109 protein-coding genes and 5 pseudogenes (1 of these 114 running past the window's edge) are annotated in these 110,644 nt (G+C 67.5%); 63 read left to right on the plus strand and 51 right to left on the minus strand.

Annotated features, from left to right (window positions below; all coding sequences use genetic code 11):
• Window positions 1-23, plus strand: the 3' end of a protein-coding gene (locus tag DIE08_RS07910; protein WP_124901537.1) for a PLP-dependent aminotransferase family protein. It extends 1,402 nt beyond the left edge of the window; 23 of the gene's 1,425 nt are visible here — the last part of the coding sequence; its start codon lies off the left edge, out of view; its stop codon occupies window positions 21-23.
• Between the two features lie 124 nt (window positions 24-147).
• Here the strand turns inward: DIE08_RS07910 and DIE08_RS07915 are convergent, their stop codons facing one another.
• Window positions 148-765 (minus strand): LysE family translocator, encoded by a 618-nt coding sequence (locus tag DIE08_RS07915; protein ID WP_124901538.1) that lies wholly within the window; start codon window positions 763-765, stop codon window positions 148-150.
• A gap of 67 nt (window positions 766-832) precedes the next feature.
• Between DIE08_RS07915 and DIE08_RS07920 the strand changes: the two genes are divergently transcribed.
• Entirely contained in the window at window positions 833-1,756 is a 924-nt protein-coding gene (locus DIE08_RS07920) for a LysR family transcriptional regulator (RefSeq protein WP_124901539.1), read from the plus strand.
• 122 nt (window positions 1,757-1,878) lie between these two features.
• On the opposite strand, the gene acnB is transcribed toward DIE08_RS07920, so the two are convergent.
• The 3 genes from acnB to DIE08_RS07930 all read right to left on the minus strand — a co-directional run bounded on the left by acnB (window position 1,879) and on the right by DIE08_RS07930 (window position 5,981).
• Entirely contained in the window at window positions 1,879-4,464 is a 2,586-nt protein-coding gene (acnB, locus tag DIE08_RS07925; RefSeq protein WP_124901540.1) for a bifunctional aconitate hydratase 2/2-methylisocitrate dehydratase, read from the minus strand.
• A 348-nt stretch (window positions 4,465-4,812) separates the two neighbouring features.
• Window positions 4,813-4,974, minus strand: a complete 162-nt coding sequence (locus DIE08_RS35555; protein ID WP_185715835.1) for a hypothetical protein — start codon at window positions 4,972-4,974, stop codon at window positions 4,813-4,815.
• Window positions 4,971-5,981, minus strand: a complete 1,011-nt coding sequence (locus DIE08_RS07930; RefSeq protein WP_124901541.1) for a YafY family protein — start codon at window positions 5,979-5,981, stop codon at window positions 4,971-4,973. The genes DIE08_RS35555 and DIE08_RS07930 overlap by 4 nt, the downstream gene beginning before the upstream one ends.
• A gap of 169 nt (window positions 5,982-6,150) precedes the next feature.
• Between DIE08_RS07930 and DIE08_RS07935 the strand changes: the two genes are divergently transcribed.
• Entirely contained in the window at window positions 6,151-6,813 is a 663-nt protein-coding gene (locus tag DIE08_RS07935) for a glutathione S-transferase family protein (RefSeq protein WP_124901542.1), read from the plus strand.
• Between the two features lie 58 nt (window positions 6,814-6,871).
• Here the strand turns inward: DIE08_RS07935 and moaD are convergent, their stop codons facing one another.
• From moaD to fdhD, 5 genes are all read right to left on the minus strand, one after another.
• Window positions 6,872-7,129, minus strand: coding sequence for a molybdopterin converting factor subunit 1 (gene moaD, locus DIE08_RS07940; protein WP_124625502.1), 258 nt, complete (start codon window positions 7,127-7,129; stop codon window positions 6,872-6,874).
• 70 nt (window positions 7,130-7,199) lie between these two features.
• Window positions 7,200-7,763 carry a molybdenum cofactor biosynthesis protein MoaE gene (locus DIE08_RS07945; RefSeq protein WP_124625499.1) on the minus strand — a complete coding sequence of 188 codons (564 nt, stop codon included), beginning with the start codon at window positions 7,761-7,763 and terminating at the stop codon, window positions 7,200-7,202.
• Window positions 7,764-7,809: 46 nt separating this feature from the next.
• Window positions 7,810-8,928, minus strand: coding sequence for a GTP 3',8-cyclase MoaA (gene moaA / locus DIE08_RS07950; protein ID WP_124901543.1), 1,119 nt, complete (start codon window positions 8,926-8,928; stop codon window positions 7,810-7,812).
• A gap of 202 nt (window positions 8,929-9,130) precedes the next feature.
• Entirely contained in the window at window positions 9,131-10,345 is a 1,215-nt protein-coding gene (gene glp, locus DIE08_RS07955) for a gephyrin-like molybdotransferase Glp (RefSeq protein WP_124901544.1), read from the minus strand.
• The gene (fdhD, locus tag DIE08_RS07960; protein WP_124901545.1) at window positions 10,345-11,214 is read right to left on the minus strand and encodes a formate dehydrogenase accessory sulfurtransferase FdhD; all 870 of its coding nucleotides are present in this window, start codon (window positions 11,212-11,214) and stop codon (window positions 10,345-10,347) included. The genes glp and fdhD overlap by 1 nt, the downstream gene beginning before the upstream one ends.
• A gap of 407 nt (window positions 11,215-11,621) precedes the next feature.
• Between fdhD and DIE08_RS07965 the strand changes: the two genes are divergently transcribed.
• From DIE08_RS07965 to DIE08_RS07980, 4 genes are all read left to right on the plus strand, one after another.
• Window positions 11,622-13,022 (plus strand): cytochrome ubiquinol oxidase subunit I, encoded by a 1,401-nt coding sequence (locus DIE08_RS07965; RefSeq protein WP_059605895.1) that lies wholly within the window; start codon window positions 11,622-11,624, stop codon window positions 13,020-13,022.
• A 3-nt stretch (window positions 13,023-13,025) separates the two neighbouring features.
• Window positions 13,026-14,033 carry a cytochrome d ubiquinol oxidase subunit II gene (cydB, locus tag DIE08_RS07970; RefSeq protein ID WP_124901546.1) on the plus strand — a complete coding sequence of 336 codons (1,008 nt, stop codon included), beginning with the start codon at window positions 13,026-13,028 and terminating at the stop codon, window positions 14,031-14,033.
• Window positions 14,034-14,209: 176 nt separating this feature from the next.
• Window positions 14,210-15,130, plus strand: coding sequence for a bestrophin family protein (locus DIE08_RS07975; protein ID WP_124901547.1), 921 nt, complete (start codon window positions 14,210-14,212; stop codon window positions 15,128-15,130).
• 242 nt (window positions 15,131-15,372) lie between these two features.
• Window positions 15,373-15,786 (plus strand): VOC family protein, encoded by a 414-nt coding sequence (locus DIE08_RS07980; RefSeq protein ID WP_124901548.1) that lies wholly within the window; start codon window positions 15,373-15,375, stop codon window positions 15,784-15,786.
• Between the two features lie 122 nt (window positions 15,787-15,908).
• Here DIE08_RS07980 and trpS read toward each other — a convergent pair whose 3' ends face one another.
• The 7 genes from trpS to DIE08_RS08010 form a co-directional block, all read right to left on the minus strand.
• Window positions 15,909-16,922 (minus strand): tryptophan--tRNA ligase, encoded by a 1,014-nt coding sequence (gene trpS, locus DIE08_RS07985; RefSeq protein ID WP_059605907.1) that lies wholly within the window; start codon window positions 16,920-16,922, stop codon window positions 15,909-15,911.
• A 208-nt stretch (window positions 16,923-17,130) separates the two neighbouring features.
• Window positions 17,131-17,286, minus strand: a complete 156-nt coding sequence (locus DIE08_RS35560) for a hypothetical protein (protein ID WP_170296427.1) — start codon at window positions 17,284-17,286, stop codon at window positions 17,131-17,133.
• Between the two features lie 558 nt (window positions 17,287-17,844).
• Window positions 17,845-20,124 (minus strand): FdhF/YdeP family oxidoreductase, encoded by a 2,280-nt coding sequence (locus DIE08_RS07990; RefSeq protein WP_124901549.1) that lies wholly within the window; start codon window positions 20,122-20,124, stop codon window positions 17,845-17,847.
• A gap of 125 nt (window positions 20,125-20,249) precedes the next feature.
• Window positions 20,250-23,096, minus strand: coding sequence for an ATP-dependent Clp protease ATP-binding subunit (locus DIE08_RS07995; protein ID WP_124901550.1), 2,847 nt, complete (start codon window positions 23,094-23,096; stop codon window positions 20,250-20,252).
• A gap of 628 nt (window positions 23,097-23,724) precedes the next feature.
• Window positions 23,725-23,994 carry a hypothetical protein gene (locus tag DIE08_RS08000; RefSeq protein ID WP_124901551.1) on the minus strand — a complete coding sequence of 90 codons (270 nt, stop codon included), beginning with the start codon at window positions 23,992-23,994 and terminating at the stop codon, window positions 23,725-23,727.
• Between the two features lie 108 nt (window positions 23,995-24,102).
• Window positions 24,103-24,918 carry a family 1 encapsulin nanocompartment shell protein gene (locus DIE08_RS08005; protein WP_059605914.1) on the minus strand — a complete coding sequence of 272 codons (816 nt, stop codon included), beginning with the start codon at window positions 24,916-24,918 and terminating at the stop codon, window positions 24,103-24,105.
• Complete coding sequence (locus DIE08_RS08010; protein WP_124901552.1) at window positions 24,911-25,981, minus strand: Dyp-type peroxidase; 1,071 nt, start codon at window positions 25,979-25,981, stop codon at window positions 24,911-24,913. The genes DIE08_RS08005 and DIE08_RS08010 overlap by 8 nt, the downstream gene beginning before the upstream one ends.
• 416 nt (window positions 25,982-26,397) lie before the next feature.
• Between DIE08_RS08010 and DIE08_RS08020 the strand changes: the two genes are divergently transcribed.
• The 5 genes from DIE08_RS08020 to DIE08_RS08040 all read left to right on the plus strand — a co-directional run bounded on the left by DIE08_RS08020 (window position 26,398) and on the right by DIE08_RS08040 (window position 29,719).
• On the plus strand, window positions 26,398-26,772 hold the full coding sequence (locus tag DIE08_RS08020; protein WP_124901554.1) for a LysR family transcriptional regulator: 375 nt from the start codon (window positions 26,398-26,400) through the stop codon (window positions 26,770-26,772).
• Window positions 26,769-27,221: a phosphate-starvation-inducible protein PsiE gene (locus tag DIE08_RS08025; RefSeq protein WP_124901555.1), complete on the plus strand. Its 453-nt coding sequence runs from the start codon at window positions 26,769-26,771 to the stop codon at window positions 27,219-27,221. The genes DIE08_RS08020 and DIE08_RS08025 overlap by 4 nt, the downstream gene beginning before the upstream one ends.
• Window positions 27,222-27,585: 364 nt before the next feature.
• Window positions 27,586-29,121 carry an FAD-dependent oxidoreductase gene (locus DIE08_RS08030; protein WP_124901556.1) on the plus strand — a complete coding sequence of 512 codons (1,536 nt, stop codon included), beginning with the start codon at window positions 27,586-27,588 and terminating at the stop codon, window positions 29,119-29,121.
• Window positions 29,122-29,174: 53 nt separating this feature from the next.
• Complete coding sequence (locus tag DIE08_RS08035) at window positions 29,175-29,357, plus strand: hypothetical protein (protein ID WP_124901557.1); 183 nt, start codon at window positions 29,175-29,177, stop codon at window positions 29,355-29,357.
• 29 nt (window positions 29,358-29,386) lie between these two features.
• Window positions 29,387-29,719 carry a four-helix bundle copper-binding protein gene (locus DIE08_RS08040; RefSeq protein WP_124901558.1) on the plus strand — a complete coding sequence of 111 codons (333 nt, stop codon included), beginning with the start codon at window positions 29,387-29,389 and terminating at the stop codon, window positions 29,717-29,719.
• A gap of 4 nt (window positions 29,720-29,723) precedes the next feature.
• On the opposite strand, the gene DIE08_RS08045 is transcribed toward DIE08_RS08040, so the two are convergent.
• Complete coding sequence (locus DIE08_RS08045) at window positions 29,724-31,313, minus strand: ATP-binding protein (protein WP_124901559.1); 1,590 nt, start codon at window positions 31,311-31,313, stop codon at window positions 29,724-29,726.
• A 251-nt stretch (window positions 31,314-31,564) separates the two neighbouring features.
• On the opposite strand from DIE08_RS08045, the gene DIE08_RS08050 reads away from it, so the two are divergent.
• The 3 genes and pseudogenes from DIE08_RS08050 to DIE08_RS08060 all read left to right on the plus strand — a co-directional run bounded on the left by DIE08_RS08050 (window position 31,565) and on the right by DIE08_RS08060 (window position 33,171).
• Window positions 31,565-31,930, plus strand: coding sequence for a chemotaxis protein (locus DIE08_RS08050; protein WP_124901560.1), 366 nt, complete (start codon window positions 31,565-31,567; stop codon window positions 31,928-31,930).
• Between the two features lie 172 nt (window positions 31,931-32,102).
• Window positions 32,103-32,231 (plus strand): annotated as a pseudogene (locus DIE08_RS36095) (LPS biosynthesis glycosyltransferase); the annotation flags it as partial.
• Entirely contained in the window at window positions 32,221-33,171 is a 951-nt protein-coding gene (locus DIE08_RS08060) for a glycosyltransferase (protein WP_124901561.1), read from the plus strand. The pseudogene DIE08_RS36095 and the gene DIE08_RS08060, both read left to right, overlap by 11 nt.
• A gap of 26 nt (window positions 33,172-33,197) precedes the next feature.
• Here the strand turns inward: DIE08_RS08060 and DIE08_RS08065 are convergent, their stop codons facing one another.
• The gene (locus DIE08_RS08065) at window positions 33,198-34,262 is read right to left on the minus strand and encodes a sigma-54-dependent Fis family transcriptional regulator (protein WP_124901562.1); all 1,065 of its coding nucleotides are present in this window, start codon (window positions 34,260-34,262) and stop codon (window positions 33,198-33,200) included.
• A gap of 350 nt (window positions 34,263-34,612) precedes the next feature.
• Here DIE08_RS08065 and DIE08_RS08070 point away from each other — a divergent pair, with 350 nt between their 5' ends.
• Window positions 34,613-35,980 carry a sigma-54 dependent transcriptional regulator gene (locus DIE08_RS08070; RefSeq protein ID WP_124625462.1) on the plus strand — a complete coding sequence of 456 codons (1,368 nt, stop codon included), beginning with the start codon at window positions 34,613-34,615 and terminating at the stop codon, window positions 35,978-35,980.
• A gap of 181 nt (window positions 35,981-36,161) precedes the next feature.
• On the opposite strand, the pseudogene DIE08_RS08080 reads toward DIE08_RS08070, so the two are convergent.
• Window positions 36,162-36,726: pseudogene (locus DIE08_RS08080) on the minus strand (glycosyltransferase); the annotation flags it as partial.
• Between the two features lie 244 nt (window positions 36,727-36,970).
• Here DIE08_RS08080 and DIE08_RS08085 point away from each other — a divergent pair.
• The 8 genes from DIE08_RS08085 to DIE08_RS35565 all read left to right on the plus strand — a co-directional run bounded on the left by DIE08_RS08085 (window position 36,971) and on the right by DIE08_RS35565 (window position 41,961).
• Window positions 36,971-37,378 (plus strand): BON domain-containing protein, encoded by a 408-nt coding sequence (locus DIE08_RS08085; protein ID WP_124901563.1) that lies wholly within the window; start codon window positions 36,971-36,973, stop codon window positions 37,376-37,378.
• A gap of 27 nt (window positions 37,379-37,405) precedes the next feature.
• Complete coding sequence (locus DIE08_RS08090; protein ID WP_124901564.1) at window positions 37,406-38,434, plus strand: SDR family oxidoreductase; 1,029 nt, start codon at window positions 37,406-37,408, stop codon at window positions 38,432-38,434.
• Window positions 38,435-38,480: 46 nt separating this feature from the next.
• Complete coding sequence (locus tag DIE08_RS08095; protein WP_059605954.1) at window positions 38,481-38,780, plus strand: DUF2795 domain-containing protein; 300 nt, start codon at window positions 38,481-38,483, stop codon at window positions 38,778-38,780.
• Window positions 38,781-38,847: 67 nt separating this feature from the next.
• Window positions 38,848-39,414, plus strand: a complete 567-nt coding sequence (locus DIE08_RS08100; RefSeq protein ID WP_059605957.1) for a hypothetical protein — start codon at window positions 38,848-38,850, stop codon at window positions 39,412-39,414.
• Window positions 39,415-39,526: 112 nt separating this feature from the next.
• Window positions 39,527-40,384 (plus strand): SDR family oxidoreductase, encoded by an 858-nt coding sequence (locus tag DIE08_RS08105; RefSeq protein ID WP_124901565.1) that lies wholly within the window; start codon window positions 39,527-39,529, stop codon window positions 40,382-40,384.
• A gap of 28 nt (window positions 40,385-40,412) precedes the next feature.
• On the plus strand, window positions 40,413-41,024 hold the full coding sequence (locus DIE08_RS08110; RefSeq protein ID WP_124901566.1) for a DUF4142 domain-containing protein: 612 nt from the start codon (window positions 40,413-40,415) through the stop codon (window positions 41,022-41,024).
• Window positions 41,025-41,083: 59 nt separating this feature from the next.
• Window positions 41,084-41,695, plus strand: a complete 612-nt coding sequence (locus DIE08_RS08115) for a hypothetical protein (RefSeq protein ID WP_124901567.1) — start codon at window positions 41,084-41,086, stop codon at window positions 41,693-41,695.
• A 2-nt stretch (window positions 41,696-41,697) separates the two neighbouring features.
• Window positions 41,698-41,961 (plus strand): hypothetical protein, encoded by a 264-nt coding sequence (locus DIE08_RS35565; RefSeq protein WP_185715836.1) that lies wholly within the window; start codon window positions 41,698-41,700, stop codon window positions 41,959-41,961.
• Window positions 41,962-42,034: 73 nt separating this feature from the next.
• Here DIE08_RS35565 and DIE08_RS08125 read toward each other — a convergent pair.
• Window positions 42,035-42,460 (minus strand): annotated as a pseudogene (locus DIE08_RS08125) (UdgX family uracil-DNA binding protein); the annotation flags it as partial.
• Window positions 42,461-42,999: 539 nt separating this feature from the next.
• Between DIE08_RS08125 and DIE08_RS08130 the strand changes: the two are divergent.
• Window positions 43,000-43,923 (plus strand): LysR family transcriptional regulator, encoded by a 924-nt coding sequence (locus tag DIE08_RS08130; RefSeq protein WP_059605973.1) that lies wholly within the window; start codon window positions 43,000-43,002, stop codon window positions 43,921-43,923.
• Window positions 43,924-43,966: 43 nt separating this feature from the next.
• On the plus strand, window positions 43,967-45,289 hold the full coding sequence (gene dctA, locus DIE08_RS08135) for a C4-dicarboxylate transporter DctA (RefSeq protein ID WP_124901568.1): 1,323 nt from the start codon (window positions 43,967-43,969) through the stop codon (window positions 45,287-45,289).
• 24 nt (window positions 45,290-45,313) lie between these two features.
• Here the strand turns inward: dctA and DIE08_RS08140 are convergent, their stop codons facing one another.
• The 5 genes from DIE08_RS08140 to DIE08_RS08160 all read right to left on the minus strand — a co-directional run bounded on the left by DIE08_RS08140 (window position 45,314) and on the right by DIE08_RS08160 (window position 49,071).
• Window positions 45,314-46,096, minus strand: coding sequence for a substrate-binding domain-containing protein (locus tag DIE08_RS08140; RefSeq protein ID WP_124901569.1), 783 nt, complete (start codon window positions 46,094-46,096; stop codon window positions 45,314-45,316).
• A 54-nt stretch (window positions 46,097-46,150) separates the two neighbouring features.
• A complete protein-coding gene (locus DIE08_RS08145) occupies window positions 46,151-47,446 on the minus strand; it encodes an MFS transporter (protein ID WP_124901570.1) in 1,296 nt (431 codons plus the stop codon).
• A gap of 278 nt (window positions 47,447-47,724) precedes the next feature.
• On the minus strand, window positions 47,725-48,207 hold the full coding sequence (locus DIE08_RS08150) for a PRC-barrel domain-containing protein (protein ID WP_124625445.1): 483 nt from the start codon (window positions 48,205-48,207) through the stop codon (window positions 47,725-47,727).
• 90 nt (window positions 48,208-48,297) lie between these two features.
• A complete protein-coding gene (locus tag DIE08_RS08155; protein ID WP_059605984.1) occupies window positions 48,298-48,729 on the minus strand; it encodes a CBS domain-containing protein in 432 nt (143 codons plus the stop codon).
• Window positions 48,730-48,816: 87 nt separating this feature from the next.
• The gene (locus tag DIE08_RS08160) at window positions 48,817-49,071 is read right to left on the minus strand and encodes a hypothetical protein (protein WP_124625443.1); all 255 of its coding nucleotides are present in this window, start codon (window positions 49,069-49,071) and stop codon (window positions 48,817-48,819) included.
• 154 nt (window positions 49,072-49,225) lie between these two features.
• Between DIE08_RS08160 and DIE08_RS08165 the strand changes: the two genes are divergently transcribed.
• The 9 genes and pseudogenes from DIE08_RS08165 (at window position 49,226) to ligD (ending at window position 57,294) form a co-directional block, all read left to right on the plus strand.
• Entirely contained in the window at window positions 49,226-49,528 is a 303-nt protein-coding gene (locus tag DIE08_RS08165; protein ID WP_124625620.1) for a hypothetical protein, read from the plus strand.
• Window positions 49,529-49,986: 458 nt separating this feature from the next.
• A pseudogene (locus DIE08_RS08175) lies at window positions 49,987-50,298 on the plus strand (hypothetical protein).
• Window positions 50,299-50,348: 50 nt separating this feature from the next.
• Window positions 50,349-50,660, plus strand: coding sequence for a hypothetical protein (locus tag DIE08_RS08180; RefSeq protein WP_059602383.1), 312 nt, complete (start codon window positions 50,349-50,351; stop codon window positions 50,658-50,660).
• Between the two features lie 252 nt (window positions 50,661-50,912).
• Window positions 50,913-52,346 carry an RNA polymerase factor sigma-54 gene (locus DIE08_RS08185; protein ID WP_124901571.1) on the plus strand — a complete coding sequence of 478 codons (1,434 nt, stop codon included), beginning with the start codon at window positions 50,913-50,915 and terminating at the stop codon, window positions 52,344-52,346.
• Window positions 52,347-52,416: 70 nt separating this feature from the next.
• On the plus strand, window positions 52,417-52,605 hold the full coding sequence (locus tag DIE08_RS08190) for a DUF3008 family protein (protein WP_059536983.1): 189 nt from the start codon (window positions 52,417-52,419) through the stop codon (window positions 52,603-52,605).
• A gap of 54 nt (window positions 52,606-52,659) precedes the next feature.
• Window positions 52,660-52,821 carry a DUF1328 family protein gene (locus DIE08_RS08195; protein WP_027792525.1) on the plus strand — a complete coding sequence of 54 codons (162 nt, stop codon included), beginning with the start codon at window positions 52,660-52,662 and terminating at the stop codon, window positions 52,819-52,821.
• Entirely contained in the window at window positions 52,818-53,204 is a 387-nt protein-coding gene (locus tag DIE08_RS08200; RefSeq protein ID WP_124901572.1) for a DUF3022 domain-containing protein, read from the plus strand. The genes DIE08_RS08195 and DIE08_RS08200 overlap by 4 nt, the downstream gene beginning before the upstream one ends.
• Before the next feature lie 265 nt (window positions 53,205-53,469).
• Entirely contained in the window at window positions 53,470-54,495 is a 1,026-nt protein-coding gene (locus DIE08_RS08205; protein WP_124901573.1) for a Ku protein, read from the plus strand.
• 24 nt (window positions 54,496-54,519) lie between these two features.
• Window positions 54,520-57,294 (plus strand): DNA ligase D, encoded by a 2,775-nt coding sequence (gene ligD, locus DIE08_RS08210; protein ID WP_124901574.1) that lies wholly within the window; start codon window positions 54,520-54,522, stop codon window positions 57,292-57,294.
• A 14-nt stretch (window positions 57,295-57,308) separates the two neighbouring features.
• Here ligD and DIE08_RS08215 read toward each other — a convergent pair whose 3' ends face one another.
• Both DIE08_RS08215 and DIE08_RS08220 read right to left on the minus strand, forming a co-directional pair.
• The gene (locus tag DIE08_RS08215; protein WP_124901575.1) at window positions 57,309-58,631 is read right to left on the minus strand and encodes a sodium:proton antiporter; all 1,323 of its coding nucleotides are present in this window, start codon (window positions 58,629-58,631) and stop codon (window positions 57,309-57,311) included.
• Between the two features lie 45 nt (window positions 58,632-58,676).
• Window positions 58,677-59,033, minus strand: coding sequence for a DUF3175 domain-containing protein (locus DIE08_RS08220; RefSeq protein WP_059680902.1), 357 nt, complete (start codon window positions 59,031-59,033; stop codon window positions 58,677-58,679).
• Between the two features lie 132 nt (window positions 59,034-59,165).
• Between DIE08_RS08220 and DIE08_RS08225 the strand changes: the two genes are divergently transcribed.
• The 5 genes from DIE08_RS08225 to DIE08_RS08245 all read left to right on the plus strand — a co-directional run bounded on the left by DIE08_RS08225 (window position 59,166) and on the right by DIE08_RS08245 (window position 61,694).
• Window positions 59,166-59,573 carry a hypothetical protein gene (locus DIE08_RS08225; protein WP_124901576.1) on the plus strand — a complete coding sequence of 136 codons (408 nt, stop codon included), beginning with the start codon at window positions 59,166-59,168 and terminating at the stop codon, window positions 59,571-59,573.
• Window positions 59,574-59,663: 90 nt separating this feature from the next.
• Window positions 59,664-60,029: a DUF3022 domain-containing protein gene (locus DIE08_RS08230; protein WP_124901665.1), complete on the plus strand. Its 366-nt coding sequence runs from the start codon at window positions 59,664-59,666 to the stop codon at window positions 60,027-60,029.
• Window positions 60,030-60,325: 296 nt separating this feature from the next.
• Entirely contained in the window at window positions 60,326-60,874 is a 549-nt protein-coding gene (locus DIE08_RS08235; RefSeq protein WP_124901577.1) for a type 1 glutamine amidotransferase domain-containing protein, read from the plus strand.
• Window positions 60,875-60,877: 3 nt separating this feature from the next.
• A complete protein-coding gene (locus DIE08_RS08240) occupies window positions 60,878-61,219 on the plus strand; it encodes a DUF1488 domain-containing protein (RefSeq protein WP_124625425.1) in 342 nt (113 codons plus the stop codon).
• Between the two features lie 262 nt (window positions 61,220-61,481).
• Window positions 61,482-61,694, plus strand: coding sequence for a hypothetical protein (locus DIE08_RS08245; RefSeq protein WP_124901578.1), 213 nt, complete (start codon window positions 61,482-61,484; stop codon window positions 61,692-61,694).
• A gap of 41 nt (window positions 61,695-61,735) precedes the next feature.
• Here DIE08_RS08245 and DIE08_RS08250 read toward each other — a convergent pair whose 3' ends face one another.
• Complete coding sequence (locus DIE08_RS08250) at window positions 61,736-62,986, minus strand: phosphatidylserine decarboxylase family protein (protein ID WP_124901579.1); 1,251 nt, start codon at window positions 62,984-62,986, stop codon at window positions 61,736-61,738.
• Between the two features lie 117 nt (window positions 62,987-63,103).
• Here DIE08_RS08250 and DIE08_RS08255 point away from each other — a divergent pair, with 117 nt between their 5' ends.
• The 5 genes from DIE08_RS08255 to arsH all read left to right on the plus strand — a co-directional run bounded on the left by DIE08_RS08255 (window position 63,104) and on the right by arsH (window position 66,242).
• Window positions 63,104-63,358, plus strand: a complete 255-nt coding sequence (locus DIE08_RS08255; RefSeq protein WP_124901580.1) for a hypothetical protein — start codon at window positions 63,104-63,106, stop codon at window positions 63,356-63,358.
• Between the two features lie 150 nt (window positions 63,359-63,508).
• Window positions 63,509-63,844, plus strand: a complete 336-nt coding sequence (locus DIE08_RS08260) for a helix-turn-helix transcriptional regulator (RefSeq protein ID WP_059602419.1) — start codon at window positions 63,509-63,511, stop codon at window positions 63,842-63,844.
• Between the two features lie 22 nt (window positions 63,845-63,866).
• Window positions 63,867-64,361 carry an arsenate reductase ArsC gene (locus DIE08_RS08265; protein ID WP_124901581.1) on the plus strand — a complete coding sequence of 165 codons (495 nt, stop codon included), beginning with the start codon at window positions 63,867-63,869 and terminating at the stop codon, window positions 64,359-64,361.
• A 67-nt stretch (window positions 64,362-64,428) separates the two neighbouring features.
• The gene (arsB, locus tag DIE08_RS08270) at window positions 64,429-65,499 is read left to right on the plus strand and encodes an ACR3 family arsenite efflux transporter (protein WP_124901582.1); all 1,071 of its coding nucleotides are present in this window, start codon (window positions 64,429-64,431) and stop codon (window positions 65,497-65,499) included.
• 20 nt (window positions 65,500-65,519) lie between these two features.
• Complete coding sequence (gene arsH / locus DIE08_RS08275) at window positions 65,520-66,242, plus strand: arsenical resistance protein ArsH (RefSeq protein WP_124901583.1); 723 nt, start codon at window positions 65,520-65,522, stop codon at window positions 66,240-66,242.
• Window positions 66,243-66,325: 83 nt separating this feature from the next.
• Here arsH and treY read toward each other — a convergent pair whose 3' ends face one another.
• The 8 genes from treY to DIE08_RS08315 form a co-directional block, all read right to left on the minus strand.
• A complete protein-coding gene (gene treY, locus DIE08_RS08280; protein WP_124901584.1) occupies window positions 66,326-69,091 on the minus strand; it encodes a malto-oligosyltrehalose synthase in 2,766 nt (921 codons plus the stop codon).
• Window positions 69,088-71,394 (minus strand): 4-alpha-glucanotransferase, encoded by a 2,307-nt coding sequence (gene malQ, locus DIE08_RS08285; RefSeq protein WP_124901585.1) that lies wholly within the window; start codon window positions 71,392-71,394, stop codon window positions 69,088-69,090. Before malQ ends, treY begins: the two co-directional genes overlap by 4 nt.
• Window positions 71,391-73,262, minus strand: coding sequence for a malto-oligosyltrehalose trehalohydrolase (gene treZ / locus DIE08_RS08290; RefSeq protein ID WP_124901586.1), 1,872 nt, complete (start codon window positions 73,260-73,262; stop codon window positions 71,391-71,393). The genes malQ and treZ overlap by 4 nt, the downstream gene beginning before the upstream one ends.
• 9 nt (window positions 73,263-73,271) lie before the next feature.
• Window positions 73,272-75,386, minus strand: coding sequence for a glycogen debranching protein GlgX (glgX, locus tag DIE08_RS08295; RefSeq protein ID WP_124901587.1), 2,115 nt, complete (start codon window positions 75,384-75,386; stop codon window positions 73,272-73,274).
• 32 nt (window positions 75,387-75,418) lie between these two features.
• Window positions 75,419-77,620: a 1,4-alpha-glucan branching protein GlgB gene (gene glgB / locus DIE08_RS08300; RefSeq protein WP_124901588.1), complete on the minus strand. Its 2,202-nt coding sequence runs from the start codon at window positions 77,618-77,620 to the stop codon at window positions 75,419-75,421.
• Entirely contained in the window at window positions 77,617-81,027 is a 3,411-nt protein-coding gene (treS, locus tag DIE08_RS08305) for a maltose alpha-D-glucosyltransferase (RefSeq protein ID WP_124901666.1), read from the minus strand. The genes glgB and treS overlap by 4 nt, the downstream gene beginning before the upstream one ends.
• Entirely contained in the window at window positions 81,027-84,419 is a 3,393-nt protein-coding gene (locus tag DIE08_RS08310) for an alpha-1,4-glucan--maltose-1-phosphate maltosyltransferase (protein ID WP_124901589.1), read from the minus strand. Before DIE08_RS08310 ends, treS begins: the two co-directional genes overlap by 1 nt.
• Window positions 84,420-84,600: 181 nt before the next feature.
• Complete coding sequence (locus DIE08_RS08315; RefSeq protein WP_059602449.1) at window positions 84,601-85,089, minus strand: phage protein NinX family protein; 489 nt, start codon at window positions 85,087-85,089, stop codon at window positions 84,601-84,603.
• Between the two features lie 168 nt (window positions 85,090-85,257).
• On the opposite strand from DIE08_RS08315, the gene DIE08_RS08320 reads away from it, so the two are divergent.
• Window positions 85,258-85,500, plus strand: coding sequence for a DUF6566 family protein (locus tag DIE08_RS08320; protein WP_124901590.1), 243 nt, complete (start codon window positions 85,258-85,260; stop codon window positions 85,498-85,500).
• A 103-nt stretch (window positions 85,501-85,603) separates the two neighbouring features.
• On the opposite strand, the gene DIE08_RS08325 is transcribed toward DIE08_RS08320, so the two are convergent.
• Entirely contained in the window at window positions 85,604-86,278 is a 675-nt protein-coding gene (locus tag DIE08_RS08325; RefSeq protein ID WP_044843419.1) for an HAD family hydrolase, read from the minus strand.
• A gap of 193 nt (window positions 86,279-86,471) precedes the next feature.
• Between DIE08_RS08325 and DIE08_RS08330 the strand changes: the two genes are divergently transcribed.
• On the plus strand, window positions 86,472-87,656 hold the full coding sequence (locus DIE08_RS08330; RefSeq protein WP_124901591.1) for a sugar transporter: 1,185 nt from the start codon (window positions 86,472-86,474) through the stop codon (window positions 87,654-87,656).
• A gap of 243 nt (window positions 87,657-87,899) precedes the next feature.
• Here the strand turns inward: DIE08_RS08330 and DIE08_RS08335 are convergent, their stop codons facing one another.
• Complete coding sequence (locus DIE08_RS08335; protein ID WP_124901592.1) at window positions 87,900-88,172, minus strand: hypothetical protein; 273 nt, start codon at window positions 88,170-88,172, stop codon at window positions 87,900-87,902.
• 25 nt (window positions 88,173-88,197) lie between these two features.
• On the opposite strand from DIE08_RS08335, the gene DIE08_RS08340 reads away from it, so the two are divergent.
• The 8 genes from DIE08_RS08340 (at window position 88,198) to DIE08_RS08375 (ending at window position 94,998) form a co-directional block, all read left to right on the plus strand.
• On the plus strand, window positions 88,198-89,334 hold the full coding sequence (locus tag DIE08_RS08340; protein ID WP_059602459.1) for a muconate/chloromuconate family cycloisomerase: 1,137 nt from the start codon (window positions 88,198-88,200) through the stop codon (window positions 89,332-89,334).
• A gap of 55 nt (window positions 89,335-89,389) precedes the next feature.
• Entirely contained in the window at window positions 89,390-89,680 is a 291-nt protein-coding gene (gene catC / locus DIE08_RS08345) for a muconolactone Delta-isomerase (RefSeq protein ID WP_059602461.1), read from the plus strand.
• A gap of 72 nt (window positions 89,681-89,752) precedes the next feature.
• Window positions 89,753-90,688 (plus strand): catechol 1,2-dioxygenase, encoded by a 936-nt coding sequence (gene catA, locus DIE08_RS08350; protein WP_124901593.1) that lies wholly within the window; start codon window positions 89,753-89,755, stop codon window positions 90,686-90,688.
• 116 nt (window positions 90,689-90,804) lie between these two features.
• Window positions 90,805-92,163, plus strand: coding sequence for a Rieske 2Fe-2S domain-containing protein (locus DIE08_RS08355; protein ID WP_059602466.1), 1,359 nt, complete (start codon window positions 90,805-90,807; stop codon window positions 92,161-92,163).
• The gene (gene benB / locus DIE08_RS08360) at window positions 92,160-92,648 is read left to right on the plus strand and encodes a benzoate 1,2-dioxygenase small subunit (protein WP_124901594.1); all 489 of its coding nucleotides are present in this window, start codon (window positions 92,160-92,162) and stop codon (window positions 92,646-92,648) included. Before DIE08_RS08355 ends, benB begins: the two co-directional genes overlap by 4 nt.
• Before the next feature lie 39 nt (window positions 92,649-92,687).
• A complete protein-coding gene (gene benC, locus DIE08_RS08365; RefSeq protein ID WP_124901595.1) occupies window positions 92,688-93,710 on the plus strand; it encodes a benzoate 1,2-dioxygenase electron transfer component BenC in 1,023 nt (340 codons plus the stop codon).
• On the plus strand, window positions 93,707-94,483 hold the full coding sequence (gene benD, locus DIE08_RS08370; protein WP_059602478.1) for a benzoate diol dehydrogenase BenD: 777 nt from the start codon (window positions 93,707-93,709) through the stop codon (window positions 94,481-94,483). Before benC ends, benD begins: the two co-directional genes overlap by 4 nt.
• Before the next feature lie 116 nt (window positions 94,484-94,599).
• Window positions 94,600-94,998, plus strand: a complete 399-nt coding sequence (locus tag DIE08_RS08375; protein WP_059602885.1) for a RidA family protein — start codon at window positions 94,600-94,602, stop codon at window positions 94,996-94,998.
• 73 nt (window positions 94,999-95,071) lie between these two features.
• On the opposite strand, the pseudogene DIE08_RS08380 reads toward DIE08_RS08375, so the two are convergent.
• From DIE08_RS08380 to DIE08_RS08395, 4 genes and pseudogenes are all read right to left on the minus strand, one after another.
• Window positions 95,072-95,281, minus strand: a pseudogene (locus DIE08_RS08380) (c-type cytochrome); the annotation flags it as partial.
• A 323-nt stretch (window positions 95,282-95,604) separates the two neighbouring features.
• Window positions 95,605-96,159, minus strand: a complete 555-nt coding sequence (locus tag DIE08_RS08385) for a GNAT family N-acetyltransferase (protein WP_260436477.1) — start codon at window positions 96,157-96,159, stop codon at window positions 95,605-95,607.
• Window positions 96,160-96,356: 197 nt separating this feature from the next.
• A complete protein-coding gene (locus DIE08_RS08390; RefSeq protein WP_059602484.1) occupies window positions 96,357-96,578 on the minus strand; it encodes a hypothetical protein in 222 nt (73 codons plus the stop codon).
• Between the two features lie 65 nt (window positions 96,579-96,643).
• Window positions 96,644-96,907 (minus strand): HPr family phosphocarrier protein, encoded by a 264-nt coding sequence (locus tag DIE08_RS08395; protein ID WP_185715837.1) that lies wholly within the window; start codon window positions 96,905-96,907, stop codon window positions 96,644-96,646.
• A gap of 367 nt (window positions 96,908-97,274) precedes the next feature.
• On the opposite strand from DIE08_RS08395, the gene DIE08_RS08400 reads away from it, so the two are divergent.
• Window positions 97,275-97,619, plus strand: a complete 345-nt coding sequence (locus tag DIE08_RS08400) for a zinc ribbon domain-containing protein YjdM (RefSeq protein ID WP_006752903.1) — start codon at window positions 97,275-97,277, stop codon at window positions 97,617-97,619.
• Between the two features lie 46 nt (window positions 97,620-97,665).
• Complete coding sequence (locus DIE08_RS08405; RefSeq protein ID WP_124901597.1) at window positions 97,666-98,502, plus strand: spermidine synthase; 837 nt, start codon at window positions 97,666-97,668, stop codon at window positions 98,500-98,502.
• Between the two features lie 23 nt (window positions 98,503-98,525).
• Here the strand turns inward: DIE08_RS08405 and DIE08_RS08410 are convergent, their stop codons facing one another.
• Entirely contained in the window at window positions 98,526-98,723 is a 198-nt protein-coding gene (locus DIE08_RS08410; protein WP_059602491.1) for a ribbon-helix-helix protein, CopG family, read from the minus strand.
• A gap of 342 nt (window positions 98,724-99,065) precedes the next feature.
• Between DIE08_RS08410 and DIE08_RS08415 the strand changes: the two genes are divergently transcribed.
• Window positions 99,066-99,416 carry a hypothetical protein gene (locus DIE08_RS08415; protein WP_059602495.1) on the plus strand — a complete coding sequence of 117 codons (351 nt, stop codon included), beginning with the start codon at window positions 99,066-99,068 and terminating at the stop codon, window positions 99,414-99,416.
• Window positions 99,413-99,625: a DUF2909 domain-containing protein gene (locus DIE08_RS08420; protein WP_059511443.1), complete on the plus strand. Its 213-nt coding sequence runs from the start codon at window positions 99,413-99,415 to the stop codon at window positions 99,623-99,625. Before DIE08_RS08415 ends, DIE08_RS08420 begins: the two co-directional genes overlap by 4 nt.
• Before the next feature lie 78 nt (window positions 99,626-99,703).
• Here DIE08_RS08420 and DIE08_RS08425 read toward each other — a convergent pair whose 3' ends face one another.
• From DIE08_RS08425 to hyfB, 6 genes are read right to left on the minus strand one after another with little or no spacing between them, the layout of a single operon-like run.
• Window positions 99,704-100,213 (minus strand): NADH-quinone oxidoreductase subunit B family protein, encoded by a 510-nt coding sequence (locus DIE08_RS08425; RefSeq protein ID WP_124901668.1) that lies wholly within the window; start codon window positions 100,211-100,213, stop codon window positions 99,704-99,706.
• Window positions 100,213-101,775, minus strand: coding sequence for an NADH-quinone oxidoreductase subunit C (locus DIE08_RS08430; RefSeq protein ID WP_124901598.1), 1,563 nt, complete (start codon window positions 101,773-101,775; stop codon window positions 100,213-100,215). Before DIE08_RS08430 ends, DIE08_RS08425 begins: the two co-directional genes overlap by 1 nt.
• A gap of 3 nt (window positions 101,776-101,778) precedes the next feature.
• Window positions 101,779-103,242 carry a hydrogenase 4 subunit F gene (locus tag DIE08_RS08435; protein WP_124901599.1) on the minus strand — a complete coding sequence of 488 codons (1,464 nt, stop codon included), beginning with the start codon at window positions 103,240-103,242 and terminating at the stop codon, window positions 101,779-101,781.
• Window positions 103,235-103,894, minus strand: coding sequence for a hypothetical protein (locus DIE08_RS08440; protein WP_059602509.1), 660 nt, complete (start codon window positions 103,892-103,894; stop codon window positions 103,235-103,237). Before DIE08_RS08440 ends, DIE08_RS08435 begins: the two co-directional genes overlap by 8 nt.
• Window positions 103,895-104,845: a respiratory chain complex I subunit 1 family protein gene (locus DIE08_RS08445; RefSeq protein ID WP_124625383.1), complete on the minus strand. Its 951-nt coding sequence runs from the start codon at window positions 104,843-104,845 to the stop codon at window positions 103,895-103,897. It lies immediately after the preceding gene.
• Window positions 104,839-106,845, minus strand: a complete 2,007-nt coding sequence (hyfB, locus tag DIE08_RS08450) for a hydrogenase 4 subunit B (protein ID WP_124901600.1) — start codon at window positions 106,843-106,845, stop codon at window positions 104,839-104,841. The genes DIE08_RS08445 and hyfB overlap by 7 nt, the downstream gene beginning before the upstream one ends.
• A 246-nt stretch (window positions 106,846-107,091) precedes the next feature.
• Between hyfB and DIE08_RS08455 the strand changes: the two genes are divergently transcribed.
• A complete protein-coding gene (locus DIE08_RS08455) occupies window positions 107,092-107,859 on the plus strand; it encodes a YoaK family protein (protein ID WP_059602518.1) in 768 nt (255 codons plus the stop codon).
• 108 nt (window positions 107,860-107,967) lie between these two features.
• Window positions 107,968-108,165, plus strand: a complete 198-nt coding sequence (locus DIE08_RS08460; protein ID WP_069228003.1) for a ribbon-helix-helix protein, CopG family — start codon at window positions 107,968-107,970, stop codon at window positions 108,163-108,165.
• 13 nt (window positions 108,166-108,178) lie between these two features.
• Here the strand turns inward: DIE08_RS08460 and DIE08_RS08465 are convergent, their stop codons facing one another.
• On the minus strand, window positions 108,179-109,015 hold the full coding sequence (locus tag DIE08_RS08465; RefSeq protein WP_124901601.1) for a spermidine synthase: 837 nt from the start codon (window positions 109,013-109,015) through the stop codon (window positions 108,179-108,181).
• A gap of 92 nt (window positions 109,016-109,107) precedes the next feature.
• Window positions 109,108-109,455, minus strand: a complete 348-nt coding sequence (locus DIE08_RS08470) for an alkylphosphonate utilization protein (RefSeq protein ID WP_124901669.1) — start codon at window positions 109,453-109,455, stop codon at window positions 109,108-109,110.
• 206 nt (window positions 109,456-109,661) lie between these two features.
• On the opposite strand from DIE08_RS08470, the gene DIE08_RS08475 reads away from it, so the two are divergent.
• On the plus strand, window positions 109,662-110,108 hold the full coding sequence (locus DIE08_RS08475; protein WP_124901602.1) for a hypothetical protein: 447 nt from the start codon (window positions 109,662-109,664) through the stop codon (window positions 110,106-110,108).
• A 289-nt stretch (window positions 110,109-110,397) separates the two neighbouring features.
• Window positions 110,398-110,619: a hypothetical protein gene (locus DIE08_RS08480; protein ID WP_082728952.1), complete on the plus strand. Its 222-nt coding sequence runs from the start codon at window positions 110,398-110,400 to the stop codon at window positions 110,617-110,619.
• Window positions 110,620-110,644: the final 25 nt, after the last annotated feature.

Below are 110,644 nucleotides of genomic sequence, written 5' to 3' on the forward strand. Positions count from 1 at the left end.
TCGCGGCCTCGTGCGTGCGATGAAGTGAAGGCCGGTGCGCGTCGCACGCACCGGCCGAGATGGTGGCGCGCGGCGATCAGCCGGCCCTCGCGCGCAGAAACCCGGACACGCGCGCGAGGTGCATCGCTCCGGTCGAGCGCGTGATGCTCAGCGACTGCCGCGCGCAACGGCCAGCAAGATCCCGAAGCCGACGAGCAGGACACCAAAGGCGCGGTCGATCCATTGACGTAAGGATAACAAACGATCGCGGACGGCCCGGGCGGAGAAGCAGACGGCCACCAGGCTGAACCAGCCCGCATGCGCCAGCGCGATGAACAGGCCGTAGCCGATCTGCACGATCAATGGCGTGTCGGGGCGAACGGCCTGCATGAACAGGCTGACGATGAACACGGTGGTTTTCGGATTCAGCGCATTGGTCAGGAAACCGGTGCGCAGCGCCGCCAGATCGGACAGCGGCGCGGCATGCGTTGCGGGCTGGCCGCCAGCGGGCCTGGCTGTGAGCATCTTCGCGCCGAGGTAGATCAGGTAGATCGCCCCGAGGAGCTTCACGGTATTGAAGAGCCACAGGGATTGACGGATCAGCAGTCCGACGCCGAGCAGCGTATAGCTCACATGTACCGTCACGCCCAGCCCGATCCCCCATGCGGTGAGCAAGCCCGACCGGCGCGACAGCATCAGGCTGTTGCGCGTGACCATCGCGAAATCCGGCCCCGGGCTGATGACCGCGAGTAAAGTGATGGTGACTACGAGTATCCATTCCGTCATTGCATCGTCCTTTTGATTTTCACCGTGATGCGCCAATATTAGGGATCACGGTTCACCAGGAAAAGCGATGATTTCTGACCAAGATGGTGAGTTGGAGTCACAGAATGTTCGCGCCAGTCTGCCGTCGCTGATGGCACTGCGCTGCTTCGAGGCGGCGGCGCGCCATGAGCATTTCAGCCGCGCCGCCGACGAATTGCACGTGACGCACGGCGCCGTCAGTCGCGCGGTGCGTCTGCTCGAAGACGATCTGGGCGTGGCGTTGTTCGAGCGGCGCAGTCGGCGTGTGTTCCTGACCGATGCAGGCCGCAAGCTGGCGCAGGCCGTCCATGAAGGTCTGCATCTGATCAGGCAGACCGCGCATGAATTGCGGACCGAGGCGGCCCGTGCGCAGCGTTCGGTGCTGTCGTGCGAACCCACGCTGCTGATGCGCTGGCTGATCCCGCGCTGGCCGAACTTCCAGGCAATCTACCCGGGCGTCGACATCCACCTCGCCGCGGCGGGTGGCCCGTTCTCGTTCGACCACGGCATCGACATGGCGATCCGCCGCAATGACTTTGCGTGGCCCGACGGTTATCACGCGGAGAAACTGTTCGCAGAAAGGGTGGGGCCGGTGTGCCGGCCCGACAAGGTGGACATGTGGTTTTCCGGCAGCCGGGACGGTCGCGCGCTGAAGCGCGGCGCGCCGCGGCTGCATGCCCGGACACGGCCGGACGCGTGGAAGGAATGGGCGGCGGCCGCGCATCGACCGCCGGGCAGCGGGCGCGGGCAGGTGTTCGACCATTTCTATTTCAGCCTTCAGGCGGCCGTCGCGGGGCTGGGTGTCGCAATCGGTCCGTGGCATCTCGTTCGCGATGACCTCGAAAGCGGCGTGCTGGTCGCGCCGATGGGTTTCGTCGAGGACGGCTCGCACTATTGTCTGCTGACGCCGGCGCCCGTGAAGGACGGGAGCGCGCAGTGGGCGCTGCGCGATTGGCTGAAGACGATGGTCTGACGCGTGAGCCGGATCGATGCGCGATGCCGGCAGCATAAAAAAATGGCGCCGCAGGCATTCAGCCCGTGGCGCCATTGCGTGTCGCCACGACGGGCACAGCCCGCCGTAGCTCGACCGCATGCTTAGATCTGCACGGTGTCGGCGACTTCCTTGAAGTCTTCGATCTGGTCGAAGTTCATGTACTTGTAGATCTTGTCGCCGTTGGCATTGAGCACGCCCATGTCGGCCATGTACTCGTCCTTGGTCGGGATCCGGCCGAGACGCGAGCAGATTGCCGCCAGTTCCGCCGAGCCGAGGTACACGTTCGTGTTCTTGCCCAGGCGGTTCGGGAAGTTGCGGGTCGACGTCGACATCACCGTCGCGCCTTCGCGCACCTGCGCCTGGTTGCCCATGCACAGCGAGCAGCCCGGCATTTCGGTGCGGGCGCCGGCCGTGCCGAACACGCCGTAATGACCTTCTTCCGTCAGTTGCTTCTGGTCCATCTTGGTCGGCGGCGCGACCCACAGCTTGACCGGGATGTCGCGCTTGCCTTCCAGCAGCTTCGATGCGGCACGGAAGTGACCGATGTTGGTCATGCACGAGCCGATGAACACTTCGTCGATCTTCGCACCGGCGACGTCGGACAGCGTCTTCACGTCGTCCGGATCGTTCGGGCACGCAACGATCGGTTCATGGATGTCGGCCAGGTCGATCTCGATGACGGCCGCGTATTCGGCGTCGGCATCCGGCGACAGCAGTTGCGGGTCGGCCAGCCACTGCTCCATCGCCACGATACGGCGCTGCAGGCTGCGCGGATCCTGATAGCCCTGCGCGATCATCCACTTCAGCAGCGTGATGTTGCTGTTGAGGTACTCGATGATCGGTTCCTTGTTCAGGTGCACCGTGCAACCGGCTGCCGAACGCTCGGCCGATGCGTCCGACAGTTCGAACGCTTGCTCGACCTTCAGATCGGGCAGGCCTTCGATTTCGAGGATGCGGCCCGAGAAGATGTTTTTCTTGCCTTGCTTGGCGACCGTCAGCATGCCCTGCTTGATCGCGTACAGCGGAATCGCGTTGACGAGGTCGCGCAGCGTGACGCCAGGCTGCATCTTGCCCTTGAAGCGGACCAGCACCGATTCCGGCATGTCCAGCGGCATCGTGCCGGTGGCGGCCGCGAACGCGACCAGGCCCGAGCCTGCCGGGAAGCTGATGCCGATCGGGAAACGCGTGTGCGAGTCGCCGCCGGTGCCGACGGTGTCGGGCAGCAGCATGCGGTTCAGCCACGAGTGGATCACGCCGTCGCCCGGGCGCAGCGCGATGCCGCCACGGGTGCTGATGAAGTTCGGCAGCGTCTGGTGCGTCTTCACGTCGACCGGCTTCGGATAAGCGGCGGTGTGGCAGAACGACTGCATCACGAGGTCGGCCGAGAAGCCGAGGCAGGCCAGATCCTTCAGTTCGTCGCGGGTCATCGGGCCGGTGGTGTCCTGCGAGCCGACCGAGGTCATCTTCGGTTCGCAGTACGTGCCCGGGCGGACGCCCTGGCCTTCCGGCAGACCGCATGCGCGGCCGACCATCTTCTGCGCGAGCGAGAAACCCTTGCCGCTGTCGGCCGGCTGGTGCGGCAGGCGGAACAGCGTCGACGGTGCGAGGCCGAGCGCTTCACGCGCCTTCGCGGTCAGGCCGCGGCCGATGATCAGCGGAATGCGGCCGCCGGCGCGCACTTCGTCGAACAGCACGTCGGACTTGACCTGGAATTCGGCGATCACATTGCCGTCCTTCAGTGCCTTGCCTTCGTACGGGCGCAGTTCGACCACGTCGCCCATGTTCATCTGCGACACGTCGAGCTCGATCGGCAGCGCGCCGGCGTCTTCCATCGTGTTGTAGAAGATGGGGGCGATCTTGCCGCCGAGGCACACGCCGCCGAAGCGCTTGTTCGGGACGAACGGGATGTCTTCGCCGGTGAACCACAGCACCGAGTTGGTGGCCGACTTGCGCGAGGAGCCGGTGCCGACCACGTCGCCCACGTAGGCGACCAGATGACCCTTGTCCTTCAGCGATTCGATGAACTTGACCGGGCCGCGCTTGCCGTCTTCTTCCGGCGTGATGCCGGGGCGCGCGTTCTTCAGCATCGCCAGCGCGTGCATCGGGATGTCCGGGCGGGTGGTGGCGTCCGGGGCCGGCGACAGGTCGTCAGTGTTGGTTTCGCCCGTGACCTTGAACACGGTGATGGTCAGGCTTTCCGGCACTTCCGGACGGCTCGTGAACCATTCGGCGTCAGCCCAGCTCTGCAGCACGGCCTTCGCGTGCGCGTTGCCCTTGTCGGCGAGTTCCTTCACGTCATGGAACTGGTCGAACATCAGCAGGGTTTTCTTCAGTGCGTCGGCAGCGACGGCCGCGACTGCGTCGTCGGACAGCAGCTCGATCAGCGGCTGGATGTTGTAGCCGCCCAGCATCGTGCCGAGCAGTTCGGTCGCGCGCTCGCGCGAGATCAGCGGGCAGGCCGTCTCGCCCTTCGCGACGGCGGCCAGGAAGCCGGCCTTCACGCGCGCGGCTTCGTCGACGCCGGCGGGGACGCGGTGGGTGATCAGGTCGAGCAGCGTCTGCTCTTCGCCTGCGGGCGGGTACGCCAGCAGTTCCACCAGTTCGGCGGTTTGCTGAGCCGTCAGCGGCAGGGGAGGAATACCGAGCGCGGCGCGGGCGGCCACGTGAGCACGAAAGTTTTCAAGCATGGGGGGACCTGCTGAGATTGCGTTTCAGGGGAAGGGCTTTCCAGGCACGCCGAGGCTGCTGTTCCGGACACTGCTTCACTGCTTGGACGGGATTCTAATCCCAATATGGTCAGGCGTCAAATGTCTTATGTCTTATATAAGAGTTGAATGTGGGACGTCGAGAAACGCGTGCTGTCGCGGCGCACCTTGCGGAAGAATTCGGCGGATTAGGTAGCGGCGTGGTGCAGGGAGTGACCGCGGATCGGGGCGCTGTGGGGCGTACGCAGGTCGCAGAGGAGGCATTCGCTCGACCGGCGCGATTTCATTATGTGGAAAATTCAGAGGCGTACCGGTCGAGGTCAGGAAGCTTCAGGATCCCAACGGATGACGAGCGGGACGAGCAAGATAGAGCAGGATGAAGACACCGATGCCGATCCAGGCGGTCTCGACCGGCGGCGGCGTCCGAAAAGCGCCCATCACGGTGGTGTGCGCGGTGAACACGGCGAGTGCGAGCAACTTCGCGCTGATCACGCCGCGAATGTTGGAGCGTCGTCTATCGTTAGCGGCGCGGGTGAGTACAGCGCCTTCGTCGCTGCAACCTCGTCGGTCAATCGAACCACGAGTTCCCGCGGCCCGAGCACTTTCAACTCCGCACCATATCCAAGCAGCTTCCGCGCACCGTGCTCGATCGATTCGATCGGCATCAGGAATTCTTTCCATCCCGGCCGAACCGCGGCATCGCCGGCGCTCTCCAGGACAGGCACGACCTTCACGCGTGCATTGACCAGCCAGCGCTCTCCGCGCGCCGACACCGCGACGTGCGCGCTCAACCGGTAAAGCTCCGCCTCATACCGGCTCATCGCATCACGCCAGTGCTGCGGCAGGTCGAACCGCGCGGGCCGCTTGAATCGCCGGCGCGACGCCGCGAGTTCCCGAATGTTCGCGAGCCGAAAAGTCAGTGCATCGCGCTTGCCGGCGACCTTCGCCACCACGTACCACGCACCGCCCTTGAGCACCAGGCCGAGGGGATCGAGTGCCCGGCGCGACACGCCACGCCAGCTCTCGTACGTCACCTCGATCCGCTGCGACTGCCATACGGCATCGGCGACCTCGCGCAGAAACGCCGGTGTTTCCTGCGCCCGATACCAATCCATGGTATCGACATGCAGCCGGCTCGCGACACGATCGGCATGCTCGCGCGAGTCCGGCGGCAGGCTGGCGATCATCTTCAGCCGCGCGGACGCGGCCATCCCGTCGAGCCCGAGTTCTCGCGCCGGCCCCGGCAGACCCGCCAGAATCAACGCATGTGCCTCCTGCTCGGTCAGTCCCGTGAGATCGGTACGCCAGCCCTCCTGCAACTGAAAACCGCCGTTGCGTCCGCGATCGCCCCAGATCGGCACGCCGGCCGTCGACAGTTGGTCGATATCGCGCAGGATCGTCCGCTCGGACACCTCCAGCGCGGCAGCCAGCGCCGGCGCGGTCATGCGGCCGCGCGCCTGCAACATCATCATGATCGACAACAGCCGGCTGGCTTTCATGTGCGGCACCTGATCCGGAATACATGACACAGGATGTCATGTTATCGGATCTATGATCCGACACATCCGCGATCGGCCTGCGCGCAACGGAGTCGGGCGCGGGCTTGCCGACACGCGGGCGGTGCTCACGTGAAGGCCGCTGCGCGAAACCCATCGAGGAGAGCGACACATGAAAATCATCACGGGTCCGCTGAGCATGTTCGGCGCGAAAGTCGAAATTGCGGCGCACGAGAAGGGCATCGCCTTCGAGCGCGTGCTGGTGCCGTTCAGCCAGCAGCGCGGCTATGATCCGAAGCATCCGGACGTCTTGCGCATCAATCCGAAGCGTCAGGTGCCGGTGCTGATCGACGGCGACCTGGAGATTTTCGATTCCACGCAGATCTTCGAGTACCTGGAAGACCTGAAGCCCGATCCGGCGCTATGGCCCGCGCAGCCGAAAGCGCGCGCGGTGGCGCGTCAGCTCGAGCACTGCAGCGACGAGGTTTATTTTCCGCACGTGATCCGGTTGATGGGCCTCGAAGAGACGCCGGATCATCCCGCGGCACAGGCCGCACGCGGCGAAGCGCGGCAATACTGTCGACGCATGGAGCGCGTGCTGGCGGACCGGGAATTCCTCGCCGAAAGCTATTCGTACGCCGACATCGCGTTCTACATGGCGCAGTTGTTCGGCGCGCGTAAGGGCGCGCCGATGACGGCGGAGACACCGAACCTGCTCGCCTGGCGCGAACGGATGACCGCGCGTCCGGCCGTGCGGAAAGTGGCCGGTGCGATGGCGGATTATCTCGCTTCGATCGACCATCCGGTTCCGGATTTTCTTCGCGGGCTCTATTAGCCACCCCGTTGCGCATCGAGCGGCTACGATCTGTCAGTCGCCGCTGGATGTGCACGAATCACCCGCCTGTCACCGGCGGAAAGAACGCCACCTCGCTATCCTCCCGCACGACGAATCCGCCGGTCACCATCTCGCGATTCACGGCCGCGCGCACGGGCCGGTCTATCCGCAGCGCTTCACCACTGCGCGCGTCGCGTGCGGCGAGCGTGGCGCGCAGCGCGTCGACGGTGAGCTCATGCGCATCGATCTGGATGACTTCCTCGTCGGTATCCAGTTGTTCGCGAATGCTCGCAAAGTATTTGATCGTCAGTTTCATTGCGATGTCCCGAGCGAAATCGGTGAAGTCGGTGATATCGGCGGAATCGGAAAGGCGTTGGCCGGCACGTTCATCCCCATCGACGCATCGCCTGATCGTCATGCGCCTTCGGCTCGACCCAGCCGGCCACGCCGTCGTGCCGGATCTCCTTCTTCCAGAACGGCGCGTGCGTCTTCAGGAAGTCCATGATGAATTCGCACGCATCGAACGCCGGCGCGCGATGCGCGGCGGCCACCACGACGATCACGACCGCGTGGCCGAGCGGAATGCGCCCGACGCGATGCACGATCCTGACCGCCTCGAGCCGCCAGCGCGCGCTGGCTTCCTCGACGATGCTCCACAGCGCCTGCTCGGTCATCGTCGGATAGTGCTCGACTTCCAGCGCGATCACGTCGTCGACGTCGCCTTCGTTGCGCACGACACCGAGGAAATTCACGACCGCGCCGACATTCGGATTGCGAATGAACGGCGCGATCTCGGCGCCGGCGTCGATCGTCGCGTACTGCACACGCACCTCGAATCCGGCTGCGATCGCCGGCGGCGGCTCGGTGTGTGGGTCGACGGGTTCGGAATGTCCGCCGTCACGCGACGGATCGTCGGATGACGCGGCACGGGATTCGGTGAATCTGGTCATGACGGTTCTCCAGTAGGCGGTGCGCTCCGCTTCGCGCGGCAGCCCGTCAGCCGCCGACGAGCGACATGCGCACGATCGGATGGGTCTTGCCCGACGGCCTGGCCGCACGCGTGGCCCGCCGTTCGGAATAGCGGTCGTCGCGCCGCATCCATCGCGCGCGCACGGTGTCGGCAAGGCGGTCGATCGATTCGGCATCGTCGAGCCACGGCCGCAGGTCGGTGCCCTGCATCGCGAACAGGCATGTATAGAGCTGGCCGTCGGCCGACACGCGTGCGCGCGAGCACGTGCCGCAGAACGGATGCGACACGCTCGCGATGAAACCGACGTCGCCCGCGCCGTCGATGTGCCGGCAGCGGATCGCGGTGGCATCGTGTCCCGGTTCGCCGACGAGCACGAGCGGATAGCTCGCTTCGATGATTTCGCGCATCCGCGCGGCCGGCACGACCTTGTCGCCGGACCACGCGTTCGCGCCGCCGACGTCCATGTATTCGATGAAGCGCACGGCCACGCCGCTATGACGGAAGTGGCGCACGAGCGGCAGGATCTGGCCGTCGTTCGCGCCGCGCTCGATCACGGCGTTGACCTTCACGGGCGCGAGCCCGGCCGCCTGCGCGGCCTCGATGCCGGCCAGCACGCGCGCCACCGGCACGTCAGTGTCGGTCATCCGGCGGAACACGGCATCGTCGATCGCGTCGAGACTCACGGTCACGCGCGACAGGCCCGCGTCGCGCAGCGCGCGTGCCTTGGCGGCGAGCAGCGAACCGTTGGTCGTCAGCGCGATTTCGACAGGCTTGCCGTTGACGGTCGTCAGCGTCGCCAGCCGTTCGATCAGCGCTTCGAGGTTGCGGCGCAGCAGTGGCTCGCCGCCGGTAATGCGGATCTTTTCGACGCCGAGCGAGACGAACGCGCGCGCGATCTTCTCCATTTGCGCGAACGACAGTCGCTCGGACGACGGCATGAACGCATAGTCGGAACCGAAGCTGTCTCGCGGCATGCAGTAGCCGCAGCGGAAATTGCACCGGTCGATGACGGACAGCCGCAGATCGCGCAGCGGCCGCGCGAGCGTGTCGAGCGGGCGGGAGAAGGCACCGGGCGATGCGCTGCCGGATTCGGCGGCGGCCGGCGCGGAAGCGATGGCATTCACGATGGGTTCGTCTGCCTGCAGGAAGTGAGCGGAACGGCGTCGCCGATCGGCCGTGCGTGTGCCGACGTGTCGGCGTAGGGATCGTGACGAGCCTCATCGTGAGGATAGGTCGCCGGACTCCATCGGCAGAGACACAATCCCGCCTGGAATACAGGAATACAGTTCGTCATCCTGGATGCGCGAAAGGTGGGCATGGCGAGCCGCCGCATGCTCATGTTCGTGCTCATGCGAGCCAGTGCGCGAAATCGTAATACGGCACGGCGTCGCCGCGTGCGATGCGTCGGCCGGCCGGCAGCCGTGCGAGCCCGGTCGCCTGCAGCAGCGATTGCAGCGCGCCGGCGCCTTGCTGCCGCAGTGTGTCGAGGACGGGCGCGCCGGTGGCGTCGATGGTGCGGCGCACGCGCACGAAGCGTTCGCGCTGCGCATCCGGTTCGGCGTCGATGTCGATCGGCAGCGACGGTACGGCCGGCAGGCAGTCGTCGCGTCCCTGCAGACAGCGGATCAGCGGCGCGACGAACAGCGCGAAGGCGATCATCGCCGCGCCCGGATTGCCGGGCAGCAGCACCACGGGCCGTTCGTCGAGCCGCGCGAGCGCGACGGGCTTGCCCGGTTTCATCCGCACGCCCGACACCACGAACGACGCGCCGAGCTCGGTCAGCGCGGGGCGCAGCAGGTCCTTGTCGCCGACCGATGCGCCGCCGACGCAGACGACCAGATCGCAGCGCGCGGCCATTTCGCGCAGTGCCTGATCGACGGCGGCCGGCGTGTCGGCGGCGTGTTCGCTCGCGGTGACGCCGGCACCGGTTCCCGATACCAGAGCCGCGAGCATCGGCGCGTTGCTGTTGTAGATCTGCCCGGGCGCACGCGGCTCGCCGCACGGGACGAGTTCGTCGCCGGTCGTCAGGATGCCGACCCGCAGCGGCGGCCGCACGGCGATGCGCGCGCAACCCTGCGCGGCTGCGACGCCGACGTGCATCGCGCCGAGCCGCACGCCGGCAGGCATCAGCAGGTCGCCGGCGCGCACTTCCTCGCCGCGGCGGCGGATATGCGATCCGCTGCGCTGCGGTGCGTCGAACGTGACGCCGCCGTCCTGCTCGCGCGCGTGCTCCTGGATCACGACGGTGTCGGCACCGGGCGGAATCAGGCTGCCGGTAAAGATCCGCGCTGCCGTGCCCGGTGCCAGCGGCGACGGCGCGTCGCCCGCGTAGCAGCGCTGCGCGACGCGCAGCGGCTCGCCGTGTTCGAGGTCGGCGTGACGGACCGCATAGCCGTCCATCGCGCTCTGGTCGGCGGGCGGCTGGTCGAGCACGGCAGAGAGCGGCGTGGCGAGCACGTGGCCGGCCGCCTGCTCGACCGGAATGGAGACGGCCGCATGCGGCGGCGCGAACGCGGCGGCGAACTGCCGTTGGGCGGTATCGAAATCGGTCAGGGGTTTCATCAAGCGGTGAGCGCACGCGGTTGCGCACGCGTTGGTTCGGGTAGCGGGAGCGCGTCGGGCGACACGTATTCGACGAAGCCGTCGTTGCGGCAGAAGCCGAGCAGCCGCACGCCGGCTTCGCGCGCGACGTCGATCGCGAGCGACGTCGGCGCCGAGATCGTCGCGATCATCGGGATGCCGACGCGCGCCGCCTTGCGCACGAGCTCGTAGCTCGCGCGGCTCGACAGGAACACGAAGCCCGCGCTCAGGTCGGCGCGACGCCGCGTGAGCCAGCCGATCAGCTTGTCGAGCGCGTTGTGGCGGCCGACGTCCTCGAAGACTTCCTGAACGGCGCCGTCGCTGTCGCACCATGCGGCCGCATGGATGCCGCCGGTCGCCCGCATCAGCGGCTGCCGCTGCGGCAACGCGCGGGCCGCGCGCGCGACGGCGTCGGCACCGATGCCGGCCGCCGCACCCGCGGCCGCGATGCGCGGCGGATGGAGGTCGAGCTGCGCGATGCTTTCGATCCCGCAGACACCGCAGCCGGTGCGGCCGGCCAGCGCGCGCCGGTGTGCCTTCAGCGCCATGAACGCCTGCTGCGATACGGTCAGCCGTACTTCGGCGCTGGTCGGCCGATATTCGCTTTCGATGTCGAAGACGTCCGACGCGCGCTCGACGATCCCTTCGCTCAGCGCGAAGCCGAGGCCGAACGCGTCGAGGTCGATCGGCGTCGCCATCATCACCGCGTGTGCGATGCCGTTGAACACGAGTGCAACCGGCGTTTCGTCGACGACGCGATCGACGGTGTCCCATGATTCGCCGGCACGATGACGCGTCACGTGACACGCGCAGCTCCCGGCCGGATCGTCGGGGCGGTCGTTGGGCTCCATGCTGTTTTCTCCTGGGAGATCGCTCGGCGCGTGCGCCGAGCGATGGGCGCGAATTATGCCGGGGTGGTGCGCGGTGTCGCGCCGGCTCGCCACCGGCAGGCTACGAGTCGATGGTACGGGCGTTCGGCCGTGCGGCGGATGCACAGCGTCGCGGTGCGGAAAGCAGTACAGCTGAGGGCCTCGCGGCCCCGCAACGGGTTTTCCGTACACACATCTTCGGCCCAGGGGAAAGCACAGTTTCAGCGCACGTTCGCGCGATTGCGAGTATCGTCGGAAACGCGATATCGTCATTCACGCTTCGTTGCCGTGCCTCGCGATCCGTCCACGCTTGCACGTGCCGTCGCGAAGCCGTCGCGCGACTTCCTGCTTCGAGCTGACGTTCTCACAACCACGAGCACATTACGGTCATGGAAATCTTCGATGCGTTCCATCTCGCCCGATTGCAATTCGCGTTCACGGTGTCGTTCCACATCGTGTTTCCGGCGATCAGCATCGGCATGGCGAGCTTTCTCGCGGTGCTGGAATGGCGCTATCTCGTCACCGGCGATGCCGCCTACAAATCCATGTTCCAGTTCTGGTCGAAGATCTTCGCGATCGGCTTCGGGATGGGCGTCGTCTCCGGCGTCGTGATGGCGTACGAGTTCGGCACGAACTGGGCGGGCTTCTCGCGCGTCGCCGGCAACATCACGGGCCCGCTGCTCACGTATGAGGTGCTGACGGCGTTCTTCCTCGAAGCCGGCTTTCTCGGCGTGATGCTGTTCGGCTGGCAGCGCGTGAGCCCGCGCGCCCATTTCTTCGCGACGCTGATGGTCGCGGTCGGCACACTGATCTCCACGTTCTGGATCCTGGCGTCGAACAGCTTCATGCAGACGCCGCAGGGCTACAAGATCGAGAACGGTCTCGTCGTGCCGGTCGACTGGTTCAAGGTTGTCTTCAATCCGTCGTTTCCGTACCGTCTCGTGCACATGACGATCGCGGCGTTCATTGTCGCGGGCTTCATCGTCGCCGCGTGCGGCGCGTGGCACCTGCTGAAGGGGCGTCGCGACGAGCCCGTGAAGCGCAGCTTCTCGATGGCGCTGTGGATGCTGCTGCTGCTCGCACCGATCCAGATCGTCGCCGGCGATGCGCACGGCTTGAACACGCGCGAATACCAGCCGGCGAAGATCGCGGCGATCGAAGGGCTGTGGGAAACCGAGAAGGGCGGCACCGCGCTGAACCTCGTCGGGCTGCCCGACATGCAGGCCGAAACCACGCGCTATTCGATCCAGGTGCCGCACCTCGGCAGCCTGATCCTCACGCACAGCTGGGATGGCGAAATCCGCGGGCTGAAGGAATTCCCGCCGCAGGACCGCCCGTATTCGCCAATCGTGTTCTGGACGTTCCGGATCATGGCGGGCCTCGGGATGCTGATGCTGCTGACCGCGCTGCTCGGGCTGCTGCTGAGAAAGGGCGGGCGCCTGTATGAGACGCGCTGGTTCCAGTGGTTCGTGGTGGGCATGGGGCCGTCGGGTATCGTCGCGCTGCTGGCCGGCTGGATCACGACCGAGGTCGGGCGGCAGCCGTGGACCGTGTACGGCGTGCTGCGCACAGTCGATTCGGTCGCGCCGCTCAGCGCGCAGCAGGTCGGCGTGTCGCTGCTGATCTTCGTGGTCGTGTATTTCCTGGTGTTCGGGACGGGTATCTACTACATGATGAAACTGATGAAGCGCGGGCCGGCCGCCGAGGCCGGATACATCGAGCTGCACCGGCATCCGGGGCTGCGCAAGAGCGCGCTGTCCACGCCGCTGAATGTCACCGAAGCGGAGTAAGCCATGCTCATCGATCTTCCTGTCGTGTGGGCCGCGATCATCGGCCTCGGCGTGTTCATCTACGTGATGCTCGACGGCTTCGACCTTGGCATCGGCCTGCTGTTTCCGTTCTTCGACGCGAAGGCCGAACGCGAAGTCATGCTGAATACCGTCGCGCCGGTATGGGACGGCAACGAGACCTTTCTCGTGCTCGGCGGCGCGGGCCTGTACGGTGCGTTCCCGGTCGTGTATTCGACGCTGCTGCCGGCGAATTACCTGCCGCTGGTGCTGATGCTGGTCGGGCTGATCTTCCGCGGCGCGGCGTTCGAGCTGCGCGCAAAGGCGACCCGCACGCAACACATGTGGGATCTCGCATTCATCGGCGGCTCCGCGCTCGCGGCGTTCTGCCAGGGGATCGTGCTCGGTTCGCTGCTGCAGGGCATCAAGATCGAGAACAACCAGTTCGCGGGCGGGCCGTTCGACTGGCTGTCGCCGTTCAGCCTGTTCTGCGGGATCGGCGTGCTCGTCACCTATGCGGCGCTCGGCTGCGGCTGGCTGATCCTGAAAGTCGACGGTGAGTTGCAGCGCAAGATGCGGCAGCTGATGAAGCCGCTCACAGGCGTGCTGCTCGGCGTAATGGCCGTGGTCAGCCTGTGGACGGTGATCGGGCTGCCCGCCGTCGCGCACCGCTGGTTCGGCAGCGGCAACCTCGGCTGGTTCCTGCCGGTGCCGATCCTCGTCGTCGCGTGCGTGTGGGGCATCTTCCACACGGTCAAGCGCGAGCACGAGGCGACGCCGTTCCTGCTGACGCTCGCGCTCGTGTTCCTCGGCTACACCGGGCTCGTGATCAGCATCTGGCCGAACATCGTGCCGCCGTCGCTGACGATCTGGGACGCGTCGTCGAGCCATTCGAGCCAGATGTTCGCGCTCGTCGGCACTGTGATCGTGCTGCCGGTCATCCTCGTGTACAACGCGATGCAGTACCGCGTGTTCCGCGGCAAGGTTCGCGAGGGTGACGCCGGCTATCACTGACCGGCGCGCTCCGGTGACGGGGCAGGGTGTGCGCGGGCGTATCATCACGCGCAAGCGCGGTGAATCGCGTCACCCGGCCCGGCATCGACCGGACAGCGGCCCGCCACGCGCGGGCCGTTGCACATCGGGCGGCGGTGATTCGCATTGCGTATTTCATCGGCAGTCGAGACAACACCATGATCGTCAGACCACGACAAAACTGGCTCAGGATGCTGTTCATATGGAATGGCTCCGTGCTGCAGTCGATCATTCCGCAACTCGTGTTCATGGCGATCGTCAGCACGCTGGCGGTCTTCACGAACGGGCGCATCTTCGGCGAGAAGATTCCGCTGAACACCGCGCCGTTCACGCTGTTCGGGCTGGCACTCGCGATCTTCCTCGCGTTTCGCAACAACGCGAGCTTCGAGCGCTTCAAGGAGGCGCGGCTTTTGTGGGGCAACCTGCTGATCGCGGCGCGCACCGTCACGTCGCAGCTGCGGCGCTACCTGCCCGACAGCGTCGGCGACGCGGAGCGCAACCGGCTCGCCGATCTGCTGATCGCGTTCACGTATGCCTTGAAGCATCAGCTGCGTCATACCGATCCGGCGCAGGACCTGCAGCGCATCCTTGGCGCCGAGCGCGCCGCCACGTTCGCGCACAAGTGCTACCAGCCCGTCGCGATTCTCGATGACCTGCGCGGCGGAATCGTCCGCGCGCTGGGCCGCGCACCAGGCAGCGAAGCAACGTGCTGGATGTTCGATGCGCAACTGGCCGAGTTGGGCAAGGCGGTGGGCGGCTGCGAGCGGATCCTGACGACACCGATCCCGTTCTCGTACAGCGTGCTGCTGCATCGCACCGTCTATGCTTATTGCGTGCTGCTGCCGTTCGGCCTCGTCGATTCGACGGAATTCTTTACGCCGCTGATTTGCGTATTCATCTCGTACACGCTGATCGCGCTCGAAGCGATCGCAAACGAGGTAGCGGAGCCGTTCGGCCTCGCACCGAACGCGCTCGCGCTCGATGCGATGGCGCGCACGATCGAGCGGTCGGTGCTCGAGCTGGGCGATCGCGCGATGCCGGACGAGTTCGTGCCGGCGTCGACGTATCAGATCACATGAGCGGCACCGCGACGCGCGCAGTGGCACGCACGATCGGAAGCACTTCACAAGCGCATCTACGTGACGCGCATCTTCGTCGATGATCTCGAACCGGTCGATCATTTTCCGGGGTGTCATGATGGCGTGAAGTGGCGTGCGCGTTGATGACGGGGAAGCGATCGCGCCGGCGCGCCGGCGCGACATCGGCGGAGTGGACTTAGGAAGTTTGTGTAGACTCGTGCTCGTTCAATGGAGCCAACATCATGCAACTTCTTGACCACGTGTCCATCGGCGTTCCGGATATCGACCGGGCACGCCCTTTCTACGATGGTGTCATGGCCGCGCTGGGCGCGATCAAGGTTTATGACCGCGGCACCGCGCTCGGTTACGGCGAACGTTGCAACGCCAACGACACCGCATCGACCTATCTGGCGATTTATCTGGATCCCGCCGAAGTCGGAACGAGCAAGCGACACTGGTGCTTCAAGGCGGCTTCCCGCGAGCAGGTGCATGCATTTTTCGAGGCAGGGCTGTCCGCGGGCGGGCGGCCCGACGGCGACCCCGGCTTGAGGCCGCACTATCACCCCGACTACTATGCGGCCTTTGTCGTCGATCCGGCCGGCAACCGGATCGAGGCGGTATGCCACGCTGCGCCATCGGCGCACGAGCGGCCGTGACCGCGCGCGCCGACAACTGATTGCCAACGGCACGGCGTTGTGCCGTGGGGTAGCTGACAAGCGCGGCGCCGGCATGCCGCCGCGCCGCGCCTCGCCGCCCGGTCGCGTTTGCCGCGCGCGGCTCAATCGAAGTACGTCAGCCCCATCGCGCCTTTCACCTCGGCCAGCGTCGCGCCGGCCACCTCGCGCGCATGCATCGTGCCGCGCTTCAGGATCGCCATCACCTCCGCCTTGTCCGCCTCGAATTCGCGACGACGCGCACGGATCGGCTCGATCAGCGCCTGCAGCCGCTCGTTCAGCACGCGCTTGACGACGCTGTCGCCGAGTCCGCCACGGCGATAGTGCGCCTTCAGTTCGTCGACTTTCTGCACGTCGGGCTCGAACGCGTCGAGGAACGTGAACACGACGTTGCCTTCGACCTGGCCCGGATCGCTCACGCGCAGGTGGTTCGGGTCCGTGTACATGTCCTTCACGGCCTGCGCGATCTCGTCGGGTGTCGAGCCGAGCGTGATCGCGTTGCCGAGCGACTTGCTCATCTTCGCCTTGCCGTCGATGCCCGGCAGCCGCGTGACCGCCGACAGCACGGCCTCGCATTCCACCAGCACGGGCTTGTCGACCGTCGCGTTGAAGCGGCGCACGAGTTCGTTGGTCTGCTCGATCATCGGCAGCTGGTCGTCGCCGACCGGCACGTGTGTCGCCTTGAACGCGGTGATGTCGGCCGCCTGGCTGACGGGATAGGTCAGGAAGCCGGCCGGGATGTCACGCTCGAAGCCGCGCAGGCGGATCTCTTCCTTGATGGTCGGGTTGCGCTCGAGGCGCGCGACCGTCACGAGGTTGAGCAGGTATTGCGACAGCTCGGCGAGCTCGGGCACCTGCGACTGGACGACGATCGTCGAGATCGCCGGATCGATGCCGACGGCCAGGTAGTCGAGCGCGACCTCGATCACGTTCTCGGTGACGCGCTGGCGGCGGCCCATGTTGTCGGTCAGCGCCTGCGTGTCGGCGAGCAGCAGGAACTGCGTCGCCTCATGCTGCATCTGCACGCGTGCGCGCAGCGAGCCGATGTAATGGCCGAGATGCAGCGGGCCGGTCGTGCGGTCGCCGGTGAGGATGGTCGGTTGGGTCGGGTGAGTCATGGTGTGGATTGGCTCCGGATTATCGAAGCTACCAGCCATGACGTGAGCGCAGAAACGACAATGCCGCCATGGCTGGCGGCATCACGTTCGGGACATGCAAAAGGAAACGGGCCGCCTGGGTCAGGCGCGCCACCAGCGATGCACGTTCGGCGAGGCAGGTTTGGTTTGCATTGCGCGAGTATAGCGTAGTGCGGGGATGGGTGTTGCGTCAGCGCAGGACCGACTCCATCGCGAGATAGGCGGTTTCTGCCGACGGCCACAGCAGGTACAGCAGGCCGGCCATCAGCAGCAGCGCGCCGGCGCGTGCCAGCGGCGTGCGGTCCATGTCGTTCAGGGTGCGGATGTGCTGCTTCAGTTTCTTCATGCTTGCAGGCGCAACGTGCGCCACTCCAACGGTTGCTGCAACGGGTCGCATGGAGCGACGCCGGGGTGTTGCGGGCTTCAACGGGGGCTGGGTGCGGTTGGGGCACCGTGTCGTCTGGGCGGACGACCGGTCTGGCCGATCGCGGGAATAAAAAAGGGACGGTTGAACGTCGTTTGGCTGCCGTCCACGCCCAGGCGACGGGCATCCTACCAGTTCGGCGGTGTGGACAAGGTCAAGAATTGTCGGGACAGGGGCCGCAAGGGCAGCGTCGAGTCGCTGCCAGCCCGGGCTGTCGTCGTCCAGATGCAGCGATGCAATTTTTCCTGCCCGACGATCGTAAGGTATCCGTCGGCCGATTGCATCAAGGACCGGGCTGCCTCGTCAGACGGGTGCGCAACTGCCGTCGTCGGCGGTGCGATAAGCGGATCGTTCGACGCGATGAAAGGGAGCGGCCGCCGCATCGGATGCAATGCGGCGGCCGGGGAGAGGGTGACGAGGGGCGGCGGGCAGATTCAGGTTCGTGGCGTGCCGTACGTCGCGAACCTGCCCGCCCGCGGATTACACGACAGCGGAACGCGCGACCCGCACCGGCACCGACTTGTACGACGGCGTGCCGCTTTCCTTGTCGATGTAGTCGAGCGGCACGAGTACGTTCGCTTCCGGGTAATACGCGCCGACCGACCCCGGCGCGATGTCGTACTCGATCGCCGTGATCTGCTCGAGGCGCAGCGTGCGGCCGGAAGCGGTGATCGTCTCGATGTCGACGAGGTCGCCGTGTTCGAGCCCGTACTTCGCGAGATCGGTCGCGTTCATGAACAGCACGTCGCGCCGCCCGAACACGCCGCGATAGCGGTCGTCGAGCCCGTAGATCGTCGTGTTGTACTGGTCGTGGCTGCGCAGCGTGATCAGCCGCAGCACCTGCTCGGCGCCGAGCACGTCGGCGTCTTCCTTCACGCCCTTGTAGACCGAAAACATCGCCTTGCCGGTCGGCGTGGGCCACACGCGCTCGGTGGGCGGCAGCGGCAGGCGGAAGCCGCCCGGCGCGCGGATCCGCTCGTTGAACGCCTCGAAGCCGGGCACCGTCTTGTCGATCAGGTCGCGGATGCGGTCGTAGTCGGCAATCAGGTCGAGCCACGCGACCTTGCTGTTCGGCAGCGTCGCGCGCGCGATCCCCGCGACGATCGCGGGCTCCGAGCGCAACTGGTCGGACGCCGGCTTGAGCTTGCCGGCCGACGCATGGACCATCGACATCGAATCCTCGACGGTGATCGACTGCCGGCCGCTCGCCTGCATGTCGAGCTCGGTGCGGCCGAGCACGGGCAGGATGTAGGTTTCCTTTGCCACCAGAAGATGCGAGCGGTTCAGCTTCGTGCCGAGATGCACGCTCAGATCGAGCTTCGCCATCGCGGGGAACGACAGCTCGGGGTCGGGTAGCGCGACCGCGAAGTTGCCGCCGAGGCACAGCAGCGCCTTGGCCTGGCCTTCGATCATCGCCTGCATCGCCTGCACCGCGTCGTGCCCGTGATGCGCGGGCGGCTTGAAGCCGCACACGTCCTCGATCTTTTGCAGGAACTCGGCCGACGGCTTCTCGGTGATGCCGACCGTGCGGTTGCCCTGCACGTTGGAGTGGCCGCGCAGCGGGCATATGCCCGCACCGGGCTTGCCGAAGTTGCCGCGCATCAGCAGCAGGTCGGCGATCAGGCGCACGGTCGCGGTGCCCTTGTTGTGCTGCGTGACGCCCATCCCGTACGTGACGATCGTCGCGTTCGACTTCGCATAGGCGAGCGCGACCTGCTCGAGCTGCGCCTGGCTCAGGCCGCTCGCGCGCTCGATGTCGTCCCACGACGTCGCCTGCAGGTCGGTGGAAAACGCGTCGAAGCCGTCGGTGTGCTGCGCGATGAAGTCGCGGTCGAGCACGTCGCCGCGCTCGGCCTCGAGCTGCAGCAGCGCCTTCATGATGCCTTTCAGCGCGGCCGCGTCGCCGCCCGCGTCGACCTGGTAGTACGTCGACGCGATGCGCGTCGAGCCGAACGACGCCATCTCGATCATGTCCTGCGGATCCGCGAAGCGTTCGAGCGCGCGCTCGCGCAGCGGATTGAACACGATGATCGGCACGTTGCGGCGCGAGCACTCGTGCAGCGTGCCCATCATCCGGGGGTGGTTGGTGCCGGGGTTGTGGCCGATCGAGATGATCAGCTCGCAATGGTCGAAATCCTCCAGGGACACCGTGCCCTTGCCGATCCCGATCGACTGCGGGAGGCCGACGCTGGTCGGCTCGTGGCACATGTTCGAGCAGTCGGGGAAGTTGTTGGTGCCGAGCTCGCGCGCGAAGAGCTGATACAGGTACGCGGCTTCGTTCGACGCGCGGCCCGACGTATAGAACTCGACTTGCTCGGGTGGCAGCGCGCGCAGCACCTCGCCGATGCGCGCGAATGCGTCATCCCATTCGACCGCGCGGAACGTGTCGGTCGCGCGATCGTAGACGAGCGGATGCGTGAGCCGGCCCATGTTCTCCAGCTCGTAGTCGGACATCCGCAGCAGCGACGATACCGTGTTCGCCGCGAAGAACTCGGGGGTCACGCGTTTGGTCGTCGCTTCCCACGTGACAGCCTTCGCGCCGTTCTCGCAGAACTGGAACGTCGACTTGTGTTCCTTGTCGGGCCATGCACAGCCGGGGCAGTCGAAACCGTCGGGCTGGTTGGTCCGCATCAGCACGATCGGCGCTTCGATGGTTTCCATCTGCGTGCGCACGGCCTCGGCAGTCGCGCGAAGCGCGCCCCAACCGCCAGCGGGCCCATCGTACTTCCTGATGCCTGGCACCTCGCGTCGATTTGTCATGTGAATCTCCATGAGCCGGACCCGCTGCGGGGTGGCTCGGGTTGCGCCGCGTCGCGGCGTGAGGCGGCTCCGTCCGGCGAACGGAGCCAGTCATGCATACCCCGGGCTGCGGGGCAGGCGGGGTTTCAGTGCGCGTCCTTCTTCGCGCCGGACGACTTCTTGCCGGACTGCTTTGCGGTGGGTAGCGGCACGTCGGCAGGCGCATCGCTGGCGTTCGAGTCGCCGGATGCGTTGGCGGCCGCCTTGCCGTTTGGTTTCGCGTTGCCGTCGGCGTCCTTCTTCGCGTCCTTCGCGTCTTTCGCTTCAGGCGCAGCGAGCTTGTCGAACTTCACTTCGTCGCTGGCCTTGTCGTAGTCGACCTCGACGCGGTCGCCCGACTTCAGCCGGTCGGCGAGGATCTCCTTCGCGAGCTTGGTCTCGATGATCTGGCGGATCTGGCGCTTCAGCTCGCGCGCGCCGAACTCCGGCTGGTAGCCGGCTTCGGTCAGGTGCTCGACGAGCGCATCGCCCATCACGAGCGTGATGTCCTGCGCGGCGGCCGTGCGCACCACGCGGTCAAGCTGGATCCGCACGATCGCGCGGATGTTCTCCTTCGACAGCGCGTGGAAGACGATCACCTCGTCGATCCGGTTCAGGAACTCGGGGCGGAAATGGCCCTTCAGCACCTGCATCAGCTCGTCGCGGATCGCCTTGTCGGTCTTGCGCGCGGCTTCCGGCTGCGTGAGGTTGTCCATGATGATCGCGGCGCCGAGGTTGCTCGTCGCGATGATGATCGTGTTGCTGAAGTCGACCAACCGGCCCTTGCCGTCGGTCAGGCGGCCGTCGTCGAACACCTGCAGCAGCACGTTGTAGACGTCCGGGTGTGCTTTCTCGATCTCGTCGAGCAGGATCACGCTGTACGGGCGGCGCCGCACGCGCTCGGTGAGCTGGCCGCCTTCGTCGTAGCCGACGTACCCGGGCGGCGCGCCGATCAGCCGCGCGACCGCATGCCGTTCCATGTACTCGGACATGTCGATGCGGATGATCGCCTGCTCGTCGCCGAACACGGTCTCGGCCAGCGCCTTCGCGAGCTCGGTCTTGCCGACGCCCGTCGGCCCGAGGAACAGGAACGTCGCGATTGGCCGGTGGGGCTGGCCGAGTCCCGCGCGCGACAGCCGCACGGCGTCGCTGACGGCCACCACCGCGTCGCTCTGGCCCACTACGCGCTCGCGCAACTGCTCTTCCATCTTCAGCAGCTTCTGGCGCTCTTCCTGTGTGAGTTCGGACACGGGAATGCCGGTCAGCCGCGATACGACTTCGGCGACCGACTCGACCGTCACCTCGAGCGTTTCGGAGCCGGTCTTGCGCTGCCACGCCTCCATTTTTTCATCGAGCGTCTTCTGCTTCGCGTTGATCTGCTCCTCGAACTGCTTCGCTTCGTCGAAGCGCTTGCGCGACGTCGCGTAGTCCTGCTCGCGCTTCAGTTGCGCGATCTGCGCTTCGCCCTCCTGGATGTCGACGGGGCGCGACGTCGCGCCGATCCGCACGCGCGCGGCGGCCTGGTCAATCAGGTCGATCGCCTTGTCGGGCAGGAAGCGCGACGTGATGTAGCGGTCGGCGAATTCCGCGGCCGCGACGAACGCGTCGTCGGCGAATGTCACCTGGTGGTGCGCCTCGAGGCTGTCGCGCAGCCCGCGCAGGATCACGATCGTCTGCTCGACGCTCGGCTCCGGCACGAACACCGGCTGGAAGCGCCGTTCGAGTGCCGCGTCCTTCTCGATGTACTTCTGGTATTCGTTGAGCGTCGTCGCGCCGATCAGGCTCAGCTCGCCGCGCGCGAGCGCGGGCTTCAGCACGTTCGCGATGTCGAGGCCGCCTTCGCCGCCGCCCTGGCCCGCGCCGACGATCGTATGCAGTTCGTCGATGAACAGGATCAGTTCGTCCTGCTTTGCAGTCACTTCGTCGATCAGCTGCTTCGCGCGCTCCTCGAACTCGCCGCGATACTTGGCGCCGGCGACCATCGAATTGATGTTGACCTCGACGAGCCGCTTGTTGCGCAGCACCTCGGGCACGTCGCCGTTGACGATCCGCTGCGCGAGCCCTTCGACGATCGCCGTCTTGCCGACGCCCGGCTCGCCGATCAGCACCGGGTTGTTCTTCTTGCGGCGCGCGAGCACCTCGATCGTGCTTTCGATTTCCTGCGCGCGGCCGAGCACGGGGTCGAGCTTGCCCTGGCGCGCGATAGCGGTGAGGTCGCGGCCGAACTTGTCGAGGTTCGGCGTGCCGGTCGGCGCGTCGACGCGGCCGTCCTCGGCGCCCTTGCCGACCACCTTCACGACCTTCTGGCGCAGCGCCTCGGGCGTCACGCCGTATTTCTTCAGCAGCGTGCCGGCGATGCTGTCCGGAACCGACGCGAGCCCGATCAGCAGGTGCTCGGGGCCGATATACGAGTGACCGAGGTCGCGCGACGCCTGGAACGCGTATTGCACGGCCTTCTTCACGCGCGGCGAGATCGACAGCTTGTCGAGCGGTGCATCGGGGGAGGCCGTGCCTGTGTGCGCATGCTCGTCGATATACGACTTGATGTCCTGCGGCGACAGCTTCAGTTCCTTCAGCAGCGCGGCGCACACGTCGGTGTCCGCAAGCGCGTAGAGCAGATGTTCGGTGTCGAGCTCGCTGCGGCGCAGTTCGTGCGCCTTCTCGGCCGCGCGCTGCAGCAGTTCGAGCGTCTGTTCGCTGAACGCGTCGGTCGGGTCGACCGATTCGCGCGGCACCTCGGCGGAGAGCGGCGATTCGTCGCCGAGCTCGCCGAACAGCGACGACGAGCCACCTCCGCCCAGTAGCGAATCGAACGGGTTCAGCATGCTCTGATGCCGCATCAACTGGCGGAAGTGGTAATCGCAAATCGAGATCGTCTTGCGCTCGCCGTCCTGCATCACGGTGGCGCGCGCGACGGCCGGCCGGGCGTGGCAGATATCGCAAAGTGCGGGCATGGTGGTCTGGCTCCTGTCTGTGAACGTGGGTCGAAGGGTGACGTCCCGATGCGGTGCGGCGCTCGTGCGTCCCGACCGCGAACACACGACGTGGTGGTGCGCGTGCTGCGCCCACGCTGTCGCGTAGCGCGCGCCGGCGTGTCACACGGTCGCGGTCGGGGCGGGAAGCGCGAGTGCTGCGAGGAGCCCACGGCATCGCTTCGACTGCGTTCAAAATAGCGAATCGGCGGGGGGCATCCAAGACACAGTTCCACACCGGACCGACCGCGAATTGCACCCTCACGTGCGCGCACGCGCGGGGGGCAAGGAGTACAGACGGGCGCGCACGCGGCGGCACGGGTGTGTGCGGCATGCGCCGCGTGCGGTGACTGGAGGCGGGGAGGAGCGGCACGCGAGCGTATCGCGGTGCGACATCGGCGCGCAGGGCGCCGGTTGCCGGCAAACGGGCGACAACGCGGGTGGATGAGCGCCGCGGAAATTCCGCAGTGCGAGCGCGCGCGCCGGTGGCGTACGCGAACCGGTCATGGCCGGCCACACGCGCACCGCAGCCGATGCGTGCGTGGCGGCGAAGGCGAGGCCGGGTTGCACGGTACGGGCCGGACATGGCGCCCACCGTGGCGAACCGGGATCAGTCGGACAGTTTCATTGCGAGCCGCTGGCGGGCGATCTGCTTCACGTCCGTCGACAGCGCGGCATTCGGCAGACCATTGGCCCAGACGGAGAACGAATCCTCGATCAGGTTGCGCGTGTCGGGCGGCAACTCGGCCAGAATCAGCGACACGACGGTAAACAGCACGGCGGAGTCGCCGGCCTGGCTGCCCGCGTTCGCGTCGACCGTCCTCTTCAGATTGTCGACCGACGCTTGCAGCGCCTGCAGTGCATCATTCGTATCGCTCATGACATGCTCCATGCAAGATGGGTCCGATCGGAGACGAACATGCGGCCGGCGGCGCGGCCGGTCGCGCGCGACGCCCGGCGGTCGGGCATTGCGCGCAGGCAACCGCGGTCAGGTCGCCGCGTTGCCCTGCGGCGCCACGGCCACCGATGCCTCGCTCGTCAGCATCAGGAACGTGAACGTTTCGCGCAGGTACAGGCGAACAACCTTGTCGGTGTGGCTCGTGTAGCCGATCGACACGTCTTCGCCGAGGTGCAGTTCATAGTCGCCGCCGCGGGTGGACAGCACGCAGCCGCCGCTGATCGCCGGCGCCCAGATGATCTCGCCGCTGACGATGCGCTTGATGTGGCCGAGGACCGGGTAGCCCTGGTCGCGCGCTTCGCTCAGCGCCGTGTAGGCGTCCGAGCCGAGCACGACCGAGTACGGGCCGTCGACGCCGGCGAGCCGAAGCGCTTCCAGCGCGTCGCTGATCGCGTCCGGGTACGCGCTGACGTCGGCCGGCAGCGTGAGCTTGCGGTTCGACGTGCCTTCGCGGATGCCGACGATGTCCGCGGCGAGATAGCCGTCGAAGATTGCGCCGTCTTCCGCGAATGCGAGTTGTTGCGCGGCGTCCTTCGCCGGCTGCCAGTCGGCGTCGCGCGCACCGCGCTCGACGCTGTCGATCGCATCGCGGCTCAATTCGAACGGCACCGTCAGCTCGACGATCGTGCGCACTTCGCGCAGCCGCGCGTTCACCTGCTCGCGCGGTGCGGCGACCTCGCGCAGATGCCCGGTGCCGACGGCCGACAGCTCAGGGCCGGCAGGGCCCTCGACGTCGACCACGCGGCGCCCGGCCACCGAGCGCTTGAAGGTACGTGCCACTTCCTCCTCGATCTGCTCCCAGGCGGACGAGGAAACCGGCGCGAGTTCGCGGTGCAGGTTATTCATGGGCTTTGGCTCCTTTCAGCGATCCGATGTTCAGCGAGCCGTCACGACGCGACTCGGGCGAGGTGGGGGCCGGCCGCGCGGCGGTGGCGTCGGCCGGTGCGGCGCGATCGGCGAGCGCTTCGAGCAGGTCGGCCGACGGCACGAAGAACAGCGAGCCGGTGACCGCGCGGCTGTAGTCGAGCAGCCGGTCGTAATTGCCGGGCGGGCGGCCGACGAACATGTTCTCGAGCATCTGCTCGATCGGCGCCGGCGAGCGCGCGTAGCCGATGAAATAGGTGCCGAATTCGCCGAAGCCGGGGCGCCCGAACGGCATGTTGTCGCGCAGGATCTTCACTTCCTTGCCGTCTTCGTCGAGCGTGGTCAGCGAGCTGTGCGAGCACGACGGTTTCACGTCCGGCGCGAGCTCGATGTCGGACAGCTTGGTGCGCCCGATGATGCGCTCCTGCGTCTCGACCGCGAGCGCGTTCCAGCCGGCCATGTCGTGCAGGTACTTCTGCACGATCACGTAGCTGCCGCCCGCGAATGCCGGATCCTCGTTGCCGATGACCGTGAAGTCGACCGCCTCGCGGCCTTCCGGGTTCTCGGTGCCGTCGACGAAACCGATCATCGCGCGCTGGTCGAAGTTGCGGAAGCCGTGCACCTCGTCGACGACCGTGACTGCGTCGCCCAGCGCGCCGAGCAATTGAGTTGCGAGCTCGAAGCACAGGTCCATTGCCTCGGCGCGGATGTGCAGCAGGATGTCGCCCGGCGTCGCGACCGCGACACGCTGGCCGGCGCCGAATTCGCGGAACGGATGCAGCGACGCGGGGCGCGGATCGCCGAACAGCGCATCCCATGCGTCGGCGCCGAAGCCGCACACGCAGGACAGGTTGCCGCCCGGCACGCGCTTGCCGACCGAGCGCACGAGCGCGGCGATGTCGCCACACCACGCGCGGATCGTGTCGGCTCGGTCGGCGCCCGGGTTGACGGTTGCGACGAGGAAGATCGCGCTGCGCGTGATCGGACTGTGAACGGCCTGGGAGAGCGGGGGAAGGGTTTGCATCGCGGCCTGCCGGTCAGTCATGTCGGGACGGACGTGCCGAGGATGCCGCGGCGCGCGAAGACGCACGGTTGGACTGTGTCATGCGACTGTTCTCTTTGTGACATGCGGATGAAGGACGTTGCACGGGCATCGCGCAACGGGCCGTGGCAGCGGCGGCCTGCCGCCCGGGCGCGCAAGGGGAGGCAGGCAGGATGGCCGCGCGTTCGCCCGGCGCATGACCTCGCCGCACCGCGTAACGTCGTCGAGCCTGCAATCTAGCAGCTTCGGCGGGTCTTTGGAACACGTATCGGCAATCTGTGATTCGAATGGATTGATCGGAGTCCGTTTTCGCGTCGCGGGCGCGCGGCTGTACTCCTGAAGCGCGCGGCGCTGTGCTCTTGAGCGGGTGTGGCGCGTGCAGTAGATTAGGTTCGCTCCGCCCACCGACGAGGACCGTCATGATGAACCTGCTGGAAGCGATGCCGGTTTTCGTCGCGGTGGTCGAGCATGGCGGGGCGTCCGGCGCGGCGTCCGACCTGAAACGCGGCGACGCGCTGGTGAACGCGCGGCTCGATTGCCTCGAACGGGATCCCGGCTGCAGGTCGTTGCCGGACCGCGCAGGCGACGCCATGGCGCGTACCGATGCTGGCGTCGCGTTCCACCCGTGCTGCCGAAGGACGCTGTCCGAGGTCGCGCAGGCCATCGCCAAGATAGATGCGTGCGCAACCGTTCAGGATTTACCCGTCGGGGGCTTTCCGCCGCTCGAAACCATCGACCGTGTCGACGGAGCGTCGATCGCGGAACCTATACCATTGCACGAGTCATCGCGTTGAATACGTCCACTGTTTCCGCCGATACGGCCGCCGAGCGCATCCGCCGCCGCTTCGGACACTTCCTCCATGCGGCCGAGCTGGCCGGGCTGATCGTGATCGGCCTCGCGACCGCGTTCGCGATGGCGCAGGAAGCGTGGAAAGTCGTGCTCGCGGGTGAGGTGTCGCTGACCGACCTGCTGCTGATGTTCCTGTATCTCGAAGTGCTCGCGATGGACGTGCGCTACCTGCGACTCGGCCGGCTGCCGGTGCGCTTTCCGCTGTTCATCGCGATGACGTCGCTCGCGCGCGACCTGATCCTGCGCGGCGCCACCGACAGCCCCGAGCGAATGCTGATGACCACGTTCGGGATCGTGCTGCTTGCGGTGGGCGTACTGATCCTCAGCTTCGGTCAGCACCGTTTTCCGGCGGAAGTCGACGATGTCGAGGAGGACGCGCACACGCGTCGTTAAGGCCGCGCCTGGCCGGCGCTGTCGGTGAAGAACGAAGGATTCCACATCGATAACGGTGTCATCGTTGAAACGGACACAGCCGGCAAGCTTGCCGTGCCCGGCACGGATTGGCCGTTCAAGGGTCGCCCGCTCGGGTCGCTCGCCAGGCCGTATGCCGCACACGGCATGCGGATTGCTCCGGTTGCCGGACACCCGCGCACGCGTATCCAGCGTGTTGCGCCGCAACGTCGCGGACGTTCCATGCCGGTCGCGGATCGCATACGAACCATGAACCGCGTTTGCGTGCGCTGCGGGGTCGTCCGTACCTGCTCTTTTCAGGAAGGACGCCGATAATGGGATCGTTACCTTAGCCGGGAGCCGCGCCATGTCCGGAAGCGACGCATCGTCTTCACGCCCCGATCTTGCGCGGGGCATTTCGCTCGATGACATCGCCGACGGCGCGATGATCGAGGGTCAGGTCGGCGACGCCACGGTGCTGCTGGTGCGCCGCGCCGACGCGCTGTTTGCCGTGGGCGCGCAATGCCCTCACTACGGCGCACCGCTGGCCGAAGGGCTGCTGGTCGGCGATACGATTCGCTGCCCGTGGCATCACGCGGCGTTCTGCCTGCGCACCGGCGAACGGCTGCGCGCGCCGGCGCTCGACGGCCTGACGTGCTGGCGCGTCGAACGTCGAGACGGCCGGGCGGTCGTGCTCGACGAGCAGCCTGCCGCGTCGCCGCCCGTGTCGAACGCGGCCGGATTGCCCGAATCGGTGGTGATCGTCGGCGGTGGCGCGGCCGCTATCGCGGCGGCCGTGACGCTGCGGCAGGAAGGCTACCCGCACGCGATCACGCTGCTGAGCGCGGACAGCGAGCCGCCGTACGATCGACCGAACCTGTCGAAGGACTATCTGGCCGGCACGGCCGAAGCCGACTGGCTGCCGCTGCGCGGGGCGTCGTTCTATACGGACCAGCGCATCGACGTGCGCTGCGGCACGCGCGTCGCGCGGATCGACCCCGCGCAACGCGCGGTCGAGCTCGCGGACGGCAGCCGTGTCGACTACGGCGCGCTGCTGCTTGCCACCGGCGCCGAGCCGAACCGCCTGACCGTACCGGGCGCCGATCTTCCGCACGTGTGCGTGCTGCGCTCGCGCGCCGATTGCGATGCGCTGATCGGCAAGCTGAAGGCTGCGCGTCGCTGCGTCGTGGTCGGCGCGAGCTTCATCGGCCTCGAAGCGGCCGCCGCGCTGCGCACGCGCGGGCTCGACGTAGCGGTGGTCGCGCCCGATGCACGGCCGATGGCGCGCGTGCTCGGCGACGCGCTCGGCGACACGATCCGCGCGCTGCACGAGTCGCACGGCGTGGCGTTCCATCTCGGCGCGACGCCCACGCAGATCGCGCAGGATCACGTAACGCTGTCGAACGGCGATGTGCTGCCGGCGGACGTCGTGCTGGTCGGCATCGGCGTGCATCCGAACGTCGCGCTCGCGCAAGACGCGGGGTTGCTCGTCGATCGCGGCGTGACGGTCGACCGTTTCCTGAAGACGAGCGCACCGGACATCTACGCGGCCGGCGACATCGCGCGCTGGCCCGATCCGCTGACGGGCGAACGCATTCGCGTCGAGCATTGGGTCGTCGCGGAGCGACAGGGAATCGCCGCGGCGCGCAACATGCTCGGCCGGCAGCAGCCGTTCGACGCGGTGCCGTTCTTCTGGAGCCAGCACTACGACCTGACAGTACGCTATGTCGGCCACGCGGAGCAATGGGATCGCGTCGAGATCGACGGCGATCTGCGCGCGCACGACGGTTCGGTGACGTACTGGCGCGGCGACAAGCGGCTCGCGGTCGCGACGATCGGCCGCGATCTCGACTGCCTGCGCGCGGAAGCGGCGCTCGAGCAGCAAGGCGCGACGCACGCGTGAGCAGGCTGCCGACTGTGCGTTGAGCGGTGCACGCTCCGGTCAAGATGTCGCGTATGCAACGGTCGTTGCATCGTCGCGACATGCGCGGAGATGGCCGAACCGGACATGAGCAGATAAACCGCGACTTCGGCTGCTCCATCGAGGTGTTCGCGACGCGGTTCCCGAACGTGATCGACGCGTATCGCGCGTTCGACGTGCACGAGCCGGGCTGGATGAAGGTGAAACCGACGCCATGACGATGCGAACCGGAACGAGGAGGGCTGTGATGAACCAGATCGACGATCGCTACGACAACTGCATGGCCGCGTGCGACGCGTGTGCGCATGCGTGCGACGCATGTATCGCGGGGTGCCTGGCGGAACCGGAATCGCACACCCTGGCAGGCTGCATCGCGCTCGACATCGAGTGCGCGCAGCTGTGCCGCCTTGCATCGGGCGCGATGGCGCGCGGCAGCGCGCTCGCGCCTCAGATATGCGCGCTTTGCTCACATGCGTGCGAGCTGTGCGCGGCCGAATGCCTGCAGCACGCGCAGGACCACTGCCGCCGCTGCGCGCTGGCATGCGACACCTGCGCCGCGATGTGCCGCGCGATGACCTGAGCGATCAGCGCGCGTCGCGAACCTGGCGGGCGACGCGCTGCAGCAGCGCGTCGAGCACCGCCATCTCGACGGGCTTGACGAGGTGATCGTCGAAGCCCGCGCTCGCGGTGCGCGCGAAGTCGGCCGGGCTCCCATGGCCGGACAGCGCGACGCAGGTCATGCCGGCCAGTGCGTCGATCGCGCGCAGTTGGTGCAGCAGCGTGAATCCGTCGACGTCGGGCATCGACAGGTCGACGAGCATCAGGTGCGGAACGAGGTCGCCCGCGAGCGCCAGCGCGTCGTCCGCGTTGTACGCGACGCGCGGCGCGTGGCCCTTGACCTGCAGCAGCACGGCGAGCGTGTCGGCGGAGTCGCGGTTGTCGTCGACGATGAGGATGCGCAGCCGCGCACGGGCCGGTTGTTCGGTTGTGCGCGGTGCGGGCGCATCGCCCGACGTCGCGCGCGTGGCATGCTCGAGCGGCAGCCGCACCGTGAACGTCGCGCCATGGCCGGGGCCGCTGCTCTCAGCGGCGATCATCCCGCCGTGCAACTCGACGAACGACCGGCAGATCGCGAGGCCGAGCCCGAAGCCGTCCGACGGGCGCCGGCCCGGCACGGCTTCCTGTTCGAACAGGTCGAAGATCGATTCGAGCGAGCCAGGCGCGATGCCGACGCCGTGATCGGTTACGCGGATCGCGACGATCGGCCCTTCGGCGTGCGCGCCGACGTCGATGCGCCCGCCTTGCGGCGAGAATTTCGACGCGTTGTCGAGCAGGTTGTGCAGCACCTGCACGAGCCGCGTGGCGTCGCCGCGCACCACCAGCGGATCGGCCGGCAGATCGACGCGAATGTGCTGCCCGCGCGCGGCCAGCTTCGGCTGGATGCTTTCCACGCCGCGGCAGACGAGGTCGCGCACGGTCACCGGCGCGTCGTCGAGTTCGACCTTGCCGGCGGTGATGCGCCCGACGTCGAGCAGGTCGTCGACCAGTCGCGTCAAGTGTCCGACCTGACGGTGCACGGCGTCGCGGCATTGCGCGAGCTCGGGCGCCGGATCGGGCAGGCTCTGCAGCACGCCGACCGAATGGCGCAGCGGCGCGAGATGGTTGCGCAACTCGTGCGCGAGCATCGCGATGAACACGCTGAGCCGGTGCGTTGACACTTCGAGCTCGGCCAGCCGCTTGCGCTCGGTCATGTCGCGCGTGATCTTGATGAAGCCGGCGAGCTGGCCCGCATGGTCGCGCACCGCCGTGATCGTCACGCTTGCCCACAACAGCGACCCGTCCTTGCGCACGCGCCAGCCTTCGTCCTCGAAGTGGCCGTGCGCGACGGCTTCCCGGAGCCCGAATGCGGGCCGCCCGGCCGCGATCGCGTCGGGCGGATAGAAACGCGAGAAATGGTGGCCGACGATCTCGGCCGTGCGATAGCCCTTGATGCGCTCGGCGCCCGCGTTCCACGTCGCGACGTTGCCGTGCGCGTCGAGCATGAACACCGCGTAGTCGGTAATCGCACCGACGACGGTTTCGAAGCGAAACTCGGCGAAGCGGTGCCGCAGATCGCGCGCATCGTTGGGTCCGAGCGGCGGGGGCGGATTGGAAATGGCGTCGTCTGTCTTCATCGGAACGGCAAGTCGGATGCGGGCGGAGGAACGCCGCCCCGCCGCAGCCGGCCGGGCCGGCGGCGGCCATTCAAATCGGATTGACACCCCGAAAGCATAAGGGAGGTCAATTCACCTGATCAATGGGGACGCACGGCCTGTGCCGCGCGGCGCCCGTGGTGCGAAATCCTGCCGGTGGCGGCGGTGCGGCATGGCGATTGCATCTCTGTGCGGTCCGCCGCGGCGCTTTGCGGCTACACGAGGACATCGACATGAGCAGCACACTGAACCCCGACAACGAACCGGCCGGCCCGGACGACGACAACGCGCGGCGCGGCCGCGACGGCCGCGCCCTGGGGCCGAGCGATTCGTCCGACAGCGGCAGCGATACGGCGGGCGCGCGGCGCTATCCGTTCGACGTCGATTCGCCGCTCGACGAGCACGCGCTGGAGCGCGGAGACGCGGCCCTCGACAGCGATACGGACCGCGCGGGCACCGGCGAGCGCGCGTCCGCGGACGGCGATTCGGGGCTGGAGGAAGCCGCCGACATCGAGCCGGATCGCACGGACCGGCTGAGCGAGCCCGGCGGCATCAACGATCCGGACGCGCCGGGGGAACCCGGCACGGGCGGCGTATAGGGCCATAGCAGGACGACCGGCTGCGCAAAAACTGCAATCCCGTTGCAGATAGGGACGCCCGGCAAGAGACGTGCGGCGACGAGTGGCCGATCAGCGTCGCCCGTCGGCGGGCATCGGGCGCGAGGTGCGGGGATCACGGCGTCGACCGGAATATTGACGTCGGCGTGCCGTCCCTTCGCGCCGGCAGTGCACGTTCGACACGTGTCCGTACGGGCACGCGTGCGCGACGGCGATCGGTGTCGACGACGTGATGGAACGGGCGTGCGAACTGCTCGCCGAGGAGAGACGTCATGTCACGTAAGCGGTTGCGCGTGCTCACCTGGCACGTGCATGGCAACTATCTGTATTACCTGTCGCAGGCGCCGCACGATTTCCATATCGTGACGAAGCCGCAGCATCCGCCCGGCTACGCGGGGCGGGCCGGGCACCTGCCATGGGGCGACAACGTGCACGAGGTGAGCGTCGAGTGCGTGCGCGACACCGAGTTCGACTGCGTGCTGTACCAGCATCACAATCACTATGCGCACGACCGGTTGCGGCTCCTGAGCGACGCGCAGCGTGCGTTGCCGGCGCTGTTCGTCGAACACGATCCGCCGCGCGAACATCCGACCGACACACTGCACCCGGTTCAGGATCCGAACGTGTTGCTGGTGCACGTCACGCCATTCAACGCGCTGATGTGGGACAACGGCGTCACGCCGACGCGCGTGATCGAGCATGGCGTGCGGATTCCCGACGGCGTGGAGTATCGGGGCACGCTGCCGAAGGGCGTGACGGTCGTGAACAACATCGCGCGGCGCGGGCGGTGTCTCGGTGCTGACCTGTTCGAGGTCGTGCGTCACAGCGTGCCGCTCGATCTGGTGGGCATTGGGTCGAACGAGCTCGGCGGCATCGGCGAGGTGCCGAACCCGGCGCTGCCGCAGTTCCTGTCGCACTACCGCTTCTTCTTCAATCCGATCCGCTACGCGAGCCTCGAGCTCGCGGTGATCGAGGCGATGACGATCGGGCTGCCGATCGTTGCGCTCGCAACGACGGAGATGGCACAGCTCGTGAAGAGTGGCTGCAACGGGGTCGCCGATACGCGACCTGCCGTATTGATCGACGCGATGCGCATGTTGATCCGCGATCCGGACCTCGCGCGCGAGTGGGGCGCGGCGGCGAAGCGCGATGCGTGCGAGCGATTCGGGATCGAGCGGTTCGTGCGTGAATGGGATAGCGCGTTGCGCGACGTCGCGTCGTGAGCGGTTCAGCCGCCGAGGCGGCGCGCTTACGGGCTCGTTGCGCTCGGTGGCGCGCCCGCGCTCGCGGCGCCGCCGGCGCCACTTGCACCACTTGCATCATTCGCGCCTGACGCCGGTGCTGGCGCGCCGCTCGCGGCATTGCGCTCGTGTTCGGGCAATAGCGCGAGGCGGTTGTACAGCGTCTTCAGGCTGATGCCGAGCGCCTTCGCGGTGCGCGGCTTGTCGCCGTTGAAATGACGCAGCGACGCGACGATGAAGCGCTGCTGCGTATGCGCGAGCGTCGTGCCGATATGCAGCGTCATCGCATTGTGTCGGACTTCCTCTCGCGGCTGTTGCCGACGCGGCAACTGCAGTTCGATCTGTTCGTCCGCGAGGATGAACGCACGCTCCAGCGCGTTGCGCAGCTCGCGCACGTTGCCGGGCCACGTATACGCGCGCAGCGCCTTCATCGCCTGCATCGACAGGCGCTTGCGCGTGCGGTGCCGCGCGTTCAGCCGTTCGACGATCTGCAGCGCGATGTCGCCGACGTCGTCCTCGCGCTGCCGCAGCGCGGGCACGTGCAGCGCGATCGTCGCGATCCGGTAGAAGAGATCCTCGCGTAGCCGACCGCTGCGCACGGCCTCCACGGGATCGTGACGAGTGGCCGCGACGATCCGCACATCGAGCGGAACCGCTTCGTGACCGCCGACGCGCATGATCGTGTTCGACTCGAGCGTGCGAAGCAATTTCACCTGCAATTCCGCCGGCATTTCCGCGATTTCGTCGAGAAAGAGCGTCCCGCCGCGCGCGGCTTCGAACATGCCCACATGTTGTGCGACGGCGCCGGTGAAGCTGCCTTTCTCATGTCCGAACAAATGGGATTCCGCGATGTCTTTCGGAATTGCACCGCAATTGACGGGCACGAACGGGCCGCGCCGGCGCGGGCTCATGTCGTGGATGAGCCGCGCGACGATGTCCTTGCCGGCGCCGCTCTCGCCGACCACCAGCACGCTGACGCGTGTGCTTGCGATGCGCGAAACTTTCAGCAGCAAGTTCTGAATCGTTCGCGAGCGGCCGAACAGTCGCGTGCCGTCATCGTCGGATTTCGACATGAGTGATATCGCGTTGGGAAGTATTGACCGAAACCGTCGAAGACTGGATGAAAAAATGACCGACGCGCGTCGTTTTTTCATGTGGAGATCATACCTTTTATGCCGAAATCGGCGGATTGAATCTGGCAATGCCACCGCCGCCGGCGGATAGATTTATTCGATGAGTGCCGATTGCGCGACGTGCTTCTTCTATACTGCTAAGCACTCGATTGTCATGGCAGGACAGCTAGTCTGCTCATTCGTGTGCAGTGCGGACGTGCATGCCAAGTACCGGCGTCATGCCCCGCATTGCATGCCAGCCGCGGTTTCGGCCGATGCTTGGCGCCGGGGCCGCATCACAAGGAGCTTCGATGCCTTATGTCCTGATCGTCGAAGACGATGCCGATACGCGCATGATGCTCGCGACGCTCGCCCAGGCGCAGCAACTCGCCTGCGACACGGCCGCGACGCTCGAAGAAGCGCGCACGCTCGTTTCGACGCATACCCCCGATCTCGTGTTGTGCGACCTCGTGCTGCCGGACGGCAACGGGATGGATCTGTTCGACGCATTGCCCAAGCACGCGCATTGCGAAATGGTGCTGACCACCGGTCACGCAAGTCTCGAAACCGCGATCGACGCGTTGCGGCGCGGCGCGACCGACTATCTGGTGAAACCGCTCAACATGCAGCGGCTGAACAGCATCTTCGCGCGCGTGCCGCGCACCACCGCGCTGCACGAGGAAATCGCCGAATTGCGCTCCGAGCTGAAGCGTCTCGGCCGCTTCGGCCGGATGCTCGGCAGTTCGCCCGCGATGCAGGCCGTCTACGATGCGATCGGCCGCGTCGCGCGCACCGAAGCATCGGTGCTGCTCACCGGCGAGTCGGGCACGGGCAAGGAGCTCGCCGCGCAGACGGTTCACGATTTGAGCCTGCGCCGCCGCGGCCCGTTCCTCGCGGTGAACTGCGGCGCGATCGCGGCGAACCTCGTCGAGAGCGAGATGTTCGGCCACGACCGCGGCAGCTTCACCGGCGCCGAGCGGCAGCACAAGGGCTTCTTCGAACGCGCGGACGGCGGCACGCTGTTCCTCGACGAAATCACCGAGATGCCGGTCGAATCGCAGGTCAAGCTGCTGCGCGTGCTGGAAACCGGGCGGCTCACGCGGCTCGGCTCGACACGCGAGATCGACGTCGACGTGCGCATCGTCGCGGCCACCAACCGCGATCCGGAAGCCGCGATGGCGGACGGCAAGCTGCGGCCCGACCTGTTTCACCGGATCAACGTGTTTCCGATCCCGCTGCCGTCGCTCAGAGAGCGCGGCGAGGACATCCCGATGCTCGCCGACGCGTTCCTGCAGCGCTACAACGAGGAAAGCGGCCGCAACCTGCGCTTCGCGCCGGCCGCGCGCGAAGCATTGAAGACCTACGCGTGGCCCGGCAACGTGCGCGAGCTGCGCAACTTCGTGCAGCGCGCGAGCATCTTCACCGACGCGGACGTGATCGACACGCTGCCGCCGCCGATCATGGAAGAACTGTCGAACATGGTCGACTCGGACGAGGAGCGCGTGACGGTACCGTTCGGCACGCCGCTCGAGGAAGTCGACCGCAAGCTGATCCTCGGCACGATCGCGCAATGCGGCGGCGTGAAGGCGCAGGCGGCGGAGGTGCTCGACGTCAGCCTGAAGACGATCTACAACCGGCTCGCGCAACTGGAAGACGAAGTGGAGAAACCGGATTCCTGATAGCGTGCCGGACATGCTCATGCGCGCGCACCCGCACGGCGACGCGTTTCTTCGTCGAGGCGGCGGCGCATGCGCTCGACATGCGGCGGCAACGTGCGCCGCTCGCCCAGGATCCACGGCAGGCTCGCGAACGCGGGCGCGATGCCGCGTTCGAGCCATTGGCGTGGAAACATGCGGACCATATGCGCGCGGCATCGGCGCGGTAGGGCGTGGTCCGGTCGAGCGCATCCTGCGGGCACTCCGCGATCAACCAGTCTGCGCGGCGCGCGAGCGTGTCCTCGATCGCGAAGCGTTCGTCGGGGAAACCGTCGGTCACACCCTGATGCAGCCGGCGTACGTGGTCGAGCGCATGGAACGTCATGACGAGCGGAATCCCGAGATGCTTCTTCACGCGTAGCGCGGCCTCGCCCGACGCGAAGCAGTTCGCGTGCATCACGTCGACCGGGGCGGGCTCCTGCCGCATGCGCGCCGTCATGTAGTCCGCAAGCGTGCCCATATAAGGCAGCAGCCGTTCCTTCGGGATATCGGCGGGCGGCCCGACCGGCACGTGGATCACGCGCATGCGCGGACCGATCCGCGCGACTTCCAGCAGGTGCGGATTGCCGCATCGCGTGCAGACGTCGACGTCGAGGCCGCGCTCGGCGCTTCGTGACGTTCGCGACGTAGATGTTCTGCCCGCCCGCATCCACGCTGCCGATCACCCCCAGCGGCGACGCATGTTCACCGATCAACGCGATTCCTTGCATGGTGCTGCTCCCGAGATCGGGGCCACGCCGGCCAGCCCCGTTGCGCCCTCCTTCGGCAATCACCATACCCGCCACTTTGCTGGGCGCATGCCCCGCCCCCGTGCCGAAAAAATTACAACGCGTTGGATGAAAGGGCGTCCGGTCAGCGCGTCGCGCGTGCGCGCCGCGTATTGTGCGCGGCACGCGATTTGCGCCACCCGGATGTCCCGCCGGCCATGCCGGCATCACCCGACAGGAGGTCACGATGAAGGTATTCCCGTTGCAAGCCCGCGCTCCGCGATTCCGCCGTCGTGCCGCGAAGCGTCTCGGCATGGCGGTCGCGATCGCCGCGGCCACTGCCTGTATCGCCGTCGCGCCGAACGTGTTCGCCGCAGGCGACGACGGCACGGCATCGTCATCCATGTCGTCGTCGACGCATTCGAGCACCGGCACGAAGATCCGCGACGCGACCATCACGACCAAGGCGAAAGCCGAGCTGGTCGGCACAAGCGGCCTGTCGGCCGGCGACATTCATGTGAAGACGCGCCACGGCATCGTGATGCTGACCGGCAGCGTGCCGGATGAACAGCAGCGCACGCAGGCCGTCAGCGTCGTCAAGCAGATCGACGGCGTGCAGGACGTGCGCAACCAGTTGACCATCCGCCCGAAATAACTTCGGCCTCGTAGAAGGAGTCCAGTGATGAACTGCATGCTCAAACCGGTCGGCGAGCAGACGATCGTGATCACGGGCGCCACGAGCGGCATCGGCCTCGTCACCGCGCGCAAGGCGGCACGGCGCGGGGCGAAGCTGGTGCTGTTCGCGCGCAACGAGGCCGCGCTGAACACGCTGTGCGAGGAAATCCGTCAGCACGGCGGCCTTGCGGTGCCGGTCGCCGGCGACGTCGGCATTCTCGAGGACCTGCAACGCGCGGCCGCGAAAGCGGTCGATACCTATGGCGGCTTCGATACGTGGGTCAACAACGCAGGCGTGTCGATCTTCGGCACGGCGGCGGCCGTGCCGCTCGAGGATCAGCGCCGGCTGTTCGACACCAACTACTGGGGCGTCGTGCACGGCTCGCTCGTCGCGTCGGACCATTTCCGGCGCAAGAGCGATTTCCACGGCGGCGCGATCATCAACATGGGCAGCGAGGCGTCCGATGCGCCGGTGCCGCTGCAAAGCGCGTATGCGGCGTCGAAGCACGCGGTGAAGGGCTTCACCGATTCGCTGCGCCTCGAGATCGAGTCGGATCACTTGCCCGTGTCCGTCACGCTCATCAAACCGGCCGCGATCGACACGATGTTCGTGATGCACGCGAAGAACTACATGAACGTCGAGGCGAAGCTGCCGCCGCCGATTTACGACCCGGACCTCGTCGCCGACGCGATCCTGTTCGCCGCCGCGCACCCGCGCCGCGCGCTGTTCGTCGGCGGCGCCGCGAAGCTGACGTCGGCCAGTGCCTATCACGCGCCGCGCCTGTTCGATCGCGTCGCGGCCACGCTGTTCTCGCGCGGCCAGCGCACGGTGCGACCGGCACGCCCGCGCGACGACAACGCGCTGTACGAGTCCCGCCATGCGCTGCACGAGCGCGAAGGAATGGAAGGGCCCGTGCTGCGCGGCTGTGCGTACAACGCGGTGGTGCAGCAGCCGAAGGTCGCGGGTGCGGTCGCGCTCGGCGCCGCGGCGCTCGTGGTTGCAGCGCTGGCACGTGCGCGGCGTGCCTCGACGTAACCGCGTTCCTTTCAGTATCCCGGTTTCTCATTCGAAGGAGGTTTCCATGTCATCCCGACAACATACGGGCCACGAATACAGCCACGCTCGCGCGCACGAAGGCGAGCGCACGCAGCAGGACCACGACAAGGGCGGCCACCAGACGGGGCACGGCAAGGCGCCGGGCCCGGTCGACGTGCAGAAAGCGCTGAAGGGGATGGACTATCCGGCGAGCAAGTCGGAAGTCGTCCAGTGCGCGGAGCGCTCGCACGCCGACCCGCGCGTAATCGACATGCTCAGGCAGATACCCGATCGCGAATATGGCACGCCGGCATCGGTATCGAAGGAGCTCGGGCGGCTGATGTGAGCGCCGCCACGTCGCGTCGCGCACGCCGTCGCGTGTGCGGCAGCATACGGTCACGAGGAGCATGAACATGGCGATGATCGTCGCAGGACGCTTCACGACGTTCCATGAAGCGGAAGGTGGCGCGCGCCACCTTTACGAGCGCGCGTTCGGCCCGGACGACGTGTCGATCTTCTTCCTGAACCCGGGCGGCCAGCACGCGCGCTTTCCGATCGGCGGCGACGTATATGCCGATACGGCCGCGAAGCCGGGTGGCCGCGGCGCGATGGTCGGCGCGCTGCGCGGGCTGCTGATCGGCGCGATCGTCGGGCTGATCGTCTATGCGCTCGGCGTGCACTACTGGTTCGTGCCGGCCGCCGGCGCGCTCGCCGGTGCGTATCTCGGCGCATTCGGCGGCGCGCTCGGGCGGATGCGCGGCGAGCAGGCCGAAGGCAAAGGCACGCTTGCGCATACCGAAACCGGCGTGATTCTGGCCGCACGCGTGACGGCGACGAACGCAGCCGCCGCGGAAGACGTGCTGCGTGCGACCGGCGCGCAATCGATCGAGCGCGTCGAAGGCGACTGGCACGACGGCGAGTGGCGCGACTTCGATCCGGTGCGCCGGCCGGACGGCACCACGCAGGGCCGCCCGCGCTGAACGAGTCGTTTTCGCCTGCGCCTGCAGCGCGGCGTGCCGCCGCGCGGGCCGGTGCGCGGTACACGGCACGCCGCTTGCGATGCATTCGCGACACCCGTTCAAGGAGGAACCCATGACCATCGCCAGGACACCGCCGCCCCAGACGCAGACGCAACAGCCGGGCCGCGAGCGGGAGATGCATCCGAAGCCGCGCGACGAAGCGGCCGATTACGTCGGCAGCGGCAAGCTGGCCGGCAAGGTCGCGCTCGTGACGGGCGGCGACAGCGGGATCGGCCGCGCGGTCGCGATCGGTTTCGCGAAGGAGGGCGCGGATGTCGCGATCGTGTACCTGAACGAATCGGACGATGCCGCGCACACGAAGCGCCTGATCGAGCAGGCGGGCCGGCGTTGCGAGGCGATCGCATGCGACGTCGGCGACCGCCGGCAGGCACGCGCCGCCGTCGCGCTCACGGTCGAGCGGTTGGGACGCCTCGACGTGCTGGTCAACAACGCGGGCGAACAGCATCCGCAGCAGGGCATCGAGGACGTGACCGAGGAACAGCTCGAAGGCACGTTCCGCACGAACCTGTACGGAATGGTGTTCTGCACGCAGGCCGCGCTGCCGCACATGAAGGCGGGCGGGCGCATCGTCAATACCGCGTCGGTGACCGCGTATCACGGCAGCTCGAAGCTGCCCGACTACTCGGCGACCAAGGGCGCGATCGTCGCGTTCACGCGCTCGCTGTCGATCGAGCTGGCCGAGCGCGACATTCGCGTGAATGCCGTCGCACCCGGCCCGATCTGGACGCCGCTGATTCCGTCGACCTTCACCGCCGAACAGGTATCGAAGTTCGGCGCGAACGTGCCGCTCAAGCGGCCGGGGCAGCCGGACGAGCTGATCGGCTGCTACGTGCTGCTCGCGTCCGAAGGCGCGAGTTACATGACGGGACAGACCTTGCATCCGAACGGCGGCTCGATCGTCGGCGGGTGACGATTCTGCCCACACAAGGAGAAAGCGCATGAAACAGCCCAACTGGACGATCGCGGCGCTCGCCGCGGGCGTACTCGCCGTGTCGGGATTCGCGCATGCACAGATGCCGAGCGAGCCGCCCGCATCGAATTCGCACGTGCCGGGCGGCGTGATCAACCCGACGTCGGGTGCCGGCGCGGGCGATCCGGGCATCGCGAAAGCACCGCAGGGCGTCGATGCGGAATTCGTCGACAAGGCCGCGCTGGCCGGCAAGGCCGAGGTGCAGGCGAGCCAGCTCGCGCTGGAGCAGGCGCAGTCCGCGGACGTGCGCGCGTTCGCGAAGAGGATGGTGGCCGACCATGGCAAGGCCGCTATGAAGCTCAATGAGATTGCCGCGCGCAAGGGCATGAAACCGCAGGTCGAGCAGATCACGGATCCGGACGTCGAGGCATTGCGCGGCAAGCGCGGGCACGACTTCGACACCGCCTATGTTGCCGCGGTCGGCCCGGACGCGCACAAAAAGGCGGTTGCGCTGTTCGAGGAAGAGGCGCGCGACGGCAAGGACGCGCAACTGCGTGCGTTCGCGACATCCACGCTGCCGACGCTCAGGCATCACCTCAGCATGGCGGAGGCGCTCCAGCGCAAGGTGGGCGCGCAGTAACGCGCGTCCGTTTCAACCCCAGGGCCGCGTGGGCGGCCCGTTCTTTCGGAGAAGCAGTCATGGCCCAACGACAATCGAAGCATGCAGGCATCCTCGAACTGCTCTGCCAGGCATACGAGACCGAGCTTGGCGGCGCGAAGATCTACGAGGCCGCGCTCCAGTGCGCGACCGACGAGGACCTGCACAAGGAATGGGAGAAGTACCACCGCGAAACGATGCATCACCAGGACGTGCTGCGCAAGGTATTCGAAACACTCGGCCTCGACCCGGATACGAAGTCGCCGGGCCGCGCCGCCGTGGAGGCGACCGGCAAGTCGCTCGTCCAGGTGATCGAGCAGGCGAGGAAGCAGGCCGAGCCGGCGGTCGCGCAGGTCGTCGCGGCCGAATGCGTGGTGCTGGCCGAAACCAAGGATCACCTGAACTGGGAACTGATCGGCTATGCGGCCGACCAGTTGCGCGACGGCGACGCGGCGAAGGCGCTGAAGGCTGCACACGATGAAGTCGAGGCCGACGAGGATCATCACCTGTATCACACTCGCGGCTGGGCGCGCGAGATGTGGATCGAATCGATGGGCTTCAAGGCGGTGCTCCCGCCGCCGGAGGAAGTGAAGAAGGTCGAGTCGGCGGCCGATGCGGCGCGTGCCGAAAAGTCGCGCGGCAAGATGATGTAACCATGCCGATCGGGCAACCGGGCCATGCTGCTTGCGCGGCCGCCCGGCTGTCCGATATCGTTGCTCTGCCGTCCCGGTCCTCCCCGGTTGAACGGTTGCTGACGCAACCACATCGTTCCGATCAGGTCAGCATGTCCACGGCCATCACGATCACCGATCCCGCCATCATCAGGACCGCCAGCCACCCGAACATGTTCTATGCGATGCCGCTGCCGGGCTGGCCGGCCGCATCGCGTCGCTGCGACAGCCGTCGGTACCACGGCTGACCGGTGGATGCGGCGGTCGTGGTTTCCCGCGCCGCGTCGTTGCCGCGCGGGCCGCTCATTCGGCGTCCCCCGCTGCGCCGAGCGCGACAATCACCCGCGGGCGGATCGCATCGAGTTCGCGTTCGAGCCAGTAGCGGCACGCGGCGACCTCTCGCTGCGCGGGCGTCTTGTGCAGCCGACGCTTGCCGCGCGGCTCCCATTTGAAGTGCTTGACCGCGTTGGTCAGATAGACGGACGTGCGCTCGATCCCGGCTTCGTCGAGCGCGCGGTCGAGCATGCGGCCCGCCGCGCCGACGAACGGGATGCCCCTCCGGTCTTCCTGATCGCCCGGCTGCTCGCCGACCAGCATGATGCGCGCGTCAGCAGGCCCCGCACCGGGCACTGGCTGCGTCGCATGTTCCCACAGCCCGCAGCGGCGGCAGGCGTCGAGCGTGGCTGGTGCATCGTCGGCGTCGACGAGCGAGAGCGCCGAGCGCTTTGCGGACGCTTCGCGCATCATGCGGTGCTTCCTGCACCCGTCGGCGCCGGGCTCGCGTCGGCGTGCGCACGACGGCGCGCTCGCCGGTGGGCGGCCAGCGGATCGAAAGCCTGTCCGGGTCGGAATATCGGTAGTGCGCGCATTGACGGTTCCCATATCGACGCTGTGCACTTCGTACAGCAACCGGCGTGCCGCATGCAGTTGAAACGCGTGTGCAGTTGGCGCTGAGGGCAGCATCCGGTTACTGGAGAGCGCCGCGATACAATTCGACCCCGACGACGATGCGGGCGCCGGCGACGTGCTGCCGTGATGCGCGGCCGTGCCGCTCACGCCGCACCTGTCCGGAAACGGCGAGTGGCCGCGGACGATCAGGCGTGGCCGATCGGGCGCCTTACACGGCACATGTAAAACGGCATCGGGCGTCGGCGTGCCGAGCGCATTCGCCCGCCGCATGCGATACGGCGGCGCGGCTGGCGCGTCGCAGCCGGGCATTTCCCGGCTGGGTGTGCATGTCCGAATCGTGCAAAATACCCGGCATCAGAGATGCGGAGACCAGGCCCGTGGGAATCAACTTCGATTTGACCGACTTGCAGGCGTTTCGCGCGGTGGTGGAGCTGGGAAGCTTCCGGAAGGCCGCCGAGGCGATCAGCATTTCGCAGCCCGCGTTGAGTCGCCGGATCGACAAGCTGGAGGAAGCGCTCGGCGTGCGTCTGTTCGAGCGCACGACGCGAAGCGTCACGCTCACGACGGTCGGCCGCGTGTTCGCGCCGAGCGCCGAGCAACTGCTGGACGATCTCGACGTCGCGCTGCTCGGCATCCGCGACGTCTCGTCGAGCCGCCTCGGGCACGTGACCATCGCGTGCGTGCCGTCGGTGGCCTACTACTTTCTGCCGAACGTGATCGCCAGCTACCATCGCCGCTTTCCGCGCATCAGGGTCAAGCTGCTGGATGCGAGCGCGAACGAGGTGCTGAGTGCCGTCATCAGCGGCGAGGCCGACTTCGGTGTGAGCTTCATGGGCAGCCAGGAGTCCGAGGTCGAGTTCAAGCTGCTGCTGCAGGAGCGATTCGTTGCCGCGTGCCGGCGCGATCATCCGCTCGCGCGCAAGAAGCGCGTGACCTGGAACGAGCTTTACGAGTACGAGTATGTGTCCGTGGACAAGACATCCGGCAATCGCTTGTTGCTCGATCAGGCATTGACGAGCGTCGCGCCGCGTGCGCCGAGCGTGTGCGAGACGCGCCACGTGACGACCATGCTCGGGCTGGTCGAGGCGGGGCTCGGCGTTGCCGCGGTGCCGTCGATGGCGATGCCCGGACACGACCATCCGCTGCTCACGAGCGTGCCCCTCGTCGAACCGGCGGTCAAGCGCCGGGTGGGCATCGTGAAACGGCGTGGACGCCCGCTGACGCCGGCCGCGGAGGAGTTTCACCGGGCGATCGTCGACGCCAGACGCGGCAGTGCGCCACACAGCGATGCATCGAAGTGATGCATGCGACGAATACGACCGGAACATCGAGGAAGACCACACCGTGAGGCTGGGAAGACCGCTGCATTCGCTCTACGTGCAGGTTCTGCTGGCGATGGCGCTCGGCGTGAGCGTCGGCCACTTCTGGCCGTCGGCAGGCGCGTCGCTCAAGCCGCTCAGCGACGCATTCGTCGGTCTCGTGCGGATGATGATCGCGCCGATCGTGTTCTGCACGATCGTCTCCGGCATCACGTCGCTGACGAACGGGAAGGCTATCGGGCGCACGATCGTCCGCGCGCTGGTGCTGTTCTACCTGCTGACCGCCGCCGCGCTCGCATTCGGGCTCGTCACCGCGTTCGTGCTGCGGCCCGGCGCCGGCATGCACGTCGACGTGCGCCATCTCGACGCGAGCGTTCTGGCGCAATACGCGCAGCATGCGCAACCGCGCGGACTCATCGCGTTCGCGCTGAGCGTGATCCCGGATACGATGCTCGGCGCGTTCCAGCAGGGCGAGGTGCTGCCCGTGCTGCTGCTGTCGCTGCTGTTCGGTTTTTCGCTGAACGCGTATCCGCAGGCCGGGCGGCCCGTGCTGGCGCTGATCGACGGCGTCGCGCAGATCGTCTTTCGCGTGCTCGCGATGATCATGCGGCTCGCCCCGCTCGGCGCATTCGGCGCAATGGCCTTCACGGTGGGCCGCTTCGGCATCGGTTCGGTCGGCTCGCTCGCACGGTTGATGGTGTCGTTCTACGTGGCCTGCGGGCTGTTCGTCGTGCTGGTGCTCGCGCCGCTCGCGCGGTTGCACGGTTTCGCGTTGTGGCGGCTGTTGCGCTACATCCGCGAGGAGTTGCTGATCGTCCTCGCGACGTCGTCCACGGAACCGGTATTGCCGCGGCTGATCGTCAAGCTGGAGTCGCTCGGTTGCGACAAGGGCGTCGTGGGGCTCGTGCTGCCGGCCGGCTACTCGTTCAACCTGGACGGCACCGCAATCTATCTGACGCTCGCGGCATTGTTCATCGCCCAGGCGTGTGATGTGACGCTTTCCGCGCCGCAGATCGCGGCGATGCTGGCCATCATGCTGCTGACGTCGAAGGGCGCGGCCGGCGTGTCCGGCAGCGGGCTCGTCGCGCTCGTCGCGACGCTCGCCGTGATGCCCGACCTGCCGGTTGCCGGCGTCGCGCTTCTGGTCGGCATCGATCGCTTCATGTCCGAGGCGCGTGCACTGACGAGCGTGATCAGCAACGCGTGCGCGGTGATCTTCGTTTCGATGCGGGAAGGGGCGTGCGATCGTGCGCGGCTCGCGCGGATGCTGAATGCGACCGAACCGGCTGACCCGAATGGCGCGGATGAATCCGATGCCGGCACCGGGCCCGACGGGAAGGCGGTCTGACGCGCACCTTCCCGTGGTTGGTGCTCAATGCGCGGAAACGGAATCCAGTCCGGTCGAGTTCACTTCCGCCTGCACGTCGGGCGACGCGAGATAGTCGAGAAGTGCCTTCGCTTCCTGCGGGTGGTGCGCGCCGACGGGGATGCCGGCCGCGAAGCGCGTGACGGACTGCAGCGACTCGGGAATCTTCCCGACGAAGGTCGCGCCCTTCACGGGCAGCAGTTCGCTCACCTGCTGAAAGCCGATCTCGTAGTCGCCGTTCGCGACCACGGATGCGACCGGGATTCGCGGGACCATGGTCGCCTTCGATTTCACCTGGTCCTCGATGCCGAGCTTCTTGAACAACTCCCGCTCGATGTAGACGCCGCTCGCGCTGTCCGAGTAGGCGATCGACTTCGCATGCAGCAGAACCTGCTTGAGGCCTTCGGCCGTGCTGATGTCGGGTTTCGCCACGCCGTCGCGCACGACCATGCCGATGCGCGAATCGGCCAGCTCGACGCGCGATCCGGCGATCACCTTGCCTTGCCGGATCAGATCGTCGAGCGCATAGCCAACCATGATCACGGCGTCGGCCGGCTCGCCGCGCGCGAGCCGGTTCGGAATCGCTTCAGGCGATTTGCCCATCGACGGGCCGAGCGCGGTATCGAGTGTGTTGCCCGTGTGGGACGCGAACCGCGGGCCGAGCAGTTTGTAGGCGGCGGTGAAGCCGCCCGAGCTCATCACGTGCAGGTCGGCGGCCTGCACGTTCGCGGTGACCGCCGAGGTGGCGACGAGCGCTGTGGCGCAGAGTTTCAGGAGCAGGTTTTTCATGGTCGTGGTCTTGGCCGTATGGAGTCGGGACAGGTCGTTCGGCATGAGGAGGCTTCAGTGCGCCGGCGTCAGCGTGACCGTCCGCCGGCGATACAGGGCGAACGTCGCGAGCAGCGCGCACACCGCGGCGAGGCTCATCCAGTAACCGGGGGCGGCCTTGTCGCCGGTCATGTGAATGAGTGCCGTCGAGATGGCCGGCGTAAAGCCGCCGAACACGGCCGTTGCGAGGCTGTAGGCGAGCGAGAAGCCTGCCACGCGCACCTCGACGGGCATCACTTCCGTCAGTGCGACGACCATCGCACCGTTGTAGATCCCGTACATGAACGACAGCCACAGCAGCACGAGCAGCATGTTGACGAACGATGGCGCATGCGCGAGCAGGGACAGCGCGGGATAGGCCGTCGCAATCGCGAGCAGCGTCATGCCGACGAGCAGCGGCCGGCGGCCGATGCGATCGGACAGGGCGCCGCCGATCGGCAGCCACACGAAGTTCGACACGCCGACGCACAGCGTCACGAGCAGGCTGTCGGCCGTGCTCAGGTGCAGGACCGTCTTGCCGAAGGTCGGCGCGTAGACGGTGATGAGATAGAAGCTCGTGGTGGTCATGGCGACCAGCATCATGCCGGCGACCACGACGCCCCAGTTGCGCGCCAGCGTACCGAACACTTCCTTCATGCCCGGACGATGCTTGCGGGCCTTGAACGCCTGCGTTTCCTCGAGGTTGCGGCGCAGCATGAAAATGAACGGCACGATCATGCAGCCGACGAAGAACGGCACGCGCCAGCCCCACGCGGCGATGGCCGACGTGCTCAGCCATTGATTGAGCGCGAAGCCGAGGGCTGCCGCGACGACGATCGCGACCTGCTGGCTGGCAGACTGCCAGCTCGTGTAGAAGCCCTTGCGGCCAGGCGTCGCCATCTCGGCGAGATAGACCGACACGCCGCCGAGCTCGGCGCCTGCCGAAAAACCCTGCAGCAAGCGCCCGACCAGCACGAGCGCGGGCGCGAGCAGGCCGATCGTCGCGTAGCCCGGCACGAACGCGATCAGGATCGTGCCGCTTGCCATGATGGCCAGCGTCACGATCAGGCCCTTGCGGCGGCCGACGTCGTCGATGTACGCACCCAGCACGATCGCGCCCAGCGGCCGCATCAGGAAGCCCGCGCCGAAGACGGCGAAGGTCATCATCAGCGACGCGAACTCGCTCGCGGCGGGAAAGAACACGGCGGAGATCTGGGTGGCGTAGAAGCCGAACAGGAAGAAGTCGAACTGCTCGAGGAAGTTGCCGGCCGTCACGCGGAATACCGCGGCGGCCTTCGAACGTCCGGTCGGAAGGCTGGGCGAGGGGTGCATCAGGGTGTCTCCAGAGAATACGGGAAATGCGCGGGGAGCGATCGATTGTCGTTTCGGTAATCTTCACCCGAAGACGAGAAAACGATAAGTGCGATTTTCGGAAGGATTGATGTCGTTTGGTTATCAATCGGGCAGCGCGCTTCCCCAGTCGCGCACGGCCGGCGACCGACGACGCCGGCCTCAAAGGATCGGCACGCCTCGTGGATCCGTCAAAAAGCCCCCAAAAAAGCCCCGCATTCGCGGGGCTGTCGCCTGAACCACCGGCAAATCACGAACGGTCAATGCCGCCCGCGCGTGCGCGGATCATTCAGTTCCTCGGTCGGATCGGTGAGCCCGAGCTCGTCGCCCGCGCTCCAGTACGGCGTGCTGCCATAGAACTCGTGCAGCGGCGTGGCCCATTGCGGGTCCGCCATCGCCGGCCAGTGATCCTTGTCGAAGCCCGGCGCGTTGCGGATCCGCTCGGACGACACCGACAGCAGGAAACACTTGCGTTCGGTATCGAGCGTGAGTGCGCTCCATGGAATCGCGAGCAGCTTGTCGCCGATGCCGAGCAGGCCGCCGCTCGACAGCACGGCGTACGCGACGCGGCCCGAGCGCACGTCGAGCATGATGTCCTTGATCTTGCCGACGTCGTCGCCATCGGTCGTGTAGACCTTGTCGCCTTCGAGCGTGTCGGCCGCCATCACGTCGGGGCCTGGGCCGGCCGCCGTCGCGGCGCCCTTGCCGATGATGCGCGTCTGTCCTCGATCGGAAGTCTGCATGGTTGTCCTCCTGGTTGCGTGGAGCGCGGCCGTGCCCGGGATGGGCCCTGCGGGTCGCGCGGGTTGTCGGGCGGGGCGAGGATCGCCCCGTCACGTACGCTTCGGTTGCGACACGCCTTCGAGCGTGTTCGCGACGTCGTCGCGCGCGGGGCCGGCCGTGCGCGTCGCGATGTCCGCGAGCGACAGCATGCCGACGAGGCGCTGGTCGTGATCGACGACGGGCAGGCGGCGCAGTTGCGCGTCGGCCATGTAGTGCTGGATCTCGTCCAGCGGATCGTCCTCGAAACACCATTCGATCGGGCCCGACGCAACTTCGTGGATCCGCGTCTCCGGCGGCTTGCCGGCCGAGATCGCGCGCACCGCGAGGTCGCGGTCCGTGACCATGCCGATCAGCCGGTTGTTGTCGCACACGGGCAGCGCGCCGATGTCGTAGCGCTCCATCAGTTGCGCTGCATGACGGATCGAGTCGGTCGGCGCAATGTGCACGACGTCCTGCGACATGATTTCGTTGACGCGTTGCATGGAGTCCTCCTTGCGGCTCGAAGCGGGGCCGTGCGATTCAGCAAGCGGCGTGCCGTTCGGCACGGGTGTCCGTCGAATCGCCGACGGTCATGCGTCGCGGCGCCTGGCCGGGTCCTGCCACGGGCCGTCGTCGTGCGTGCCCGGCGGCGTGTCGGGCTCGATGCGCGTGATGCCGCCGGTCGCGGGCGGATCGCTCGCGGGGAACGTGTCCTCGAGCTGCTTGTCGATATGCCGCTCCGAGTGGCGCGTTTTCGTGTGGTCCTGGTCCTTGAGCGGCGGCGACGGGGCGGGACGCGGTTCGTGCGCCGGCGCGTCGCGGCCGGAACGGGTCGAATCCTTCATGGCAGGGCTCCGTGTCGGTGACGATGAGGCGGTTTTCGCGCAACGGCCGTGCCCGCTGCATCCGGACGGCACGCGACTTGCCGCGTCGGCGGCAACGACGACACCACGGCGCGCCACGCGCCGCATGCATGCGCACATCAAGCGGGAGGGCACGATGACGATTCCGAAACGGCGGCCAGGCGTGCGCTATGAAGTCAACGTATGTGGCGGAGGGTTCGAGTCGGTGAAAAGCCACTTCATCACGTGGAAGCAGGAGCCGCTGATCTACCGGCCCGATCGCCGCATGTTCGAAGGCAAGGCCGACGTGAGGCCGCTCGACGAGACGTTCGGCTCGACGGAGCCGGCGCGTTTCGCGCTGCAGCGCGCGTGCGACCCGACCGATCCGTATGCGCTCGCCGCGCGGGTGCGCGACGACGACCACGAGCTGTGGCTCGTGATGGCTGCGTACGACGGGTAGCGCGATGGTCTTGAAAGAATTGCAGCGCGCGGTGTAGCGAAGACACGTCGCGCCGGGCGGCGGCCTGCACGCTGGCGCGTCGACGCGCGGCAAGCGCTGACAAAGGCCGGCATGCGGCTTGCGGACCTTGGCGCATCGAGCGGCGAACGCGCCGCGCCGCGATCCGGTTCCGCGAGGAGAGCGCAACGATCGAATGCTCATGAACAGAGACACCACCCGAAACCCTGCTCAGTCGATGCACCGGCCCGAGCCGCCAGTGCCCGACGTCGGGCCGGACCCACAACCGCCCCCGCCGGACGACCTGCCGCCCGGCACGCCCGAGCCGTATCACGATCCGGAAGGCGATCCGCCAGAGCAGCCGCCGCCGGAACGTGAGCCGCCGACGCGGGAGCCGCCGATCCACGTGTCGCCGACGGGCGTGCCGCCGGTGCGTTCACCTGATCCAAGGAGGGGCCACGATGAGCATCCGCGTGAAACCCGGCATGCTGCGCGACGTGGCCGAGACGCTCGGCCGCCATTTCGAGGCGCGGGCGATGCCGTTCGATGTCTAGGAGCAGCCGCCCGGCGCGCTGCGTTTCGGCTTTCGCATCGACGGCCATCCGGCGTCGCTGACCGTCACCTTCGACGCCGACGCGTTCGCGGCGCTCGAGCAGGCCGGTATCGAGCGGCAACGTGGTGCGCTGGCACGCGTCGCCGCCGAGTTCGACACGATGATGGCGCGCCGCGCGCCGACCGCGTATGCCGGCGATTTCCATTTCAACCGGCTCTGAGCCGTGTCGCCACGGCCGGCCCGGCGCCACCGATTCAACGGAGGATTCCGATGAAGCCGATCCAGTCGATGCGTGTGGGCGCCTGTGCGTTCGCCGCCGCGTGCGCGCTCGGCGCATGCACCCAACCGCAGGCCACTTACGGCACGCGCGGCGCTCCGCCGGCGCCGCCGGACGGTCATGGCGCGTCGCCGACCACGACGATGCCGGACGCGAACACGCGCTACGACACGCGTCCGTCGCCGTACAACACGATGCCGGCGGGTGCGGCCGGCGGTGAGGCGGCCGACGTGCCGCCGCCGGGACCGAACGGCGCGCAGGGCGACCGGACGATGCCGGGCACGCCGCCGCCGATGCAGTACTGACGTGACGTGCGGCACGTCGTGCGGGCGGCTGCGGTCGGATACACCGGCGCGCCGGCGCACAGCCGGTGCGTCCGCCCGGCGCGAATTCCGTGCCTCCAACTTGCCGGCACTTGTAAAAAAGGCAGCAGCCGGGGCCGCCGCAGGCGGGGTGCGAACCCGCGAGAGCCGCGACGGACGGCGCTTCGCCGCCTTGGCATGGAAGCTGCATGAATGCGTCTGCACGCAATTCCGCACACCGTCAGGAGGGCATCGATGTCCGTCACGCTTGCGCTGCAGATGCGACAGCATCTGGCACTCACGCCGAGGCTTCAGCAGTCCCTTCGCCTGTTGCAGTTGTCTTCGCTCGAATTCCAGCAGGAACTGCGGCAGGCGCTCGACTCGAATCCGTTTCTCGAAGATGGCCAGGGCGACGACGAAGCCGCCGCCGACGTGCCCGAATCCACCGCCGAAGCCGCGGCGCCCGAGCCGCCGCCAGAGCGCGAGGACGTGCGTCCGCCTGACGGCGAGGTGTCGTATACGGCGGCGCCGGCGCCGCGCGGCACGAGCCGCCAGGCAGACGACGCGAGCGACCTGTCGCCCGGCGAGTGGATGGCGGCGGAGCCGTCGCTGCACCAGCAACTGCACGATGCGCTGCGCCTTTATCCGCTGAACAAGCGCGACCGCGAGGCTGCGCGCATCGTGATCGATGCGCTCGACGAGGACGGCTACCTGCGTCAGGAGCTGGCCGAGCTGCTGGTCGCGGCCGATCCGGCGCTGCTGCTGTCGGAACAGGATCTCGCGGTGGCGCTGCGGCTCGTGCAGATGCTGGACCGTCCGGGCATCGCCGCACGCTCGGTGTCCGAATGCCTGGTGCTGCAGCTCGACGCGATTCCAGCCGGCACGCCGGCGCTCGCGGAGGCGAAGGCGATCGCGCGCGACCATCTCGAACGGCTCGCGCGGCGCGAGACGGCGGAAATCCAGCGACGCCTGGGCTGCAGCCAGGCGACGATGCAGGCCGCGTGCGCGCTGGTGCGCACGCTCGATCCGCGTCCCGGCAACCACTACGGCAGCACGCGCGGCGACTACGTGATACCCGACGTGATCGTGCGCCAGGTGCGCGACGAATGGGTCGTGACGATCAACCCGGCCGTGCTGCCGCGCGCGCGGCTGCACGAGCGCTACGCAACCTTGTTCGCGCAGTCGAGCGGCGAGCACGATTCGCCGCTCGGCCAGCAGTTGCAGGAAGCGCGCTGGCTGATCCGCAACGTGCAGAAGCGCTTCGACACGATCCAGCGCGTCGGCGAATGCATCGTCGCGCGGCAGCGCGATTTCTTCCGCTACGGCGAGATCGCGATGAAGCCGCTCGTGCTGCGCGACATCGCCGAGGCGCTCGACCTGCACGAATCGACCGTGTCGCGCGCGACGGGCAACAAGTACATGGCCACGCCGCACGGCACGTTCGAGTTCAAATATTTCTTCCCGCGCAAGCTGGAGGCAGCCGGCAAGGGCGTGTGCTCGGCGTTGGCCGCGAAGGTGCTGATCCGCGACATGATCGCGGCCGAGCGCCAATCCGACCCGCTGTCGGACGTCGCGCTCACCCAGAACCTGGCGGGGCGCGGCATCCTTCTTGCGCGTCGGACGGTGACCAAGTACCGCCAGGCGATGAAGATTCCGCCTGCTGAACTGCGGCGGCGCGACGCCGCATGACGATGCCGTTCGAACCGCGCGCGGCCTGCGCACCGCGCTGCCCGCGCGCACCACCGAGAGGAGGAAAGCCATGCCAGCCAAGTCCCAGGCACAGCAGCGCGCCGCGGGGGCCGCCCTGTCGGCCAAGCGCGGTGACACCAAGATGAAGGACCTGAAGCCGCCTGCGAAGTCGATGGCCAAGTCGATGAGCGAGAAGGAACTCGAAAAAATGGCTTCGACGCCGGCCCACGGCAAACCCAGGCACAAGCACGATTCTTGATCGGCGGCGACACGCGTCGACGATCGCCATTCGTAAGGACTCCAGGAGGAATTCATGCTTCGATACGCCATCATCTTCTTCATCATCGCGATCGTCGCCGCCGTGTTCGGCTTCGGCGGCATCGCGGCCGGCGCGGCCGAGATCGCGAAGATCCTGTTCTACATCTTCGTCGTGATCTTCCTGGTCACGCTGCTGCTGGGCGTCGTGCGCCGATGACGGTCACGCCCGACCGTTCGCAGCGCATCGCTGAACTCGAAGCTGCGCTCGCGAACGGATTCCCGTCGGAGTCGACCCTCGTCGTGCATGCGGACGACGCGTCCGGGCGGCTGACGATCCAGGTGTCGTGGGTGCGGGTGCCGGTCGACGCGAGCGCGCGTCAGTGGCGCTGCGTGGTGGACCTGCGCTTCGAGCCGGACGTCCTCGCGCGGTACGTGTCCCTCGACTCGGCCGACCGGTTGCGCGTTCGGACGCATGTGTGCGACATGGCGCGGCGCGCGGTGGATGAACAGAAACCGCGCATCGAGGACGCCGAGATCGAATGCAGCGTCGCGCTCGACGTGACGCGCGAGGAGCTGGATCGCGCGCTTCGCGCGCCCTGACGTCACGGCAGCAGCCCGCCGTGACACCGGAGCGAGCCGTCGCGGCACGCGCCGCGCGGCTCGCTCGTTTCCCGTGACGGCTCCGTGCACGCCGTGACGCACGCAGCCGTCCTTCATCGAACCGACAGGAGGGCGCGCGCATGACATATCTCCCCGATCCGGCAATCCGCCGCCACCCGACGGCGCGAAATCGCGCCAGCGCGCGGAGCGTTGCACAGGGGAGCCGGTTCGCCAGGCGCGCGTGCAAGCGGCAAGGAGGACAGGCATGGCCCCGCGGATGATATGGAAAGGCGCGATCAGCTTCGGGCTCGTTCATGTGCCCGTACAGCTCTTTCCCGCGACACGCACCGTGAAGCCGTCGTTCCGGCTGCTCGACAAGCGCTCGATGGATCCGGTCGGCTACCGGCAGATCAACAAGCGCACCGGCAAGGAAGTCACGCGCGAGGACATCGTGCGCGGTTACGAGTACGAGAAGGAGCGCTACGTCGTGCTGACCGACGACGAAATCCGCGCGGCGAACCCCGAATCGACGCAGACCGTCGACATCCTGACCTTCGTCGACGAGGATGCCGTGTCGTTCCTCTATCTCGACACGCCGTACTACCTCGTGCCGGACCGCAAGGGCGAGAAGGTCTATGCGCTGTTGCGCGACGCACTGAAGGACAGCGGCAAGATCGGCATTGCGCTCGTGGTGATGCGCGACCGACAGCATCTTGGCGCGCTGATTCCGGTCGGGCCGCTGCTCGCGCTCGATACGCTGCGCTGGCAGGAAGAATTGCGGCCCCTCGACGAACTGACGGTACCGGCCGAAGACGCGAAGGGCGCGGGCGTGACCGCGCGCGAGCTGGGAATGGCGAAGAAGCTGATCGACGACATGGCCGGCAAATGGACGCCCGACGAGTATCACGACACGTTCCGCGACGACATCCTCGAGCTGGTCGAGCGCAAGGTGCGCGCGGGCAAGATCGAGGAGATCGAGGAGCGGCCCGCACAGACGAGCCGCGCGGCGACCAACGTGGTCGACCTGACCGAGCTGCTGAAGCGCAGCCTGAAGGGCGGCGGCGGGGCGCGTGCGGCGGATCTGCGCGATGCGGGCGACGACGAGGATGCGAATACCGATGGGGCATCCTCGTCGTCGCGCGGCGGCGGGCGCCGCAAGCCGGTTTCGAAAACCGCGGTGAAGGGCGCGGCCACGAAAACCGCGGCGGCGAAACGGCCGTCCGCGAAACGTGCCGCGACCGGCGAGCATGCGGTGAAGAAAGCCACCGCGCGCCGCAAGCACGCCGCATGACGCCGCGCAAAGCGAGGTGATGCAATGCCCGGCAAGCTCGATCCATATCGCCGCAAACGCCACTTCGGCGCGACGCCGGAACCTGAAGGCGCGCACGGGCGTCGGCGTGCGAAGTCGGATGCGAAACCGTCCGCGCGCGGGCGTGCGCGCACCGGCCATCCGCTGCGCTTCGTGATCCAGGAGCATCATGCGCGGCGATTGCACTACGACTTCCGGCTCGAACTCGACGGCACGCTGAAGTCGTGGGCCGTGCCGAAGGGGCCGAGCCTGGATCCGTCGGTAAAGCGTCTCGCCGTGCATGTCGAGGACCATCCGCTCGAATATGCTTCGTTCGAAGGCGAGATTCCGGCCGGGCATTACGGAGCAGGATCGGTCGTCGTTTGGGACGAGGGCACCTGGACGCCCGACGGCGGCGTCGCGCAGGCACGCGACGGCTATCGCGCGGGCAAGCTCACGTTCCGGCTCGACGGCGAGAAGCTGCACGGCGGCTGGGCGCTCGTGCGCAGTGGGCGCCAGCAGGGGCGACAGGAGCAGTGGCTGCTGATCAAGGAGCGCGACGACGACGCGCGCGGCGCGGACGAATTCGACGTCGTCGGCGAGCGGCCGGGAAGTGTGCATGATGGTGCGGTGGCGCTGCCGGATTCGCCCGACGGCGCCACGCGTACGCGCCGTGTGCCGCGCGGTCGCGGCGACAAGGCCGCGAAACGCGCTGCACGTGGCGCGCGGCATGACGAACGCGACGATCATGGCCGTTCGCCGGCCGATCCGTCCGGGATCGAAGGTGCAGTGCGCGCGCCGTTGCCCGAGCGCGTCGCGCCGCAACTCGCGACGCTGGTCGACGGCCCGCCCGAGCAGGGCGACTGGCGCTACGAACTGAAGTTCGACGGCTACCGGATCCTTGCGCGTATTGCGGGCAAGGGCACACGCCGGCATGTGAAGCTGATGACGCGCGAAGGCCGCGACTGGACCGCGAAGCTGCGCGCGCAACGCGACGCGCTCGCCGCGCTCGACGTCGACGGCGCATGGTTCGACGGCGAGGCCGTCGTGCTCGGCGAGCACGGTCTTCCCGATTTCCAGGCGCTGCAGAACGCCCTCGGCGCAGGGCGCTCGGACGCGGTCACGCTGTTCGTATTCGATCTGCCCTATCTTGACGGTTACGACTTGCGGAACGCACCGCTCACTGCGCGCCGCGCGCTGCTTGAACCCCTGCTGGCCGACAGCGACCCCGCGCGGCTGCGCTTTTCGCCCGATCTCGGCGACGACGTCGCGTCGCTGATCGCGAGCGCATGCGATACCGGCCTCGAAGGGCTGATCGGCAAGCGCGCGGACTCGCGCTACCGGCCCGGACGCTCACCTGCGTGGATCAAGCTCAAATGCCGACGCCGGCAGGAGTTCGTGATCGGTGGCTATACCGAGCCGTCGGGCAGCTGCCACGGCTTCGGTGCGCTGCTGCTCGGCGTGCACGAATCGGCGCCGGCCGGCAAGCGGCGGCGCGGGCCGACACCGCTGCGCTATGTCGGCCGGGTCGGCACAGGCTTCGACGCACGCATGCTCGACCGGCTTGCCGCGATCCTGCGCAAGCACGAGCGCGAAACGGCGCCGTTCGATCCGCCGCCGCGCGAACGCTCGCGCACGCGCGTGCACTGGACCGAGCCGACGCTCGTCGCCGAATGCGAATTCGCGGAGTGGACCGGCGACGGCATCGTGCGGCAGGCCGCATTCATCGCGCTGCGCGAAGACAAGCCGGCCGCGCAGATCGTCCGCGAAGTGCCGAAACATGCGAAAAATGCGGAAACGGAGGTGGCGATGGATCGACATCGAACCACGCACGCGGCTCACGAGGCGAATGGCCGCGAGCACCACGCGCGTTCACGGGCATCCACCCGCACGGCGGGCAACGATGCCGGCCCGGATCAGCTCGGCCGCGTGCGCATCACCCATCCCGATCGCGTGCTCGATCCGCGAAGCGGCACGCGCAAGATCGAGCTCGCGCGTTACTGGCAATGGATCGCGCCGTGGCTGTTGCCGGACCTGAAGGGGCGACCCGTGTCGCTCGTGCGCGCGCCTGGCGACATCGCCGGCGAGCTGTTCTTCCAGAAGCACGCGGAGCGCCGCGAGATCCCGTTCGTCACGCAACACGCCGGGCTCGATCCAGGGCACGGTCCGCTGCTGTCGCTCGACAACGTCGACGCGCTACTTGGTGCCGCGCAGATGGGCACGATCGAACTGCATACGTGGAACGCGCACGCGTCGAACATCGAGCGGCCGGACCGAATCGTGTTCGACCTCGATCCTGATCCCGCGCTGCCGTGGAGCGCGATGATCGAGGCCGCGCAACTCGTGTGCGGGCTGCTCGACGAACTGGGGCTCGCGTCGTTCTGCAAGACGAGCGGCGGCAAGGGGCTGCATGTGGTCGTGCCGATCACGCGACACCTCGGATGGGACGACGTGAAGGATTTCTCGCGCGCGGTCGCGCAACACATCGCGGGTGCGTTGCCCGACCGTTTCACGGCGACGATGGGCCCGCGTCATCGTCGCGGCAAGATCTTCATCGACTACCTGCGCAATGGCCGCGGCGCGAGCACAATCGCCGCGTATTCGGCGCGTGCGCGGCCCGGGATGGGCGTGTCGGTGCCGCTGCGTTGGGACGAGGTGCCCGACACGACGGGCGGCGCGCAATGGACGATCGACACGCTGCACGAACGGCTCGACCGGCTCGAGCGCGATCCGTGGGAAGGCTACGACGACACGCGGCAGCGCATCTCCGCGCAGATGCGCGCGCGGCTCGGCGCGTCGTGACGTCGCCGGCGCGGTCAACGCCGGCGCTGCTGCAGGCGGTAATACCAGGCCATCAGCGGCGTCGCGGATACGCCGTGCACGATCACCGACGCCGACACGACGGCCAGCACCGGCGCCGCGAGCGGGCGCACCGCGCTCGACGGCCCGTGTTCGAGCGCGAACAGCAGGTAATAGAACGAGCCGATCCCGCGTATCCCGAACCACGCCATCAACCGCCGTTGCGCGTGGGTCGCGCGCGAGCCGGTCAGCGTCAGCAACACGGCGAGCGGCCGCACGGCCACGAACAGCACGAGGGCGAGCCCGATTGCGCCCCACGTCACGAGCGGCGTCGATAGCGTCGCGAGCACGCTGCCGACCATCGTCATGATGAGCGCCTCGGCGATCCGTTCGAGCTCGATCGTGAAGTCCAGCACCGATTCGGTCATGAACGCGTGCACCTTCTCCGGATGCTTCTCGGTCGCGACCACGTCTTCCGAATCGATCCGGCCGATCACTTCGCGCGGCCGCCGGCCGCCGCTCGCGCGATGCTCGACGCGGCGCATCGCGACGCCCGCGGCGAACGTCGCGATGAAGCCGAACGTATTCGCAAGCTGCGCGACGCCGAACGACAGCACGATCAGCGCGAGCGCGAAGAAGCCTTCGAATCCGAGCGCCTGCGCATGACGGGTGCGCAGCCAGCCGATCGCCTTGGTGGTGGACGCGCCGAGCACGCCGCCGATCGCGGCCGCGCCTGCGATGCCCCACAGCGCGGCCAGCGCGAACGCAGCCGACAGCGCTGGCCGCGCGTGCGGCATGTCGGACGCACCGCACAGCGCGAGGCCCGCGAGCGCGAACGGCAGCGCGATCCCGTCGTTCAGCCCGCCTTCGCCGGACAGCGCGAAGCGCACCAGGTCGCGGTCGCCGGGATCGTGCACCTGCACGTCGTGCGCGAGCACCGGGTCGGTCGGCGCGAGGATCGCCGCGAGCAGCAGCGCGGGGCCCCAGCCGAGCCCGAGCGTCACCACCGCGCAGCCGGCGAGCAGCGGCACGGTGACGATCATCGCAAGCAGGCCGAGCCGGCAGGGCACGAGCCACAACCTGTCGGACAGCGGCACGCGCAGCCGCAGTCCGATCGCGAAGAGCGACACCAGCAGCGCGACCTCGACGATCTCGCGCAGCAGCGGCGCGTCGCGTTCGATGTCGAGATGCAGGAGTCCGGCGCCGGACGGGCCGAGCGCGACGCCGAGCGCGAGATAGATCATCGCGCTGCTGCATGGCAGGTGACGCAGCGCCGACGTCGCGACACCCATGGCCATCAGCACCGCGCCGATGATCAGATACCACAGCGTTTCATGCATGCGTGCAGGCGGAGCAGGTCGATGCGGAGCGGTTGGGGGGGAGCGTCACGGCTTGCGGCCGAACGCCTCGCGCAGTTTCCGCTTCGCGCGTTCGAGCGTCGCGCGGCGTGTTTTCGGCAGGTTGCGGCCCGCGCGGTTCACATAGAAGTTGAGCATCGACATCGCCGACTGGAACGGCGGCGCCTTGCGGCGGCGGCTGTGTTCGGCCGAGCGCTTGAGCGACGCCGCGATCTCGCCCGGGTCGTCGGACTTGAAGATCTCGGGTTCGATGTCCAGCGCATCGCTCTTTTTCATGACATCGGCGGACCAGCGCTTGCGATGATGCGGATCGTTGCTGCGCGCGCGGCCGGGGCGGCGCGTCACGCGTTTGCCGTGCGGACGGGAAGCGGAAGCTGAAGGCATGACAGGGCTCCGTACGGGATCGATGGTCTTGCGCAGCAAGCCGCATGCCGCGCAGCGCTGACGGCACGTGCCTTGCTGAACCAGGGACGCAGGAAATTCCACGACAGCGGTTCCATCGAGGGAGAACGTTCCATGAAGCCAGTATTCGAATCGAAATTCGCTGCGCGCCGGATCCTTGCATGCGCGGCCGTCGCACTCGTCGCGGCCGCACCGGCCGCGTGGGCACAGAATTCGCAGCGTTCCGACGAAGGCACCGGGGCGCCGATCCTGTCGCCGCCGGACACGTCGGCACAGAGCGCAGGCGGCAGCATGTCGAATGGCAATACGGCGGCGCCGCCGCCCGCGACCCGCATGCAGGAGTCACGCGCCATGCGTTCGCACGCGCGCCCGCATGTGCGCACCAAGCCGGGCGGCCCGAGCGGTGCCGGCACCGGCGGTAGCGGCAGCACCGGCGGCGCCAACGGCGGTGGCAGCGCAGGGGCGGGCGCGGGCGGTGGCGGCGCGGGCGGTACGGGCGGTGCCGGTTCCAGCGGCTACTGACGATCACGGCGTCGCGCCGGCGTGACCGGCGCGACGCGATGGCGGGCGCCGGCCGCGGGGCGGCACATCGCCACCACGCAGGAGGACATGATGCACTCGAACCAGCGGACCTCGTTCGACCCGACCGAACTGGACACCGACGAGGTCGATACGGACGATCTCGATACGACGGTGCAAGTCGACATCGAGACCGGCAGGATCACGTTTCATGCGGCCTGGGCCCTGGCGCCCGATGCGCCGCCCGATACCGCGCGGCACTCGGTCGTGCTCGCACTCGACTACGACACGATGGAGCGCTACGTCGATCTCGACGACGACGCCCGAATGCGCGTGCACGCGATGCTGCACGATGCCGTGCAGGCCATGCTCGACACGCTGCCCGACGTCACCGAGGATTTGACGCTGACGGTCGAGCTGACCGACGCGATGCTCGACGCAGCGCGTCATCTGCAGTGAGCGTGTCGAGCCGGTAGCGACCCGCCACGACCTTGCATGACGGCGCCGGGCGGCAGTCGCGGGCAGTCGCGTTACATCCCTTTGAAATCTTTGCAGACGCGCGCGGCGCGGCGTGACGTCGGGCCTTACGCGTCACGCGGCGGCTCATGCGCGTGAGGCCATTCGGGGATTGCGGGTCGCGCCCCATGGACGCGATGGTGCGTGCAGTGGCGTCCCCGTGCGCGCGGCAGGCACGCAGATTGCTGCACGACAGGTACGGCACGACCGATGCCGCGACATCAACAGGAGGGCGCTCCATGATCGGCAAGCTGGACCATTGCAAGGTGGCGATACTCGCGGTCGACGGCTTCGAGGAAGCCGAGCTCGTCGAGCCGCAGCGCGCGCTCAGGGCCGAAGGCGCGCAGGTCGACGTGATTTCGCAGAAGCGCGGCGAGATCCAGGGGTTCAGGCACGTCGACAAGGGCGATCGCGTGAAGGTCGACCATACGTTCGACGATGCGCGCGAAGGCGACTACGACGCGGTCGTGCTACCGGGTGGTGTCGTCAACGGCGACGCGATCCGGATGGTGACGGCCGCGCGCGAATTCGTGACGGCGGCAGTCGGTGCGGGCAAGCCGATCGCCGCGATCTGTCACGGCGGCTGGCTGCTCGTGTCGTCGGGGCTGGTGGACGGCCGCACGATGACGAGCTGGCCGAGCCTGCAGGACGACATCCGCAACGCGGGCGGCAAGTGGGTCGACCAGGAGGTCGTGCGCGACGGCAACCTGATCACGAGCCGCAAGCCCGACGACCTGCCCGCATTCAACGGCGCGCTGGTGCAGTGTCTGGCGTCGCGGGGGGCCTGAGCGATGCCCGCCGGTTCCATCCATCACGTGACGCTGACTGACGGGCTGCCCGAGTTCGACGGCGCGGCGCTGCAGATGCGCTTCGTGGTCGAGGTCGATGGGAAGCCGCTCACATGCGCGATCACGGTCGAAGCGCTCGAGGATCATTTCGGCGCGCGCTCCGCCCTCGAGGCCGACCTGCGCGACGCGTTCGAGCGCGGCCGTGCGCGCATCGAGGCCGCGTGCGAGGAAGTGCTCGCGGACGGCGAGGGCGGCGTGGAACTGCACAGCGGCTATTTCCGCGCGCGCGATCAGGCGGCGGGGAAAACGGCGCGGGCGGGGCTGTTCCGTTCGAGGAAGTCGTAATCCGCGCGGCTGCGCGACGCCGGCGCGGGCCGGCTCGCGGGCCGCGCGTGTGCTCGCTTACACGCCGTTGAAAACTTTGCAGCAGCCGTCACGCGGTTCGTGGTGACGCATCGCACCGCGCGCCGGCCGCGAACGGGGCGGCCGCGTCCCACGATCTGGCACGTTCCCTGCATGCTTCTCCCGTCACCGGCGCACGTTTCGCGCCGTGCGTCGCCGCGATGCCGCCGCTGCATCGTGCGAAGCCGTCAACGGGGAAACAAGCATGCTGACCGCCCATGAATTTGCCGCGCTGTTCCTGGTGCATCGCGCACCGGAACAGATCCAGACCGACCGCGACGACATCGTCGCGCTGGTGGAACGACAGTTGATCGTGATGCGTCCGGACGCGTCCGGCACGAGCCGCCCCGCGCTGACGGCCGACGGGTTGACGGTCGTCCGGTGCGTGCAGCGGGACGACGGCGGTCACGACGCGTGACACGCGATGCATGATGCTCGCGCGCGGGGCCGACGCGCGGTTCAGCGTGCGATCGCGACCGGCGCGTTGACCTGCACGACCGGGGTATCGCCGTCGAACGGCGGCGCGAACCAGAAGCGGTCGATCACGCCGGTCTCGAACAGCAGGCAGCAGGTCGAGCCGCCGTACTGGAAATAGCCGATCTCGTCGCCCTTGTCGACGCGCTGCCCCGGCACGACTTCGACGATGCAGGACGAGACATCGCCCATTCCGACGAACACGGCCGCGACGGTCCCGATCCCGGGATCGTCGCAGTCGATCGCGACGATCGCGCGTGCGGCGACGGCCGTCATGTATCCCTGCGAGTCGTTGAGCCCGGCCGGGTCCGGGCCCTCCGCTTCGGCGACCGAGTAGTAGGTGCCGTCGACCCGGTACGCGTGCGTGACGGTGCCGCGTACCGGTGCGTGCCAGCGATGATAGTTGTACGCGCTCAGATACGCCTGGTACAGATCGCCGCCGACGAACCGTTCGGCGAGCGGCAGTCGCGTGGGCGTGAAGATGTCGCGCAGCGAATAAGGCTGGCCCTTGATCCAGAACCTGTCGCGGATCTTCACGTTCGATGCGGTTTGATACGGCGCAGCCTCGCATGCGCTGACGATCACGTGCGCATCGTCCGGTGCCGCGACCGGCCGCGCACCCGCGCGAAAGCGTCGCGTGAAGAAGTCGTTCCACGAGTCGAAGCCCCAGTGCGGCTGGTCCTCGCGATACTGGAATTGCGACAGGCCGAGGCGCTTGCGCGCCTCGTCGCAGAACCAGCCGTCGGGCGGCGACGTGTCGAGATGCGCGCGCGAATGCGGGCCGCCGAGGAAGTCGCACCACACGTTCAGCACCCGCTTCAGATGCACGTTGACCGCCGCGTCGCGAAACACCGCGTGGCCCGACGGCATGCACATCGGCCAGTCGAGGAACGCGTTCAGCGGGCACACGATCAGGCTCGTTTCGCTGAATGGCGGCGTGTAGGTCATCAGGTGATCGATCACCATCATCAGTTCGTCGATCGATGCGTAGCCGAGCGTGCGGCCCGCTTCGCGTGCCTCGTCGATCGCGCGGGTGAGGCTCATGCGCAGCACGGCGTCGTCGTCGAACAGCCGCGCGAGTTCCTGCACGGCCGGTGTGCGCAACTGTTCGCCGGCATGCGCGCGTGCGTCGATCGCGATTTTTTCGCGGTACGCGGCCATGTGCGATTCCTCTTCGGTCATCCATTCGCCGAGGCGATGGCGCGTGGCGGGCGACGTGCTGGGATCGGTCGGCATGCTCATCTCCGGCAAGAATTGCGATACGAACGCAGGCAGCAATGCGCTTGCCCGATGCGCGGCATCGAAATTGCTGCATCGGGGCGATGGATGCTTTCGATGACTCAGGAGTGACACATGAACGCAGCCTCGAATGTGCGAAAGACGAACGATGCGCCGTCGACCGACGAGCGCGGCGGCGATGAACAGCGGACCGTGGCGCCGACCCGCACGCGGGCACGCGTGCGCGCGGCGACGTCACGTAACGCCGGTAACGCTGTACGGCAGGCTGAACGCGGCGGCGGGAACGGGCCGGTGGCGACGAGCGGCGGCCACAAGACCGCCGAGCCGCATTGGGAAGATGACAGCGGCGCGATGCCGCCGGAAGAGTGATCGTGACCTTGAGCGCTTGTTGCTGGCCCGCCAGTCGCTCCGGGCGATAGCAAGCGACGAGCGCAAGCTGGATCGAATCGTCGCCGTGGAAAGAGTCGGGGCCAAGTCGCACTGATTCCTTCGTTTCCATATTTCGAGTAATATCGAACAATGGAAACGAATCAGACCATCGCCGCCCTGTCGGCCCTCGCGCACGAGTCGCGCCTCGCCGTATTCCGCGCGCTCGTGCAGGCCGGCCCGTCGGGCCTGCCTGCCGGGCAAATCGCGACGCTGCTCGACGTGCCGCCGTCGTCGCTGTCGTTTCATCTGAAGGAACTGGCCCACGCGCAGCTCGTCACGAGCCGCCAGGAAGGCCGCTTCGTGTTCTATTGCGCGAACTTCGCGACGATGAACGGGCTGATCGGCTACCTGACCGAGAACTGCTGCGGCGGCAATCCGTGCGCGCCGGTCTCCGCCTGTTCGACCTCCTGCTCCGACCAAACGTAGGCACACGTCCACACACCCGCCGATGACCACCAACGTCCTGATCCTCTGCACCCACAACTCCGCCCGCAGCGTGCTCGCGGAGGGCATGCTCAATCACTGGGCCGCGAAACTCGGCCGCGATGTGCGCGCCTACAGCGCCGGCAGCGCGCCGAGCGGCCGGCTCAATCCGTTCGCGCTCGACGCGCTCACGCGCGCCGGCGTCGATGTCACCGGATACCGCAGCAAGAGCTGGGACGAATTCGTCGGCGACGGCGCGCCGCGCATGCGCATCGTCATCACGGTATGCGACAGCGCGGCCGCCGAGGCTTGCCCGTACTGGCCCGGCAGCCCGGTGAAAGTGCACTGGGGCTACGCCGATCCGTCGAATGCCGAGGGCGGCGACGCAGGCAAGCGGCTCGCATTCGAGCTGACGCGCGAGGCGATCGGTTACCGGATGCTGCAACTGCTGGCGTTGCCGCTCGACCGGTTGAGCGACGCCGAGCTCCAGGCGGCGTTGATCGCGATCTCGCGGAACTGAGCGTCCGCACTGGGGCACGCTCGAACCCGTGTGCCGCTTGCGTCTTTCCAGCATCGAATCCTGTCCGATGAATACGTCCAACACCATCCCGCCTTGCAACGCCGCCGCGAAGCCGGCGATCAATTTCTTCGAACGCTACCTGACGGTCTGGGTCGCGCTGTGCATCGTCGCCGGCATCGCGCTCGGCCAGGTGCTGCCCGGCCTGTTCCAGCGCATCGGCCGCATCGAGTATGCGCAAGTGAACCTGCCGGTCGGGCTGCTGATCTGGGTGATGATTATCCCGATGCTCGTGAAGGTCGATTTCGGCGCGCTGCATGAAGTGCGACGGCACGTGAGGGGGATCGGCGTCACGCTCGCCGTGAACTGGCTCGTCAAGCCGTTCTCGATGGCGTTCCTCGGCTGGCTGTTCATCCGCCAGCTGTTCGCGCCGATGCTGCCGGCGGACCAGATCGACAGCTACGTCGCCGGCCTGATCCTGCTGGCCGCCGCGCCGTGCACGGCGATGGTGTTCGTGTGGAGCCGGCTCACGGGCGGCGATCCGCTGTTCACGCTGTCGCAGGTCGCGCTGAACGACAGCATCATGGTGATCGCGTTCGCGCCGCTGGTCGGGCTGCTGCTGGGGATGTCCGCGATTACCGTGCCGTGGGCGACCCTGCTCACGTCGGTGCTGCTCTACATCGTGATTCCGGTGATTCTCGCACAGCTCTGGCGCAAGCGGCTGCTGCGGCGCGGCCAGGCGGCGTTCGATGCCGCGATGGCGAAGATCGGCCCGTGGTCGATCGCCGCGCTGCTCGCGACGCTCGTGCTGCTGTTCGCGTTCCAGGGCGAAGCGATCCTGAAGCAGCCGCTGGTGATCGCGCTGCTCGCGGTGCCGATCCTGATCCAGGTGTTCTTCAACGCGGCGCTCGCGTACTGGCTCAACCGCGCGGTGGGCGAGAAGCACGATGTCGCGTGCCCGTCCGCGCTGATCGGCGCATCCAATTTCTTCGAGCTCGCCGTCGCGGCCGCGATCAGCCTGTTCGGTTTTCACTCCGGCGCGGCGCTCGCGACCGTCGTCGGCGTGCTGATCGAGGTGCCGGTCATGCTGCTGGTGGTGCGCATCGTGAACCGGTCGAAGGGCTGGTACGAGCGCGCTTGAGCCAACCACGGAATCCATCCATGACCGACCGACTGACCGACCTGCCGCAACTCGACCCCGAACTCTTTCGCGTGCCGGACGCAAGCCGCTTGCGGCCGGCTTCGCCGTCCACGCATCCGCCGCGTTTCCTGCTGCTGTACGGTTCGCTGCGCGAGCGTTCGTTCAGCCGCCTGCTCGTCGAGGAGGCCGGGCGCCTGCTCACGGCGATGGGCGCCGAGGTGCGCATGTTCAATCCGAGCGGCCTGCCGTTGCCCGACGATGCGCCGGAGAGTCACCCGAAGGTCGTCGAGCTGCGCGAACTGGTGCAGTGGTCCGAAGGGATGGTGTGGTGCTCGCCGGAACGACACGGCGCGATGACCGGCATCATGAAGTCGCAGATCGACTGGATTCCGCTGTCGATCGGCGCCGTGCGGCCGACCCAGGGCAAGACGCTCGCGGTGATGCAGGTCAGCGGCGGCTCGCAGTCATTCAATGCGGTGAACCAGATGCGCGTGCTCGGGCGCTGGATGCGCATGCTGACGATCCCGAACCAGTCGTCGGTGGCCAAGGCGTTCATGGAATTCGACGAAGCGGGGCGAATGAAGCGGTCGGCCTATTTCGATCGCGTCGTCGACGTGATGGAGGAACTGGTGAAATTCACGCTGCTGACGCGCGACATCGGTTCGTATCTGGTCGACCGGTACAGCGAGCGGAAGGAGAGCGCGGAGGAATTGTCGAAGCGGGTGAATCAGCGGGCGATCTGAAGGAGCGGCGAGTGCGTCGTTTCGCGAAACACGATCGAGACAGGCAGCGTGTGCGAGCACGATCCACAGCCATCCGGACCGATTCAATTCCGAACGCGTGCCGCGACGAGCACCGCCACCGGCAACGCACCCAGACAGCGCTCGAGCCGAATCACGCCGTCAGGCGCCGCGACTTCGCTTCCGTCGCTCAGCCAGTCGATCCACCGCTCGCCGGCGCCTTGCGGCACGACCACGGCCGTATCGCCCCATACCCGTGGTTCCACGCGCGGCAGCGCCGGCGCTTCGCCGAGCAGCCGGCACGCGAGCCGCGTCACCGCGACCACGACCGTCGCCGCTTCGTCGCAGCGCGCGAACGCCACCGCGTGCCGCCCGAGTTTTCCGCGAACGCGCAGCGGCACGTACGCGCCGTCCGCGAACGTCGTGGGCCAGCGCGTGCGCAACGCGAGCATCCGCTCGACGAGCGCGCGCTTCACCCGCGCATCGGGCCAGTCGCGCAGGTACGCGGCGACCGGTTCGTCGACCCGCTCGGCCGCCAGCTTCGCAAACGGCACGTCGCGCCGGTTGTCCGGATCGACGAGCGAGTGATCCCATGACTCGGTACCTTGATACAGATCGGGCACGCCCGGCGACGCCATCCGCAACGCCGCCTGCGCGAGACTGTTGATGACGCCGGCCGGCGCGATCCGCGCGACGAACGCATGCAGTCGATGCGCGAAATCGCGCGTACCGTGCGGCGTCAGGATCGCGCGGACGAACGCCTCGCAAGCGCGCTCGTAGTCCGCATTCGGCGCGAGCCAGTCCGTATGCTGTTTCGCCTCGCGCAGCGCCTTCGTCTGCCACCGCACCACGCGCTCCGCGAGCGCCGCGAGTCCGGCCGCATCGTCGGGCGCGAGCCCCGGCGGCCAGCAGCCGACCAGCGTCTGGTACAGCATCGCCTCCGCGGAAGGCCCCGGCGTCCATGCAAGATCGCGATGCGCGCCGCCGCGCCATGGCTGGTTCAACGCGGACCACTCGAGCGACACCGCGCGCCACCGGTCCGGCACTTCGCTCAGCACCGCAAGCCGCACGCGCGCATCCTCGCCGCGCTTGTGATCATGCGTCGCCGTCGCGACGAGCGTGTGCGGAACGGTGCGCGCGCGTCGCCGGTTGCGTGCATGGAACGCGCCGCGCGACAGGCTGAACTCGCCGGCATCGGCGCCGACCTCGTTGCGCGACAGCAGCCGTCCGTAGCGATAGTTGGCCGTGTCCTCGACACCCTTCGCGGCGAGCGGCGCGGTGAGCTGCGCGAACGCGACACGCGCCGCGTGCAGCGCCGCGGCATCCGCGCGCGGCACGCGCGTGCCGGGCAGCCCGAGCCAGCCGGCGACGCGATCGAGCGCGTAGCGGTCGGACGGATCGATCGCCGCGCACGCCGCGTCGTACGCGTGCGCCAGCACGCGACGATCGGCACCGGTCGGTTCGTCGCCGAGGGTCGGGTAGAGCCGGTACACGGGCAGATGCACGGCGAGCTCGCCCAGCACCCGATGGATCGCAATCCGGCTGATGTCGCGCGTCGCGGGCGCGGCACGGGCGACGCGGTGCAACGCCCGCGCGACGCGTTCATGCTCGCCCGCAAGCTGCCGTGTCAGCACGCGCCGCTTGCCGGCCACCGCTTCCTGAGCGAACGAGCGCGCCGAACCCGACACGGCCGCCCAGTGCGCGGCGAGCGGCGCGGCACCAGCCGGGTCGTGCAGCAGCGCGGCGACGTCGTTCATGAAGTCGTAACCGGTCGTGCCGTCGACGCCCCAGTCCTCGCGCAGCGTCTCGCCTGCAGCAAGGATCTTCTCGACGACGACATACGGCCGCTCGTCGCGCTGCGCGGCGAGCAGCGCATGCAGGCGCCGGCAGTACGCACGCGGGTCGGCGAGGCCGTCGACGTGATCGACGCGCAGGCCGTCGATGAAGCCGGCGGCATGAAGTTCCAACGGCAGTGCGTGCACCGCGTCGAACACCGCTTCGTCTTCGACGCGCACGGCTGCGAGCGTCGCGATGTCGAAGAAGCGCCGCCAGTTCAGTTCGTCGGCGGCCGTGCGCCACCATGCGAGGCGGTAATGCTGGCGTTCGAGCAGCCGGTGAAGGCACGCGCGCGAGCGCGCGCGGCGCGGATCGGCGCCGCGCAGGATCGCGTCGAACGCATGCGGGCCATGGGTGGCGGCGTAGTCGCGCAGCGCCGCGTGTGCATCCGCGAGGCGCGCGCTGCCACGTACCGGCGCGCCAGCGAAACGTTCGGCGAGTGCGTTCAGGTCCGCCCGATTGGCGATGCGCAGGATTTCCGCATAAGTTGCGGCGGCGACCGGCAACCTCCTGCCCGGGCAGGCGAGGAAGAAGCATCCGGCTGTAGGATCGGCGCCGAGCATGATGTCGCCGGCCGCGAGCGCGTCGCCGTAGGGTGCGCCGAGGCAGGGCAGCAGCACCTTGCCGTCGAGCGCCGTATCGGGCGGATGCCAGTCGATGTCGAAGTAGTGTGCGTACGGGCTCGCCGGTCCCCATTCGAGCACGTCGTTCCACCAGCCGTTCGATGCGCCGCCGACACCCATGTGGTTCGGCACGATATCGACGATCACGCCGAGGCCGCGCGCACGCAGCGCGTCGATGAGGCGGCGGAAACCGGCTTCGCCGCCGAGTTCGGCGCGGGTCGTGCGATGGTCGACGGTGTCGTAGCCGTGCGTCGAGCCGGGCTCGGCCGTCGTGATCGGCGACAGGTACAGGTGGCTCACGCCGAGCCGCGCGAAATAGTCTGCGTGCGCGGCCGCGTCCTCGAACGTGAAGCCCGCATGCAGTTGCAATCTCAGGGTCGCGCGCGGGATCATGCATCGTCCTCCGGTACATGGCGTGCGCGCTCGATCGTCGCGATGCGTGTGCGAACGTCAGCGTCGAACAGCGCGTCGACCGTGCGCGGCAATCGGCGCAGCCAGTTCGGGTGGCCGCATGGCGGGCCGGGCAGGTTCGGCTGTTCGGCCAGTGCGAGCAGATCCTCGAGCGGCACGATCGCGAGCGGCGACGGGCTGCGCGCGACGTACGCGAGGACGGCGCCGACCGGCGGCATATCGGCGGGCGGGACCGGATCGCTCACCGGTGCGCAGCCCGCGTGCTGCAACGCGCGCCACAGCATCGCGCGGTCGGTGGCGCGTTCGGCCCGGGCGGCCGTGAGGTCCGGGGCGGGCGACGGTGTGTTCTGCGCGGAGGGCGCGCCGTGGCTGTCATCCGTGGCCGGCATATCGTCACGCTTGACCGGATTGTTCCGTTCGTCGCGGCCCGAGCCGTGTGCGGCCGCGGCGCGACCGATGTCGTCGCCGGCATTGCGTGCACTCGCGGCTCGCCGCACCTGGTCGCTCCGGTCAGCCGCATGCCTGGCCGCATCGGTATTGGCATCCGCGTCCGGGCCCGCCCCGGCCACGACCCGCCGCCATTCGAGATCGACACCACGCCACCAGCCGGCCACCGTCGGCAGATCATGCGTCGACGTCATCGCGATCGCGTCGCGATCCCACGCCGACGGCGGCCGAAACGCGCGACCGGCGTCACGTTCGAACCACAGCACGCGCATCCCCGCGATACCCTGCGCGCCGAGCCGCTCGCGAAAACCTTCCGGCACCGTGCCGAGATCCTCGCCGATCGCGACCGCGCGATGCCGTGCCGCTTCCAGCGCGACGAGCCGCACGAGATCGTCGAACGGATAGCGCAGGTACGCGCCGTCGCGCGGCGACCGGCCCTCCGGCACGATCCACATCCGCGCGAAGCCGAGCACGTGATCGATGCGAATCCCGCCCGCATGCGCGAAGGCCGCGCGCAGCAGCTCGACGAACGGCGCGAAGCCGTTCGCGCGCAGCGCGGCGGGCGTCCACGTCGTCACGCCCCATGCCTGGCCGTCCGCATTGAACAGGTCGGGCGGCGCGCCGACCGACACGCCGCGCAGCAGTGTCGTGCCGTGCGCCCACGCATCGCTGCCCGCGCGATCGGAGCCCACCGCGAGATCGGCGATCAGCCCGATCGTCATTCCCGTATCGCGCGCGGCACGCTGTGCGTTGCCGAGCGCGTCCGACGCGCACCATTGCAGGAACGTATGGAACGCGATCGTCTCGGCATGCGCATGGGCGAAGGCGTCGACCTCGGCTGACGCCGGCGTCAGCCACTGCGCGGGCCATTGCCGCCAGTCCGCGCCGATCCCGTGTTCGATGCAGAACGCCTGCAGCGCGTCGAAGCGCGCGTGCGCGTCGAGTGCCGTACCGCCCGCCGCGCGGAACCGCTCGAACGCGTCGCGCGACGGCTCGCCGTTCGCGCGCCACGCATCGAAACACGCGCGCAACCGGCGCAGCTTCAGCGGCAGCACGTGCGGCCAGTCGATCAGCGGCGCGTCGGCTGTGTTCGGCATGCCAGGCGCCGCGCCGCTCGTTCGCCGCACGATATCGGCCCCCGGCACCGCATCGCAGTCGAGATACGCGACGTTGTGCCAGCGCCGCGACGACGGTGAATACGGGCTGTCGTGCTCGGGCAGCGCCGGGTACCCGGCATGCGTCGGACTGATTGCGACCGCGTGCGCGCCGTGCCGCGCCGCACGCGTGGCGAGGCCGGCGAGCGCGGTGTAGTCGCCTGCGCCGTCGTCGCCGGTGCGGCGTAGGCTGTAAATCTGAGCCGCGATGCCCCAGCGGTGCTGCGCGTCCGGCGCGTCGTCGCAGGCATCGAACGGCCGTGTACGCGGCGGCGCGATCGCAAGCCCGATCCGCTGCTCGCCGATGTCGAGCGCGTGATAGCCGGGCAGCGCGAGCGGCGGCAGCGTGCCGTATTCGCCCGTGCCGCTCACGCGCCCGTCGACGTGTCCGCCCGTTTCGAGTGAAATCCGGAAGCGTGCGCCGGGCGGTGCGACACCGCGTGGCAGCGTGAGCGGCACGCCGGCGTCGCCGGTCACGACGCGCGGCGTCGCGTCGTGCGCGTCGGCGAGCGCGGCCGCGCTGTCGACCCGCTCGATCGGCGTGCCGCACGGCCAGCCGAGCGCACCGACGAGCGCGATGAGCGCGTCGTCGTGGACTCGCCGGGCGACGCCGCCCGCATCGATCCAGTCGGGCTCCAGCCCGGCCGCACGCGCGAGTTCGGCGATCGGTACGTCGGTCGTCATGGCCGCGTATGCCCGTTCGAGCGGTGGCTGAGCGCATCGTGGTTGACCGCGCCGTCGCGCCACGCGATGCAAGTGCGCGCAGGCAGCCGCTCGTCGGCCAGACGGTCGCGCGCGCGCGGCGGCGTTTCGAACACGATCTTGCCGACCGGCAGCGCCGACAGCACCGCGTCGTGCGAGCCGGGATTGAACGCGATCGTCAGTGTGCTGCCGTCGCCGAGCCGCCAGCGTGCGACGAGCGCCACCTCGGCGCCGTCGCCGTTGCGGGCCAGCAGCTCGACGCCGAGCGCGCGGGTGCCCGGCAGGTGCGGCGTCACGAGCGCCGCGCGCACGGTCAGCGCGCTGCGATAGAAGCGCCGCCACGCGTCGGCGTCGGGCCACGCGTCCTCATCCGCATGGCCGGGCGACGAGCGCAAGAAGGTGCCGACGTCATTCGGATCGGGAATCGTGTCGCGATGCGCGGGATCGGCGAACGCGGGAAACGCGGCGAACTCGCGGCGCCGGCCTTCGCGCACGGCGTCGGCGAGTTCGCCGCGATAGTCGGTGAAGAACTGGAACGGCTGCGTGCTGCCGTCTTCCTCGCCCATGAACAGCAGCGGAATCTGCGGCGCGAGCAGCATCAGGGCGGTGGCCGCGCGCACGGCGTCGTCGTTCGCGAGCGCGCGCAGGCGTTCGCCGAACGCGCGGTTGCCGATCTGGTCGTGGTTCTGCAGGAACGTCACGAACGCGGTCGGCGGCAGGTGCGCGCTCGGCTCGCCGCGCGGTGCGCCGCCGTGCAGCGGCGACGGCTCGCCCTGGTACGCGAACCCTTCGCCGAGCGTGCGCGCGAGATGGCGCAGCGGCGCATCGGCGTACGCGCGGTAGTAGCCTTCCCGCTCGCCGGTCAGCAGCACGTGCGCGCTGTTGTGGAAGTCGTCGTTCCACTGCGCGTCGAAGCCGACGGGCCCGAGCAGACTCGCCGCATTGCGTTCGTTCTCGAGCACCAGATGCACGTGACGCGCGTCGCCCGCATACGCGCGCACGCGGCGCGCGAGCGCGCGCAGCCACGCGTCGTCGTCGATCGCATGCGCGGCGTCGATGCGCAGGCCGTCGAAACGGAATTCGTCGAGCCAGTACAGCGCGTTGTCGATGAAGAACGCGCTCGTCTGCGCACGCGAGAAGTCGATCGCGGGCCCCCATGCGGTCTGCCGGTCCGCACGGAAAAATGCTGGTGCATAGCGCGGCAGCAGGTTGCCTTCGGGGCCGAAGTGGTTGTACACGACGTCGAGCAACACCTGCAACCCGAGCCCGTGGGCGGTGTCGACGAGTGCCTTCAATTCCTCCGGGCGTCCGTACGACGCGTCGGGCGCGAACGGCAGCACGCCGTCGTACCCCCAATTGCGCGCGCCAGGGAACGCGTTGACGGGCATCAGTTCGATCGCGGTCACGCCGAGCGCGGCGATATCCCGCAGGCGCCGCTCGACGTTCGCATAGCCGCCGCACGCGCCGACGTGCAGTTCATACAGCACCGTCTCGTGCCACGGCCGGCCGCGCCACGCATCGTTGAGCCAGCGGTACGCGGCCGGATCGACGACCTGGCTCGGGCCATGCACGCCATCGGGCTGGAAGCGCGACGCGGGATCGGGCACGGCGAGACCGTCGTCGAGCAGGTAGCGGTACAACGTGCCGGGGCCATACGGCGCGACGACCTCGAACCAGCCGTCGCCCGCGGCCGGCATCGGGATGCGCTGCTCGCCGTGCAGTTCGACGGTGGCCGTGCGGCTCGCGGGTGCCCACAGGCGGAACCGCGTATGCGCCGCGTCGATGCAGGCCGCGCCGAACGACGAGGCGAACGCGTGTGAGACGGGCGGATGGGCGGTACGTGACGTCATGGCGGCTCCTTACGCGGGCGGGGATGGCGGCACGGCCGCGACGGCGATCACGGCGGCGTGCGCGGCGACGTCGAGGCCGGCCTCCGGCCACGAACGCGGCCCGGCGTCGGGCGTCGCGGTGTCGAGCAGCACGCGGTAGTCGAGCACCGGCGCGGGGAGCCTGAACGTGATGGGGTGCGTCGACGCGTTCAGCATCACGAGCAATGCCTCGGTGCGTCCGGTGCGGCCCGTGCCGACGCGCCGCATCGTTAGCGCGCGACGCTCGCCGTCCTCCCACGCGGGCACGCTCAGCGCGCCGCCGCGCTCGTCGAACCAGTCGATCTCGTGCATGCCGGGCGCGCCGTCGCGGTCGCCCGACGGATAGCGCGGCGCGGACATCACCGGATACATGCGCCGCAGCGCGGCGAGCCGCGACACGAAACGCGTCATCTGCACGCCTTCGTCGCTGCGTGCAAGGTCCCAGTCGAGCCACGACAGTTCGTTATCCTGGCAATACGCGTTGTTGTTGCCGTGCTGCGTGCGGCCGAATTCGTCGCCGGCGACGATCATCGGCGTGCCGAGCGCGGTGAACAGCGTCGCGAGCATCGAGCGCGCGACGCGCGCGCGCAGGTCGCAGATCGACGCGTCGTCGGTCGCGCCTTCGACGCCCCAGTTCGCACTGCAGTTGTCGTCGCGACCGTCGCGGCTGTCCTCGCCGTTTGCCTCGTTGTGCTTGTGCGCGTACGAAACCAGATCGGCGAGCGTGAAGCCGTCGTGCGCGGTGACGAAGTTCACCGATGCCCACGTATGGCGCCGTTGATGATTGAACAGGTCGGCCGAGCCCGCGAGGCGCGCGGCGAGTTCGGGGCGTTGCCCTGCGTCGCCGCGCCAGAAGCGCCGCACGGTGTCGCGAAAGCGGTCGTTCCATTCGGCGAAACCGGGCGGGTGGCGGCCGAGCTGATAGCCGCCGGGCCCGAGGTCCCACGGCTCGGTGATCAGCTTGCGCTGCGCGAGCACCGGGTCCTGCCGCAACGCGTCGAAAAAACCCGCGCCAGGCTCGAAGCCGTGATCCTCGCGGCCGAGCGTCACGCCGAGATCGAAACGGAAGCCGTCGATATTGAACGCGGTGGCCCAGTAGCGCAGCGAGTCCATCACCATCTGCACGACGCGCGGATGCGACATGTTCAAGGTATTGCCGCAGCCGGTCTCGTCGACGTGGTAACGCGGGTCGCCGGGCCGCAGCCGGTAGTAGCTGGCATTGTCGAGGCCGCGCCACGACAGCGTCGGGCCGAGTTCGTTGCCTTCGCACGTATGGTTGTAGACGACGTCGAGCACGACCTCGATGCCGGCCGCGTGCAGCTGCCGGATCGCGATACGCATTTCGTCGAGCCGCCGCGTCGACAGATACGACGGCTCCGGCGCGAAGAACGCGGCCGTGTCGTAGCCCCAGTAGTTGCGCAGTCCGCGATTCACGAGCGCGCGCTGCTGCAGGAACGCGTGCACGGGCAGCAGCTCGACGGTCGTCACGCCGATCGACAGCAGGTGATCGACGAATGCCGGATGCGCGAGCGACGCGAAGGTGCCGCGTTCCGGTGCGCGCAGCCCGGCGCGGCGCATCGACGCGCCGCGCACGTGGGCCTCGTAGATCACGGTGCTGCGCCACGGCACGTTCGGGCGCTGGTCGGTGCGCCAGTCGAACGCCTCGTCGACGACCACGGCCTTCGGCATCGCGGGCGCCGAATCGCGGCGGTCCATCGACAGGTCCGCGCGGTTCGAATGCACGCGATAGCCGAACAGCGCGTCGGACCAGCGGAAATGTCCGACCAGTTTGCGCGCGTACGGGTCGAGCAGCAGCTTGGTCGGATTGAAGCGGTGGCCATGCTGCGGCTGGTACGGGCCGTCCGCGCGAAAGCCGTACACGGTGCCCGGATGCGCGTTCGGCAGGTACCCGTGCCACACCTCGTCGGTGCACTCGGGCAGGTCGAGCCGTGCGAGTTCCTTGCGGCCGGTCGGGTCGAACACGCACAGCTGGATGCGCTGCGCGTGCGCGGAAAACACCGCGAAGTTGGTGCCGAGACCGTCCCAGGTCGCACCGAGCGGATAGGCGCGGCCGGGATCGAGTCGGGATGGCAGGGCGGTCGGCATGGGGCGGGTCTCCGTGTCGAGGTCGCCGGGTGTCAGGCAGGGCTCAGCCATACGGTCGCGAGCGGCGGCAGGCGCAACGTGGCCGACCACGATTCGCCGTGCGCGGGCACGGCTTCCGCCCACACGGCGCCGTCGTTGCCGGCATTGGTGCCGCCGTACACGGCCGCATCGGTGTTCATCAGCTCGCGCCACTGGCCGGGCGCGGGCAGCCCGATGCGATAGCCGGCGCGTGGCACCGGCGTGAAGTTACTGATCGCGACGACGAGGCGTCCGACATCGTCGCGGCGCGCGAACGCGAACACGCTGTTGTCGCGATCGTCGCCGATCAGCCACGCGAAGCCTTCCGCGTGGCAGTCGAGCGCATGCAGCGCCGGTTCGGCCGCGTACACGCGGTTCAGGTCGCGCACGAGCCGTTGCACGCCGCGATGCGCGGGCGCGTCGAGCAGATCCCAGTGCGGCGTCGCGTCGTGCGCGAACTCGGCCCATTGCGCGAATTCGCCGCCCATGAACAGCAGCTTCTTGCCGGGATGCGCCCACATGAAGCCGAAGTAAGCGCGCAGCGTCGCGAGCCGCTGCCACGCGTCGCCGGGCATCTTCGTGGCGAGCGAGCCCTTGCCGTGCACGACCTCGTCGTGCGACAGCGGCAGCACGAAGCGTTCGGAGAACGCATAGACGAGCCCGAACGTCATCCGGTCGTGGTGATAGCGGCGATGGACCGGATCCTCGCGCAGATACGCGAGCGTGTCGTGCATCCAGCCCATGTTCCACTTGAAGTCGAAGCCGAGCCCGCCGTCGCCGGTCGACGCGGTGACGCCCGGCCACGCCGTCGATTCTTCCGCGAAGGTGACGACGCCCTGCGGCGCGAGCGCACCGTGCAGCGTGTCGTTCAGCGTGCGCAGGAACGCGACCGATTCGAGATTCTCGCGCCCGCCGTGGACATTCGGCACCCACTCGCCTTCCTTGCGCGAATAGTCGCGGTACAGCATCGACGCGACCGCGTCGACGCGGATCCCGTCGACGTGATAGCGCCGTGCCCATGCGAGCGCCGACGCGACGAGGAACGCGCCGACCTCGTTGCGCCCGAGGTTGAACACGCAGGTGTTCCAGTCGGGATGCATGCCTTCGCGCGGGTCGGCGTGCTCGTACAGCGCGCTGCCGTCGAATTGCGCGAGACCGTGCGGGTCGTTGGGGAAGTGCGCGGGCACCCAGTCGACGATCACGCCGATGCCGGCCGCATGCGCGCGATCGACGAAGCGCGCGAAGCCGTCGACCGGCCCGAAGCGCGCGGACGGCGCGAACTGCGCGAGCGGCTGGTAGCCCCACGAGCCGCCGAACGGATACTCGGAAATCGGCATGAACTCGACGTGCGTGAAGCCCATGCCGTGCACGTACGGGATCAGCCGCTCGGCGAGCTCGTCCCAGGTCGCGCTGCGGTCCATTTCCTCGGGCACGCGCTGCCATGACTCCGCATGCACCTCGTAGATCGACCATGGGATGCGGAAGCGGCGGTCCGCGTGCGGCCGTGCGCGCAGCCAGTCGTCGTCGTGCCACGCGAACGCGTCGAGCGCCGCCGTGTCGGCGACGACGGACGCGGTGCGCGGCGGTGCCTCGGTCGCGCGCGCGCACGGGTCGGCCTTGTGCGGCAGCACGCGCCCGTCGCTCGCGCGCAGCTCGTACTTGTAGTGCTCGCCTGCGCCGATGCCTGGCACGAACAGCTCCCACACGCCCCACGGCCGCCGTAGCCGCATCGGATGACGACGGCCGTCCCAGACGTTGAAGTCGCCGACCACCGACACGCGCTGCGCGTTCGGCGCCCACACCGCGAAGCGCACGCCCTCGACGCCGTCGATGCGCGCGGGCGTCGCACCGAGGCAGTCGAGCACGGCGGCCGGGTCGCCGGCCGCGAAACGCGCGAGCGCCGCGTCGTCGAGCAGCATGCCGAACGCATAGGCGTCGTCGGTCACCTGGCGCGTGTCGGGCCAGTCGATCGCGAGCCTGTAGTGGCCGTCGTGCGCGAGCGTCCCCGCGAAACAGCCGGCGTCGTTCACGCACGCGAGCGTGCCGAGCTCGTCGCCGTCGGGCGTCACCGCGCGCACGCGCCGCGCGCCGGGCAGCAGTGCGCGCACGACGATCCGCCCGGCATCCCCGTGCGGGCCGAGGCACGCAAACGGGTCCGGATGGCGGCCGGCGAGCAGTGCATCGATATCGCGACGGTCGAACAGCGTGTCGGTCATTGGGCGCCTCCGTTGTCGGGTGTGCCGTGCGCGTCGAGCAGGCGTTCGACGAGCGCGGCGAGCCCGCCGACCGGCACGCCGAGCCAGTCGGGGCGGTTCGCGGCCTCGTAGCACAGCTCGTACGACGCCTTGTCGATCAGGAACAGCGCGAGCAGGCGATCGGCGTAGCGCGGGTCGACGAAGCGTTCGGGCGCCTCGTCGGCGGCCGCGCGATAGCATTCGACGAAGCGGTCGGCGGCGGCCTGCCCGAAGCGGTCGAACAGCGCACGCTTGCGGCCGGCCGCCTGCGGCGGCGCCTTCTCGATCGCGAATTGCGCGGTCGCGCTCACGTACGACAGCGAGCGCAGGAAGCCGGCCACGTCGCGCAGCGGATGCGACTTCGCACGGCGCCGCGCGAGCGGACGCGCGGGCTCGCCCTCGAAGTCGATCAGCAGCGCGTCGCCCTGCACGTCGAGCACCTGGCCGAGATGGAAATCGCCGTGAATGCGCGTGCATTGTGCGTCGAGCGTGCGCGGCACCAGTTCGCCAAGCGCCTGCACGGCCGCGTCGCGCGACGCGAGCAGCGTGTCGGCGGCGGCGCGCATGGCCGGATCGAGCGCATCGAGCCGCGTGGCCAGTACGTCGAGCGCGTGCCTGAACGACGTGATCGCGTCGAAACACCAGCCGTCGACGTGCTCGGGCGTCGCGCGCTCCGGCGTGAACGCCGGATCGTCGCACGGCTGCGCCAGCGCGACGTGCAGCTGGCCGAGCCGCGTGCCGACGATGCCCGCGAACGCCGCGTAGCCGAGCAGCGCATCCGGCTCCTCGTCGGGCTCGGCCGCTTCGCCGTCGGCGACGGCGGGCAGCGCGAGCTCGTCGACCGCGCGTTTCAGGAAGTCGAACGAACGCGTCCACGCGTCGCCCTGGTTGTCGACGTAGCGCTGCAGGATCGCGACCGTATGCGGCGAGCCGTCCGGATCGACGTGCACGACCTCGCCGGCAAGCGTCGCGGTGTTCGCGTAGCCGATCCGCGTCAGGTGGCGGCTCATCTCCGCTTCCGGATGGATGCCGTGCGCGACCTTGCGCACCAGCTTCAGCACGATCTCGTCGCCGATCACGAGCGAGCTGTTGCTCTGCTCGGCCGCGAGCCAGCGCACGTCGGCGTCGTCGCCGGGGTCGAGCGCGGCAAGCGCATGTTCGGGCAGGAAGTCGAGGCGGCCGCCGTCGGACGTCGGCACCGTCGCGCCGTCGCGCAGCTTGCGCAGCATCCCGCGCGCGAACGCGGGCAGCGCGAATGCGTCGGTCAGGTAGCCGACCGTGTGGCCGCGCCGCACGCGCGCGAGCGCGAGCTGGGCGAACAGCGGATGCGACGTCTCGCCGCCCCATGCGGCAGCCAGCGGCACGACGTAGCGTTCGACGCCGCCGTCGCTCGCGGACACCCAGGCCTCCGCGTACTGGAACGGCTCGTCCGGTATCGGCGTGACGACATTCAGCCACGCATTGCCGATCTTGCGGTCCTTCGACGCGAACCAGCGCCGCCGCGTGAGCCACGACGCGAGCGCATCGTGCGCGAGCGTATGCAGCTGCCCGACGTCGGGCCGCACGTCGCCGCGCCGCATCACGATCGTCACGTACTCGGGCAGCGGCTCCGCGTGCGGCTGCCGCCACGACGGCTCGCGGCCGTGCTCGGACAGCACGAACCATAGAAACCCGTACGGCGGAAAGGTGAGCAGGTAAGTGAGCTGCCCGATCGGCGGAAACGCCGAGTCCGACGTCATCTCGATCGGCACGCGGCCCGCGAATTCGGAGAGGTCGAGTTCGACCGCCTGCGACGAGCGCGACAGGTTCGCGACGCACAGCACTGTCTCGTGGCCTTCGAGTTCGCGCAGGTACGCGAGCACCTTGCGGTTCTCCGGGCGCAGGAAGCGGATCGTGCCGCGCCCGAACGACTGCGTCGCGCGACGCGTCGACAGGATGCGGCGCATCCAGTTCAGCAGCGAATGCGGGTCGCGCGTCTGCGCCTCGACGTTGACCGCGTCATAGCCGTACAGCGAGCCCATCACGGGCGGCAGCACCAGCAGTTCCGGGTCCGCGCGCGAGAAGCCGCCGTTGCGGTCCGACGACCATTGCATCGGCGTACGCACGCCGTCGCGGTCGCCGAGGTGGATGTTGTCGCCCATCCCGAGTTCGTCGCCGTAGTAGATGACCGGCGTGCCGGGCATCGACAGCAGCAGCGAGTTGATCAGCTCGATGCGGCGCCGGTCGCGCTCCATCAGCGGCGCGAGGCGGCGCCGGATGCCGAGGTTGAGCCGTGCGCGCCGGTCGGACGCGTAGGTCTGCCACAGCAGGTCGCGCTCCGAGTCGGTCACCATCTCGAGCGTCAGCTCGTCGTGATTGCGCAGGAACACGGCCCACTGGTTGCTCGGCGCGAGCGCCGGCGTCTGCCGCATGATGTCGACGATCGGGAAGCGGTCCTCGCTCGCGATCGACATGTAGATGCGCGGCATCAGCGGGAAGTGGAACGCCATGTGGCATTCGTCCTCGTGGCCGAAATATTCCTGCACGTCTTCCGGCCACTGGTTCGCTTCCGCGAGCAACATTCGGTTCGGATACTCGGCGTCGATCGTCGCGCGAATGCGTTTCAGGATCGCGTGCGTCTCCGGCAGGTTCTCGTTGTTGGTGCCTTCGCGCTCCACCAGGTACGGAACTGCGTCGAGCCGCAACCCGTCGATGCCGAGATCGAGCCAGAAGCGCATCACCTGGAGCACCTCGCGCACGACGGCCGGATTGTCGAAGTTCAGGTCCGGCTGGTGCGAGTAGAAGCGGTGCCAGTAGTACTGGCCTGCAATCGGGTCGTGGGTCCAGTTCGACGTTTCGGTATCGAGGAAGATGATCCGCGTGCCGGTGTATTTCGTGTCGGTATCGGACCACACGTAGTAGTCGCGATGTATCGAGCCGGGCTTCGCGCGCCGCGCGCGCTGGAACCACGGATGCTGGTCCGATGTGTGGTTGATCACCAGTTCGGTGATCACGCGGATCCCGCGCGCGTGCGCTTCGCGGATGAAGCGCCGCACGTCGGCGAGCGTGCCGTAGTCGGGATGCACGTCGCGGTAATCGGCGATGTCGTAGCCGTCGTCGCGGCGCGGCGACGGGTAGAACGGCAGCAGCCAGATCGTGTCGACGCCGAGCTCGGCGATGTAGTCGAGCTTCATGATCAGGCCGGGGAAGTCGCCGATCCCGTCGTTGTTCGAGTCGTAGAACGACTTCACGTGTACCTGGTAGATGATCGCGTCCTTGTACCACAGCGGATCGTCCGCGCAGAGCGCGGGCGCGCGGCGCCTCGACCGGCGCCGGCGCGGCGTGCCGGCCGGTGCGAGCGAAGGGAACTGCGCGCGGCGCACGTCGTCGAGGGAGTCTTCGCGTTTCATCATGCGTGTGCTCCGGAAGGGTGTCGGGCGTGGCCCGGCTCGGGCGCCGCCGCTCGCGCGGCGCCCGGAGACGGCGCGAGCCGCCAGATCGCATACGGCCGCACGTGCGGGTCGAGCGACACGTAGTGGCGGTGCCCGCGCCACGTTTCGGCATGCGCGGCGTCCTGTTCGAACGCGTCGAGCGGTTCGCCGTCGACGAGCCCGAAGCTGCGCCACAGCGACGCGTCGAGCGTGAAGTTCGCGGCCTGCGGGTGCCACGGGTCGAGGCTGATCGCGACCGCGACGACGCTGTCGTGCGCGGGCGTTGCCTTCACGAACACGAGGACCTGGTCGTTGTCCGCGTCGGCGAACGTGAGGCCGAGGTGAGTCTGCAGCGCCGGATGCTCGCGCCGCGCGCGGTTCAGCCGCGCGACTTCGGCGCCGATGTGCGCGGCCTTGTTCCAGTCGCGCGCGCGCAGCTCGTATTTCTCCGCGTCCGCGTATTCCTCGCTGTCGGGCAGCGGCGCCGATTCGCCGATCTCGAAGCCCGAATACAGGCCCCACGAGCCGGCGAGCGTCGCCGCGAGCGCCGCGCGGATCACGAACTGCGAGCGCGGCGCGTTCTGCAGGTGGCGCGGATTGATGTCGGGCGTGTTCACGAAGAAGTTCGGCCGGAAAAACTCGCGCGGCGGACCGGCCGTCAGCTCGGTCAGGTAATCGATGAACTCGCGCTTCGTCTCGCGCCACGTGAAATACGTGTACGACTGCGAGAAGCCGACCTTCGCGAGCCGGTACATCATGCCCGGCCGCGTGAACGCCTCCGACAGGAACACGACGTCCGGATGCTTGCCGCGCACGTCGGCGATCATCCACGCCCAGAACGGAAGCGGCTTCGTGTGCGGATTGTCGACGCGGAAAATCCGCACGCCCGCGTCGACCCAGAACAGCACCGCGTCGCGCAACGCGACCCACAAGTCGGGCAGCGCGTCCGGCGCGTAGAAGTCGGGATTCACGATGTCCTGGTAGCGCTTCGGCGGATTTTCCGCGAAGCGCAGCGAGCCGTCGGGCCGCCATGCGAACCAGCCCGGGTGCGCGGCGAGCCACGGATGGTCGGGCGAGCACTGGATCGCGAAGTCCAGCGCGATCTCGAGCCCTTGCGCGCGCGCCGCCTCGACCAGCGTCCGGAACGACGCGAGCGTGCCGAGCTGCGGATGCACGGCCGTGTGGCCGCCGTCGTGCGAGCCGATCGCGTACGGGCTGCCGACGTCGTCCGGGCCGGCCTTCAGCGTGTTGTTGCGGCCCTTGCGCGCGGTCGTGCCGATCGGGTGGATCGGCGGGAAATACAGCACGTCGAAACCCATGTCACGGATGCGCGGCAACTGCGCGATCACGTCGTCGAACGTGCCGTGCCGGTGCGCATCGTTGCTCGCCGAGCGCGGGAACATTTCGTACCAGCTCGAGAAGCGCGCGGCGCGGCGCTCGACGTCGACCGGATAAACCGTTTCGTCATGGGTGACGAACGGCCGGTAGCGCAGCGCCGCGAAGGCATCGGCGAGCGCGGGCGCGCCGATCAGCGCGAGGCGTTCGTCGGGCGACGCGTCCTTGAATTCGGCGCTCAGCCGTTCCATCTGCCCGATCGCGCGCGGATCGGCCGGGTCGGCCTGCTTCAGCGCGGTCGCGAGCAGCAGTTGCGCTTCGCGCACCTCCAGCGTCACGTCCTGGCCGGCCGCACGCTTCTTCGCGATGTCGGTGACGAGCGATGCCCAGTCGTCGCGCCATGCGATCACGCGGAACGCGTGGCGGCCGAGCCGGTCGAGCGAGATGCGCGCGTGCCAGCGATCGTTCGGCTCGGCGACGAACGGCACTTCGCGCCAGTCGTCCTCGTCGTCCGCGCGCCATTGCAGCGCTGCCGCGAGATGCGCATGCCCGTCCGAGAAAATAGATGCGTGTACAACCAGCGTTTCGCCGATTACGCGCTTGATCGCGAAGCGGCCTCCGTCCACGGCCGGCTCGACGCGTTCGATCGCGATCCGGTCGGCCACGAGCGCGGCGGACAGCGCGGTGCGCTCGCTCGCGGCGTCGGCGCGCGGGATCGCCGGCGGCGCGCGCCAGGCTTCGCGTAGCGCATAGCCGCCGGGTTCGAGCGTGAACGCTTCCAGCGCGACCGGCGCGTGCTTGCGCGCGCCGTCCGGCGTCGCGACATGGGTGAAGCAGCCCGGCACGCCGGGCAGGATCGTGGCGGGATCGACCGGCGCTTCGGTATCGAGATCGGGATTCAGCGCGATCAGCAGTGCCGTGTCGTCGTGCTCGAGCGACGGGCCCGTGCCGCGTAACAGCGCGGTCGCGGCTGCGCCGGGCGCGCTCAGTTGCGCGATTTCGCCGCGCTGGGCCGCGAGCGGCGTCGCGCGGCGCCACGCGTTCGCGTCGGCGATCGCGCCGGACAGGTCGAAGCGCGCGCTGTCGAACGCGGCGCGATAGCGCGTGGCATCCGCATCGCGTGCCATCAGCGGCAGCGTGACGCCGCGCTCGAAGCCCATCGGCACAAGCCAGCCGGTGCCGACCGCCGCCGCGGTCCACAACGCGCGGTGATACGCCCGGGCGACCGTCTCGTCCGGCGCGTCGCGCCAGTCGTCGGCGAGACGCGGGCCGTCGTAGGCGTCGGGAAACGCGATCGGCGAGCCGATGCGCCGCAACAGACGGTGTTCGTCAGCGAACCACGGCGAACGCAGATCCCACCAGCGTACCGACGAGAACACCGCGTCGAAGCCGGCCGCCTCGAATTGCGCAAGCGCGTCGCGCGCATGGCCGGGTACGCCGGCCAGCACCGTGACGTCCGGGCGCGCGCGCCGCAGCGCCGCGCGCCAGCCGGGCCACCACGCGGCCGGCAGATGATGCGGCGCGTCGATCAGGAAGCCGGCCGCGCCGGCGTCCGCGAACGCAGCGAGATGCGTGCACCACCACGCGGCGAGTGCGTCGTGTGTCGAATCCTCGCCGACCTGTGCATGCGCGACGTCGAGTTCATGCGCGGCGCGGCGCGGATCGATCAGCGCGTCGTCGTGCGAGCGCTCGACGTACCAGTCCGGATGCTCGACGCGCAGCGGATTGGCGCGCGCGATGCGATCGGGCACGACTTCGAGCATCACGCGCAGCCCGTGGCCGTGCGCGAGTTGCGCGAGCCGCGAGAACGTCTCGAGCGCGCCGGCGCGCGTCGCGAACGTCGCTGCCGGCCGATGGAAGTCGGCGACGTGACGCGGAAAACCCGCGACGCTGGCGGCCCAGAAGCCGCCGATCAGCACGTGATCGAAGCCCATGCCCGCGATGTGTGCGAACGTGTCTGGCCACGCGTCGAGCGGACCGACGAGGCGGGCATCGCAGAAGTAGAGGTGTGGGGCGAAGGGGGGCGTGACGTTCATGGAATGGCGTGGGCGGGCGGCGGCGAACGGTAACGGCCGTGCGCCGCAACCCGCGTGCCTGCGGCGCTGCGCCCCGCGCGGCAACGTGCGTGCGGGATGCCGCGTGCTGAACCTCTGTCGTTTTTACATAAACGCTGTGCGGTCGTTGCATCGTGCGCGGAGCGGGGTGCGTCCGGCGTCGTCACATGCGCGGAATCGAGCGGATGTCCGAACTGTCGCCGGCGGCCGGATCGTCGTCCGCTTCGGGAAGCGGCGCTCCGGGGTCGTAACGCACCGGCGCGCCGCGCTCGATCCGGTGCGCGAACGCCGGCGGGGTATCGACGTCGTCGCCGAAGCGCGCCCGCACGAACGCGCGCAGCAGCGCGGTGCGCGGGTCGGTCGCGCGCGCCGCGCAGGTCGACGGGCCGTCGATGAAGCATGCGTCGCATTCGACGCCGTCGCCGCGCCGCGCGATCCGCAGGTCGCCGACGCGATCGAGCACCGCTCCCGCGTCGGCCCACGACGCCGACGGCGCGAAATGTGCATCGAGACGCCGCAATGCATCGCACGCAGCGGTCACGATCAGTTGCGGCTCGACGGCCGTGAAGCACAGCGTGTCTTCGTCGTCCGCGCACAATGCGCGCGCGCACCAATAGTCGAGGGCCGTTCCGGCGAGTTCGTCGGTTCGCATGGGCAAGCTCCGTCAGGGTTTGTCAGCGCGGTGGGACGCGTGCGCAAGCTGCGTGCCGGGCTGCCGGATAGCGGGCACGGCGTGTGCTCACGGGGCCGACGGCGCGCGCGGCGATCATGCGGCGCGCATTTTTTGCATCGCCATCGCAGATAAGCAGAGGGGGCCAGCATGCAGCATCAACAGGACGCACAGGTGCGCGACCCGTATCGCGGCCACGAGATTCGGGTCTGGGCGCGGCGCAACGCGCGCGGCGCGTGGGATGACGAAGTGCAGGTGTATGTCGACGGCGCGCGCATCGAGCTCAGCGTGCCGGAGCCGGCCGGCCCGGATTGGGAAACCGAGGACGAGGCGCTGCGCGCGGGTGTCGAGCGCGGGCGTTATCTGGTCGACAAGCGCGTCGACGACGATTGACCCGACTCGACCGGCGCGGCCGGAAGCTTGCACGCGGCGCGACAAACCGACGAAGGTGACGCCGGAGAGCCGGACGCCGCGGGTCAGGCGGACGATTCAGGCATCACGGCCGCGCCGCGATCTCGTCGAGGTGCCACAGCAGATCCGCCGGATCGTCATACACGCGTAGCGCGCCCGCGCGCTCCAGCTCGTCGCTGCCGTAACCGCCGGACAGCAACCCGACGCCCAGCGCGCGGCAGCGGCTCGCGGCGAGCATGTCCCAGATGCTGTCGCCAACCACCACCGTATGCTCGATCGGCACGTTCAGCTTCGCGGCGGCCGTCAGGAACAGATCGGGATCCGGCTTCGCATACTTGACCTGATCGCGCGTGACGACCACGTTCTTCGCCGGATCGACGCCCAGCGCCTCGAGGTTGATGGCCGCCGTTTCCATCCGTCCGCTGGTCGCGATCGCCCAGCGGATGCCCGCGTTCGACAGCGCGGCCAGCAGCTCGCGTGCGCCCGGCAGCGGCCGGACCTGCGCGCGCAGCCGCTGGTACGCGGCCGCGTGCAGCCGCGCGAGCCGTTCGACGCGCTCGGCGTCGATGTCGCCGGCCGTCTCGCGCAGCAGCTGATTCAGGAACAGGCCGCCGCTCATCCCGATCTTGCGGTGGATGCGCCACACCGACAGCTCGATGCCCTCGGCATCGAGCGCTTCCTTCCACGCGAGCACGTGCTGGTAGACGCTGTCGACGAGCGTGCCGTCGAGATCGAACAGAAACGACGTTTCAATGCGCATGTTGAATCTCCTGGCCCGATGAGGTTCGGGCGAATCGTCCGCGAAAAGTCCTTCGACGCATTATCGGCGCGCGGCCGTGTCATCGCCATGTCCCGGCGCCGCGGACGGCAGCGGCGTGTCGTTTGCCGCTGGTACAATCGCGCCGATGCGCCGGGCCGGCTGCCCGCGCCCCCAACCCTCGTCGAATTCCCGTATGGCAACTCCGGACGCCGTCAGTTCCGAACAGTCGTGGTGGGGCGTCCTGGCCCTGGCACTCACTGCCTTCATCTTCAACACCACCGAATTCGTGCCCGTCGCGCTGCTGAGCGCGATCGGCGACAGCCTGCGGATGCAGCCGACCGACGTCGGCCTGATGCTGACGATCTACGCGTGGGCCGTCGCGGTCGTGTCGCTGCCGCTGACGTTCGTCACGCGCCATGTCGAACGTCGCAAGCTGCTGAGCTGCGCGCTGCTGGTGTTCATCGGCAGCCATGTCGTCACCGGCGTCGCGTGGAATTTCACGGTGCTGATGATCGGCCGGCTCGGCATCGCGTGCGCGCATGCGGTGTTCTGGTCGATTTCCGTCCCGCTGGCCGTGCGGCTCGCGCCGAGCGACCGGAAAAGCCGCGCGTTGAGCCTGCTCGCGATGGGCACGGCGATCGCGATGGTCGCCGGCATTCCGCTCGGGCGCGTGATCGGCGAGGCGCTCGGCTGGCGCGTGACGTTCCTCGTGATCGGCGGCGCGGCGGCCGTCGCGCTGCTGATGCTGCGCGCGACGCTGCCGACGCTGCCGAGCCAGGGCGCCGGATCGCTGTCCAGCATCGGCATGTTTCTCAGGAAGCCGGCGCTGGTATCGCTGTACGCGATCACCGTGCTGGTCGTGTCCGCGCATTTCACGTCGTACACGTACATCGAGCCGTTCGTGCAGAGCGTCAATCACGCGAGCAGCAGCCGGATTACCTACGTGCTGATCCTGTTCGGCGTCGCCGGCATGCCGGCCGCGGTCTGTTTCAACCGCGTGTTTCCGGAGCGGCCGGCCGATTTCCTGCTCGCGTCGATCATCGCGCTGTCGGCGTGTCTGCTGATCCTGTTCCCGAGCGCGCTGAACATCGTCACGCTGTCGGTTCACACGCTGGTGTGGGGCGGCGCGATCGTCTGCTTCGGGCTCGCGATGCAGGCCTGGGTGCTGAAGCTCGCGCCCGAGGCGACCGATCTCGCGGTGTCGATCTTTTCCGGGCTGTACAACGTCGGCATCGGTGCCGGCGCGCTGCTCGGCAACCATATCGCCGGGGATTTCGGCCTGCCGTGGATCGGCACGTTCGGCGGGGTGGTCGGGATCTTCTCCGCCGGGATCGCGTGGGCCGCGTTGCGGCTGCATGAGCGGCCGGCGGTGGCGTAGTCCGCCGTCAGTGCCATCGCACTGCATGCCGCATGCCGCATGCCACATGCCACATGCCATGCCGGGCGCGGCCTTTGCTTGAGGCTTTCTGGTCGCTCGCGTGGCTGCAGATCATCAGACATTGAAGACACTGTGGAAGCGCTTCAGGCGCCTATCGCCACCGCAATGATCTGGCCACGGGGACGTGGCCGCATCGCGGTGCCTTCGTGCGGAATACGGGCGGCGGGCCACACCGCATTCCCATCAGGAAAACCCTGATCCGCCCGTCCGGACCTCGATTTCCGTCGACGTCGCCAACCGCCAGCCTGCCCGCATTTCACTACTCGCCACGCGGTGCCCTGAAACCTGTCCCGCTCCTCCCAGCAAGCCTTCCAGCCACGCCAACCAGACAAAACGGGTATGGCGCGATGCAATATTTCCCGATCTGAAGCGAATTTCAATACCTGACAGGTATGAAAAAGCGAGGCCAAAAGTATTGGACGGTCCATTTCCCCGCCGCGTATAAATCCGTTCCATGAACTCCCCACACGCAGCGTGCCCCATGTCTCCTGTCACCATCGAACGCATTGAAACCCGCCTCGTCGACCTGCCGACGATCCGTCCGCACAAGCTGTCGGTCGCCACGATGCACGGCCAGACGCTGATGCTGGTGAAGGTGACCTGCAGCGACGGCGTGACGGGCACAGGCGAAGGCACGACGATTGCCGGGATGGCCTATGGTCCTGAAAGCCCGGAAGCGATGAAGCTCGCGATCGACGCATACCTCGCGCCGGCGATCATCGGCAAGGATGCGACGCGCATCCAGGCGCTGATGGCGTTCCTCGGCAAGCTCGCGAAGGTCAATCATTTCGCGAAGAGCGCGCTCGAAACCGCGCTGCTCGACGCGCACGGCAAGCGCCTCGGCGTGCCGGTCAGCGAACTGCTCGGCGGCCGCCGGCGCGATCGCCTGCCGGTCGCGTGGACGCTCGCATCGGGCAACACGGCGACCGATATCGCCGAAGCCGAGCGGATGCTCGACCTGCGCCGCCACAACGTGTTCAAGCTGAAGATCGGCGCGAAGGCGCTCGACGCGGACATCCGCCACGTGGCCGAGATCAAGCGGGCGGTGGGCGAGCGCGCGTCGGTGCGCGTCGACGTGAACATGGCGTGGAGCGAAACGCAGGCCGCGCGCGCGATTCCGGCGCTCGCCGATGCCGGCTGCGAACTGGTCGAGCAGCCGGTTGCGTCGGCCGCGGCGCTCGCACGGCTGATGCGCCGCTTCCCGGTCGCGCTGATGGCCGACGAAATCCTGCAGGGCCCGGACAGCGCATTCGAGATCGCGAAGCATCACGGCGCGGACGTGTTCGCGATCAAGATCGAGCAGAGCGGTGGCCTGTTCGCGGCGCAGCGCGTCGCGGCGATCGCGGATGCGGCCGGCATCGAGCTGTACGGCGGCACGATGCTCGAAGGCGCGTTCAGCACGGTCGCATCCGCGCATCTGTTCGCGAGCTTCGCGAACCTGCAGTGGGGCACCGAACTGTTCGGACCGCTACTGATTACCGAAGAGATTCTCACGACCCCGCTCGACTACAGCGATTTCGAACTGACCGTGCCGAGCGGCCCGGGCCTCGGCATCGAGCTCGACGAAGCGAAGGTCGCGCGCTTCACCCGCGACGGGCTGACGAAAGTCTCCCGCTGAATCGCGATCACGCGCGACAACCCGCGATAACACGATCACGCACCAGGACATCACGATGCTTTTCCACGTACGCATGGACGTCAACCTCCCGGCCGACATGCCGGCCGGCGTGGCCGACGAGATCAAGACCCGCGAGAAGGCGTATTCGCAGGACCTGCAGCGCAGCGGCAAGTGGCGCCACATCTGGCGCATTGCCGGTGAATACGCGAACTACAGCGTGTTCGACGTGTCCGGCAACGCCGAGCTGCACGAGATCCTGACCGGCCTGCCGCTGTTCCCGTACATGAAGATTTCGGTGACGCCGTTGTGTCGCCACCCGTCGTCGATACACGACGGCGACGTTTGAACCACGGGCCGCCTCTTCCGCAACGGCGGGCACCGGGTCACCTTTCCCCAAAATACACGTGGAGACACCATCATGAGCGTCAAAGTATTCGAAACCAAGGAAGTGCAGGATCTGCTGAAGGCCGCGTCGAACGCGGGCGCCAATGGCGGCAACGCGCGCACGCGGCAGGTCGTGCTGCGGCTGCTCGGCGACCTGTTCAAGGCGATCGACGACCTCGACATTACGCCGGACGAAGTGTGGGCCGGTGTTAACTACCTGAACAAGCTCGGCCAGGACGGCGAGGCGGCGCTGCTCGCGGCCGGTCTCGGCCTCGAGAAGTATCTCGACATCCGGATGGACGCGGAGGACGAGGCGATCGGACTCGACGGCGGCACGCCGCGCACGATCGAAGGCCCGCTGTACGTCGGCGGCGCGCCGGTGCGCGACGGCGTCGCGAAGATCGACCTCGATGCGGATGAAGGCGCGGGCCCGCTCGTGATCCACGGCACGGTCACGGGGATCGACGGCAAGCCGGTGGCCGGCGCGCTGGTCGAGTGCTGGCACGCGAACTCGCACGGCTTCTACTCGCATTTCGACCCGACCGGCGCACAGAGCGATTTCAACCTGCGCGGCGCGGTGAAGACGGGCGCGGACGGCAAGTACGAATTCCGCACGCTGATGCCGGTCGGCTACGGCTGCCCGCCGCAGGGCGCGACGCAGCAGCTGCTCGACCGCCTCGGCCGTCACGGCAACCGCCCGGCGCACGTGCACTTCTTCGTGACCAGCGACGGCCACCGCAAGTTGACGACGCAGTTCAACATCGACGGCGACCCGCTGATCTGGGACGACTTCGCGTATGCGACGCGCGAGGAGCTGATTCCGCCCGTCACCAGCAAGACCGGCGGCGCCGCGCTCGGGCTGAAGGCCGACGCATATCAGGACATCGAGTTCAACTTCGTCCTGACGCCACGCGTCGAGGGCAAGGACAACCAGATCGTCGAACGCCTGCGCGCTTCCGCTACGGCATAACCGCCCGACGGCACGGCGGCGCGCCTGCGCCGCCGCCGGCCGGGTCCCCGCGAGATTCAATCGATACCGATGCGAGCGTGCTTGCAGGACCCGGCACGCACACAGGAGGAACCAACATGTCCGCCACGATCGACCACACCACCGAACTGGACCACCTGCTCGCCACTGCCGTGCAGGACGACAAGGAAGCCGGCATCTTCCGCTGCCGCCGCGACATCTTCACGAACGAGGCGCTGTACGAGCTCGAGATGAAGCACATCTTCGAGGGCAACTGGGTATACCTCGCGCACGAGAGCCAGATCCCGAACAACAACGATTACTACACGACGTGGATCGGCCGCCAGCCGGTCGTCATCACGCGCGACAAGACCGGCGAGCTGCACGCGGTGATCAATGCGTGCGCGCACAAGGGCGCGATGCTGTGCCGCCGCAAGCACGGCAACAAGGGCAGCTTCACGTGCCCGTTCCACGGCTGGACCTTCTCGAACACCGGCAAGCTGCTGAAGGTGAAGGACGAGAAGACGACCGAGTATCCGGTGCAGTTCAACACGCACGGCTCGCACGACCTGAAGAAGGTCGCGCGATTCCAGAATTACCGCGGCTTCCTGTTCGGCAGCCTGAGCGACGACGTGCTGCCGCTCGAGGAGTACCTCGGCGAGGCGCGCGTGATCATCGACCAGATCGTCGACCAGGCGCCGAACGGGCTCGAAGTGCTGCGCGGCAACTCCTCCTACATCTACGAAGGCAACTGGAAGATGCAGATGGAGAACGGCTGCGACGGCTATCACGTGAGCACCGTGCACTGGAACTACGCGGCGACGATGGGCCGCCGCAAGGAAGACGGCACCAAGGCCGTCGACGCGAACAGCTGGAGCAAGTCGGTCGCGGGCGTGTATGGCTTCGACAACGGCCACATCCTGTTGTGGACCAAGACGATGAACCCCGAAGTGCGGCCCGTGTACCAGCACCGCGACGAGATCAAGGCGCGCGTCGGCGACGTGCAGGCCGACTTCATCGTGAACCAGACGCGCAACCTGTGCGTGTACCCGAACGTGTTCCTGATGGACCAGTTCAGCACTCAGATCCGCGTGGTGCGCCCGCTCGGCGTCGACAAGACCGAAGTCAGCATCTTCTGTTTCGCGCCGAAGGGCGAGAGCGAAGCCGACCGCACGACGCGCATCCGCCAGTACGAGGACTTCTTCAACGTGACCGGAATGGGCACGGCCGACGACCTCGAGGAGTTCCGCGCATGCCAGGCCGGCTATGCGGGCATCACGGCGATGTGGAACGACCTGTCGCGCGGCGCGCCGCTATGGATCGACGGGCCGGACGAGAACGCGAAAAGAATGGGGCTGAACCCGCGCATCTCGGGCGAGCGCAGCGAGGACGAAGGGCTGTTCGTGTGCCAGCACGAACACTGGGTGCACGTGATGCGCGATGCACTGAAGAAGGAACGCGGGGAGGTGGAAGCATGAACATCGATTACCGGACCATCTGCGCGGCGCTGTATCGCGAAGCGCGCCTGCTCGACGACCGCGAGTGGGACGAGTGGCTGACCTGCTACACGGAAGACGTCACGTACTGGATGCCCGCGTGGGACGACGACGACCGGCCGACCGACGATCCGCACAGCCAGATCTCGCTGATGTATTACGCGGATCGCGGCGGCCTCGAGGATCGCGTGTTCCGGATCAAGACCGAGCGCAGCGGCGCGTCGACGCCCGAGCCGCGCACCAGCCACAACGTGACGAACGTCGAGGTGCTGGCCGAGCGCGACGGCGAGGTGGACGTGCGCTACAACTTCCACACGCTGAACCACCGCTACCGCGTGACCGATCACTTCTTCGGCACGATGTTCGTTACGTTGCGCCGCTCGGGCGAAGCATGGCTGATCTCGAACAAGAAGATCGTGCTGAAGAACGACTACATCAGGCAGGTGCTCGACGTGTACCACGTCTGACGCCGATCGATTCGACAAGTAACACCGGGAGACGATGTCATGTCCACCTACAAGATTGCACTGAACTTCGAGGACGGGGTCACCCGCTTCATCGACTGCAAGGCCGGCGAGAAGGTGCTCGACGCCGCGTTCCGCGCGAAGATCAACCTGCCGATGGACTGTTCCGACGGCGTGTGCGGCACCTGCAAGTGCCGCGCGGAGAGCGGCAGCTACGATCTCGGCGACGATTACATCGACGACGCGCTCACCGAGGATGAAAAGGACGGCGGTCTCGTCCTGACGTGCCAGATGGTGCCGCAAAGCGATTGCGTGATCGCGGTGCCGAGCTCGTCGATCGCCTGCAAGACCGGCCACAGCGCGTTCGCCGCGACCGTGACGAAGGTCGAGCCGCACAACGATGCGGCGATCGTGCTCGAACTCGACGTCGATGCGGCCGCGCCGGTGTTCCTGCCCGGCCAGTACGTGAACATCGGCGTGCCGGGCAGCGGCCAGCACCGGTCGTATTCGTTCTCGTCCGCGCCGGGCGACACGAAGGTCGGATTCCTGATCAAGAAGATTCCCGGCGGCGTGATGAGCACGTGGCTCGAATCGGCCAGACCCGGCGACACGCTCGAACTGAACGGGCCGCTCGGCAGCTTCTACCTGCGCGATGCGGCGCGGCCGCTGCTGTTCCTCGCGGGCGGCACGGGCCTCGCGCCGTTCCTGTCGATGCTCGAGGTGCTCGCGCGCAGCGGCTCGCGGCAGAAGGTGCACCTGATCTACGGCGTGACGCGCGATCTCGACCTGGTGCTGGTCGACGCGATCGAAGCGTATGTGGCGAAGCTGCCGAACTTCAGCTTCTCGACCGTCGTTGCCGATGCGGGGTCGAGCCATCCGCGCAAGGGCTGGGTCACGCAGCACATTCCGGCCGATGCGCTGAACGACGGCGACGTGGATGTCTACCTGTGCGGGCCGCCGCCGATGGTCGACGCGGTGCGCCAGTACTTCGACGATGCAGGCGTGAAGCCCAACAGCTTCCACTACGAGAAGTTCACCCCGAACGTGACGGCAAAGGCGGCATGACCATGCAACGATTCTCTGGAAAGGTCGTTGTCGTCACCGGCGCGGCGCAGGGCATCGGCCGCGGCGTCGCGCTGCGCGCGGCGGCCGAGGGCGGCCGCGTGCTGTTCGTCGATCGCGCGGATTTCGTGGCGGAGGTGGCCGCCGAGGCGCCGGGCGGCAACACGGCCGGATTCGTCGCGGATCTCGAGACCTACGACGGCGCGCGCGCGGCGATGGCGTGCGCGGTCGCGACGTTCGGCCGGATCGACGTGCTGATCAACGGCGTCGGCGGCGCGATCCGGATGCGGCCGTTCGCCGAGTTCGAGCCCGAGCAGATCGACGCGGAAATCCGCCGCTCGCTGATGCCGACGCTCTACAGTTGCCACGCGGTGCTGCCGCACTTGCTGGCTGGGGGCGGCGGCACGATCGTCAACGTGTCGTCGAACGCGACGCGCGGCATTCGCCGCGTGCCATATTCGGCCGCGAAAGGCGGCGTCAATGCGCTGACGGCGGCGCTCGCGATGGAATACGCGGAGCAAGGCATCCGCGTGGTCGCGACCGCGCCGGGCGGCACCACGGCGCCGCCGCGCCGCGTGCCGCGCAATGCGGCTGGGGACAATGCGCAGGAACAGGCTTGGATGGCCGAAGCGGTGCGGCAGGTGACCGATTCGACGTTCTTCAAGCGTTACGGCACGCTCGATGAACAGATCGCGCCGATCCTGTTCCTCGCGTCGGACGAAGCGAGTTACATCACCGGCACGGTGCTGCCGGTCGCGGGCGGCGATACGGGTTGAGCGGCCGGGTTGCCTGTTCCCCCGCTGCTTCAGCGATGCGCGCGCCCCGGTCAGGCGTGCGCGCGATGACCATCGAAAAACCGGCCGACATGGAACGTCCGGCCACGGAGACACTCATGCGCGAGCGCGAAGCGATCATCCCCGCGGGAATGGAAGCCGTATACGAAAAAATCGGTTATGCGCCGGCGATCAAGGCGGGCGATACCGTGTACGTATCCGGCCAGATCGGCCGCGACGCGGCGATGCAACTGGTGGAAGAACGCGAGGCGCAGATCGTGCAGGCGTTCGAGAATCTCAGGCTGGTGCTCGAGGCGGCCGGCGCGTCGCTCGACGACGTGGTCGACCTGACGACCTTTCATACCGACATGCGCGACCTGCCGCTATTCATGGCGGTGCGCGACCGCTATCTCCATGCGCATCCGCGGCCGGCGTGGACCGCGGTCGGCGCGCACATGCTCGGCGGGGCGCCCGGTTATATCGTCGAAATCAAGGCGGTTGCCGTGCTGCGGGGATAGTCGCTGCCGCTGCTGGTGAGACGACACGATTCCACCGCTTGCCGCCCCCATCGGATGCAGACGTGCGGCCCGTCTACCGCCGGATCGCCGCTCGCAACCGCCTCACGTCCTGTTCTGACACCGGTGCGGCGCGATTTCCCCACGCGCCGCGCACATAGCTGACCACCGCGGCGATCTCGCTGCTCGTCAGCGCGCCGCGCATCGCCGGCATCCGCTGCACGGGGCCGTGCGTGCCGGGCGCCGGCCGCGCGCCTTCGACGACGATCCGGATCGCGCTGGCATGACCGGCGATGAACGCCGCAATCCGGCGGTCGAGACCTGGATGTGCGATCTCACAAGTGCAACTAACGGTCAATCGCGGTCCCGCCCCCGACACGGATACGCACGCGATGCGGCAACGCGGTGTCGCCCGACGCTGATGCAGGAACTGCGCTTGCAGGGGGCGGCCGGATCCCGTACCGCGTGATTCCGGACACGTCACCGACGCACGCACCGTTTTTTACGCTCGGCGTCCCCGTTGCCGACGGCGTTCGCCGACCGCCGGCGCAGACGCAGACGGTCCACGCACCTTTGCCGCGACGAAGCGGCCGGTGCGCGACATCGCACTTACCGGCACGCGCGTGAAAACAGCAGCGAATCGGCGTCGTTGAAGCGAATCTGCACCGGATCTGCATACCCGGCCTTCTGCGCGACGCGGATCGACGCGATGTTGGTCGGTGCAATCAGGCACACGCTGCGCTCGAACCGGTGCTGCGCATCGAGCCAGCCGAGCGCATGCGACAGCGCTTCGGTCGCATAGCCCTTGCCGTGCGCCCAGCTCGCGAGCGCCCAGCCGGCTTCCGGCACGCTGCGAATCGACGGCTCGATCGCGCGATGGAAGTCGGCGAAGCCGAGATCGCCGACGTAGCGGCCCGACGACTTCTCGCGAATCGCCCAGTAGCCGTAGCCGAGCAGCGGCCACAGTCCGCGATACGCGAGCAGCCGCATCCACGAGTCACGCGGCGCCGACGGATTGCCGTTGAAGATGTGCGCGACGACGGTCGGCTCGGCCCACATCGCGGCGAGCGCGTCGAAGTCGCCGAGCGGGTGACCTTCGAGGATCAGGCGGGGGGTATCGAGAACCGGTGGGGACGTGACGGGCGGCAGGGCGCTGGGTGTCATCGGGCGTTCCATGAGGAAAGGAAGGCGGCGCAGTGCGCCGCGCTTGGGTCCCGTACGATACCGCGGAAACTGCGGCGCGGCCGCAAATCCCCGTCTGCGGCGGGGAATGCGGCCGCATCGTCCGGCTTGCCGTCGTCCGATGATTCCGGCACGGGCTGGCGACCGCGTGGCGGCATCGCGCCCGTGCCGGGCGGTTTCTACTTACGGCTTTTCAGGAAGCTGCGCCCGTGCGCGGTGATCGACGCACCGGATCGGCCGTTCGCGGAATGGCTGACGAAGCCCGCGCCGACGAGTTCCTGCTCGACCGACCAGCCGAGGGCCGGCGCGTCGCGGCCGTAGCGCACATCGGCGAGACGCTCGAGCGCCCAGATCGCGGAGGCCGACAGGTTGGGGGTGTGGGACGTGACGTTGTCGTTCATCGCTTCCTCGGGGAGTAGTGATTCAGGGTGAACGGCACGAGGCCGTGGGATCGGGCGACGCAGCGTCAGCGTGCCTGCAGCAGGGGCAACAGCGCCTGGAGCGCTGCATCCTCGTCGGGGCCAGTGGCGAGCACCTGCGCGGACGTGCCGCCATGCATCTGTAGCGCCGCGATGGCCGTCGCGTCCTTCGCGCTGCCGCTGAGCCCGTTGGCGAGCAGCAGGATGTCGCTTTCGAAGCGGTGTGCCGCCGCGACGATCGCGTCACACGACGCGATCGCACGCCTGCGGCTCCAGGCGGGGCCGATTTCAACGTAGACGACGGTTGCCACGATGCGGATCAACCTCGGGGAAAGTCGCCGGAACGGCGTGGAGCGGCCGGCGGGCAGCACGGCGGGACCGCGCGGAGCGCGGTTTCCCGACGGGGCGCCGGGTGTTGTGTACCAGGCATCGGTGCATCATTCATCTCGAACATGTCGACATCCTCAGCGAAACCGCCATCAAGTCCGGCGAATGATCGAAAGCTGACAATTATAATACAGCAACGTGTTTATGTGTATTGCATTATAATGCCGTGTGCGCGACATGCTGTCTGGCCGATTTGTCGACGGGACAGTACGGCGCGCGGTCCGGCCACGTGCTTGCGTGTCCGGCATTTTTTTATCGATTGACGTGAACTCCCACCGAATGGAAGCTGCAATGAACGCCGCCCCCGCCTGCCCGCAATGCGCGATGGAAAACACCTACCCGGATGGCACGCTGACCGTGTGCGCGGACTGCGGCCATGAATGGTCGGCCGGAGCCGGCGCCGATGCGGGCGACGAACCGGCGGGCGACGTCGTCAAGGACGCGAATGGCAACGTGCTGTCGGACGGCGATTCGGTCGTGCTGATCAAGGACTTGCGCGTGAAGGGTTCGTCGATCACGCTGAAGATGGGCACCAAGGTCAAGAGCATCCGTCTCGTCGGCGGCGATCACGAAGTCGATTGCAAGACCGACATGGGCGGCTTCATGCTGAAGGCCTGCTACCTGAAGAAGGTATGACCGCACGCGGTACGAGCGATTCTCCGATCAACCGGGCCTGTCGAGCATGAGCGAGGATCGAATTTCCTATGACGCGTTCCTGCAGTTCCTGGCGGCGCCGTTGAACGACGGCCGTCCGTTCGTGCTCGAGACGAAGCACGCGGTGTCGCTGCACTTCGACCACTTCGGCACGCAGAGCTTCATGTCGCTGAAGGATCCGGTCAGGCTTGAACTCGACTATACGCGCGTGATGATGGGTTTCCTGCTGCTGCAGCCGGCGCCCGCGCGTATCTGCATGATCGGGCTCGGCGGTGGATCGCTGGCGAAGTACTGCTATCGGCACCTGCCCAACACGGCGATCGACGCTGTCGAGATCAATCCGGACGTGATCGCGCTGCGCGACGTGTTCAGGATTCCGCAAGACGACGCGCGCTTCGCGGTAGTCTGCGCGGACGGCGCAGACTACGTCGCGCGGCCGGACGTCCAGGCGGACGTGATCCTGCACGACGCGTTCGTCGCCGATGGCATGCCGGGCCGCTGCACGGGCACCGCGTTTCTCGACGCGTGCCGTGCGCGGCTGAGCGAAACGGGCGTGCTCGCGATCAACTTTATGGACGACGATCCCGCGTTGCCGCGGCATCTCGAGCAACTGCGTGCGGTGTTCGACGATTCGTGCGCGCTGGTGCCGTGCGGCGACGACAACAACTTCATCGCGTTCGCGTGGAAGAACGGCAACCCGCTGCCGTCGCTGCGCATCCTGCTCGAGCGCGCGCTGGGATTCGGCTCGGCGGGCGCGCTCAAGCTCTCGTCCACCGCTCGGCGCATGAAGGAAGGCGAGTGCATCGATCCCGCGCGGCTCGTCTGGCGCGCGCGCGAACATCCACGATGGGAAATCTGCGCCTGACGGCGGGGCGGGTTCGACTGCGCTTACTTCAGCCCTTGCTTCACGCGCTTGCCGAGCGGGCTCTTGGTCTTGTACGTGACGCCGTGTTTGTCGAGATACTCGCGGATCAACTGACGCACGACTTGCGACGGTGTGAGGTCCTGCTCCGCGCAGAGCATTTCGAATGCTTCTTTTTTGGCGGGATCGATCAGGACGGTCAGGCGGGCGGTTTTCGTTTCCATCGGGATGGCAAGGGTGGTCGATATGTTAATCAAATTATAATCGATCCGCTTTCGGTGCCAAATGTGTCATGTCGGTTCGTGCACCGGCACACCCGGGAGCCTCGGATTGCTCGAAGCATATGGAAAACATGATAACAAGATTATCATGCTCTGTTGGTTGTATTGGGCTTTAAGTACAATATCGACCGGGGCTGCCGGCTCCGGCTTGCCCGAGCGGCTCCGTCGTCCGCACGGCCGGTGACCCGGCTGCTTCCGTTTCCACGCGGCGTGCGTGCACCGTCACTGCGGCGCTGCCTGGTCGTCTCTTCGCCTTTACTACACAGCCACTTCGCTATCCGCCTCATGACCCCGATCAAGTTCGTTCTCCGCTACACGGCGATTCCTTTCGTAGCCATCGTGGCCGTCGTGGTGTGGGCAGTCGCGCCGTCGTCGAAAGAGGTCGACGCGCGGCAATATGCGGCGCTGTCGCGCGGATACGCGAGCTTTCCGCTACCGTTTCGACATGAAATTTCGGAAGCGATGGAGCAGGGCCGGATCAGCGACCGGCGTTACCAGACGCTCGTTCGCGATTCGCTGGGTAATGGTGTGGCGCTGGACTGGCCGGCGTCAGGTGTTGCCGACGTCGCTGCCGAGCGGCAAAGACTGGCCGAACTGCTGAAGGCCGATTCCGGCCTGGAGGAACATCAACAATGAAGATTGCGCTGGTTTCGGTGGCTTTCGTGATGATTATCGGAAGCCTGGTTTTCGCGCTGTATTTCATGAATCACGACCGGGGCGGCAGCAAGCGGATGGCGTGGTCGCTCGCGGCGCGCGTCGGGCTGTCGATCACGCTGTTCCTGTCGCTGCTGATCGCATACCGGCTCGGGTGGATCGAGCCGACGGGGCTGCCGATCGGGCGGTGATGCGCGGCATTCGCCCTCGCTGCCGCAGCAAACGAGGTATTGCCGACGGAAGGATTGCCACGAGCATCCGTTTCAGTATCAGCGTGATCGGCAAGCTGTCAAAATGCCGCGCAGCAGATCGATCGGCGGCGGCGGACATCCAGGAATGGTCACATCGACGGGCAGGACCGACGAAACGGGGCCGCACACGGCGTAGCTGTCGGCAAAAATGCCGCCCGTGCACGCGCACTCGCCGGCTGCGACGACCAGCTTCGGCGCCGGCGTCGCCTCGTACGCGGCAAGCACGGCTGCCTTCATGTTCAGCGTGACAGGGCCGGTCACGAGCAGCAGGTCCGCATGGCGCGGGCTGGCGACGAATTTGATCCCGAGCCCTTCGATGTTGTAGTACGGGTTACTCAGTGCGTGAATCTCCAGTTCGCAGCCGTTGCACGAACCCGCATCGATCTGCCGGATGCACAGCGCGCGGCCGAGGAGATCGAGAATGTCCTGACGAATCTGCTGCGCCTCGTGTCGCCAGGCGGCTTCGGCGGTCGGCACGGGCTCGTCGGGAAATTCAGTGCGCGCAAATTGACGGATGAGTTGCCACATCAGAGATCGTGCCCCGCGTAGTTCAGATTGAACGATTTGTTGATCAGCGGGAAATCGGGAACGATGTTGCCAATGATCGCGTGCTCGAGCGCCGGCCAGTTCTGCCATGACGGATCGTGGCAATGGCATCGAGCGATGGCATCGCCTGATGCCATCTCGAGCGCGACGAATACGTCGCCGCGCCAGCCCTCCACCCAGCCGATTCCCCTGGATGGCGCCGCAGCGGGCGTGACGCTGACGGCGATCGGCCCTTCCGGAAGATTCGCCAGCAGTTCGCCCATCAGACGCAGCGATTCGTCGATTTCGGCAAACCGCACGGCGACCCGCGCGGCGACGTCGCCGCGCGGGTCGCTTGCCACCTTGATGGCCAGATCGCCGTAAGGGGCCGGCCGCAGGTTCGCGCGCACGTCGAATGTCTGGCCGCTGGCGCGGGCGGCCATGCCGCGCACGCCGAAATGCGCGACGACGTCGGCATTCAATCGGCCGGTGCCGAGAAACCGGTCCTGCAGCCCGGACTGCTCCTCGTAGATCTTCCGCATCACGTGTACTTCGCGCGCGATGCGTTCGCACTGTTCGGTGAGGGTCGCCGCGTCCTCGGGATGAATGTCGACGGCCAGCCCGCCCGGCACGATTCGATCCATCAGGTATCGATGCCCGAAGATTCCGCCGTTGGTCCGTACCCAGTTCTCCTTGAGCCGCGAGAACTGTGCGAGACCGAACGCGAATCCGGCGTCGTTGCCGAGTGCGCCGAGGTCGCCGAGGTGATTGGCGATGCGCTCGCGCTCGAGCAGGAGTGCGCGCAGAACCAGCGCACGCGCCGGCACGGCTGTGCCGCACGCCTGCTCGAGTGCCATGCAATAGGCCCACGAGAACGCAACGGTCGAATCGCCGGCGACCCGGCCCGCAACGCGATGGCCGTTCGACGCGGCCGTCCGTTCGAACAGCCGTTCGACGCCGCGATGCACATAGCCGAGCCGCTCCTCGAGCCGCAGCACCTTCTCTCCGACGACCGAAAACCGGAAATGGCCCGGCTCGATGATGCCGGCGTGAATCGGCCCGACGGCAATCTCGTGCACGCCTTCGCCGACAACCTGCACGAACGGGTAATCCGCTTCGTTCGATTCGAATCGCTCGATTCCGGTTGCACGCTTTTGCAGCGGAAAGTAGTCGCCGGGCCAGTTACCGTGATTGAGCCACGGGCGCGTGTCGCGCGTGTTGCGCTCGCGCAGGCCGGTCAGGTCGAAAATTGCGCGCTGCATGCGCGTTGCGGCGGGAAACACGCCCGCGAGATCGGGATAGTCGCCGTCGGCCCGCGGTTCCGGCCCTGTCGCGAGACGCACCCACAGGACGCCGTCGTCGCATTCGTAAGCCGCGTTGACTGAAAATTCGCGCTCGGGCGTTTCGGTGCCCCACATCGCAACGAGCCGGCTACGGTCCGTCCGCGCGGCATGCGCGATGTCGAGCCATCGCGCTTCGTCGACGTCAACCACGGTAGCCGGCACCTGGCCTGCTTCGTGCCCGAGGCGAGTCGAGCCGTCCGCCTGAATCAAGTCGAGTCGCATCGCTTATCCTGCCAGCATCGTTGCCGCCTGACGGTACCACATCGCCAGATAGGGCGGCACGTACAGACCCAGCATCAGGCCGAGCCCCAGATGCACGAACACCGGCAGCAGCGCCGGCCGGTGTTCGAGCGGCGTCGCCGTCGTCGTTTCGCCGAACACCATCCGCTGCACGCGCGCGAAGATCGCCGCGAACGCGACGGCGAGCCCGAGCAGCAGCAACGGCGCGGTCCACGGGAGCACGTTCATCGCCGTCGTCAGGATCAGGAATTCGCTTGCGAACACGCCGAACGGCGGCAGCCCGAGAATGGCAAGCGCGCCAAGCATCAATGCCCAGCCGACCGTCGGGCTGACCTGCAGCAGCCCGCGAATGCCGTCGATCGCCTGCGTGCCGGCCTTTTGCGCGGCATGACCGACCGCGAAGAAGATCGCCGACTTGACGAGGGAATGGACCGTCATGTGCAGCAATCCGGCGAACGTCGCGATCGGGCCGCCGAGCCCGAACGCGAACGTCATCAAGCCCATATGCTCGATCGACGAGTACGAGAACAGGCGCTTCACGTCCTTCTGCCGGAACAGCGAGAACGACGCGATCAGGACCGACGCGAGCCCGAACCCGACCAGCAATCGCCCCGGCAGGCCGTTGCCGAGCGCGCCGTCGGCCAGCACCTTGCAGCGCAGCACCGCATACAGCGCGACATTCAGCAGCAGGCCTGACAGCACCGCCGAAATCGGCGTCGGACCTTCGGCGTGCGCGTCCGGCAGCCAGCTATGCATCGGCACGAGGCCGACCTTGGTGCCGTAGCCGACCAGCAGAAACACGAAGGCGATCGACACGATCGTCGGATCGAGTTGTGTCCTGATCGCGGCCAGGCTCGTCCACAGCAGCGCGTCGCCGTCGGTCAGTTGCCGGCTCGCGGCAAGATACAGCAGGATCGTGCCGAATAGCGCCTGGGCGATGCCGACGCCGCACAGGATGAAGTATTTCCATGCGGCTTCGAGGCTCGCGGCGGTGCGGTAGACACTGACGAGCAACACGGTGGCGAGCGTTGCGGCTTCCATCGCGACCCACAGCACGCCGACGTTGTCGGTCAGCAGCGCGAGCAGCATCGCGAACATGAAGAGCTGATACATGCTGTGATAGAGCCGCATGCGCGCGGCGGTCATCCTGCCGCGGGCTTCCTCGATCTGCATGTAGGGCCGGGAAAACAGCGATGTCGTCCAGCCGACGAACGCCGTGAGCGCCACGAGATAGACATTGAACGGATCGACGAAAAACGCGCGTCCGAATGCGAACGACGGACCGTACTCGACGGTGCGCGCGGCAAGCACCAGCGTTGCTGCGAACGTCAGGAAGCTGAAGCCGATGTTCAGATGGCGCGCGACCCGGCTCGGCCGCACGCAGGCAAGGCACGCTGCTCCCGCGAGCGGCAGGCCGAGCACGGCGAGCACGACGTGGGCGTCATTCATCTTTGAGTTTCTCGAGGTGATGGATGTCCAGGCTGTCGAACTGCTCGCGAATCTGGAACATGAAGATGCCCAGGATCAGGATGCCGATCAGCACGTCGAGCCCGATGCCGAGCTCGACGATCATCGGCATGCCGTTGGTCGCGGCAGCCGCCGCGAAGAACAGCCCGTTTTCCATCGACAGGAAGCCGATCACCTGAGGAATGGCCTTCGCGCGCGTGATCATCGCCATGAACGACAGCAGCACGCATGCGAGCGCAATGCCGAGCGTGCCGCGTGCGACCGATGTCGCGAGCTGGCTGATCGGCGCCGCGACATTGAACGCGATGATGACGAGCACGATGCCGATCAGCAGCGTGGTCGGGATATTGATGAGCGGCTCGACGTCGGTCTTGACGTCGAGCCTGCGAACGAGCCGATACAGGAACCACGGGATCACACCGACCTTCAGCACGAGCGTCAGTCCGGCCGACACGTAGAGGTGCACGTCGTCCGTGACGAAGCCGAGGATCAGGTTCGCCGACACGAGCGCGACACCCTGTAGCGTATAGAGATGGATCAGGGACAGGATCCTGCGCTGGCTCAGCATCGCGAACGACAGCATCAGCAGCACGGCCGCGAGGAAATTGATCAGTTGTGTCGCATAGGCGTGCATTCATGCTCCCAGCAGCAGATGGACGAGCATGCCGATCACGGCCAGCAGGAAGGCGGTCGCCAGGAATTCCGGTACCCGGAAGATGCGCATCTTCGCGTTGGCCGTTTCGACCACGGCGAGCGTGACGCCGCCTGCCGCCAGTTTGACGAAGAGCACTGGGACGGCCAGCAGCAGCGCAACCGGATCGCCCGCATTCGCGATGCCCCACGGCACGAACAACGCGAGACCGATGCACGAATACGCGAACAGCTTGAGGCTTGCCGCCCACTCCATCAAGGCAAGGTGCCGTCCCGAATATTCAAGGATCAGCGCCTCGTGGATCATCGTGAGCTCGAGGTGAGTGGTCGGATTGTCGACCGGCAGCCGCGCATTTTCGGCCAGCGCGACCAGCGTGAACGCGATGCCGGCGAACGCCAGGCTCGGATAGATCGTGAGCTCACCACGGCCGAGTGTCGAGACGATGCTCGTCAGCAGCGTCGACTGCGTAATCAGCGAGGCCGACAGGAGCACCATCAGCAGTGCCGGCTCCGCGAGGAAGCCGATCAGCATTTCGCGGCGCGCGCCGAGCGTGCCGAACGCCGTGCCGACGTCCATCGCCGCGAGCGACAGCGTGACGCGCGCGAGCGCAAACAGGCCGACGAGCGCGATTGCATCGGCGGCGGGCGAGAGCGGCAACTCCGTCGACAGGGTTGGCACGATCGCGCACGCGAGCGTCATGGCGGCCCAGACGACATAGGGCGCGCCGCGGAACACGGCGCTTGCGCCGTGCGCGATGACCGATTCCTTGTTGAACAGCTTGTGGAGCATCCGGTACGGTTGCCAGATGGACGGTGCACGCCGGTTCTGAAGCCAGGCGCGGCATTGGTTGACCCAGCCCGTGAGCAACGGCGCGGCCGCGATCGCTATCACGATTTCGAGAGTCTGCGAGATGACGCCGGACAGGGTTACCATCGTCTCACCAGCATCAGAAGCACGATCAGCACGACGAAACTGTATGTCAGATAAACCGCGATCTTGCCCGTCTGCAGGCGGCCCACCAAGTCGGCGGTGCGTTGCGTCAGTGCCGCGATGCGCAAGTAGAGCGCGGACCAGGTGCGATCGGTCACCGACACCCGGTAGGCCGGCTGTGCGTCGAATGGCGACGGCAATTGCCGCTCGATGTGCAGCAGCGGTGCGAAGATTTCGCGGATCGGCTGCCCGAATCCTTCCGCCGTATCCTGCATTCGCGCGGTCGTGAACGGGAAGCCGCAGCCCCACGGCGCCGCGCGTCGCAGCCGGCCGTGATAAAAACGCCGCACCAGCACCCACGCGAGCCCGCAGCATGCGATGAAGAACAACATGAAAGCCGCCGGCATGTAGCTCGCGCGAGCGGCCGACACGGGCGCGAACAGCAGCCAGCCGTGATTTTCCGCGCCGACGCCGGCGCCGACCAGCGTGTGCGTGACGCGATCCAGCAGCTTGACGAACTGCGCTGGCATCAGCCCGAGCAGCACGCTGGCGGTCGCGAACCAGCAGAACGCGAGCCGTTCCCACGTGTTCGCATCGCGGGCGCGGTTCAGCTTCGCTTCTCTCGGTTGCCCGAGGAACACGATGCCGAAGAACTTGACCATCGTGTAGCCGGCCAGCGCGGCCGACATGGCGATCAGCGCGGCGGCGATCGGCACCGTCATGGCGAGCACCGAATCCGGCAAGCCTGGCGCGAACAGGAAACTCTGCAGCAACAGCCATTCGGCCGCGAAACCGCTGAGCGGCGGCAAGCCCGCGCTTGCCGCGACACCCGCGAGCACCGCCCATGCGGTCCAGGGCATGAAGCGAATCAGTCCGCCGAGCTTGCCGAGGTTGCGCTCGCCGGTGGCGTGGAGGACGGCGCCCGTACCCAGGAACAGCAAGCTCTTGAATGCGGCATGCGCGACGATCTGGTAGAGCATCGCGGTCAGTGCGAGCGCGGACAGGCTCGGCATCCCGTATGCGCGAAACAGCACGGCAAGACCGAGCGCGACGATCATCAGGCCGACGTTGTCGATCGACGAATAGGCGAGCAGGCGCTTCATGTCGGTCTGGATGGTGCTGAACACCACCCCCAGCAAAGCGGTGCTGATGCCCAGCACGAGGAGCAGCACGCCCCACCATGCGATCTGCACGTGCAACAGGTCGAACAGGGTGCGCAGCAGGCCATATAGGCCGACTTTCAGCACGAATCCGCTGAGGAGCGCCGAAACCGGCGACGGTGCCGCGGGATGGGCCTCCGGCAGCCACACGTGCAGCGGGAAGATCCCGGCTTTCGCGCCGAACCCGACAAGTGCGAACAGGAAGGCGAACGACGCGGAGAAGGTATCCAGCGACTGCGCGCGCAGGTTGGCGAAGGTGTAGTTGCCGGTGCGCGCCTGCAGAATGCCGAAGCAGAGCAGCAGCGCGAGCGCGCCGACGTGCGAGATCAGAAAATACAGATATCCCGCCCGGCGGATCTCGCCGATCCGGTGGTTGGTCATCACGAGAAACGTCGCGGATAGCGTCAGCGTCTCCCAGGCGACCATGAAAACGTATGCGTCGTCTGCGATCAACACCAGTGCGATGCTTGCGACGCAGACGTGGTATTCGAAGCAGATCAACCCGGGCGCGGATCCTTCACCCTTGCGGAAATAGCCGGCTGAAAAGGCGCCGATCCCCGTGCTGACGAGGCCGAGCACGAACAGGAAATAGCCGGACAAGCGATCGAGACGCAGATGAAAGGGCAGGCCGGGAAGCCCGATCGGCAGCACAGCCACAGACGGTTCGGCAAAGATGCCGGCGAGGCCCGCCGCGCCGGCGAGCAGTCCGACCAATGCGCCGAGCGGAAAGAGGCCGTGGGCCACCAGTCGCGTGCGACGCAGCGCCCCGAGCCCCAGCGTGCCGACCGCGAGCCACGCGGCCACGGCCAGCAGGACGAAATGGACGACCGGCATGGGTGCCATCCGGAATGTCTCCAGTACGCTCGGGTTGGACGACGTGGTTGGAATGGCCGCATCTCCCGCGACGTATTCCTGCCCGCATTATGACACCGAAAGGCCAATCCCGATAACAAGGTATGATAATGTCGTTATCATTAAAGTCTCATGACTCCTCGGATGGAACGGGCGCGCGTGGCGGTTTGTCGCGGCGCTCCGGGTTCCGCCCAGGGCGTCGTTGTCCCCCGATCCGGGCGAATGAGGGAAGATCCTATGCCTGCGCAGTACTTCCGAGGCCTGACGGGAAAACACCGTAGCGCGGCCGCGAACCGCCAGCTCGGGTTTTCGCTTGCCTTTGTTGCCGGAGCAACCAATGCCGGCGGTTTCCTCGCGGTCAAGCAATACACGTCCCACATGAGCGGGATCGTGTCGGCGATTGCGGATCAGACGGCGCTTGGCGACGTCCGGCTTGTGCTGGCCGGGGTTGGTTCGCTCGTGTCGTTTCTGGTTGGCGCCGGCTGCTCGGCGGTGCTCGTCAACTGGGGGCGCCGCCGCGGCCTGCAGAGTCAGTATGTACTGCCGTTGCTGGTGGAGGCCGCGCTGCTGCTCCTGTTCGGGCTGCTCGGCAGCCATCTCGCGTTGTGGGAAGCGTTCTTCATGCCGGTCACGGTCATCTTGCTGTGCTTCATCATGGGGCTGCAAAACGCGATGATCACAAAGCTGTCGGGGGCGGAAATCCGCACGACGCACATGACGGGCATCGTGACGGACCTCGGTATCGAGCTTGGCAAACTCTTTTACTGGAATCGCTCGAATGCAGACATGCACGCGCATGCGGTGATCGCAAACCGCGCGAAGCTCAGGATTCACGGAACGATGCTGGCGTCGTTTTTTGTCGGCGGGCTGGCCGGCGCAATCGGCTTCAAGCATGTCGGCTACGTGTCGACCGTGCCGCTTGCCGCAGCGCTCGTCACGCTGGCGATCGTGCCCGTTGTCGACGACGTGCTTGAATATCTCTATCGGCTTGACCGGAGGTCGTGAGCCGGTCGCCGAGCCGGATCAACGCGCGTGTGCCGCATGTTCTCCGGTGCTGTAGGCAAGGGCCGTTACATTATAATTCGATTAGCATATTTGCCGACTCTATCTGCAATGGAAACGAAAACCGCACGCTTGACCATCCTGATCGATCCCGCCAAGAAAGAAGCGTTCGACATGCTCTGCGCGGAGCAGGACCTGACGCCGTCGCAAGTCGTGCGGCAGTTGATCCGCGAGTATCTCGAGCAACACGGCGTGAGCTACAGGACGAAGAGCGCGCTCGGCAAGCGGGTGAAGCGAAGCGCGGGCTGAGCTCGCAAGCCGTCTAGGCGTCGATTTCCCAGTGTGCATGCCCCTGCGCATGCCAGATCAACCGCTTTGGATCGAGGCGTTCTCCCTCTTTCATGCGCCGAGCGGTTGACGACAGCTTGAGTTCGCCGGCAAACGCGAACGAGAGCGCGCGTTCGAACAGAACTTGCCTCGATGGCAAACGAAGCGACCCTTTCCAGGCGAACGCGACGAAATTGCTGTCGTCGTCGCATCGGACAACCGCATACGAAGGGCCGAACACGGAGCCCAGGCGCTCGATGTGAGCGGGCAGCGACGGGTCGTCGTCCGCCAGATTGATCGCGAGCACTCCGGAATCGCTCAATCGCTCGCGACAGGCGGTAAAGAACGCGATATCCGCACACCGGCTCGGCATGCCTTCCGCGACGAAGGCATCCAGCAGGATCACGTCGGTGTGGACATCCTCCCGTGTCACGTACTCCGCGCCATCTGCACAGATCACCTTGAATCGAGCGTCGTCTGCCGGAATCCTGAACACGTCGCGTAGTGCGATCACTTCCGGATTGATTTCGACCGCGTCGATGGTCGCGCAGGGCAGATGCCGATAGCAGTACTTTGCCAAGGAGCCGCCCCCGAGCCCGATCATGCACATATGTCCGGCAGCCGGGTGCAGCAGCAGACATCCCATCATGGTTCGCGTATAGCCGAGCGCCAGTTTGTCGGGCGTGCGCAGCGACATGAAACTTTGGGTAGCCTGGTGATCGAAGTGCAGCGAGATTGCGTGCTGCGTCTCCAAAACGTACGGTCGTCCGTCATGCAGCGGGGTCGACAGAAATTCGACGAACGCATCGTAGGATGTGCGGTCATGCTCCATGCTCGATCGATCCGGGTAGTCAAGTTGTAGGTGGGGGGCGCCTGCAGCGAACAGCAACGACAAGCGGGTTCGCCGTCGGTGGGCGCACGACGTCACATTTTCTTGTGAAAGCACGCGTTGAGCATGAAGCCGCCCATGTCGGTCTTGCAATCGACTTCGCGATCTCCGCCGACGAGACGGATGCCCTTGTCCTCAGTGCCCGTCTCCAGCGTGATCGACGAACCCTTCACGCGCAAGTCCTTGATCAGCACGACCGAATCGCCGTCCGACGGCACGATGGCGTTCATGTCCTTGACCGCCAGCTCGACTGATTCGTCAGTGGATTCGGTGCCGGTGCCGCCGGCCGCCCATTCGTGACCGTAGTCCACGCGCAGGGGTAGCGCGCCGTCCGGGTCTGTGTCCTGCATCGCGCGCTGCGGGCAGGCCGCGGCAGGGTTCATTGCGACTTTCATTTGGCAGATTCGGGCCGTCAGGGGAAAACGGGCGTTCACTTTCATCACCGAGGTTGCCATCGTGCCGTCGGCTCGCTCAGCGTAAAAAATGCACACTACATTATAATGCCATACACATTTTCTTATTGCTGTCTTATAATCGAATCTTGCCGCCGATCGCCGGAGTTGGGGGCGGATTCGCGGAGGTAGTCGACATGTTCGATCTGGATGGGATGCTACTGCTGCCCGATCGGCGGTCCGTATTCCTGTCGGAGGTCGCGGGAAGCCGGGGGCTTATCGTTGTGGGCGTCGGACGTGGTGGCGAGCGAGGCTTCCAGATGGTCCACCGCTTCCATGAGGCGGCTGAACGGCTCGCGGCCGCCGGTATCCATCTGGCCTTCGTTTATCCCAGGGAATCGGCTCGGCACGTGATGGATCCGATCTCAGTGGCCAGTGCGCGGTTCCGGCACCACCCGAGTCTGCTTCTCGATGCAGATGGCTGCTGTTTTGCGCTGGGCGTGCCTCCTCGATTGCTCAATGCCGTGTATCTGAGCAGCGAGATGAAGCGTCTCGCCGGTTTCGAAACGGACGTGCGCGACGCGGCATGGGAAATCGAGTTGCAGGCGTTTCTGATGGCCTGCCAGGTCGCCTCGTCCCACTGAATACCAGGGCCTGTCGCACGGCACGCGCGAAGAACATGGAAACCGTCGTCTATTTTGCGTGCCACTTGTCGATCTCCCTTCATGCGTGCGGCTTCCTCGGTCGGGGGCGCCGCAAGACGTTCGTCGCGGAAACCGAGCACCTCGTCTCACTGGACTTTGGCGGTCGTGGCATGTCTCAGTACGCATCGAGGTCGGCGTCAGTTGCGACGGGCACGCCTGAGGGTGTGCCTTGCCATTCGAGTTCCAGACATACATCACCCTTGACCATGATCCAATCTTTGGAGACGCCATGAGCGATAAGGAAACTTCAACGGTTCCGACTCTTTCGACATCCGCGATCTGGGCGCTCGAGCGCCTTGCCGATATTCGTTATGGTCGCGATACGCCCGCGCTTGGCTGGTCCATTACCCGAGAGCTCATCGGCGCTGGATTCGTGCGCTATCCGACGAACGGTCGCGGAAGCGTTTCGATTACGGCAGCCGGGCAGACGTTCCTGAAAAATCGGAAGTAGTTCTTATCGACGTCGCTCAGGAATC

Origin of the sequence: Burkholderia sp. Bp9004, assembly GCF_003858025.1 — a bacterium.
In the GTDB taxonomy this organism is placed as follows: Bacteria; Pseudomonadota; Gammaproteobacteria; order Burkholderiales; family Burkholderiaceae; genus Burkholderia; species Burkholderia diffusa.

Bases quoted from the DNA above. Each gene is read 5' to 3' on its own strand.
- cydB (WP_124901546.1), top strand. From the start codon at position 13,026: ATGCTCATCGATCTTCCTGTCGTGTGGGCCGCGATCATCGGCCTCGGC.
- DIE08_RS08155 (WP_059605984.1), bottom strand. From the start codon at position 48,729: ATGCAACGCGTCAACGAAATCATGTCGCAGGACGTCGTGCACATTGCG.
- DIE08_RS08410 (WP_059602491.1), bottom strand. From the start codon at position 98,723: ATGGAAACGAAAACCGCCCGCCTGACCGTCCTGATCGATCCCGCCAAA.
- DIE08_RS08235 (WP_124901577.1), top strand. From the start codon at position 60,326: ATGATCGGCAAGCTGGACCATTGCAAGGTGGCGATACTCGCGGTCGAC.
- DIE08_RS07965 (WP_059605895.1), top strand. From the start codon at position 11,622: ATGGAAATCTTCGATGCGTTCCATCTCGCCCGATTGCAATTCGCGTTC.
- DIE08_RS08475 (WP_124901602.1), top strand. From the start codon at position 109,662: ATGTTCGATCTGGATGGGATGCTACTGCTGCCCGATCGGCGGTCCGTA.
- DIE08_RS08220 (WP_059680902.1), bottom strand. From the start codon at position 59,033: ATGCCTTCAGCTTCCGCTTCCCGTCCGCACGGCAAACGCGTGACGCGC.
- moaD (WP_124625502.1), bottom strand. From the start codon at position 7,129: ATGAAACTGACGATCAAATACTTTGCGAGCATTCGCGAACAACTGGAT.
- fdhD (WP_124901545.1), bottom strand. From the start codon at position 11,214: ATGGAGCCCAACGACCGCCCCGACGATCCGGCCGGGAGCTGCGCGTGT.
- DIE08_RS08215 (WP_124901575.1), bottom strand. From the start codon at position 58,631: ATGCATGAAACGCTGTGGTATCTGATCATCGGCGCGGTGCTGATGGCC.
- DIE08_RS08420 (WP_059511443.1), top strand. From the start codon at position 99,413: ATGAAGATTGCGCTGGTTTCGGTGGCTTTCGTGATGATTATCGGAAGC.
- DIE08_RS08140 (WP_124901569.1), bottom strand. From the start codon at position 46,096: ATGAAAAACCTGCTCCTGAAACTCTGCGCCACAGCGCTCGTCGCCACC.
- DIE08_RS08160 (WP_124625443.1), bottom strand. From the start codon at position 49,071: ATGAAGGATTCGACCCGTTCCGGCCGCGACGCGCCGGCGCACGAACCG.
- DIE08_RS08060 (WP_124901561.1), top strand. From the start codon at position 32,221: ATGTCACGTAAGCGGTTGCGCGTGCTCACCTGGCACGTGCATGGCAAC.
- DIE08_RS07930 (WP_124901541.1), bottom strand. From the start codon at position 5,981: ATGAAAGCCAGCCGGCTGTTGTCGATCATGATGATGTTGCAGGCGCGC.
- DIE08_RS08315 (WP_059602449.1), bottom strand. From the start codon at position 85,089: ATGCGAACCGACGAACTCGCCGGAACGGCCCTCGACTATTGGTGCGCG.
- DIE08_RS08195 (WP_027792525.1), top strand. From the start codon at position 52,660: ATGCTTCGATACGCCATCATCTTCTTCATCATCGCGATCGTCGCCGCC.
- DIE08_RS08095 (WP_059605954.1), top strand. From the start codon at position 38,481: ATGTCATCCCGACAACATACGGGCCACGAATACAGCCACGCTCGCGCG.
- treS (WP_124901666.1), bottom strand. From the start codon at position 81,027: ATGAAACGCGAAGACTCCCTCGACGACGTGCGCCGCGCGCAGTTCCCT.
- DIE08_RS08110 (WP_124901566.1), top strand. From the start codon at position 40,413: ATGAAACAGCCCAACTGGACGATCGCGGCGCTCGCCGCGGGCGTACTC.
- catC (WP_059602461.1), top strand. From the start codon at position 89,390: ATGCTTTTCCACGTACGCATGGACGTCAACCTCCCGGCCGACATGCCG.
- ligD (WP_124901574.1), top strand. From the start codon at position 54,520: ATGCCCGGCAAGCTCGATCCATATCGCCGCAAACGCCACTTCGGCGCG.
- DIE08_RS08065 (WP_124901562.1), bottom strand. From the start codon at position 34,262: ATGTCGAAATCCGACGATGACGGCACGCGACTGTTCGGCCGCTCGCGA.
- DIE08_RS08105 (WP_124901565.1), top strand. From the start codon at position 39,527: ATGACCATCGCCAGGACACCGCCGCCCCAGACGCAGACGCAACAGCCG.
- benC (WP_124901595.1), top strand. From the start codon at position 92,688: ATGTCCACCTACAAGATTGCACTGAACTTCGAGGACGGGGTCACCCGC.
- arsB (WP_124901582.1), top strand. From the start codon at position 64,429: ATGAATACGTCCAACACCATCCCGCCTTGCAACGCCGCCGCGAAGCCG.
- trpS (WP_059605907.1), bottom strand. From the start codon at position 16,922: ATGACTCACCCGACCCAACCGACCATCCTCACCGGCGACCGCACGACC.
- DIE08_RS08040 (WP_124901558.1), top strand. From the start codon at position 29,387: ATGAACCAGATCGACGATCGCTACGACAACTGCATGGCCGCGTGCGAC.
- DIE08_RS08460 (WP_069228003.1), top strand. From the start codon at position 107,968: ATGGAAACGAAAACCGCACGCTTGACCATCCTGATCGATCCCGCCAAG.
- arsH (WP_124901583.1), top strand. From the start codon at position 65,520: ATGACCGACCGACTGACCGACCTGCCGCAACTCGACCCCGAACTCTTT.
- DIE08_RS08340 (WP_059602459.1), top strand. From the start codon at position 88,198: ATGTCTCCTGTCACCATCGAACGCATTGAAACCCGCCTCGTCGACCTG.
- DIE08_RS07915 (WP_124901538.1), bottom strand. From the start codon at position 765: ATGACGGAATGGATACTCGTAGTCACCATCACTTTACTCGCGGTCATC.
- hyfB (WP_124901600.1), bottom strand. From the start codon at position 106,845: ATGGCACCCATGCCGGTCGTCCATTTCGTCCTGCTGGCCGTGGCCGCG.
- DIE08_RS08465 (WP_124901601.1), bottom strand. From the start codon at position 109,015: ATGGAGCATGACCGCACATCCTACGATGCGTTCGTCGAATTTCTGTCG.
- DIE08_RS08205 (WP_124901573.1), top strand. From the start codon at position 53,470: ATGGCCCCGCGGATGATATGGAAAGGCGCGATCAGCTTCGGGCTCGTT.
- DIE08_RS08455 (WP_059602518.1), top strand. From the start codon at position 107,092: ATGCCTGCGCAGTACTTCCGAGGCCTGACGGGAAAACACCGTAGCGCG.
- DIE08_RS08085 (WP_124901563.1), top strand. From the start codon at position 36,971: ATGAAGGTATTCCCGTTGCAAGCCCGCGCTCCGCGATTCCGCCGTCGT.
- DIE08_RS08090 (WP_124901564.1), top strand. From the start codon at position 37,406: ATGAACTGCATGCTCAAACCGGTCGGCGAGCAGACGATCGTGATCACG.
- DIE08_RS08200 (WP_124901572.1), top strand. From the start codon at position 52,818: ATGACGGTCACGCCCGACCGTTCGCAGCGCATCGCTGAACTCGAAGCT.
- DIE08_RS08425 (WP_124901668.1), bottom strand. From the start codon at position 100,213: ATGTGGCAACTCATCCGTCAATTTGCGCGCACTGAATTTCCCGACGAG.
- DIE08_RS08445 (WP_124625383.1), bottom strand. From the start codon at position 104,845: ATGGTAACCCTGTCCGGCGTCATCTCGCAGACTCTCGAAATCGTGATA.
- acnB (WP_124901540.1), bottom strand. From the start codon at position 4,464: ATGCTTGAAAACTTTCGTGCTCACGTGGCCGCCCGCGCCGCGCTCGGT.
- DIE08_RS08165 (WP_124625620.1), top strand. From the start codon at position 49,226: ATGACGATTCCGAAACGGCGGCCAGGCGTGCGCTATGAAGTCAACGTA.
- DIE08_RS08385 (WP_260436477.1), bottom strand. From the start codon at position 96,159: ATGACACCCAGCGCCCTGCCGCCCGTCACGTCCCCACCGGTTCTCGAT.
- DIE08_RS35560 (WP_170296427.1), bottom strand. From the start codon at position 17,286: ATGAAGAAACTGAAGCAGCACATCCGCACCCTGAACGACATGGACCGC.
- DIE08_RS08190 (WP_059536983.1), top strand. From the start codon at position 52,417: ATGCCAGCCAAGTCCCAGGCACAGCAGCGCGCCGCGGGGGCCGCCCTG.
- DIE08_RS08435 (WP_124901599.1), bottom strand. From the start codon at position 103,242: ATGAATGACGCCCACGTCGTGCTCGCCGTGCTCGGCCTGCCGCTCGCG.
- DIE08_RS08335 (WP_124901592.1), bottom strand. From the start codon at position 88,172: ATGGAACGGATTTATACGCGGCGGGGAAATGGACCGTCCAATACTTTT.
- DIE08_RS08415 (WP_059602495.1), top strand. From the start codon at position 99,066: ATGACCCCGATCAAGTTCGTTCTCCGCTACACGGCGATTCCTTTCGTA.
- DIE08_RS08020 (WP_124901554.1), top strand. From the start codon at position 26,398: ATGATGAACCTGCTGGAAGCGATGCCGGTTTTCGTCGCGGTGGTCGAG.
- DIE08_RS08320 (WP_124901590.1), top strand. From the start codon at position 85,258: ATGCAGCATCAACAGGACGCACAGGTGCGCGACCCGTATCGCGGCCAC.
- DIE08_RS08000 (WP_124901551.1), bottom strand. From the start codon at position 23,994: ATGAGCGATACGAATGATGCACTGCAGGCGCTGCAAGCGTCGGTCGAC.
- DIE08_RS08405 (WP_124901597.1), top strand. From the start codon at position 97,666: ATGAGCGAGGATCGAATTTCCTATGACGCGTTCCTGCAGTTCCTGGCG.
- DIE08_RS08310 (WP_124901589.1), bottom strand. From the start codon at position 84,419: ATGAACGTCACGCCCCCCTTCGCCCCACACCTCTACTTCTGCGATGCC.
- DIE08_RS08150 (WP_124625445.1), bottom strand. From the start codon at position 48,207: ATGCAGACTTCCGATCGAGGACAGACGCGCATCATCGGCAAGGGCGCC.
- DIE08_RS07995 (WP_124901550.1), bottom strand. From the start codon at position 23,096: ATGCCCGCACTTTGCGATATCTGCCACGCCCGGCCGGCCGTCGCGCGC.
- DIE08_RS07920 (WP_124901539.1), top strand. From the start codon at position 833: ATGATTTCTGACCAAGATGGTGAGTTGGAGTCACAGAATGTTCGCGCC.
- glgX (WP_124901587.1), bottom strand. From the start codon at position 75,386: ATGCCGACCGCCCTGCCATCCCGACTCGATCCCGGCCGCGCCTATCCG.
- DIE08_RS08390 (WP_059602484.1), bottom strand. From the start codon at position 96,578: ATGAACGACAACGTCACGTCCCACACCCCCAACCTGTCGGCCTCCGCG.
- DIE08_RS08005 (WP_059605914.1), bottom strand. From the start codon at position 24,918: ATGAATAACCTGCACCGCGAACTCGCGCCGGTTTCCTCGTCCGCCTGG.
- DIE08_RS08145 (WP_124901570.1), bottom strand. From the start codon at position 47,446: ATGCACCCCTCGCCCAGCCTTCCGACCGGACGTTCGAAGGCCGCCGCG.
- DIE08_RS35565 (WP_185715836.1), top strand. From the start codon at position 41,698: ATGCCGATCGGGCAACCGGGCCATGCTGCTTGCGCGGCCGCCCGGCTG.
- glp (WP_124901544.1), bottom strand. From the start codon at position 10,345: ATGAAACCCCTGACCGATTTCGATACCGCCCAACGGCAGTTCGCCGCC.
- DIE08_RS08115 (WP_124901567.1), top strand. From the start codon at position 41,084: ATGGCCCAACGACAATCGAAGCATGCAGGCATCCTCGAACTGCTCTGC.
- DIE08_RS08470 (WP_124901669.1), bottom strand. From the start codon at position 109,455: ATGAACCCTGCCGCGGCCTGCCCGCAGCGCGCGATGCAGGACACAGAC.
- DIE08_RS08440 (WP_059602509.1), bottom strand. From the start codon at position 103,894: ATGCACGCCTATGCGACACAACTGATCAATTTCCTCGCGGCCGTGCTG.
- catA (WP_124901593.1), top strand. From the start codon at position 89,753: ATGAGCGTCAAAGTATTCGAAACCAAGGAAGTGCAGGATCTGCTGAAG.
- DIE08_RS08240 (WP_124625425.1), top strand. From the start codon at position 60,878: ATGCCCGCCGGTTCCATCCATCACGTGACGCTGACTGACGGGCTGCCC.
- DIE08_RS08035 (WP_124901557.1), top strand. From the start codon at position 29,175: ATGCAACGGTCGTTGCATCGTCGCGACATGCGCGGAGATGGCCGAACC.
- DIE08_RS08375 (WP_059602885.1), top strand. From the start codon at position 94,600: ATGCGCGAGCGCGAAGCGATCATCCCCGCGGGAATGGAAGCCGTATAC.
- DIE08_RS08230 (WP_124901665.1), top strand. From the start codon at position 59,664: ATGCACTCGAACCAGCGGACCTCGTTCGACCCGACCGAACTGGACACC.
- DIE08_RS08355 (WP_059602466.1), top strand. From the start codon at position 90,805: ATGTCCGCCACGATCGACCACACCACCGAACTGGACCACCTGCTCGCC.
- DIE08_RS08330 (WP_124901591.1), top strand. From the start codon at position 86,472: ATGGCAACTCCGGACGCCGTCAGTTCCGAACAGTCGTGGTGGGGCGTC.
- DIE08_RS08245 (WP_124901578.1), top strand. From the start codon at position 61,482: ATGCTGACCGCCCATGAATTTGCCGCGCTGTTCCTGGTGCATCGCGCA.
- DIE08_RS08400 (WP_006752903.1), top strand. From the start codon at position 97,275: ATGAACGCCGCCCCCGCCTGCCCGCAATGCGCGATGGAAAACACCTAC.
- DIE08_RS08430 (WP_124901598.1), bottom strand. From the start codon at position 101,775: ATGCGACTCGACTTGATTCAGGCGGACGGCTCGACTCGCCTCGGGCAC.
- DIE08_RS07975 (WP_124901547.1), top strand. From the start codon at position 14,210: ATGATCGTCAGACCACGACAAAACTGGCTCAGGATGCTGTTCATATGG.
- DIE08_RS08265 (WP_124901581.1), top strand. From the start codon at position 63,867: ATGACCACCAACGTCCTGATCCTCTGCACCCACAACTCCGCCCGCAGC.
- DIE08_RS08010 (WP_124901552.1), bottom strand. From the start codon at position 25,981: ATGACTGACCGGCAGGCCGCGATGCAAACCCTTCCCCCGCTCTCCCAG.
- glgB (WP_124901588.1), bottom strand. From the start codon at position 77,620: ATGACCGACACGCTGTTCGACCGTCGCGATATCGATGCACTGCTCGCC.
- DIE08_RS08050 (WP_124901560.1), top strand. From the start codon at position 31,565: ATGAGCAGCACACTGAACCCCGACAACGAACCGGCCGGCCCGGACGAC.
- DIE08_RS08030 (WP_124901556.1), top strand. From the start codon at position 27,586: ATGTCCGGAAGCGACGCATCGTCTTCACGCCCCGATCTTGCGCGGGGC.
- DIE08_RS08325 (WP_044843419.1), bottom strand. From the start codon at position 86,278: ATGCGCATTGAAACGTCGTTTCTGTTCGATCTCGACGGCACGCTCGTC.
- DIE08_RS08070 (WP_124625462.1), top strand. From the start codon at position 34,613: ATGCCTTATGTCCTGATCGTCGAAGACGATGCCGATACGCGCATGATG.
- DIE08_RS08180 (WP_059602383.1), top strand. From the start codon at position 50,349: ATGAAGCCGATCCAGTCGATGCGTGTGGGCGCCTGTGCGTTCGCCGCC.
- DIE08_RS07945 (WP_124625499.1), bottom strand. From the start codon at position 7,763: ATGACCAGATTCACCGAATCCCGTGCCGCGTCATCCGACGATCCGTCG.
- treY (WP_124901584.1), bottom strand. From the start codon at position 69,091: ATGATCCCGCGCGCGACCCTGAGATTGCAACTGCATGCGGGCTTCACG.
- DIE08_RS08225 (WP_124901576.1), top strand. From the start codon at position 59,166: ATGAAGCCAGTATTCGAATCGAAATTCGCTGCGCGCCGGATCCTTGCA.
- treZ (WP_124901586.1), bottom strand. From the start codon at position 73,262: ATGACGTCACGTACCGCCCATCCGCCCGTCTCACACGCGTTCGCCTCG.
- DIE08_RS08185 (WP_124901571.1), top strand. From the start codon at position 50,913: ATGTCCGTCACGCTTGCGCTGCAGATGCGACAGCATCTGGCACTCACG.
- DIE08_RS08100 (WP_059605957.1), top strand. From the start codon at position 38,848: ATGGCGATGATCGTCGCAGGACGCTTCACGACGTTCCATGAAGCGGAA.
- DIE08_RS07935 (WP_124901542.1), top strand. From the start codon at position 6,151: ATGAAAATCATCACGGGTCCGCTGAGCATGTTCGGCGCGAAAGTCGAA.
- DIE08_RS07990 (WP_124901549.1), bottom strand. From the start codon at position 20,124: ATGACAAATCGACGCGAGGTGCCAGGCATCAGGAAGTACGATGGGCCC.
- DIE08_RS08045 (WP_124901559.1), bottom strand. From the start codon at position 31,313: ATGAAGACAGACGACGCCATTTCCAATCCGCCCCCGCCGCTCGGACCC.
- DIE08_RS08255 (WP_124901580.1), top strand. From the start codon at position 63,104: ATGAACGCAGCCTCGAATGTGCGAAAGACGAACGATGCGCCGTCGACC.
- DIE08_RS08260 (WP_059602419.1), top strand. From the start codon at position 63,509: ATGGAAACGAATCAGACCATCGCCGCCCTGTCGGCCCTCGCGCACGAG.
- DIE08_RS08250 (WP_124901579.1), bottom strand. From the start codon at position 62,986: ATGCCGACCGATCCCAGCACGTCGCCCGCCACGCGCCATCGCCTCGGC.
- benB (WP_124901594.1), top strand. From the start codon at position 92,160: ATGAACATCGATTACCGGACCATCTGCGCGGCGCTGTATCGCGAAGCG.
- DIE08_RS07980 (WP_124901548.1), top strand. From the start codon at position 15,373: ATGCAACTTCTTGACCACGTGTCCATCGGCGTTCCGGATATCGACCGG.
- malQ (WP_124901585.1), bottom strand. From the start codon at position 71,394: ATGACGACCGACGTACCGATCGCCGAACTCGCGCGTGCGGCCGGGCTG.
- benD (WP_059602478.1), top strand. From the start codon at position 93,707: ATGACCATGCAACGATTCTCTGGAAAGGTCGTTGTCGTCACCGGCGCG.
- DIE08_RS08480 (WP_082728952.1), top strand. From the start codon at position 110,398: ATGAGCGATAAGGAAACTTCAACGGTTCCGACTCTTTCGACATCCGCG.